Annotated in this window: 91 protein-coding genes, 1 tRNA gene, 1 other RNA gene, 5 pseudogenes and 1 CRISPR repeat array (2 of these 99 running past the window's edge); of the genes and pseudogenes, 68 read left to right on the forward strand and 30 right to left on the reverse strand. The window is 53.3% G+C overall.

The features are described from left to right. From speA to speB, 3 genes are all read left to right on the forward strand, one after another. Positions 1–979, forward strand: partial view of a biosynthetic arginine decarboxylase gene (speA, locus tag DQM29_RS02610; protein WP_111739173.1) — the 3' portion only. The gene continues 920 nt to the left of window position 1, outside the view; the window shows 979 of its 1,899 coding nt (coding positions 921–1,899); its start codon lies beyond the left edge, outside the window; the stop codon is at positions 977–979. A gap of 55 nt (positions 980–1,034) precedes the next feature. Next, positions 1,035–1,412 (forward strand): hypothetical protein, encoded by a 378-nt coding sequence (locus DQM29_RS02615; RefSeq protein ID WP_111739174.1) that lies wholly within the window; start codon positions 1,035–1,037, stop codon positions 1,410–1,412. A 63-nt stretch (positions 1,413–1,475) separates the two neighbouring features. Further along, positions 1,476–2,399, forward strand: a complete 924-nt coding sequence (gene speB, locus DQM29_RS02620) for an agmatinase (RefSeq protein ID WP_111739175.1) — start codon at positions 1,476–1,478, stop codon at positions 2,397–2,399. Between the two features lie 79 nt (positions 2,400–2,478). Here the strand turns inward: speB and DQM29_RS02625 are convergent, their stop codons facing one another. Beyond that, positions 2,479–3,045 carry an NADPH-dependent FMN reductase gene (locus DQM29_RS02625; protein ID WP_111739176.1) on the reverse strand — a complete coding sequence of 189 codons (567 nt, stop codon included), beginning with the start codon at positions 3,043–3,045 and terminating at the stop codon, positions 2,479–2,481. A 289-nt stretch (positions 3,046–3,334) separates the two neighbouring features. After that, a complete protein-coding gene (locus tag DQM29_RS02630; protein WP_111739177.1) occupies positions 3,335–4,084 on the reverse strand; it encodes a M48 family metalloprotease in 750 nt (249 codons plus the stop codon). 306 nt (positions 4,085–4,390) lie between these two features. Here DQM29_RS02630 and tkt point away from each other — a divergent pair, with 306 nt between their 5' ends. The 4 genes from tkt (at position 4,391) to DQM29_RS02650 (ending at position 10,568) form a co-directional block, all read left to right on the forward strand. Further along, complete coding sequence (gene tkt, locus DQM29_RS02635) at positions 4,391–6,385, forward strand: transketolase (RefSeq protein ID WP_111739178.1); 1,995 nt, start codon at positions 4,391–4,393, stop codon at positions 6,383–6,385. A 544-nt stretch (positions 6,386–6,929) separates the two neighbouring features. Further along, a complete protein-coding gene (gene pgk, locus DQM29_RS02640; RefSeq protein WP_111739179.1) occupies positions 6,930–8,093 on the forward strand; it encodes a phosphoglycerate kinase in 1,164 nt (387 codons plus the stop codon). A 173-nt stretch (positions 8,094–8,266) separates the two neighbouring features. After that, positions 8,267–9,343, forward strand: a complete 1,077-nt coding sequence (fbaA, locus tag DQM29_RS02645; RefSeq protein ID WP_111739180.1) for a class II fructose-bisphosphate aldolase — start codon at positions 8,267–8,269, stop codon at positions 9,341–9,343. 319 nt (positions 9,344–9,662) lie between these two features. Next, on the forward strand, positions 9,663–10,568 hold the full coding sequence (locus DQM29_RS02650) for an SEL1-like repeat protein (protein WP_111739181.1): 906 nt from the start codon (positions 9,663–9,665) through the stop codon (positions 10,566–10,568). 209 nt (positions 10,569–10,777) lie between these two features. On the opposite strand, the gene DQM29_RS02655 is transcribed toward DQM29_RS02650, so the two are convergent. Genes DQM29_RS02655 through DQM29_RS02665 form a run of 3 tightly spaced genes read right to left on the reverse strand, consistent with a single transcriptional unit; the run spans position 10,778 to position 14,433 of the window. Then, complete coding sequence (locus tag DQM29_RS02655; protein ID WP_111739182.1) at positions 10,778–11,962, reverse strand: M20 family metallopeptidase; 1,185 nt, start codon at positions 11,960–11,962, stop codon at positions 10,778–10,780. Then, positions 11,955–13,199: a Zn-dependent hydrolase gene (locus tag DQM29_RS02660; RefSeq protein ID WP_232054846.1), complete on the reverse strand. Its 1,245-nt coding sequence runs from the start codon at positions 13,197–13,199 to the stop codon at positions 11,955–11,957. Before DQM29_RS02660 ends, DQM29_RS02655 begins: the two co-directional genes overlap by 8 nt. 7 nt (positions 13,200–13,206) lie before the next feature. Beyond that, positions 13,207–14,433 carry a hypothetical protein gene (locus DQM29_RS02665; protein WP_111739183.1) on the reverse strand — a complete coding sequence of 409 codons (1,227 nt, stop codon included), beginning with the start codon at positions 14,431–14,433 and terminating at the stop codon, positions 13,207–13,209. A gap of 363 nt (positions 14,434–14,796) precedes the next feature. On the opposite strand from DQM29_RS02665, the gene argO reads away from it, so the two are divergent. Both argO and DQM29_RS02675 read left to right on the forward strand, forming a co-directional pair. Continuing rightward, complete coding sequence (argO, locus tag DQM29_RS02670) at positions 14,797–15,423, forward strand: arginine exporter ArgO (RefSeq protein WP_111739184.1); 627 nt, start codon at positions 14,797–14,799, stop codon at positions 15,421–15,423. A 101-nt stretch (positions 15,424–15,524) separates the two neighbouring features. Further along, complete coding sequence (locus DQM29_RS02675; protein ID WP_111739185.1) at positions 15,525–16,262, forward strand: oxidative stress defense protein; 738 nt, start codon at positions 15,525–15,527, stop codon at positions 16,260–16,262. Here DQM29_RS02675 and DQM29_RS02680 read toward each other — a convergent pair. After that, positions 16,259–17,152, reverse strand: a complete 894-nt coding sequence (locus tag DQM29_RS02680; protein ID WP_111739186.1) for a LysR family transcriptional regulator ArgP — start codon at positions 17,150–17,152, stop codon at positions 16,259–16,261. The two genes, DQM29_RS02675 and DQM29_RS02680, sit on opposite strands and share 4 nt — an antisense overlap. Positions 17,153–17,330: 178 nt before the next feature. Between DQM29_RS02680 and rpiA the strand changes: the two are divergent. Together rpiA and serA are read left to right on the forward strand one after the other, a co-directional pair. Further along, positions 17,331–17,991: pseudogene (rpiA, locus tag DQM29_RS02685) on the forward strand (ribose-5-phosphate isomerase RpiA). Between the two features lie 297 nt (positions 17,992–18,288). Then, entirely contained in the window at positions 18,289–19,521 is a 1,233-nt protein-coding gene (gene serA / locus DQM29_RS02690; RefSeq protein ID WP_111739187.1) for a phosphoglycerate dehydrogenase, read from the forward strand. A 59-nt stretch (positions 19,522–19,580) separates the two neighbouring features. On the opposite strand, the pseudogene DQM29_RS02695 reads toward serA, so the two are convergent. From DQM29_RS02695 to zapA, 3 genes and pseudogenes are all read right to left on the reverse strand, one after another. Further along, a pseudogene (locus tag DQM29_RS02695) lies at positions 19,581–20,169 on the reverse strand (5-formyltetrahydrofolate cyclo-ligase). Positions 20,170–20,208: 39 nt separating this feature from the next. Beyond that, a non-coding RNA gene (gene ssrS / locus DQM29_RS02700) (6S RNA) lies at positions 20,209–20,392 on the reverse strand. Between the two features lie 93 nt (positions 20,393–20,485). Continuing rightward, positions 20,486–20,815, reverse strand: a complete 330-nt coding sequence (zapA, locus tag DQM29_RS02705; protein WP_111739188.1) for a cell division protein ZapA — start codon at positions 20,813–20,815, stop codon at positions 20,486–20,488. Between the two features lie 272 nt (positions 20,816–21,087). On the opposite strand from zapA, the pseudogene DQM29_RS02710 reads away from it, so the two are divergent. The 15 genes and pseudogenes from DQM29_RS02710 (at position 21,088) to trhA (ending at position 41,718) form a co-directional block, all read left to right on the forward strand. Further along, positions 21,088–21,662: pseudogene (locus DQM29_RS02710) on the forward strand (UPF0149 family protein). Between the two features lie 118 nt (positions 21,663–21,780). Further along, positions 21,781–23,049, forward strand: a complete 1,269-nt coding sequence (pepP, locus tag DQM29_RS02715) for a Xaa-Pro aminopeptidase (RefSeq protein ID WP_422385818.1) — start codon at positions 21,781–21,783, stop codon at positions 23,047–23,049. After that, the gene (gene ubiH, locus DQM29_RS02720; protein ID WP_111739189.1) at positions 23,046–24,227 is read left to right on the forward strand and encodes a 2-octaprenyl-6-methoxyphenyl hydroxylase; all 1,182 of its coding nucleotides are present in this window, start codon (positions 23,046–23,048) and stop codon (positions 24,225–24,227) included. Before pepP ends, ubiH begins: the two co-directional genes overlap by 4 nt. An 11-nt stretch (positions 24,228–24,238) precedes the next feature. Continuing rightward, positions 24,239–25,447, forward strand: coding sequence for an FAD-dependent 2-octaprenylphenol hydroxylase (gene ubiI / locus DQM29_RS02725; RefSeq protein ID WP_111739190.1), 1,209 nt, complete (start codon positions 24,239–24,241; stop codon positions 25,445–25,447). 392 nt (positions 25,448–25,839) lie between these two features. Beyond that, complete coding sequence (gene gcvT / locus DQM29_RS02730) at positions 25,840–26,934, forward strand: glycine cleavage system aminomethyltransferase GcvT (RefSeq protein WP_111739191.1); 1,095 nt, start codon at positions 25,840–25,842, stop codon at positions 26,932–26,934. A 69-nt stretch (positions 26,935–27,003) separates the two neighbouring features. Next, the gene (gene gcvH, locus DQM29_RS02735) at positions 27,004–27,393 is read left to right on the forward strand and encodes a glycine cleavage system protein GcvH (RefSeq protein WP_111739192.1); all 390 of its coding nucleotides are present in this window, start codon (positions 27,004–27,006) and stop codon (positions 27,391–27,393) included. 26 nt (positions 27,394–27,419) lie between these two features. Then, positions 27,420–30,293, forward strand: a complete 2,874-nt coding sequence (gene gcvP, locus DQM29_RS02740; RefSeq protein WP_111739193.1) for an aminomethyl-transferring glycine dehydrogenase — start codon at positions 27,420–27,422, stop codon at positions 30,291–30,293. Between the two features lie 483 nt (positions 30,294–30,776). Further along, entirely contained in the window at positions 30,777–32,195 is a 1,419-nt protein-coding gene (locus DQM29_RS02745; RefSeq protein WP_111739194.1) for an alanine/glycine:cation symporter family protein, read from the forward strand. Positions 32,196–32,431: 236 nt separating this feature from the next. Beyond that, on the forward strand, positions 32,432–35,533 hold the full coding sequence (locus DQM29_RS02750; RefSeq protein ID WP_111739195.1) for a type VI secretion system Vgr family protein: 3,102 nt from the start codon (positions 32,432–32,434) through the stop codon (positions 35,531–35,533). Beyond that, complete coding sequence (locus DQM29_RS02755) at positions 35,530–36,963, forward strand: hypothetical protein (RefSeq protein WP_111739196.1); 1,434 nt, start codon at positions 35,530–35,532, stop codon at positions 36,961–36,963. Before DQM29_RS02750 ends, DQM29_RS02755 begins: the two co-directional genes overlap by 4 nt. A 19-nt stretch (positions 36,964–36,982) precedes the next feature. Then, the gene (locus tag DQM29_RS02760; RefSeq protein WP_111739197.1) at positions 36,983–38,185 is read left to right on the forward strand and encodes a type VI immunity family protein; all 1,203 of its coding nucleotides are present in this window, start codon (positions 36,983–36,985) and stop codon (positions 38,183–38,185) included. A 3-nt stretch (positions 38,186–38,188) separates the two neighbouring features. Beyond that, the gene (locus DQM29_RS02765; protein WP_111739198.1) at positions 38,189–39,376 is read left to right on the forward strand and encodes a type VI immunity family protein; all 1,188 of its coding nucleotides are present in this window, start codon (positions 38,189–38,191) and stop codon (positions 39,374–39,376) included. A 2-nt stretch (positions 39,377–39,378) separates the two neighbouring features. Further along, positions 39,379–39,639, forward strand: a complete 261-nt coding sequence (locus DQM29_RS02770; RefSeq protein ID WP_111739199.1) for a PAAR domain-containing protein — start codon at positions 39,379–39,381, stop codon at positions 39,637–39,639. 3 nt (positions 39,640–39,642) lie between these two features. Then, positions 39,643–40,725: a hypothetical protein gene (locus DQM29_RS02775; RefSeq protein WP_111739200.1), complete on the forward strand. Its 1,083-nt coding sequence runs from the start codon at positions 39,643–39,645 to the stop codon at positions 40,723–40,725. Positions 40,726–41,070: 345 nt separating this feature from the next. Then, complete coding sequence (trhA, locus tag DQM29_RS02780; protein WP_111739201.1) at positions 41,071–41,718, forward strand: PAQR family membrane homeostasis protein TrhA; 648 nt, start codon at positions 41,071–41,073, stop codon at positions 41,716–41,718. A gap of 54 nt (positions 41,719–41,772) precedes the next feature. On the opposite strand, the gene ygfZ is transcribed toward trhA, so the two are convergent. Beyond that, a complete protein-coding gene (gene ygfZ / locus DQM29_RS02785; protein ID WP_111739202.1) occupies positions 41,773–42,765 on the reverse strand; it encodes a tRNA-modifying protein YgfZ in 993 nt (330 codons plus the stop codon). 303 nt (positions 42,766–43,068) lie between these two features. Between ygfZ and sdhE the strand changes: the two genes are divergently transcribed. The 6 genes and pseudogenes from sdhE (at position 43,069) to DQM29_RS02820 (ending at position 49,045) form a co-directional block, all read left to right on the forward strand. After that, positions 43,069–43,335 carry an FAD assembly factor SdhE gene (gene sdhE / locus DQM29_RS02790; RefSeq protein WP_111739203.1) on the forward strand — a complete coding sequence of 89 codons (267 nt, stop codon included), beginning with the start codon at positions 43,069–43,071 and terminating at the stop codon, positions 43,333–43,335. Then, the gene (locus DQM29_RS02795; RefSeq protein WP_111739204.1) at positions 43,307–43,738 is read left to right on the forward strand and encodes a protein YgfX; all 432 of its coding nucleotides are present in this window, start codon (positions 43,307–43,309) and stop codon (positions 43,736–43,738) included. Before sdhE ends, DQM29_RS02795 begins: the two co-directional genes overlap by 29 nt. A 62-nt stretch (positions 43,739–43,800) precedes the next feature. Further along, complete coding sequence (gene creB, locus DQM29_RS02800) at positions 43,801–44,481, forward strand: two-component system response regulator CreB (RefSeq protein WP_111739205.1); 681 nt, start codon at positions 43,801–43,803, stop codon at positions 44,479–44,481. After that, positions 44,478–45,908, forward strand: a complete 1,431-nt coding sequence (gene creC / locus DQM29_RS02805) for a two-component system sensor histidine kinase CreC (RefSeq protein WP_111739206.1) — start codon at positions 44,478–44,480, stop codon at positions 45,906–45,908. Before creB ends, creC begins: the two co-directional genes overlap by 4 nt. Positions 45,909–46,133: 225 nt before the next feature. Then, a pseudogene (creD, locus tag DQM29_RS18350) lies at positions 46,134–47,596 on the forward strand (cell envelope integrity protein CreD). 159 nt (positions 47,597–47,755) lie between these two features. Further along, on the forward strand, positions 47,756–49,045 hold the full coding sequence (locus tag DQM29_RS02820; protein WP_111739209.1) for an autotransporter outer membrane beta-barrel domain-containing protein: 1,290 nt from the start codon (positions 47,756–47,758) through the stop codon (positions 49,043–49,045). 34 nt (positions 49,046–49,079) lie between these two features. On the opposite strand, the gene fldB is transcribed toward DQM29_RS02820, so the two are convergent. Then, complete coding sequence (gene fldB, locus DQM29_RS02825) at positions 49,080–49,598, reverse strand: flavodoxin FldB (protein WP_111739210.1); 519 nt, start codon at positions 49,596–49,598, stop codon at positions 49,080–49,082. Between the two features lie 102 nt (positions 49,599–49,700). On the opposite strand from fldB, the gene xerD reads away from it, so the two are divergent. From xerD to DQM29_RS02860, 7 genes are all read left to right on the forward strand, one after another. Then, entirely contained in the window at positions 49,701–50,600 is a 900-nt protein-coding gene (xerD, locus tag DQM29_RS02830; protein WP_111739211.1) for a site-specific tyrosine recombinase XerD, read from the forward strand. A 39-nt stretch (positions 50,601–50,639) separates the two neighbouring features. Continuing rightward, positions 50,640–51,377 carry a bifunctional protein-disulfide isomerase/oxidoreductase DsbC gene (gene dsbC / locus DQM29_RS02835; protein ID WP_111739212.1) on the forward strand — a complete coding sequence of 246 codons (738 nt, stop codon included), beginning with the start codon at positions 50,640–50,642 and terminating at the stop codon, positions 51,375–51,377. 95 nt (positions 51,378–51,472) lie between these two features. Next, positions 51,473–53,206 (forward strand): single-stranded-DNA-specific exonuclease RecJ, encoded by a 1,734-nt coding sequence (gene recJ, locus DQM29_RS02840; RefSeq protein ID WP_111739213.1) that lies wholly within the window; start codon positions 51,473–51,475, stop codon positions 53,204–53,206. A gap of 181 nt (positions 53,207–53,387) precedes the next feature. Continuing rightward, positions 53,388–54,486, forward strand: a protein-coding gene (prfB, locus tag DQM29_RS02845; protein ID WP_111739214.1) for a peptide chain release factor 2 whose coding sequence is annotated in 2 segments (ribosomal slippage) — positions 53,388–53,462 and positions 53,464–54,486 — 1,098 coding nt in all. Because the reading frame shifts where the segments join, the coding sequence is not laid out codon by codon here. 17 nt (positions 54,487–54,503) lie between these two features. Then, positions 54,504–56,030, forward strand: a complete 1,527-nt coding sequence (lysS, locus tag DQM29_RS02850) for a lysine--tRNA ligase (protein WP_111739215.1) — start codon at positions 54,504–54,506, stop codon at positions 56,028–56,030. A gap of 382 nt (positions 56,031–56,412) precedes the next feature. Further along, complete coding sequence (gene dps / locus DQM29_RS02855; protein WP_111739216.1) at positions 56,413–56,916, forward strand: DNA starvation/stationary phase protection protein Dps; 504 nt, start codon at positions 56,413–56,415, stop codon at positions 56,914–56,916. A 173-nt stretch (positions 56,917–57,089) separates the two neighbouring features. Continuing rightward, positions 57,090–57,629 (forward strand): GNAT family N-acetyltransferase, encoded by a 540-nt coding sequence (locus DQM29_RS02860; protein ID WP_111739217.1) that lies wholly within the window; start codon positions 57,090–57,092, stop codon positions 57,627–57,629. Between the two features lie 10 nt (positions 57,630–57,639). On the opposite strand, the gene DQM29_RS02865 is transcribed toward DQM29_RS02860, so the two are convergent. The 5 genes from DQM29_RS02865 to DQM29_RS02885 all read right to left on the reverse strand — a co-directional run bounded on the left by DQM29_RS02865 (position 57,640) and on the right by DQM29_RS02885 (position 63,784). Beyond that, entirely contained in the window at positions 57,640–58,551 is a 912-nt protein-coding gene (locus DQM29_RS02865) for a LysR family transcriptional regulator (RefSeq protein ID WP_111739218.1), read from the reverse strand. Positions 58,552–58,750: 199 nt separating this feature from the next. Next, positions 58,751–59,962: an acetyl-CoA C-acetyltransferase gene (locus tag DQM29_RS02870; protein WP_111739219.1), complete on the reverse strand. Its 1,212-nt coding sequence runs from the start codon at positions 59,960–59,962 to the stop codon at positions 58,751–58,753. Between the two features lie 33 nt (positions 59,963–59,995). Continuing rightward, positions 59,996–60,727 carry a 3-oxoacyl-ACP reductase FabG gene (gene fabG / locus DQM29_RS02875; protein WP_111739220.1) on the reverse strand — a complete coding sequence of 244 codons (732 nt, stop codon included), beginning with the start codon at positions 60,725–60,727 and terminating at the stop codon, positions 59,996–59,998. A 76-nt stretch (positions 60,728–60,803) separates the two neighbouring features. Then, positions 60,804–62,360 (reverse strand): acyl CoA:acetate/3-ketoacid CoA transferase, encoded by a 1,557-nt coding sequence (locus DQM29_RS02880; RefSeq protein WP_111739221.1) that lies wholly within the window; start codon positions 62,358–62,360, stop codon positions 60,804–60,806. 32 nt (positions 62,361–62,392) lie between these two features. Beyond that, positions 62,393–63,784, reverse strand: a complete 1,392-nt coding sequence (locus DQM29_RS02885; RefSeq protein WP_111739222.1) for a GntP family permease — start codon at positions 63,782–63,784, stop codon at positions 62,393–62,395. A gap of 708 nt (positions 63,785–64,492) precedes the next feature. Here DQM29_RS02885 and DQM29_RS02890 point away from each other — a divergent pair. Continuing rightward, positions 64,493–64,566 (forward strand) — tRNA-Gly (locus tag DQM29_RS02890). 39 nt (positions 64,567–64,605) lie between these two features. On the opposite strand, the gene DQM29_RS02895 is transcribed toward DQM29_RS02890, so the two are convergent. Both DQM29_RS02895 and DQM29_RS18145 read right to left on the reverse strand, forming a co-directional pair. Further along, complete coding sequence (locus DQM29_RS02895) at positions 64,606–65,718, reverse strand: sigma-54 interaction domain-containing protein (protein ID WP_170126474.1); 1,113 nt, start codon at positions 65,716–65,718, stop codon at positions 64,606–64,608. Positions 65,719–65,773: 55 nt separating this feature from the next. After that, positions 65,774–66,061: a PAS domain-containing protein gene (locus DQM29_RS18145; protein WP_170126475.1), complete on the reverse strand. Its 288-nt coding sequence runs from the start codon at positions 66,059–66,061 to the stop codon at positions 65,774–65,776. A 241-nt stretch (positions 66,062–66,302) separates the two neighbouring features. On the opposite strand from DQM29_RS18145, the gene DQM29_RS02900 reads away from it, so the two are divergent. Together DQM29_RS02900 and DQM29_RS02905 are read left to right on the forward strand one after the other, a co-directional pair. Next, on the forward strand, positions 66,303–67,730 hold the full coding sequence (locus tag DQM29_RS02900) for an APC family permease (protein WP_111739224.1): 1,428 nt from the start codon (positions 66,303–66,305) through the stop codon (positions 67,728–67,730). A 179-nt stretch (positions 67,731–67,909) separates the two neighbouring features. After that, the gene (locus DQM29_RS02905; protein WP_111739225.1) at positions 67,910–69,616 is read left to right on the forward strand and encodes an amidase; all 1,707 of its coding nucleotides are present in this window, start codon (positions 67,910–67,912) and stop codon (positions 69,614–69,616) included. A gap of 130 nt (positions 69,617–69,746) precedes the next feature. On the opposite strand, the gene arsA is transcribed toward DQM29_RS02905, so the two are convergent. Both arsA and DQM29_RS02915 read right to left on the reverse strand, forming a co-directional pair. Next, positions 69,747–71,504, reverse strand: coding sequence for an arsenical pump-driving ATPase (gene arsA, locus DQM29_RS02910; protein WP_111739226.1), 1,758 nt, complete (start codon positions 71,502–71,504; stop codon positions 69,747–69,749). A gap of 35 nt (positions 71,505–71,539) precedes the next feature. After that, on the reverse strand, positions 71,540–71,902 hold the full coding sequence (locus DQM29_RS02915) for an arsenic metallochaperone ArsD family protein (RefSeq protein WP_111739227.1): 363 nt from the start codon (positions 71,900–71,902) through the stop codon (positions 71,540–71,542). 252 nt (positions 71,903–72,154) lie between these two features. On the opposite strand from DQM29_RS02915, the gene DQM29_RS02920 reads away from it, so the two are divergent. Further along, the gene (locus tag DQM29_RS02920) at positions 72,155–72,700 is read left to right on the forward strand and encodes a DUF6630 family protein (RefSeq protein ID WP_422385819.1); all 546 of its coding nucleotides are present in this window, start codon (positions 72,155–72,157) and stop codon (positions 72,698–72,700) included. Between the two features lie 51 nt (positions 72,701–72,751). Here the strand turns inward: DQM29_RS02920 and DQM29_RS02925 are convergent, their stop codons facing one another. From DQM29_RS02925 to DQM29_RS18665, 3 genes and pseudogenes are all read right to left on the reverse strand, one after another. After that, complete coding sequence (locus DQM29_RS02925; RefSeq protein ID WP_111741968.1) at positions 72,752–73,270, reverse strand: sigma-70 family RNA polymerase sigma factor; 519 nt, start codon at positions 73,268–73,270, stop codon at positions 72,752–72,754. A gap of 37 nt (positions 73,271–73,307) precedes the next feature. Continuing rightward, the gene (locus tag DQM29_RS02930) at positions 73,308–73,634 is read right to left on the reverse strand and encodes an ArsR/SmtB family transcription factor (RefSeq protein WP_111741969.1); all 327 of its coding nucleotides are present in this window, start codon (positions 73,632–73,634) and stop codon (positions 73,308–73,310) included. 113 nt (positions 73,635–73,747) lie between these two features. Next, a pseudogene (locus tag DQM29_RS18665) lies at positions 73,748–74,673 on the reverse strand (LysR substrate-binding domain-containing protein). Positions 74,674–75,029: 356 nt separating this feature from the next. Between DQM29_RS18665 and DQM29_RS02945 the strand changes: the two are divergent. The 4 genes from DQM29_RS02945 (at position 75,030) to DQM29_RS02960 (ending at position 81,211) form a co-directional block, all read left to right on the forward strand. Next, positions 75,030–76,514, forward strand: a complete 1,485-nt coding sequence (locus DQM29_RS02945) for an argininosuccinate lyase (RefSeq protein ID WP_111739231.1) — start codon at positions 75,030–75,032, stop codon at positions 76,512–76,514. Between the two features lie 27 nt (positions 76,515–76,541). Continuing rightward, positions 76,542–77,804: a C4-dicarboxylate transporter DcuC gene (gene dcuC, locus DQM29_RS02950; RefSeq protein ID WP_111739232.1), complete on the forward strand. Its 1,263-nt coding sequence runs from the start codon at positions 76,542–76,544 to the stop codon at positions 77,802–77,804. Positions 77,805–77,945: 141 nt separating this feature from the next. Further along, a complete protein-coding gene (locus DQM29_RS02955) occupies positions 77,946–79,532 on the forward strand; it encodes a toxin-antitoxin system YwqK family antitoxin (protein WP_170126476.1) in 1,587 nt (528 codons plus the stop codon). Positions 79,533–79,636: 104 nt separating this feature from the next. Further along, the gene (locus tag DQM29_RS02960; protein ID WP_170126477.1) at positions 79,637–81,211 is read left to right on the forward strand and encodes a toxin-antitoxin system YwqK family antitoxin; all 1,575 of its coding nucleotides are present in this window, start codon (positions 79,637–79,639) and stop codon (positions 81,209–81,211) included. A 54-nt stretch (positions 81,212–81,265) separates the two neighbouring features. Here the strand turns inward: DQM29_RS02960 and DQM29_RS02965 are convergent, their stop codons facing one another. Continuing rightward, complete coding sequence (locus DQM29_RS02965; protein WP_111739235.1) at positions 81,266–82,153, reverse strand: LysR family transcriptional regulator; 888 nt, start codon at positions 82,151–82,153, stop codon at positions 81,266–81,268. A gap of 100 nt (positions 82,154–82,253) precedes the next feature. On the opposite strand from DQM29_RS02965, the gene DQM29_RS02970 reads away from it, so the two are divergent. Beyond that, positions 82,254–82,865, forward strand: a complete 612-nt coding sequence (locus tag DQM29_RS02970; protein ID WP_232054847.1) for an NAD(P)H oxidoreductase — start codon at positions 82,254–82,256, stop codon at positions 82,863–82,865. A gap of 51 nt (positions 82,866–82,916) precedes the next feature. Here DQM29_RS02970 and DQM29_RS02975 read toward each other — a convergent pair whose 3' ends face one another. After that, positions 82,917–84,080, reverse strand: coding sequence for a mandelate racemase/muconate lactonizing enzyme family protein (locus tag DQM29_RS02975; protein WP_111739236.1), 1,164 nt, complete (start codon positions 84,078–84,080; stop codon positions 82,917–82,919). A 194-nt stretch (positions 84,081–84,274) separates the two neighbouring features. Between DQM29_RS02975 and DQM29_RS02980 the strand changes: the two genes are divergently transcribed. The 20 genes from DQM29_RS02980 to DQM29_RS03075 all read left to right on the forward strand — a co-directional run bounded on the left by DQM29_RS02980 (position 84,275) and on the right by DQM29_RS03075 (position 107,363). Next, positions 84,275–85,192: a LysR family transcriptional regulator gene (locus tag DQM29_RS02980; RefSeq protein ID WP_111739237.1), complete on the forward strand. Its 918-nt coding sequence runs from the start codon at positions 84,275–84,277 to the stop codon at positions 85,190–85,192. A gap of 454 nt (positions 85,193–85,646) precedes the next feature. Continuing rightward, positions 85,647–88,220 (forward strand): CRISPR-associated helicase Cas3', encoded by a 2,574-nt coding sequence (gene cas3 / locus DQM29_RS02985; RefSeq protein ID WP_232054848.1) that lies wholly within the window; start codon positions 85,647–85,649, stop codon positions 88,218–88,220. Positions 88,221–88,222: 2 nt separating this feature from the next. Beyond that, positions 88,223–89,731, forward strand: coding sequence for a type I-E CRISPR-associated protein Cse1/CasA (gene casA / locus DQM29_RS02990; protein WP_111739239.1), 1,509 nt, complete (start codon positions 88,223–88,225; stop codon positions 89,729–89,731). Then, positions 89,728–90,243, forward strand: coding sequence for a type I-E CRISPR-associated protein Cse2/CasB (casB, locus tag DQM29_RS02995; protein ID WP_111739240.1), 516 nt, complete (start codon positions 89,728–89,730; stop codon positions 90,241–90,243). Before casA ends, casB begins: the two co-directional genes overlap by 4 nt. Then, positions 90,240–90,875 carry a type I-E CRISPR-associated protein Cas6/Cse3/CasE gene (cas6e, locus tag DQM29_RS03000; protein ID WP_111739241.1) on the forward strand — a complete coding sequence of 212 codons (636 nt, stop codon included), beginning with the start codon at positions 90,240–90,242 and terminating at the stop codon, positions 90,873–90,875. Before casB ends, cas6e begins: the two co-directional genes overlap by 4 nt. A gap of 15 nt (positions 90,876–90,890) precedes the next feature. Continuing rightward, the gene (gene cas7e / locus DQM29_RS03005) at positions 90,891–91,937 is read left to right on the forward strand and encodes a type I-E CRISPR-associated protein Cas7/Cse4/CasC (RefSeq protein WP_111739242.1); all 1,047 of its coding nucleotides are present in this window, start codon (positions 90,891–90,893) and stop codon (positions 91,935–91,937) included. Between the two features lie 3 nt (positions 91,938–91,940). Continuing rightward, the gene (gene cas5e / locus DQM29_RS03010; protein WP_111739243.1) at positions 91,941–92,642 is read left to right on the forward strand and encodes a type I-E CRISPR-associated protein Cas5/CasD; all 702 of its coding nucleotides are present in this window, start codon (positions 91,941–91,943) and stop codon (positions 92,640–92,642) included. 44 nt (positions 92,643–92,686) lie between these two features. Continuing rightward, complete coding sequence (gene cas1e, locus DQM29_RS03015; RefSeq protein ID WP_111739244.1) at positions 92,687–93,547, forward strand: type I-E CRISPR-associated endonuclease Cas1e; 861 nt, start codon at positions 92,687–92,689, stop codon at positions 93,545–93,547. After that, on the forward strand, positions 93,544–93,834 hold the full coding sequence (gene cas2e, locus DQM29_RS03020; RefSeq protein WP_111739245.1) for a type I-E CRISPR-associated endoribonuclease Cas2e: 291 nt from the start codon (positions 93,544–93,546) through the stop codon (positions 93,832–93,834). The genes cas1e and cas2e overlap by 4 nt, the downstream gene beginning before the upstream one ends. 52 nt (positions 93,835–93,886) lie before the next feature. After that, positions 93,887–96,293: direct repeats of the CRISPR family, unit length 28 nt; unit sequence GTCTTCTCCACGTACGTGGAGGTGTTTC. A gap of 285 nt (positions 96,294–96,578) precedes the next feature. Continuing rightward, positions 96,579–97,586, forward strand: coding sequence for a 3-oxoacyl-[acyl-carrier-protein] synthase III C-terminal domain-containing protein (locus tag DQM29_RS03025; protein ID WP_111739246.1), 1,008 nt, complete (start codon positions 96,579–96,581; stop codon positions 97,584–97,586). Next, a complete protein-coding gene (locus tag DQM29_RS03030) occupies positions 97,583–98,599 on the forward strand; it encodes an NAD-dependent epimerase/dehydratase family protein (protein ID WP_111739247.1) in 1,017 nt (338 codons plus the stop codon). The genes DQM29_RS03025 and DQM29_RS03030 overlap by 4 nt, the downstream gene beginning before the upstream one ends. Beyond that, positions 98,577–99,383, forward strand: a complete 807-nt coding sequence (locus tag DQM29_RS03035) for an MBL fold metallo-hydrolase (RefSeq protein ID WP_111739248.1) — start codon at positions 98,577–98,579, stop codon at positions 99,381–99,383. The genes DQM29_RS03030 and DQM29_RS03035 overlap by 23 nt, the downstream gene beginning before the upstream one ends. Then, positions 99,380–100,666, forward strand: coding sequence for a F390 synthetase-related protein (locus DQM29_RS03040; protein WP_111739249.1), 1,287 nt, complete (start codon positions 99,380–99,382; stop codon positions 100,664–100,666). Before DQM29_RS03035 ends, DQM29_RS03040 begins: the two co-directional genes overlap by 4 nt. Next, positions 100,663–101,280, forward strand: a complete 618-nt coding sequence (locus DQM29_RS03045; RefSeq protein WP_111739250.1) for a phosphatase PAP2 family protein — start codon at positions 100,663–100,665, stop codon at positions 101,278–101,280. The genes DQM29_RS03040 and DQM29_RS03045 overlap by 4 nt, the downstream gene beginning before the upstream one ends. Next, complete coding sequence (locus tag DQM29_RS03050; RefSeq protein WP_111739251.1) at positions 101,273–102,400, forward strand: sterol desaturase family protein; 1,128 nt, start codon at positions 101,273–101,275, stop codon at positions 102,398–102,400. Before DQM29_RS03045 ends, DQM29_RS03050 begins: the two co-directional genes overlap by 8 nt. Continuing rightward, complete coding sequence (locus DQM29_RS03055) at positions 102,387–103,499, forward strand: fatty acid desaturase family protein (protein ID WP_111739252.1); 1,113 nt, start codon at positions 102,387–102,389, stop codon at positions 103,497–103,499. The genes DQM29_RS03050 and DQM29_RS03055 overlap by 14 nt, the downstream gene beginning before the upstream one ends. Further along, positions 103,496–104,461, forward strand: a complete 966-nt coding sequence (locus tag DQM29_RS03060; protein ID WP_111739253.1) for an NAD-dependent epimerase/dehydratase family protein — start codon at positions 103,496–103,498, stop codon at positions 104,459–104,461. Before DQM29_RS03055 ends, DQM29_RS03060 begins: the two co-directional genes overlap by 4 nt. Next, positions 104,458–105,585 carry a glycosyltransferase family 2 protein gene (locus DQM29_RS03065; RefSeq protein ID WP_111739254.1) on the forward strand — a complete coding sequence of 376 codons (1,128 nt, stop codon included), beginning with the start codon at positions 104,458–104,460 and terminating at the stop codon, positions 105,583–105,585. Before DQM29_RS03060 ends, DQM29_RS03065 begins: the two co-directional genes overlap by 4 nt. Then, a complete protein-coding gene (locus DQM29_RS03070) occupies positions 105,582–106,154 on the forward strand; it encodes a hypothetical protein (protein WP_111739255.1) in 573 nt (190 codons plus the stop codon). Before DQM29_RS03065 ends, DQM29_RS03070 begins: the two co-directional genes overlap by 4 nt. Continuing rightward, positions 106,155–107,363: a glycosyltransferase gene (locus DQM29_RS03075; RefSeq protein ID WP_111739256.1), complete on the forward strand. Its 1,209-nt coding sequence runs from the start codon at positions 106,155–106,157 to the stop codon at positions 107,361–107,363. Positions 107,364–107,406: 43 nt separating this feature from the next. Here DQM29_RS03075 and yjiA read toward each other — a convergent pair whose 3' ends face one another. The 5 genes from yjiA to DQM29_RS03100 form a co-directional block, all read right to left on the reverse strand. Next, positions 107,407–108,372, reverse strand: coding sequence for a GTPase (gene yjiA / locus DQM29_RS03080; protein ID WP_111739257.1), 966 nt, complete (start codon positions 108,370–108,372; stop codon positions 107,407–107,409). 76 nt (positions 108,373–108,448) lie between these two features. Then, on the reverse strand, positions 108,449–108,652 hold the full coding sequence (locus DQM29_RS03085; protein ID WP_111739258.1) for a YbdD/YjiX family protein: 204 nt from the start codon (positions 108,650–108,652) through the stop codon (positions 108,449–108,451). Between the two features lie 435 nt (positions 108,653–109,087). Continuing rightward, positions 109,088–111,238 carry a carbon starvation CstA family protein gene (locus tag DQM29_RS03090; protein WP_111739259.1) on the reverse strand — a complete coding sequence of 717 codons (2,151 nt, stop codon included), beginning with the start codon at positions 111,236–111,238 and terminating at the stop codon, positions 109,088–109,090. A gap of 359 nt (positions 111,239–111,597) precedes the next feature. Next, positions 111,598–114,735, reverse strand: a complete 3,138-nt coding sequence (locus DQM29_RS03095; protein ID WP_111739260.1) for a CusA/CzcA family heavy metal efflux RND transporter — start codon at positions 114,733–114,735, stop codon at positions 111,598–111,600. Position 114,736: 1 nt separating this feature from the next. Continuing rightward, positions 114,737–115,343, reverse strand: partial view of an efflux RND transporter periplasmic adaptor subunit gene (locus tag DQM29_RS03100; protein ID WP_111739261.1) — the final stretch only. 692 nt of this gene lie beyond the right edge of the window; the window shows 607 of its 1,299 coding nt (coding positions 693–1,299); the start codon falls outside the window, past its right edge; it ends in the stop codon at positions 114,737–114,739.

Raw genomic sequence — 115,343 nt, forward strand, 5'->3', positions numbered from 1 at the left:
CGAATACGCCAACAACGTAATTTGGGGGATTGGTGATGCCTGCAATGAACACGGGCTGCCTCATCCAACGGTGATCACCGAGTCCGGCCGCGCCGTAACGGCACACCACACTGTGTTGGTCTCTAACGTTATCGGTGTCGAGCGCAACGAATTTATTGTTCCTGAACAGCCCGTGGAGGATGCGCCTCGCGCCCTGAGCAGTTTATGGGATACCTGGATGGAGATGCAGGAGCCGGAAAACCGCCGCTCTCTGCGCGAGTGGCTGCATGACAGCCAGTTGGATCTAAACGATGTGCATACCCAATATGCCCACGGCATACTGGATCTGACCCAGCGCGCCTATGCGGAACAGATGTTCTTGGTGATTTGCCATAAAATCCAGCAGCAGTTGGATCCTAGCAATCGTGCCCATCGGCCTATTATTGATGAACTACACGAGCGCATGGCTGACAAGCTTTACGTCAATTTCTCCCTGTTCCAGTCAATGCCCGACGCCTGGGGGATTGACCAGCTGTTTCCGGTACTGCCCCTGAGTGGCTTAGACAAAGACCCAGAGCGCCGCGCCGTTCTGCTGGACATTACCTGTGATTCTGACGGAACTATCGACCACTATATCGACGGTGACGGCATGACAACCACGATGCCGATGCCTCCTTACGATGCAGACAATCCGCCGCTGCTGGGCTTTTTTATGGTGGGTGCCTATCAGGAAATTCTTGGCAATATGCACAACCTGTTTGGCGACACGGCGTCCGTTGACGTGTTCGTGTTTAGCGACGGATCGGTTGAAGTGCAGCAGTCAGAAGATGGCAACACGGTAGCGGAAATGCTGGAGTACGTTCAGCTTGACCCGAAAACCCTGATGCTGCGCTACCGTGAGCAGATTAAGGGCGCGCACCTGAGTGCAGAGATGGAAAAACAGTTCTTGCAGGAATTTGAGGCCGGTCTGTACGGTTACACCTATCTGGAAGACGAGTAGCTAAGCCCAAGAGCGCGTAGAGACAACGGGGTTAAACTTGAAAAGGGAGGTTGAAGTGTTAGTACTAAAGGATCTGTTTATTGGTTGGCGCAGTGGAACGATGGGGCGGGTTAAGTTTGGAATATATACGCTGGCTGTCGTTTTGCTGCAGATTCTGGCGCTGTGGTACTCACTGCTGAATTTATACAGCACGTTTGCGTTTTGGCTGTTTTGCCTAGCGACGATTATTGCCTATTACTCGGGCTTTCTGTTGCTGGTAAAACGCTGGCGAGAGTTAGTTCCCTATCCGGTGCTCTTCGCGCTGGCAAGTTGGGGTATGTCGCTGATATCGGTTCGCTATCAGTCAATGCTTGTAGCCACTGTCAGCTGTATTATTCTGCTCTTACTGGTGTGCTTGCCTGCGAGGCGGGGAAAGGGCGCTGAAAGCCGTTAGGCGGCGCCTTTTACCTCTATCGTCCGCTTTTATCGGTCAGACTTTTTTCATGAGAGAGACGCTATGAACAACACGCTGGGCAACAGGCCCGATAATTCACTGGTTTCTAATGCTTTTGGCTTTTTGCGCTTTCCCCTTCACTTTCAGCCTTATGAAAGTGATGCAGAATGGGTGATAACCGGCGTGCCGTTTGATATGGCGACGTCAGGCCGCTCGGGGGCGCGCTTTGGGCCAGCAGCCATTCGCCAAGTGTCTACCCATTTGGCCTGGGAATCTTCCCGCTGGCCGTGGACGTTCAGCCTGAGGGATCGCCTGAAGGTGGTGGACTGCGGTGACGTTGTGTTTAACTTTGGCGATGCGCAGGATATGAGCGAGCGGCTGCAAGGCCACGCCGAACGCGTGCTGGCTGCCGGGAAGCGAATGTTGACATTTGGCGGTGACCATTTTGTTACCCTGCCGCTGCTGCGGGCTCACGCTAAGCACTTTGGCAAAATGGCGCTGGTGCACTTCGATGCGCACACAGATACCTACGCCAACGGCAGCAAGTTTGACCATGGCACCATGTTTTATCACGCGCCTAACGAAGGGCTAATCGATCCTCATCATTCAGTTCAGATCGGTATCCGCACTGAGCACGAAACGGACAACGGCTTTACCGTGCTGGACGCGGCGCAGGTGAACGATCGCGGCGTTGACGATGTAGTTGCTCAGGTGAAGCGTATCGTTGGCGATATGCCGGTCTACCTGACGTTTGATATCGACTGCCTCGATCCTGCCTTTGCGCCGGGAACGGGCACTCCAGTATGCGGTGGGCTAACTTCCGATCGCGCGCTGAAAATTCTGCGCGGTCTGGGGGCATTGAATATTGTTGGAATGGACGTGGTTGAAGTGGCTCCAGCCTATGACAGTGCTGATATCACCGCGCTGGCGGCAGCGACGGTTGCGCTGGATATGCTTTATATGCAGGCACAAAAGAAAGGGCAGTAAAAGTAAGGCAGTAAAAATGAGCCTGCAATAAAACGAAATCGGCCGCATATGCAGCCGATTTTTTTATCCTGTAAGCCTGCTACTTAGGAAGACGAGTCTGAACGCGAACCCAGTCGTCGTAGGCGTCAATAAACGCTTTTAAAAACGAATGGGTTCTTTCCGTTAATTGACCCTTCTCGTCAAAGATGCTGCCTGCATTACTGATGTAGGCTTCCGGCTGCTGCATGCAGGGGATATTCAAAAAGACCAGCGACTGGCGAAGGTGGTGGTTGGCACCAAAGCCGCCAATGGCGCCAGGAGACGCGCTGACTACGGCGCCGGGTTTGCCGCTCCATGCACTTTGCCCATAAGGGCGGGAACCTACGTCAAGGGCGTTTTTTAACGCGGCGGGAACCGAGCGGTTGTACTCCGGCGTAACGAACAGTACCGCATCAGCAGCTTTGATTTTTTCACGGAAGGCCGTATAGGCTGCCGGAGGGTTGCCTGCATCAATATCTTCGCTATAAAGCGGCAGATCGCCGATGTCGACGATTTCAAGCTGAATGGACTCTGGCGCCAGATCGGCCAGAGCCAAAGCGATTTTCCGATTAATGGACTCTTTACGCAGGCTTCCTACCAGAACGGCAACCTTTTTCACTTGACTCATTGTATAGCTCCTTAGCGTATGGCGATGTCTATCCCTTTATTCAGACGTAGTCTGAATCGAGGAAATGTTGTGGGCTACTTACGACAGGCTTAAGCGCGACAATTAACGCGATATTAAAGAGATATATAGAAGGTAGTGGTTAATAGGGCGATTGGCAACGTGTGTGATGAACAAAAAGAGCGTTTCGTGACCTGTAGAGTAGTAGGTATTCACAAAGGCTAGGGGGAATAAAAAATCCGGAACCTTTTGGGCTCCGGATTCAATGCTTTCACATGAAGCTGAGGGGGAATTACTTGCCGCCGTCAGCTGCGATGCGAGCGCGGATAGCTGCTGCACGATCTGCAGAACCCGGGTGAGAGCTCAGCAGGCCAGCGCTTTGACCACCATCCATTGCCGCCAGCTTGTCAAACGCTGAAGCCAGAGGTGCTGTTTTCAGGTTCTTCTTCTTCAGCAGGTCGTAAGAGAAGCCATCAGCTTCGCTTTCCTGAGACTGAGAGAACTGAGAATTGATCAGCGCGTTAGCGAAGTCCAGAACCTGCATGTCGTTCAGCTTAGCAGCGGTTTTGCCGCCGTACTGCAGAGCTGCCTGAGTAGCGAACTGAGCTGCATAAGCAACCTGGAACGCTTTCTTGGTGTGGCCCAGCTCAACGTGGCCGATTTCGTGGCCCAGTACGCCGATAACTTCGTCGTCGGTCATCTTGTCCATCAGGCCGCTATAAACGCGGATACAGCCGTTAGCCATCGCCCATGCGTTGATATCGTCAGTCAGGTACACTTTGTAGTTCAGAGGTTGACCGTTGATGTTGTTGCCCAGCGCTTTAGAGATCTTGTTCAGGCGCTTGGTGTATTTGCTGCTTTTGCCAGCAATTTTTGCCTGGGAATCCATCTCTTTACAAGATTGGTCAGACAAAGATTTTACTTCAGCATCGCTAACGGTAACGGCGGAGAGGAGGGTATCGCCCAGACTGCCGTTCTGGCAGCCTGCCAGCATGGTTGCGGAGGCAATAGTTGCTGCAATTAAAGTAGAACGTATTTTCATAAAACTATCTTCCCTTGATCGTATGATTTTTACTGTCAAATAACTGGTCCTGTCCAGTCGCAAAATCATATCAATAAAGTGACCTACTGTCATGAAAATATAAGTCCGAAATCTACCAGTTATAGTTAGTTGTTCTTGCTACAAATTTTTCTGAATAATTTCATTTTTCAAGTGTTATCGGGGGTTGCCGTTTGCTCATTGACTTGAGAAGATAGATGGGTTTTTCGATTTTTGTACAGGGACACTGCCCGGCGTTCCGAATCTTGATAACGATGACTTAATGCTATGCCTTAAATGGAGCAAATAATGCCTTCTCAAAAAGAACTCGCCAATGCTATCCGCGTCTTAAGTATGGACGCCGTGCAGAAAGCCAAATCCGGTCACCCCGGCGCCCCCATGGGGATGGCCGACATCGCCGAAGTCCTCTGGCGCGGCTTCCTGAGCCATAACCCGACCAACCCCAACTGGGTTAACCGCGACCGCTTTGTCCTGTCCAACGGTCACGGCTCCATGCTGATTTACAGCCTGCTGCACCTCTCCGGCTACGACCTGTCTATTGAAGACCTCAAGCAGTTCCGCCAGCTCCATTCCCGCACTCCGGGTCACCCAGAGTACGGCTACGCGCCGGGCGTGGAAACCACCACTGGCCCGCTGGGTCAGGGTATCTGTAACGCGGTAGGGATGGCAATTGCCGAGAAAACTCTGGCGGCACAGTTCAACCGCCCGGGTCACGACGTGGTTGACCACTACACCTATACCTTCATGGGTGACGGCTGCATGATGGAGGGCGTGTCTCACGAGGCCTGCTCTCTGGCGGGCACGCTGAAGCTGGGCAAGCTGATTGCCTTCTACGATGACAACGGCATTTCTATTGACGGCCACGTTGAGGGCTGGTTTACGGACGACACCGCCATGCGTTTTGAAGCCTACGGCTGGCACGTGGTGCGCGGCGTAGACGGCCACGACCCGCAGGCGCTGCGTCAGGCCGTGGAAGCGGCACAGAAAGAGACCGGCAAGCCGTCTCTGCTGATGTGTAAAACCGTGATTGGCTTTGGCTCGCCGAACAAGGCCGGTACCCACGACTGCCACGGCGCCCCGCTGGGCGACGCGGAAGTGGCGGCCACTCGCGAAGCGCTGGGCTGGACACACGCCCCGTTTGATATTCCGGCTGACGTTTACGCCGCCTGGGATGCCAAAGAAGCCGGTAAAGCCCGCGAACAGGCGTGGAATGAGAAGCTGGCAGCCTATGCCAAGGCGCATCCTGAGCTGGCGGCCGAGTTCCGCCGTCGCACCTCCGGCGAGCTGCCGGCCAACTGGCAAAGCGAGTCAACGGCGTTTATCGAAAAGCTGCAGGCCAACCCGGCCTCTATCGCCAGCCGTAAAGCCTCTCAGAACGCGCTGGAAGCGTTCGGCAAGGTGCTGCCGGAGTTCCTGGGCGGTTCCGCTGACCTGGCGCCGAGCAATCTGACCATGTGGTCGGGCTCGAAGTCCATCGTGGAAGACGCGGCGGGCAACTACATTCACTACGGCGTGCGCGAGTTCGGCATGTCGGCCATCATGAACGGTATCGCCCTGCACGGCGGGTTTATTCCCTACGGCGCGACCTTCCTGATGTTTATGGAGTACGCCCGCAACGCAGTACGCATGGCGGCGCTGATGAAAATCCGCAGCCTGTTTGTTTACACTCACGACTCCATTGGTCTGGGTGAAGACGGCCCGACTCACCAGCCGGTTGAGCAGATGGCCAGCCTGCGCTTAACGCCGAACATGCGCACCTGGCGCCCCTGTGACCAGGTGGAATCGGCGATTGCGTGGAAGTCAGCGCTGGAGCGTCAGGACGGCCCAAGCGCGCTTATCTTCTCGCGCCAGAATCTGGTGCAGCAGCCTCGTACGGCGAAGCAGCTGGCAGACGCGGCGCGCGGTGGTTACGTGCTGAAGGGCTGTGAAGGCACACCGGAGCTGCTGCTGATTGCGACCGGTTCAGAAGTGAGCCTGGCGGTGGACGCGGCCGAGAAACTGGCCGCAGAAGGCCGTCGCGTACAGGTTGTTTCCATGCCCTGTACGGAAGCGTTTGACGCGCAGGATGCGGCCTACCGTGAATCCGTGCTGCCTTCAGCGGTCACAGCGCGCGTTGCTGTGGAAGCGGGCATTGCTGACTTCTGGTACAAGTACGTTGGCCTGAACGGCCGCATCGTTGGCATGCGCTCGTTCGGTGAATCTGCACCAGCAGAGCAGCTGTTTGCCGAGTTTGGCTTCACGGTCGACAACGTGCTGACGCAGGCTCGTGAGCTGTTGAAGTAATCGTAGCTTAACAGCGTGGATAATCCGCGCTGTTATGTTTCTACTCTACAGTTCTTGCCGATAGTTTTTTATAGCGCTCCACAGTTTGTGAACTGTGGAGCGTTTTTGTTCAATCAGTAAAAGAAGCGGTGGCAATTTTACAAAGATTTTCGTAATCTCTTCTTCTCTGCTGAAGCGTTTCAGTTTGTATGGCAGAGTAACAGTGAGACAGATACAGGCAGGATTTAGCCGTGGAGAAGACCACCGTGCTGCTTTGCACGCGGTGACATATGAAGAGCGGCATTGAGGTTAAAATAGAAGGTTAATCTCGGCTATACTTTTCATGTTATCATTCATCACACTGTTTGATCCTGCATGTTAACAGCTTTTTAAGTTGGTGTTGGCTCCACAGCCGCTGTGCGCGGGCATGCCCATCTGGCCCCATCGCCAATACTACCAATACGGCTCTATCGCCAATCAGTGAAAAGCTGTTTGATTGGAATCAGCCACGGCCTGACGATCAGGCTATGGTCATATTGAAGAAGAATGAATAAGAGGATTCACAATGACTGTAATTAAGATGACCGATCTGGATCTGGCCGGTAAACGCGTTCTGATCCGTGCTGACCTTAACGTTCCCGTCAAAGAGGGCAAAGTGACCTCTGATGCCCGAATTCGTGCCTCTTTACCGACGATTGAACTGGCCCTTAAGCAGGGTGCCTGTGTAATGGTGACTTCTCACCTAGGTCGCCCGACAGAAGGTGAGTACAACGAAGAGTTTTCTCTGCTGCCGGTTGTCAACTATCTGAAAGATAACCTGAAATCCCCAGTTCGTCTGGCGAAAGACTATCTGGACGGCGTAGACGTCGCTCAGGGCGAGCTGGTTGTGCTGGAAAACGTGCGCTTTAACAAGGGTGAGAAGAAAGACGAAGAGACGCTGTCCAAGAAGTACGCCGCACTGTGCGACGTGTTTGTTATGGACGCCTTCGGCACTGCTCACCGCGCGCAGGCTTCAACTCACGGCGTCGCAAAGTTTGCTCCAGTAGCCTGTGCCGGACCTCTGCTGTCTGCCGAGCTGGAAGCTCTGGGTAAAGCGCTGGACAAGCCAGCTCGTCCGATGGTAGCTATCGTTGGTGGTTCTAAAGTATCCACTAAGCTGACCGTGCTGGATTCCCTGTCTAAAATCGCTGATCAGCTGGTTGTTGGCGGCGGTATTGCCAACACCTTTATTGCTGCACAGGGCCATAACGTAGGTAAATCCCTGTACGAAGCAGATCTGATTTCTGAAGCGAAAAAGCTGATGGAAACCTGTCATATTCCTGTTCCGACTGACGTTCGCGTGGCAACTGAGTTTTCTGAAACCGCGCCTGCGGTCATGAAATCCGTCGCGGATATTAAAGATGATGAGCAGGTGCTGGATCTGGGCGATGCTTCCGCTCAGGAACTGGCTGACATCCTGAAAAACGCAAAAACCATTCTGTGGAACGGCCCGGTTGGCGTCTTTGAGTTCCCTAACTTCCGTAAGGGCACTGAGATTGTTGCTCAGGCTATCGCTGAAAGCGATGCTTTCTCTATCGCTGGCGGCGGTGACACACTGGCGGCTATCGATCTGTTCGGCATTGCTGACAAGATTTCCTACATCTCTACCGGCGGCGGCGCGTTCCTTGAGTTCGTTGAGGGCAAACCGCTTCCTGCCGTAGTGATGCTGGAAGCGAGAGCAAAAGAGTAATGCAGTAGAACACGGGAGCCTAGTCTCCCGTGTTTTTTTATATCCCTATGCTGAATCGAGGAAGGCCTCAGAGTCTTTATCACGTCCTGTCGTTTGAGGGGCATAGGGTATATGATTAACGGGTAAAGCGTTCTTTATCTATCAACAGCTAAATGAAAAATAGGGCGAGTAGCATGTCTAAAATTTTTGATTTCGTAAAACCAGGCGTAGTGACTGGTGATGATGTTCAGAAAATCTTCAGCGTTGCTAAAGAGAATAACTTCGCGCTGCCTGCGGTTAACTGCGTCGGCACTGACTCAATCAACGCTGTTCTTGAAGCAGCAGCTAAAGTTCGCGCCCCGGTTATCATTCAGTTTTCTAACGGCGGCGCACAGTTCATCGCCGGTAAAGGCATGAAGCTGGAAGGTCAAGGTGCGGCAATCGTCGGCGCTATTTCCGGTGCCAAGCACGTTCATCAAGTTGCCGAATACTACGGCGTACCGGTTATTCTTCACACCGACCACTGCGCGAAAAAGCTGCTGCCTTGGTTAGACGGCCTGCTGGACGCCGGTGAGAAGCACTTTGCCGAAACCGGTAAGCCTCTGTTCTCTTCCCATATGATCGATCTGTCAGAAGAGTCTCTGGAAGAAAACATTGAGATTTGCAGCAAGTACCTTGCCCGCATGGCAAAAATTGGTATGACGCTGGAAATTGAACTTGGCTGCACCGGTGGTGAAGAAGACGGCGTAGACAACAGCCACCTCGATAACTCTGCGCTGTACACTCAGCCAGAAGACGTCGACTACGCCTATCAGAAGCTGAGCGCTATTAGCCCTCGCTTCACTATTGCCGCCTCTTTCGGCAACGTCCACGGTGTTTATAAGCCGGGTAACGTCAAGTTGACGCCAAAGATTCTGCACAACTCTCAGGAGTACGTGTCCAAGAAACACGGCCTGCCGCACAACAGCCTGGACTTCGTGTTCCACGGCGGTTCCGGTTCTTCTGCTGAAGAAATCAAAGAAGCAGTGGGCTACGGTGTGGTCAAAATGAATATCGATACTGACACCCAGTGGGCAACTTGGGAAGGTATCTTGAACTACTACAAAAAGAACGAAGGCTACTTGCAGGGCCAGCTGGGCAACCCAGAGGGTGACGACAAGCCGAACAAGAAGTACTACGACCCGCGTGCCTGGCTGCGTGCTGCCCAGTCTACGATGATTGTTCGTTTAGAGCAGGCGTTTAAAGAACTGAACTGCGTAGACGTTCTCTAATCTACCTCACTGGCATTATCGGTCTTCGATCCGGTAATGCCAGTGAATTAACCTTCCTGAATATTATCCAGTAAAGCTACGTTGTTAGCTTTATTTCGCACGTTCTTGTTGTCTATATCACACTGAACCCTAACAATATATTTAAATCATATTATTTTGTTTTTGGCCTGCATCAGAGGCATCCTTAGCGGTGCTTAAATATGTTATAAACTCGTTGTGTAATAATTCTTGGTGCTTAAATAGTATAGGCGGAGAGTTATACTGTTGATATTTGCTTGTTGAGTAAAAGCGGTGGGTAAATCATTTTCAAGGGAATTTCATGAAAAAAATAATAAAGCTATTGCTCACCGTCGGGCTCATGTCGAGTATTTTTTGTTCTGTATCTAAAGCGGATACTCAACAGCTTCAAAATAGAGCCCAGCAGGGCGATTCGGAATCTCAGTTTGAGCTTGCTAACATATATAGTAAGGGGCAGGGCATTAAGAAAGACCTGCAACTAGCTAGATTCTGGTTCGAAAAGGCTGCCATCCAAGGTGTTGTAAAAGCGCAATATAATCTTGGCCTTATGTATGAAAGAGGAGCGGGCGGCGGGAAAGATATTCAGAAGGCTCAGCGTTGGTTTGAAAAAGCAGCAGAGCAGGGGCTTGCGGAAGCACAGCTTAGCCTGGGCATGACATACTATTGGCCAGAGATCGGCATCCCCCAAGACTACTTACAGGCCAGACAGTGGTTTGAAAAAGCGGCGGAACAGGGGAATGCGCTTGCGCAGTTTGGCCTTGGGATGATGTATTTCGAAGGAGAAGGCGTTTCAAAAGATTATTCGCAAGCTCAACAGTGGTACAGAAAGGCAGCCGAACAAGGGCTTTCGTTAGCACAGCTTAACCTTGGCTTTATGTATTATAAAGGACAGGGTGTTTCACAAGATTATTTACAAGCTAAACAGTGGATTGAAAAAGCTGCCCTACAAGAGCATGCAAGGGCACAGTCTGAGCTTGGCATTTTATACTATAAAGGACATGGCGTTACCCAAGACTACCAGCAGGCCAAGCAGTGGTTCGAAAAAGCTATTCAGAAAGAGCATGCGGAATCCTACACACGCCTAGGCACAATGTACTACAAAGGGCACGGTGTTCAACAAGATAGGCAGCAGGTTAGCCAGCTGTTTCAAAAAGGCTGTCAGGCAGGGGATAAGCTTGGGTGTGAAATGTTTAATGAGCTGAATTAATTATTTTATTTGCAGGAATGATTCAGAGTATACGACTCGTTTATTCAGTCATAGCTATGAACCATTTGATTGAGCTAATAAAAAATCCGAAAACAAAAATGTTCTCGGATTTTTTTGTTTAGTGTCCTGCGACATTAACAGAATTTTATTGCCGCTACGACCGCCAGCCTTCCACCCGTCTCTCTGAGGCAGAACGCGTGTAGACCCTATTAAAACTCGTCCTGCATAAGATAGTCGTAGGCGTACTGAGCATAAAGCTCGGCACCTGCCGCCATAGTGTCTTCATCGATGTTAAAACAGCCGTGATGGTGCGCCCAGTCGCTTCCCTTCTCAGGGTTGCCCGTGCCGACCAGCGCAAAACAGCCAGGAATATTTTCGATATAGAAGCTGAAATCTTCTCCGCCAGTGGTGGGCTGTGCAGCAAACAGAACGTCGTCACCAAACGCTTGGCGAATGGTGGACTGTGCCAGCAGCGCGCTGCGCTCTTCGTTGATAAGCGGCAGTGTGCCGTAGACGTAGTCTACCTGAGCGGTAGCGCCGTAAATCGCAGCAGTGTGCTCAGCGTAGCGTTCGATAGCGGCCTTAATGCGTTCGCGGTTTTCAATGTTGAAGCAGCGTACAGTGCCATCAAGCACAGCGTTTTCAGCAATGACGTTAAACCGAGTGCCGACGTCCATTTTCCCAATAGTGACCACCGCTGGTTCGAGGGGGGAGGTTTCTCGGGAAACAATAGCCTGTAGGTTCATAACAAAAGATGAGGCAACGACGGCAGCGTCGATACAGGCTTCAGGCATTGAGCCGTGGCCGCCGCGCCCTTTGAAGCTTACCTTCAGCAGGTCCGCTGAGGCGAACGAGGAGCCTACGTTACAGGAGATTTTGCCAGAGGCGACGGTTGTCCAGATGTGCATGCCGAAAACGTTATCAACGCCTTCGATGGCTCCTTGCTTGACCATCTCCAGTGCACCCTGAGCGATTTCTTCTGCCGGCTGAAAAATCAGGCGCACGTTGCCGCGCAGCTGGTCGCGGCATTCATACAGCGCTTTGGCCGCAGTAATGAGCATGGCAGTATGGGCATCGTGACCGCAGGCGTGCATTTTTCCTGGTGTTTGTGACTTATAGGCCAGGCTGTCGTTGAGCTCCAAAACAGGTAGGGCGTCCATATCGGCGCGCAGCGCTACGGTTTTGCCGGGCTTGCCGCCCTGAATGTCGGCAATGACGCCAGTGGGTTCAGTGAGGCGATAAGGAATGCCTATCTCGTCGAGCGCCTCTGCGATTTTCTTGGTGGTACGAATCTCTTCCCACGGGAGCTCTGGATGGGCGTGCAGGTCGCGGCGAAATGCAATCATTTGGTCCTGATGCTTCTTGATAGATGCCGCTATGTCTGGGTTACTCATGTGTTGCCTCTGTCATTTCTAGTACGGTTTGGAAAATAACATCCACGCCTTTTTGCAATTGTTCATAGTCGGTCCACTCGTCGGGATGATGGCTTAATCCATCGCGACTGGGAACGAAAACCAAGCCCACATCAGTGATGCCTGCAAATATCATAGCATCGTGGCCTGCGCCGCTGACCATAGTGCGGCTGCTTAATCCAAGCTTATCTGCGCTGTTTTTTAGCGAGGCTAAAATCGAGGTGTTCAGGGGCGTTGGGGAAACGTAAAGCGGCTGCTCTATCTCTGCTTTTACGCCGTCGCAGGCGAAGGTTTGAATGCAGTTCTGAATCTGCTCGATGGTCTGGCGCAGCTTCTCTTCGCTCTTGGAGCGAATGTCGACAGTGAAGCTAACGCGGTGGGGGATCACGTTTGCACCGTTTGGATAAACCTGAAGTTTACCCACGGTAGCAACAGTAGCCTCACCGGCCTGGCGGGCAAAGTCACCGATGCGGCTGACCATCTGGCTGGCGGCTACCAGCGCGTCCTGACGGCGGTCCATCGGCGTGGTGCCCGCATGGCCAGCTTTACCGGTTAATACGACGTTCAGCTGAGTGATGCCGACGATAACGTCGACTAGCCCGACGTCGGTAGCCGTTTGTTCCAGCACCGGGCCCTGTTCAATATGCAGCTCGATAAACGCCTTAAGGGTAGCGGGTGGAATAACGATGCTGGCAACGCTGTCGGCATTAAAGCCGACTTCCGCCATGCGATCTGCTGCGCTGACGCCTTCGGCGTCGCAAAGGCGGTGCAGCTCTTCAGCGCTGACTTTCCCAGCAAGAGCGCTGGAAGCCATCAGACCGCGCCCAAAGCTGGCTCCCTCTTCTTCAACTAGGGCGACAACGTCCAGCGGATAGCGGGGGGTAAGTCGGTTTTCATGAAAGAGACTGGCGATCTCAAGACCCATGACCACACCCGCAGGGCCGTCAAAGGCGCCGCCGTGGGGAACGGAATCAAAGTGCGAGCCAATCATGACCGCGGGTAGCGCATCGTCGTTGCCCGACAGCCGACCAAAAATATTGCCAATGGCGTCTTCCCGAACGGTAAGCCCGGCTTCCTGCATTTGCTGCTTTATATAGGCGCGCGCCTGCTGCCCCTGTGGGCTATAGCTCATACGCGTGGTGCCTGCCCCCGGCGTTGCCGTAAAGGCTGCCAGCGCCTCAATGTGGCGCTGGATCCTGTCTGTTTTTGCGTGAATCACGTGTTATCTACCCTGCGACTGGCGTAATGTAGCCAACCATAATACCTGCCAGCACGACGGAAACCATAGTGACGGAAATAAAGCCGCCAACCAGCATTGGACCGAGCATATGGTTAGTTAATACCTGACGCTCTTTTTCGTCTCTGGTTAACGAGGTAATGGCTTCGTTAGTAATGATGTAGTCAGCCGGGAAACCGTATAGTGCGGTAAGAGAAATAGCAAACGCCATTTCCATTGAAACCCCAAGGATCTTGCCAACCACCCAAGACACGATAAACATACCGACAACGGCTGTGCCGATCAGCACAATCATCGGAAACAGCAGGCGCATCAGCATCTCTGGCGTCGCTTTGTTCAGGGTGTCGAAGATAAACAGCATCAATACCATGACGGCAAAGCCAAAACCGTTGGCCTTTTGCAGCGGGTGCCTTTCCAGAAAGCCCAGTGAAGAAGCAATAACGCCAAACAGTAGACACAGCACGAACGGGCTAACACTGACAACGGGCGCCAGCGCAGTAGAGGCCAGATAGGCCAGCAGCCCGACAAAGGCCAGACGCAGGAATTTGAAGTAGCTGGTATTGTAGTGCGAAGGGATGCCGCTAAACAGGCGGGGCATCTTGTCTTCGGCAGCGATGGTCGTTGGTTCGTGATTATCTGAGCCTGCCTCTTCCAGAGGGGCGTCCTTCCACTCTCCGGCGCGGTATTTTTCCAATACTCGCTTGCCTTCGCGCTGAAGCATGATGGCGGTGAGCGGATAGCCTGCAAATCCTTGCATCACGTAAATCAGAATGGCGAAAACGGACAGATCGACAAGCCCTGCATCCGCTGCGCCTTTTGACATAATCAGCGATGAGACAATGCCGCCAACCAGCGGTGGAATAGTGACGATGGCTGTGTTCATGTCAAACATGAATATGCACATGGTAAACACGGCAGCGATGATGCCAAGAATGCCCGCGAGGGAAATGATAATAGTCTTCCACTGCCTGCCAAGCTCTTTCATGGAGAGCAGTGTCCCCATGTTGGTAATGAGCAGGTACATCATCATCACGGCAACCGGCGTCGTGATGCCGGCAAGGCTGATAATGTTACTGGGGAAGAAAGTCCAATAGCCGACAAGAAACAGCACGGCGCAGACAAAAACAGAGGGGATCCAGGCCTTGGTTCTCACTGACACGGCGTCGCCGATATAAAGAATAAGAACAATGATTAACAGCGCTAACATCTGCGACATAGAGAAGTTCCATTTATATGTATTACATTACCCAATTATGTAATCTTTAATTTTGGTAATTATTTTAAATTTGGTTGATAGTTCTGATTTTTGCTTGAGGGATGTCCATAAAGCAGCGTATAAAACTACTTCTAACTGAATGTGTATGTCAAGTTTAAGTGACGTTTGTGGCAATAAAAATGAACGTCAGGAAGTGAGGGAATAGGATTGTCATCAAAGAGCCTTCGGAGGCTGGCATTATTCCCTCTAGCCCACAGTGCCTATAAGCAACGCTAATGGGCAATTAGAATTATCCATTTCCCTATGCGAAATCAGACGGTTAGTCTACACAGCATTGACCTATTGATACGAGTGAGGCGTAAAGTGCTGTTGACCTATTTTCAAGGAGTTGTGCTGGGCATGGCGATGATTCTGCCCATTGGGCCACAAAACGCGTTTGTTTTGTCACAGGGAATGCGCAGGCAGTACCCGATAATGGTTGCGGGCGTGTGTGCTTTAAGTGACGGGGTGCTGATTTCTCTCGGCGTATTTGGCGGCGGCGCTCTGTTGGCAAGCTCTACACTGGTGCTTCAGCTAGTGACTTGGGCGGGAGTACTGTTTCTTTTGTGGTACGGCTGGGGGGCGTTTAAAGACGCGCTGCGAGCAAGCAGCGAGGCGTTTAGCCTTCAAGACGGTGCAGTTCGCAGTCGCTACCGTATTATTGCTACTGTGCTGGCGGTCACTTGGTTAAATCCCCACGTATATATCGACACGGTTGTGGTACTCGGCAGTTTAGGCGAGCAGTTTGGTTCTCTGCGGCTATGGTTTGTTTTGGGAGCGGTTACTGCATCCATCGTCTGGTTTTTCTCTCTGGCGCTCTTGGCCGCGTGGATGGCGCCGTGGCTACAGAAATCTTCAGCTCAGCGCATAATTAACATTGGGATAGGCAGCGTCATGTGGATTATCGCGTTTCAGCTGGCAAGGCATGCGCTTGCGGGGATCCTGGCATAAACGTCAATATGGTGTAAATTCTGTTGTTATCTGAAGGCGACGTCTTATGATGTCGCTGTTGTTAAATCCTTTAACAAGATATACGGCTTTGAGGAGACACCATGAAGTTAAAAACGCTAGCCATTGCTGCCGCTTTTGCGGTCGCCCCGTTCACCATGCAGGCGGCAGAATTGCCTGATGGCCCTCATATTGCGACCTCGGGCAGCAGCATTGTGAAAGCCAAGCCTGATATGGCGACGCTGTTCATTGAGGTGAATGTTTCAAACAAGTCTGCGGCAGAAGCCAAGAAGAAGAGCGATGAACGCGTTGCAAAGTACATCGACTTCCTGCAAAAAAACGGCATTGATAAAGCGGATATTGACGCAGCCAACATTCAAACGCGCATAGAATACTCTGACGGCAGCTATGTCAGCAGCGCGAAAAGAACCATTAAAGGCTATATTGCCACCCGTCAGGTGAAAGTGACGGTTCGCCAACTGGACAAGCTGAATGCCCTGTTAGATGGTGCGTTAGCTAACGAACTGAATGAAATTAACGATGTGCAGCTGGGCGTTATGAAAGACGAAACTTATCGCGACGAAGCGCGCCAGCAGGCGGTAAAGGATGCGGTAGAGAAAGCCAATGCGCTGGCGAAAGAGTTCGGCGTGAAGCTAGGCCCCGTGTTCAGCATTCGCTATAACTCCAGCGGCGGCGGTGCGGTACCAGCAGCGAGCTACCGAAGCAAGGCGATGTCCTACTCTTCCAGCGCGGCGGACGAGAGCTATCAGCAGCAGAGCATCGACTTTAACGATCGTGTAGAAGTGGTGTTTGACATCCAGCGCGAGCCGAAAGCGAACTAAATCTGCCTTAATACCTGACGCCCGTATCCTAAAAGGGCGTCAGTCACTTCCCGCATAATCTTGCTTTCCGGCGAAAAGCGATGCCAGTACAGCATGCGTCTTTGGCATAAACCCGGTGTCAGATCCATCAGCTCCCCGTTAGCCAGCTCTTTTTCAATTTGCAGGTGTGGGATCATGCAGCAGGTCGTACCCTGTTTTGCCAACTGGACGAAGGCTTCCGACGAGCTGACGATGTGGCAGGGCACGCTGCCCGGCGGTAGGTCGAAGTTCTGCTGTAAAAACGCCTGATGCATATCGTCCAAGTGGTCAAATGCAACGGCAGGCGCCTTTTGCAACGCACTGCGGGTGACCCCGTTAGGGAAGTAGCGATCGGCAAATTCCGGCGAAGCGACAAAGATATAGTCCAGCGCTCCGAGCTGATCCACCAGGCATCGAGGCAGCGCCTGAGGCTGGATACTGACGGCGCCGACCACTTCACCCAGCCGCAGACGTTCCTGAGTGCGGGTTTCGTCTTCAACCTGAAGATTCAGGCGAATAGGAGAGTCGGAAAGCACCGGCTTGAGGGCAGGCAGCAGCCAGGTTGCCAAACTGTCGGCATTGACCGCCAGCGCCAGCTGAAGTGGCGATTCCACACTGCCTTCGTCGCTGAGCCACTCGTCTTCTAACAGCTCAACCTGGTGCAGAAGAGCCAGAAGCTTTTGCCCCTGTTCAGTCGGCTTAGGAGGAACGGTGCGGATCAGCAACGGCTGGCCGTAGAGGTACTCTAACTGCTTAATCCGCTGTGAAACGGCCGACTGGGTGATGCACAGCTTTTGCGCTGCGCGCTCAAAGCCGCGTTCGCGAATCACCGCGTCCAATGCCTGAAGCACGCGATAGTCTGGGCGTTTCATTGTGTGTCTTCTCCGTTTTATCGAACTGCGGTAAGAGCCTACTCCAATAAGCATCAAGTCACTCTCTAACACTATGCCATACTTTTATTATTGCCGTACATTTCTTAAGGCTTCTGCTATATTGGCGGCAGGACTTCTTATAATAATCACATTTTTGGCAAGACAGGTAGATTTCACCATGACGCAAGATGAATTGAAAAAAGCCGTTGGCTGGGCCGCGCTCCAGTACGTACGTCCGGGAACCATTGTGGGTGTTGGTACAGGGTCAACGGCGGCACACTTTATTGACGCGCTCGGCACAATGAAATACGACATCAAGGGGCGCTGTATCCAGTTCCATTGCCTCTACTGAAAAGCTAAAGGGTTTGGGCATTGAGGTTTTTGACTGCAATGACGTAGACGAGTTGGATATCTATGTCGACGGTGCTGATGAAATCAACGGCCAGATGCAGATGATCAAAGGCGGTGGTGCGGCGCTAACGCGGGAGAAAGTTGTGTCGGCTATTGCCCATCGCTTTATCTGCATTGCTGACGCTTCCAAGGAAGTGGACGTGCTGGGAGCGTTTCCTCTGCCGGTTGAAGTTATCCCGATGGCGCGCTCTTACGTTGCCAGAGAGCTGGTAAAGCTCGGTGGTCGCCCTGTATATCGTCAGGGTGTCGTGACTGACAACGGCAACGTTATTCTCGATGTGCACGCGCTGGAAATTATCGATCCTATTGCTTTGGAAAACCGTATCAACGGCATTGCTGGCGTAGTGACCGTTGGGCTGTTTGCTAATCGTGGTGCAGATATTGCGCTGATCGGTACGCCAGACGGCGTGAAGGTCATTGAAAAATAAAATTTTGCTGAACGCTTCGGGCGGATGGCTCTTTTCGCCGCCTGAAGCAGAAAGTGAAATATATTTTTTATATTTAAAAAATATTTAATTTGGTGATATAGCTCACGGTTGTTTCATTTGTGTTGTTTTTTCCGGATACTCCGGTATCTACTAGTACAAAACACCTAATTTACTCCATTATCCCGCCTCTTGTCCTGAACGGTTAATCGTTTGCTCCTGTTGCCGTAGCGTCTATTTTTGATATGTTGACAACGGCAGTTATATAAAAAAATAAATTCATGGGGCAAAGTTCAGAAAATGGTCAAAGTATCATTGGAAAAAGAGAGAATTAAGTTTCTCCTGGTTGAGGGCGTCCATCAAAGCGCCGTAGAGGGTCTGCGTGCAGCAGGCTATCACAATATTGAATACCACAAGGGCGCGCTGAGCGACGAGGAGCTGAAAGAGGCCATTCGCGACGCGCACTTTATCGGTATTCGTTCACGTACTCACCTGACAGAGGAAATTTTGTCCGCTGCGGAAAAGCTGGTGGCTATCGGCTGTTTTTGCATCGGCACCAATCAGGTGGATCTGACCGCCGCCGCCAGACGCGGGGTTCCAGTATTTAACGCGCCGTTCTCTAACACGCGTTCCGTGGCAGAAATGGTGTTAGGGGAGATTCTGCTGCTGCTGCGCCGCATTCCTGAAGCCAATGCCAAAGCGCACCGCGGCGAGTGGGGCAAGCTGGCCGTTGGCTGTTTTGAAGCGCGCGGCAAGAATCTGGGTATTATCGGCTACGGCCATATCGGTACACAGCTGGGCATTTTGGCTGAGTCTATCGGTATGAACGTGATGTTTTACGACATCGAGAACAAGCTGCCGCTAGGGAACGCGCAGCAGGTTCGCCACCTGTCCGATTTGCTTAACCGAAGCGATGTGGTCACGCTGCACGTGCCTGAAACGAGCAGCACCAAGAATATGATGGGCCATAAAGAGCTGGCGCTGATGAAGCCTGGTTCTGTGCTGATTAACGCCTCACGCGGTACGGTGGTGGATATTCCCGCTCTGTGCGACGTGTTGGAAAGCAAGCACTTGGCTGGCGCGGCGCTGGACGTCTTCCCGGTTGAACCAGCGACGAATACCGATCCATTTGAGTCTCCGCTGTGTGCGTTTGACAACGTTCTGCTGACGCCGCACATCGGCGGTTCAACGCAGGAAGCGCAGGCCAACATCGGCGTGGAAGTTTCCGGTAAGCTGAGCAAGTACTCTGACAACGGTTCGACGCTATCAGCGGTTAACTTCCCTGAAGTATCGCTGCCTGCGCCGCAGGAAAACGTCAGCCGTTTGCTGCACATCCACGAAAACCGCCCGGGTGTGCTGAACCAGATTAACCAGATCTTTGCTGAGGAAGGCATCAACATCGCCGCTCAGTTCCTGCAGACTAACAACGAGATCGGCTACGTGGTTATCGACGTGGAAACCGATCGCGCTGACGAAGCGCTGGAGCATATGAAGTCTATCCAGGGTACCGTTAGGGCAAGACTGCTGTTTTAACGATCGGCCGAAGTAAGAAGGCGGCTCTGAGCCGCCTTTTTTATGTCATCAATTTTATATCACCAGCGCCAGTGTTCAGACGGCGTGATAATCTCCGGCAAAGGCACGTCCCAGCTTTCGTGAGTCAGACCTTCTACCTGTTGGCAATCGTGGGCGATGCCAATAGGGTATGAACCGTCTCGCTGCCAGTTTTTTAGCGTGCGATCATAGTAGCCGCCGCCCATGCCTAACCGATTTCCCTGTGCGTCAAAGGCCACCAGCGGCGTGATAATGACGTCCAATCGACTTGCGGGCAGCACGTGCCGAACGTCGAGCCTGGGTTCCTGAATGCCAAAGGGGTGATGGATCATGACGCTGTCTCGCGCATAGCGCAAAAAGAGCAGATGCCCTTTGCTGAAGGGATGAATAACCGGAAGGTAAACCTCTTTTCCCCTGCTGCCAGAAGGCTTCTATCAGCGGTTTAGTGTTGATTTCACCGTCAAAAGACAGAAACAGAGAAACACGCTGCGCATCCTGCACTTTAGGGTGTTTAGTGAGCCGTTGGTAAACCCGCTGAGCGGCGAGCTGCTGCTCATTTTGTGAAAGTGCGTTACGCCTGCTGCGAATTTCTCGCCGCAATGCCTGACGCTGAGAGAGGAACGTCGTCATGAATAATTAGTGTAAGAAGTGCAATACAGCAGAAGAAAGGAGAACTCCGAGGTGCCGTCTCAGGCTGTAACCCTTGAACCCTTGGTTCAAGGTGAACGCGAATATACGATCATCAGGCTTCCCGGACGGACCGGGCATGCTCACAGACTGTAGAACCCGCATTCTTTTTGGTTTGAAATATCGGCTCAGGGGACTGGCCCGATAACGCACACCTCAGAGAATTTGTTCAGAACCCGTATAAAGTACGTTTTCTATAATCCTTAGTTAGCCACAATCGCTTAGCGGTTGGCAATGGCTTAAATCGATTATAGGGAAATTATTCGAAATTTGCACTCCGGCGCTGCGAGATTTGACTCTGTTCGACTAATGCTTGCTCAATAGTGTCCTGCAGCATGCGAATTCGCATCTCCATACTTTTCGCATAGTCATCGGTTTTGCTCTTTTCCTGAGTCAGCTCGTAGCTGATGTTCAGCGCAGCGGTGAGGATCAGCTGCTCGCCGTTGGTGACCCGAGTTTTGTCTTTCAGGTCCTGTAAGCGCTGGTTCAGATCGGCCGCCGCCCGGTTGAGGGCTTCACGCTGCTCTGGCGGACAGTTGATCCGCAAAGACTTACCGAAAATTTGTATATCTACCGGTTGTGCTGACATATCACCTTCCTGCCGACGCGGTTAAATGACCGTTGCGTCTGACCAATGAAAAAGCCGTTACCAAGCCCGAACTATCGCGCTTTCGGAGGGCTATAATTTAACAAACAATCGCCATTATACCAAACTCTCGCCCGCGGTGACGGGGCGGATAGCCAATAATGACAGGTTTATTCGCCAAGCGCTGCGTTTGTGACGGCGCGCAAGGTTCCCCCCGTTATAGCGTTGGTGGTAGCATAGTGGTAACTCTTTCTTTTTTGACGGTGGTAAACGCAATGTCGTCTGAAAATCTGCTCCCTACTTATCAATCCATCAATACCGCGCTGGCACAGCAAAAGGTGGCGCTAACCGCCGCCGAGATGCACGGCCTGCTGAGCGGTTTACTTTGCGGCGGCTGTAGCGACGGCAGCTGGTCAGTGCTGGTTCACGACTTGACTAACGACGGTCAGGCCTTCGGCTACCCGCTGGGAGACTTAGTCAAAGGGCTGTATGAAGAGACGAAAGAGGAGCTGGAAGAAGACGGTTTCAGCTTTGAAATGCTGATCCCAGCGATGATGATTCGTCTATCTACGAGCGAATTGATGCGCTGAGCGGCTGGGTCAATCACTTCCTGCTGGGGCTGGGTATGATGCAGCCAAAGCTGGGGCAGGTGAAAGGGGAAACCGGTGAAGCGATTGCCGACCTGAGAAATATTGCGCAGCTTGGCTATGAAGAAGATGACGACCTTGAAGAGCTCGAGCTTTCCTTTGAGGAAATTCGTGAATACGTTCGAATGGCCGCCATACTGTGCCACAGCGACTTTGCCAGGCTTTCCACCGCCCCGGAGAACGCGAAGCCAACGCTGCACTAAAGGTAAAGGCGTACAGCATCACGCAGCATCGTGCAATAACACAGAACGTGGGAAGGGCTGATAAGTGAAGATTTCATTACCTGAACACCAGCGCCGTAGAGAGGCGCTGTTGGCTAAGATGGCGTCAGGCAGTGCGGCTATCGTTTTTGCCGCGCCAGAGCGGGTGCGAAGTGCCGACACCGAATATCCGTTTCGTCAGGACAGCGATTTTTGGTATCTGACCGGGTTTAACGAACCGGAAGCGGTGCTGGTGCTGATAAAAAGCGATGAATCCCATAGCCACAGCGTGCTGTTTAATCGCGTGCGTGACCTGACTGCGGAAGTTTGGTTTGGTCGTCGGCTGGGGCAGGATGCGGCGTTGGCAACCCTTGGCGTCGATCGCGCACTGCCGTGGGACGACGTGCCGAATCAGCTACACCTGCTGCTGAACGGGCTTGATGTGATATATCACGCTCAGGGGCTGTATGACTTTGCCGATCGGATGGTGTTTAACGCGCTGGAAAAGCTGCGTCGCGGCACGCGCCAAAACCTGAAAGCGCCGACCACCGTAACAGACTGGCGTCCATGGCTGCACGAAATGCGCCTGTTCAAATCATTGGAAGAAATCGTCGTTATGCGAAAAGCGGGGGACATTACCGCCAAAGCCCATACTCGGGCGATGGAGCGCTGCCGACCCGGCCTGTTTGAGTATCATCTTGAAGCGGAAATTCATCACGAATTTACTCGCCACGGCGCTCGATATCCGGCCTACAACACTATCGTCGGATCAGGTGAGAATGCCTGTATTCTGCACTACACCGAAAATGAATCTCTGCTCAAAGAAGGCGATCTGGTTCTGATAGACGCTGGCTGTGAATATCAGGGCTATGCGGGCGATATTACGCGTACTTTCCCTGTCAGCGGCCGATTCACCCCTGCCCAACGTACAATTTACGACATCGTGCTGGCGTCTCAGTATAAGGCGCTGTCGCTGCTGAAAGCGGGAAACAGCATTCGTCAGGCGAACGAAGAGGTTATTCGCGTGATGGTCACTGGCCTAGTGACGGCTGGGGTACTGGAGGGGGATGTTGACCAACTGATCGTAGACAAAGTTCATCAGCGATTTTATATGCACGGTCTGAGCCACTGGCTTGGGCTGGACGTCCACGACGTGGGTGACTACGGTTCCTCAAATCGCGGTCGACTGCTTGAGCCCGGAATGGTGCTGACGGTTGAGCCAGGGCTTTATATTGCGCCAGACGCTGACGTGCCCGCTGAGTTCCGCGGTATCGGCGTGCGCATTGAAGATAACGTGCTGATTACTGAGCACGGCAGTGAAATTCTGACCTCCGGTGTGGTGAAAGATCCGGAAGATATTGAGACTCTGATGGCTGAGGCGCGCCGATGAACGCGGTGACGATCGTCGGCGGCGGCATGGCGGGGGCGACTCTGGCTTTAGCGCTTTCACGCCTTGGTGGCGGCCGTATTGCTGTGACGCTGATAGAGTCTCAGCGGCCGGATGCGCAGCGCCACCCCGGTTTTGATGCGCGGGCGATTGCGCTGGCGCAGGGAACCTGTCAACAGTTGGAAAGAATTGGCTGCTGGTCGTCACTGGCTCGCGAAGCGACGCCTATCGAAACCGTGCAGGTCAGCGATCGAGGCCACGGCGGCATGACCACCCTGAACGCCGCTGACTACGGCCTCGCCGCACTGGGGCAGGTGATCGAGCTGCACGATGCCGGACGGAGACTGTTTTCCCTGCTGGAACAGGCACCTAATGTTTCGCTGCACTGCCCGGCTAAAGTCGTTTCCAGCGAGCGAAGCGAAAGCGCCATCACAGTAACGCTGGACGACGGCGAGCGGATTTCCTCATCTTTGCTGGTCGCCGCGGACGGCTCCTTCTCTTCAGTCGCCTCTTCCCTTGGCGTAGAGTGGGACGAGCAGGACTACCAACAGACAGCGCTGATTGCTAATGTCACGATGTCTGAGCCACACCAGAGGCGCGCGTTTGAGCGCTTTACCGCAGAAGGTCCGCTGGCGCTGCTGCCGATGTCAAAAAATCGCATGTCTTTAGTGTGGTGCGTGGGAGGGGCTCGTCGTCAGGACGCTGCTGCTTGGAGCGAAGGGCGTTTTATCGATGAGCTACAGTCTGCATTTGGCTGGCGACTGGGCAAAATTCTGGCTGTCGGCGAGCGGCACAGCTACCCGCTGCGGCTGAGGACGGCGCGCCAAGAGGTAGGGCATCGCCTTGCGCTGGTGGGCAACGCCGCCCAGACGCTGCATCCCATCGCGGGTCAGGGTTTCAACTTAGGACTGCGGGACGTTATATCCCTTGCGGAAACGCTGGTGGAAGCGGTAAATCAGGGAGAAGACCTCGGTGGCTACCGCACTCTGAGCCGCTATCGGCTTCGCCGTGCGCCAGATCGAAGCGCCACTGTTGGCTTGACCGACGGGTTGGTTCACCTGTTTGCTAATCGCTATGCTTCTTTAGCTATAGCGAGGAATTTAGGATTAATCGCAATGGACAGTTGCAGGCTGCTTAAACTGCCCCTTGCCTACAGAACCCTTGGCTGGGTTAAACGATAGGGTAACGGTTTATGCATGCTTATGACGTAGTTATTGCCGGCGGCGGCATGGTGGGGCTTTCACTGGCCTGCGGTCTCAGCGGCAGCGGGCTTAGGATTGCGGTAATTGAACACCAGCTACCCGCCGATGAGTTACCGGCTGAGCCGGAAATTCGCGTTTCGGCGATTAACGCGGCCAGCGAGCGCTTTCTCGATCGTCTGGGCGTTTGGCAGGACGTCGTTGCCCGCCGCGCCAGTCCCTACACGTCAATGGACGTTTGGGATCGCGACAGCTTTGGTAAGATTACCTTTAGGGCCGACGACTGCGGCTACAGCCATCTCGGGCATATTGTTGAGAACGCCGTGATCCACAGCGCGCTTTGGCGAAAGGCTAATGCAGCAGCAGACATTACGCTGCTTGCACCCGCCAAGCTTAAGCAGGTGGCTTGGGGAGAAAATGAGGCCTTTATTACGCTGGAAGACGGTCGCATGTTAAGCGGTAGGCTGCTGGTGGGGGCCGACGGCGCACACTCATGGCTGCGCCAGCAGGCGGATGTACCGCTGACCTTCCGCGACTACGGCCATCACGCGCTGGTTGCCACCGTCGAGACTGACGAAGCGCACGGCGACTGTGCGCGTCAGGTTTTTCACGCCGACGGCATTCTTGCGTTTCTTCCTCTGTGGCAAAGCAATCTCTGTTCTATCGTTTGGTCTCTGCCGCCGGAAAAAGCGCGTGAGATGCAGGCGCTGGATGACGATCGGTTTAACCACCAGTTGGGTATTACCTTTGACGCTCGCCTTGGGCGTTGTCGAGTTGTTAGCGAGAGGCGGATTTTCCCTCTGGTCGCGCGCTACGCCAGAAGCTTTGCAGCGCCTCAGCTGGCACTGGTGGGCGATGCTGCTCACACTATCCATCCGCTGGCGGGGCAGGGAGCCAACCTCGGCTTTATGGACGCAGCCTGTCTGATTGCTGAAGTTAAGCGCCTGCAAAAAGAGGGCAAAGACCTCGGTAACTACTTCTATCTACGCCGCTATGAGCGTAGCCGTAAGCGCAGCGCTGCCGCTATGCTGGCTGCTATGCAGGGATTCAAAACGCTGTTTGACGGCGACAATCCCGCGAAAAAGCTGTTTAGAGACGTCGGCTTGGTTCTGGCCGATACACTGCCGGGCGTAAAGCCCCATCTGGTGCATCAGGCTATGGGGCTTCACGATCTGCCTGAATGGCTCAACGACAAAGCGTAGTCGCAGAGACTCATCACCCGATATCCCTTCTTGTTTTCCCCTTCCGCCCCGTTTTTCGGGGCGGAACTGCCTTTCTGCTGTATTCAAACATTGATAATGATGAAAAATTCTAATTGAGATGTGGGTTATTCATTATTTTTTTTAATGCGAAACTCTCATTAATTGATTATTTATCATGCTATTAAAATTATTTTAGCGGCTGGTTCCATTTTTCCTTCTACAACAAAAGACAATTTCTGTGCAGGGAAACGCAGTATAGGCAGTGAAAGTGTTGCATGATGATAATTGTTTACATGTTGCGATAATGATTAACAAATTCTTCAAAATATAATTACATGTGCCGTTGCGACTCTAGGCGCTGTCGGTGCGTTTAAAACGCTTAAGAGGATATCATGGCTAAACAAACCCCTCTGTATCAGCGACATCTAACCTGTGGCGCCCGTATGGTCGACTTTCACGGCTGGATGATGCCCCTCAACTACGGCTCTCAGATTGACGAACACCACGCTGTTCGCCAGCGGGCCGGTATGTTTGACGTTTCCCACATGACGATTGTCGACCTGCGCGGCGCCCGCACGCGGGAGTTTTTACGCTACCTGCTGGCAAACGATGTAGCAAAGCTGACACAGCCGGGGAAAGCCCTGTACAGCGGCATGCTCAACGCCTCTGGCGGCGTGATTGACGATCTGATCGTCTACTTTCTGGCAGAGGACTATTTTCGCGTCATCGTTAACTCTGCCACGCGCGAAAAGGATTTGGACTGGATTACAGAGCATGCCCGTCCATACGGTGTAGAGATTCAGGTTCGCGACGATCTGGGCATGATTGCCGTGCAGGGGCCTGAGGCAAAAGAGAAAGCAGCCCGCCTTCTGACAGACGAACAGCGCAGCGCCATTGCTGGAATGGCGCCGTTTTTTGGCAAACAAACGGGCAGTTTATTCGTGGCGACCACCGGCTATACCGGAGAAGAAGGCTATGAATTGATGATGCCGATTGAAGCGCTGGACGGCGCCTGGCAGGCGCTGATGAAAGAGGGCGTTGTTCCCTGTGGCCTTGGAGCGCGCGATACGCTGCGCCTTGAGGCGGGAATGAATCTGTATGGGCAGGAGATGGATGAAAGCGTGTCTCCGCTGGCGGCAAACATGGGGTGGACCATCGCCTGGGAGCCTGCCGAGCGCGATTTTATTGGCCGAGAGGGGTTAGAAGCCCAGCGCGGTAGGCAGCATGAAAAACTGGTCGGGCTAGTGATGACAGAGAAAGGCGTTCTGCGCGCTGGGCTGCCGGTCACCTTCTGCGATGCGCAGGGGAACGTACAGGAAGGCATCATTACCAGCGGAACCTTTTCACCGACGCTTGGCTACAGCATTGCGCTGGCGCGAGTGCCGCCGACTATTGGCGAGTCGGCCATTGTTCCCATTCGCGGTCGAGAAATGCCGGTGAGAGTCGTCAAGCCGGGCTTTGTTCGCCACGGGAAATCCATACTGTAGCTATCGGGCAGAACCTTGAAACACCGCCTGAATGCATCGGGCGTTAAACCCTAACAAACGGAGAACGACATGAGTAATGTACCTGCTGAACTGAAGTATGCGACGTCTCACGAGTGGATTCGTGAAGAGCAGAACGGCGTCTATAGCGTAGGAATTACCGACCACGCGCAGCACCTTCTGGGGGATATGGTGTTTATCGAACTGCCTGAAGTGGGCAGAAGCGTTTCTGTTGGCGAAGAGTGCGCGGTAGCGGAGTCTGTGAAGGCTGCGTCTGATATCTATGCGCCGATAAGCGGCGATATCGTTGAGGTTAACGGTGAGCTTGAGTCGTCACCGGAGCTGGTGAACAGCGAACCTTACGAGGGGGGCTGGCTGTTTCGCATTAAAGCCAGCAGCGAAAGCGAAATCGGCGATTTGCTGGATGCACAGGGGTATCAGTCCACGATTGCAGATGAATAGGAAACTCTACTCAGGAAGGCTACACAATGAATCAAACAATGAGACAGCTTGAGTACGGTGAGTCGTTTATTGAACGTCACATTGGCCCCTCTCGGGAAGAGCGCCAGCAGATGCTGACTGCCGTCGGCGCGAGCAGCCTCGATGAGCTTATCGGCCGGATTGTGCCAGCGGACATTCAGCTTCCCTATCCGCCAGCCACCGGCGACGCCATGACAGAGCATCAGGCGCTGGCAGAGCTTAAGGCTATAGCGTCCCAGAATCAGCGCTACCGTTCCTACATCGGCATGGGCTACTGCCCAACCCTGACGCCGCCAGTTATTCTGCGCAACGTGCTGGAGAATCCGGGCTGGTATACCGCTTATACGCCCTATCAGCCGGAGGTTTCCCAAGGGAGGCTGGAAGCGCTGTTAAACTTTCAGCAGATGACACAGGATCTGACCGGGTTGGATCTGGCGTCAGCGTCACTGCTGGATGAGGCTACCGCCGCAGCCGAAGCGATGGCGATGGCCAAACGGGCAGGAAAGCGCAAAGAGGCGAAAACGTTCTTTGTTGCAAACGACGTGCACCCACAGACTATCGACGTGGTGAAAACCCGAGCAGAAACCTTTGGCTTTAGCGTCGTGGTTGCGCCAATGGCAGAGGCGGTAAAACAGGGCGATCTGTTCGGTGCGCTGTTTCAACTGACCGGTACAGAGGGACAAATTAACGACTGCCGGGAAACTGTTCGTCAGTTGAAAGCCGACGGCGTGATTATCTGCATGGCGGCAGACATTATGTCACTGGTGCTGCTGGCATCTCCCGGCGAAGCGGGAGCCGATGTCGTGTTTGGATCGTCACAGCGCTTTGGCGTTCCCATGGGGTACGGTGGCCCTCATGCCGCATTTTTTGCCTGTCGAGACGAGTTTAAGCGTTCAATACCGGGGCGGATCATCGGCGTGTCTCGCGATGCGGCCGGCAAGACAGCACTGCGCATGGCGATGCAGACCCGCGAACAGCACATTCGCCGCGAAAAGGCTAACTCAAACATCTGTACGTCTCAGGTGCTGTTGGCCAACATGGCAGGCTTCTACGCTGTTTATCACGGCCCTGAGGGCCTAAAACGCATTGCTTTACGCATTCACCGTCTGACGGATATTCTGGCGACAGGGCTCAAAGAGAAAGGCCTAAAGCTTCGCCACAGCAGCTGGTTTGATACGCTGTGCGTTGAGGTTGAAGACAAAGAGGCGGTGCTGACGCGTGCGCTGAGCTTTGGCATTAACCTGCGCGCCGACCTGCACGGTGCAGTGGGCATCACACTGGACGAAACCACTACGGTGGACGACGTTAATACGCTATTTGACGTGCTGCTAGGGGACAGTCGCGCACTGGATGTCGATGCGCTCGACGTCCGCTGTATGACAGATAGCTGTTCAATACCGTCGCCAATGCTGCGCCAGACGCCTATCCTGACTCACCCAGTGTTTAACCGCTACCACAGCGAAACGGAGATGATGCGCTATTTGCATCGCCTAGCCCGTAAGGACTTGGCGCTGGATCAGGCGATGATCCCGCTAGGCTCTTGCACCATGAAGCTAAACGCAGCGGCGGAGATGATCCCCATTACCTGGCCTGAGTTTGCCGAGTTGCACCCGTTCTGCCCGCCAGAGCAGGCGCAGGGCTATCACACTATGCTAAACCAGCTTTCCCAGTGGCTGGCGCTGATCACCGGCTATGACGCCGTGAGTATGCAGCCTAACTCTGGCGCTCAGGGGGAATATGCGGGATTGCTGACAATCCGCCGTTATCACGCCGCGCGCGGTGAAGGTCATCGCCACGTTTGCCTGATCCCAAGCTCTGCCCACGGTACTAACCCCGCTTCGGCGCAGATGGCAGGCATGACGGTTGTGGTAGTCGCCTGTGACAAACAGGGCAATATTGACTTGGTTGACCTGCGGGAAAAGGCGATAGAACACCGCAATGACCTTTCGTGCATTATGGTGACCTATCCTTCAACGCACGGGGTGTATGAAGAAACCATTCGAGAAGCGTGCCGCATCGTGCATGAGTCCGGCGGTCAGGTCTATCTCGACGGCGCCAATATGAATGCTCAGGTCGGCATTACGACGCCCGGCTACATTGGTGCTGATGTTTCCCACCTTAACCTCCATAAAACGTTCAGCATCCCCCACGGCGGCGGCGGCCCGGGCATGGGGCCTATCGGCGTGAAGAAGCACCTTGCTCCCTATTTACCCGGCCACAGCGTGGTTCAGCCAGAGGGCATTACGCGACTGGGAGCGGTGTCGGCTGCGCCGTTTGGCAGCGCTTCGATTCTTCCTATCAGCTGGATGTACATTCACATGATGGGGGCATCGGGTCTGAAGACGGCGAGTCAGGTCGCTATTTTGAATGCGAACTATATCGCTCAGCGGCTAAAAGACGCCTATCCGGTGCTTTATTCGGGCAGCAGCGGTCTGGTGGCTCACGAATGCATTCTTGATATTCGCCCGCTGAAAGAGGAGAGCGGCATTACCGAGATGGATATTGCCAAACGCCTAATCGACTACGGTTTTCATGCGCCTACTATGTCGTTTCCCGTTGCCGGTACGCTCATGGTGGAGCCGACGGAGTCGGAGAGTAAAGTGGAGCTCGATCGCTTTATTGACGCCATGCTGGCAATTCGAGAGGAAGCCCGCCGCGTGCAGTCTGGAGAATGGCCGAAGGACGACAATCCGCTGGTTAACGCCCCGCACGTGCAGGCAGAGCTGGTTGAAGAGTGGAAGCATCCCTATAGCAGAGAGCTGGCCGTTTTCCCTTCTCCAGACGCGCTGAACAATAAGTACTGGCCGACCGTCAAGCGGCTGGACGACGTGTACGGCGACAGAAACCTGTTCTGCTCCTGTGTGCCGATGTCGGAATACTGATATCGACATCAGTGCTTAACAGAGCTTAATAGCGGTTAATCGAAAAAGATGGCGGTCCAAAGTGGGATCGCCATCATATTTTTTCTGTTGGTAAAATTTTATCGATTCTCATGCCTGTTTTTCCCAGCATCAGCCCAGTAGAGCGCTTTGGAGCAAGAGCGCCATAAATGCTTTGACGTTATGCATTAGAAAAATTCATGAATTTATATACAGTGCCCTGAGATCGGCGGAAATGCCGTATCCAAGGGCATTTTGTTGATGCTATATTCCCAATCGCGGTATAACGCCGATCCCTGATCTATTTGTTTATGACTCTTTCTTTATGCGCCTTCGGCACATTGAGACGGTTTCTCTTTGCCGAGTGAAAGGCAAATGGATCGGTGAAAAGCGCGTTGAATCACCGCTTAATGAGGAATCTATTTCCGCAAATAAAAATAATGCGCTTGTGAAAAGCAAACGCCGACAACGATAGAGATTTAAAGCATGGAACTACTGGAACAGCTGGTTGATTTTGTGAATAGCCTGCTCTGGGATCACGTATTAATCTTTTTGCTATGTGGTACCGGGATCTATTTTACCGTCCGTCTGGGCTTTGTTCAGGTTCGCCACTTTGGCACCGGCGTTAAAGAGCTGTTTGGCGGGATGTCCCTGAAGGGGAAAAAGGCTGACAAGAGCGGGATGAGTTCCTTTCAGGCTGTGGCAACGGCTATTGCTGGGCAAGTCGGTACCGGTAACCTAGCTGGGCCTGCAACGGCGATCCTCGCTGGCGGCCCCGGCGCGATTTTCTGGATGTGGGTGTCCTCTTTCCTCGGTATGTCGACGATTTATGCGGAAGCCATTCTGGCGCAAAAGTTTAAGACCAAAGACAAAAACGGTCAGGCCGTCGGCGGCCCGGCTTACTACATTGAACAGGGGCTAAAGTGTAAGTGGCTGGCCTGTGTGTTTGCCGTGCTTATTATTTTCGCATTGGGCTTTATTGGCAACATGGTGCAGTCAAACGCCATCGCTTCTGCGTTTAACAGCTCGCTGGGCGTACCTACTTGGGTTATGGGGGTGGTCATGGCGGTTGTGGCGGGCGTAGTCGTCATTGGCGGCATTCGCAGTATCGCTTCGTTTAGTGAGAAAGTCGTTCCGGTGATGGCCTGTCTTTACCTGATCGGCGCCTTTGCCATTCTGGCTATCAACTATGAGTACGTGCTGCCCGCGTTTGAATCAATCTTTGTTGCCGCGTTTAACCCTCAGGCAGTGGTCGGCGGCGGTGTCGGTATCGGTATTCAGCAGGCAATGCGCTTTGGTATTGCCCGAGGCCTGTTTGCTAACGAGGCGGGCATGGGGTCAACGCCGCACGCTCACGCCGTAGCGCGGGTTTCACGTCCAGAGCAGCAGGGCTTTATCGCCATGATGGGGGTTTTCGTTGTGTGCCTTATCGTGACGCTGACAGCGCTGGTGATCATTACTTCCGGCATGAAAGAGTGGGATGCAGCCGGTCGCGTGGGCGACTCTTTCCTGAGCATTTTCCGCGGCCAGGGTATTACGGTGACTCAACAGGCGTATGTGTATATCTTTGGCCAGTTTGGCAGCCTGTTTATCTCTGCTTCACTGTTCTTCTTTGCCTTTACTACCATTATTGGCTGGTACTACTACGCAGAAAACAACGTGCGCTATTTGTTCCAGTCCGTGTCAGCGGTGCGGATCTATCAGCTGATGGTAATCTGCTTTATCTTCGCCGCGTCACTGTTTAAGGTGGATCTGGTGTGGAAGATGGCGGACATGTTCAACGGCCTGATGGTGCTCCCTAACCTCGCGGCGCTGCTGCTGCTGTCTCCTATTGTGATTGGTGTAGGAAAAGCGGCAGGGTTTGGCTCGGGCGTACCGGACGCCGAGCTGGAGTCTGGCCGGTAACGCAGTTGCAGTTTCTTCTGATTGAGTGAAAGCCCCGGAGTGCCGGGGCTTTTTATTTCTTCTTTTTCCCTTTTCTCCCTTTTTTCCCTTTTTTCTCCTTTCTTCTAACTTCACTCCCCCTTTTTTTCGTGCTCCTCTCACCTGTCCATTTAGGCAGTTTCCTCCATTTTCTTTTTTTTATTACTATGGTTAAAAATGAAAAAATAATGCAACACATTGAATAAAAAGGAATAAAAATGTTTTATTCGAGTGATGATAAAGATTTGAAACATTTAACCAAACGTCTGTCGGCTAGTGGTGTAAGTGAACTGTTTGACAGCGTTAAAAAACGCACTTGTGCGCCTCAAGCGGACGACATAAATCGCTATCGCCTAGGCATAGACGGTGTGGAAGAAACGCTGTCTGTTTTACACCTTGAGGGGCAGAAACATTTAAGTCAGTCGTGGAGTTTTGTTGTGCAGTTTACTGCACCTCACGGGCTTTCTATGTCACAGGTGCTGAGCAAACGCGTGGTGATTGCTTTGATGACAGGCAGAGAGAGCGGCTTGGTAAACGCGACGTTAGGCACGTTGAGTAATACGTTAGGTAAGGTAGGCGGTAGGGTTTTATCTTCTGTGGCAAAGAGGATGACTTCTGATTTGTCTGGCTTCAATGCCAGATTGGGAACGGAGTTTGGTGAAGAACATCAGCTGTACGGTGTAGCGATGGCGTTTAGCCAGCTCTCATCCTCTGTTGACGAGGCTCGGTACGAAATTGCTGTCTACCCACGCTTACAGCTTCTGGAAAATACGCGAGGATGCGCGATCTATCAGAATCAGACGGTGCCGCAGATCGTAGAGGCCGTACTGCGTAAGCATGGTTTGACCGGAATAGATTTTCGCTTTGAGCTGTCGGAAAGCTATCCGGTTAAAGAGTATGTGACGCAGTGGGAAGAGAGCGATCTGACGTTTATCCGCCGTCTTCTGGCGGATTCGGGTATCTGGTTCTGGTTTGAAAGCCATTCGAAAAACGGTTGTGACGTAGTGGTATTCGGCGATTCTGCGCAGCAGTATCAGGACGGGCCGCGAGCGGAATACCGGACGCCCTCTGGCCATATTGATGATGGTCAGGAGGCGGTGTGGGACATGTCAGTAACGCGCAGGACTGTGCCTAATCGGGTTATTACACAGGACTATAACTACCGCACTGCGCAAACCAGAATGAAGTCGGAGGCCAATGAGCGAAAAAAGGATACAACTACGCACGGTCGGCGCTATCTCTATGCCGAACACTATAGGGAATGTGGTGAATCAGTACTGAGTGACAGTGAGCAAAGTGATTCGATGGAGCCGTTTGGCCGCGATCTGGATGACTGCACCACTGCAGCTCAGGAAAAAGAACTTTTACCAACAGGTTTTTCCGGTAGCGGTTCGAGTCTAGGAAGTATGACGGGCAGGGTGACTGATTCGCTGGACTCAGCGATCGACACTATTACTGGCTCGGTAAGTTCAGCAGGGAGGGATATACAGCATCGGGCTAATAGGGTTCAGAGCATAGTCTACCAAGGTATGGATCTGATGACTGAAGCCAGCTTTAGCGGTGAACAGCGGGGTGAAGAAGAGCAAGAGCCCGAAGAGGTTGGACAAGGGGCATGGTATGCAAAGCTGCGCCACCAGCGGCTGATGACTGAACAGGTCACTATTGCCGGTAAAACGACGCTAATGCACTTGGCTCCCGGTCAAATTTTGACGGTTAGCGGTTCGTCGATAGCCGAGGCTAAGCGCGGAATACTGATTGTGTCGGTAAGTAGCGTAGGCGACAGGAGCCTGGCATATCAGCTGACTTTTATCGGCATTCCTTATGACGTGATGTGTCCCTACCGACCAGAGCTACTGCCGTGGCCCAGTATCAGCGGGACGCTGCCCGCCCGAGTGACCAGCCCAGACAGCGACCAGTATGGCTATATGGACAGCGACGGTCGCTATCGGGTGAAGATGGACTTCGATCTGAACGATAAGTGGCGTAGGGGCGAGGAAAGCCTGTGGATGCGCCGCGCCTCGGTTTATGCGGGTGATACTTACGGGCTGCACTTTCCGCTGATAGACGGTACGGAAGTGGCGATAGCGTTTACCGGTGGCAACCCGGATCGCCCCTATATCTCACACGCGATGCACGATTCACGTCACCCTGAGCCGGTAACGGCGGCCAACCACAAGCGCAACGTGATACGTACTCCCGCCAACAACAAGCTGCGGATGGACGATGAGCGAGGCAAAGAGCACATCAAGATCGCTACCGAGTACGGTAAAACTCAGCTGAATATGGGTCATTTGGTTAACGGTAAAAGAGAAAAGCGCGGTGAAGGCTTTGAGCTAAGAACGGACGAGTGGGGAGCCATTCGTGCCGGAAAAGGGCTGTTTATTGGTGCTCACGCACAGGAAAAGGCCAAAGGAAACGCGCTAAGTATTGATGCCGCGTTGGAGCAGCTGTCTGCGGCTAATCACCAAATGCGCTCGCTGTCTGAAGCCGCCAGTGCCGCTTTAGCGCTCGCGGCTGACGTACAGGCTCAACAGAGCCTGCTGGCTGAACGCATTGACGCACTAAAATCCGCCGTTGTTCTGCTTAGCGCACCGAAGGGTATTGCGCTGACCAGCGGTGAGCACCTTCATGCATCCGCAGGGAAGAATCTGGCGCTGACGGCGGGTAAAGATGTAGATATCAGTGCCATAAGGCGCCTGACGATGGCGGCGGGAGAGGCGTTTAGTCTGTTTGTGAAGAAGGCCGGCATCAGGTTATTTGCCGCTAAAGGCAAGGTGGAGATTCAGGCGCAGGGCGACGGGCTGGATCTGATTGCCCGAAAGGGGCTTTCTATTATCAGCACGGAAGATGAAATCATCATCAACGCTAAAAAGAAAATTACGCTTAACGCCAACGGTACCTATATTTCGCTCGATAAATGCCTGATCGAGCTGGCTACGCTGGGCGATTTTAAAATCAAAAGCGCCAGTTTTGATACTTCTGGCCCCGCCGCTAGGCCTCCTACTTTTCCTAACGTTCCCAATGTCGACGGCTGTAGTGAGTTTTTTACTCTCAGCGATCAGAAAACGAATCAACCGTTGGCCAACTTCCCTTACACCCTAAGCTGGAGCGGGCAGGATATTTCAGGGCATACCGATGAGCGCGGCAACACACAGGCGATTTATACCGCCTCGAGCGAGCCTATATCAGTACAGCCGCATCCTGAGCGGGTGGATCGTCTGTTAGTTGAAGCCGCCTACTGGGACAGTGATACCCCACTTAGTCTGGATTTTAACCGAACAGGCGAGGCCAAAGAGATGCAAGAGGAGCAGGCGAAGTGACAGAGAAAAGAAAGACAGGCTCGGCTCACGATACGGGAAAGGGAAATGCGACAACGAAGGCAGATGCGTCCGGAACGGCGCTGCCGGTCACCAATCCTCTGGATCTCTGGTATCTGTGCCAAAAAATCAACTATGCGCTTAAATATCCCATTACGCGCGCCGATGGCGCTACGGTTTACCAGCGGGTAGTTACCGAACTGGTAAGGCTGGATAACCGAGCCTTTAACTATCACTGGCCCTACATTGGCGAGTGCGGCTACGACATGACGACCGATCCGCCGCAGCCGATTATGAGCCGGGAACAGCCCCATCGGCCAAGCGATTTCCCGCTGTCGGAATATAACGTCATTAAAGAAAGATATGTGTACCGGCTGCACGGTATCGCCACTGCCGATCTGCGAGTTGAAGTGACAAAGCTGCTGCTGTTGCTCAGCGAGCTGGAAAGCATGCTGACGCCTGAAATGCGGCAAATATACAGCCCGCTAAAAGAGATAGGCGGTGAGCTGACGCGGATATTTAAGGTTACCCGCGGCCTGTTTCGCATACCTGACGTGGTGAAGCTGAAAAACATCGAACTGTCGGGGAAGGCGGCGTTTGAGCAGGCCAACCTCGATGATGTGATAGAGATAAAGTTTAATCAGAGCGGGGATAAGCTATTAGAGACACAGAAGCGCGCTTATGAGCGAATTGCTGGAGAGAGACGAAAGTTTCATTTATTACAAAGTAATACCTGTCAGATTGATAACCGCCGACAGAGAGACTGGTTGAGGGAGGCGAAAAAGGAGCCGATGTACAGGCCGCTGGCGCAGGGGCTGGAGAAGATGAAGCAGCGGGCCAGAGTGCGGGCAGAAGTAGAAGAGTATCAGCACCTGATTGGCATGATAGACCAAGAGCTGGACGACGTGCGGCGGCGCCTGATGCCGGTTTATCCGGAACCGGTGCGCGACTACAGCGAGCTGACACAGGGAAACCGGCTGGAGGCGCCGCCGTCGGAGGCCGAAATGCACAGAATGAGGAAGGCAATCGCGGGTCTTGAGATGTCGCTAGGAGGGGCTATGTGGGGCATCGGCGCTTACGGCATTGCAGCGGGTAGCGTGATGGCCGTCGGAACTGGAGCGGCAACCACGGCCGCTGTAGCACCGTCCGTGCCGGTCGCGGAGTCGTCGATGGCGGTAGCGGCTGAGGCGGCCGTTGCCGCCAGAGAGACAACAATGACGGTAGGCTCTAACGTGGTTCAGTTTGGCAATATGAGCAGGCAGACGGTAGAGCAGCTAGTTAAGTTTACCGCTCTGGTGGCAGCCAACGAGGCGATTATCAATAAAGCAGCGGCGCAAGAGCCTGAATCCAGTGAAACGCAGATCGCACTCACAAGAGACTTTCTGTCCAATCCTGCAAAAACCGAGCAGCGCTATATCTACTGGCCGGACTAATAAGATCGGGAGAGTAACAATGAGCTTTTTTGACCAATTTGACGAGGCGAGCTGGGAGTTTACCTACGGCGACGAGTGTAATCCCGAGCTTACCGTTCTGCAGGTGGGGCTGGTCGCCATATTCCATATTGATGAAGGATGGCACGAGGAAAAACGCCGGGCGATTGCCGAGGCGATAGAGCGATATGTTCAGGATTATGGCGACAAGTTACAGTCAGGCTATCTTGTTAATGTTAATAAGCCAGAACGTTTTATTAGAAAAGATGGCAGTAATCGGATCCGGCGGCTGTTGGCATTGGAAGATGATGATGCCGATACGCGCTGGGGTTCAAGCCACAGTCTGGACTATGTCAGTGATTATCAGATAGGGGCTGCTTTACCGGCCGGATGGTTTGAATATGTTCATCGTTCCGTCTCTTACGTTTGTTTTTATTTACCAGTCTCAGAGTTAAAAGAGGAAGGGGGAAAAGAACGCTTTGAACGGCTGATTTTGGACTTCTGCACGTTGTTAAAACCGATGCACGGTTTGGCCGGGCTAGGCGTACAGCAGGTATATGAAGACCATAAGTATCAGCATTTGGAATATGAAGTTGCTCAGATGTTTAATGGGATTGATATGACCTCTAATTCAACCAATCGTGGGATGCGTAATGGCTTTAGCTCCGTTAACTGGTACACCTTTTTAGCGGATGAATGGGTTGAAAAATTAGGAGGAAAGGGGCAACTGGTAACCCGTTTTGACAGTACAGATATTATGCTGCTGCCCTATGACGGCGGCGTGGTTATTCGAGCAGGAGAATGGCCTGAGCTGGGCTGGATTGAAAAAGATCCCTATCCGGATCTTTATGTAAAAGTGAATCAGGTGCTTAAGCCAGTACGTACGCCGGATATGGGCTCTTTTGGCAATGGCTCAATTGCTGGTGAGATTCGGTTTAATAAAGAGTCGACGGCACGCTGGCTGGCGCGCTTCGACAACGCCCCGCAGCTTAGCGCCAACGCGCCGCCCAAAAGCGTGCAGTCCCGGCTGATTACCGCCAAAACGACAGAGCCGTGCCCCCATACCGGCTTCTATGGATCCGGCTTTCCGCTGGAGTACGCCACGGTTCAACAGGGCTTCCCTATGCCGCCGCGGAAAAATGGCAATCCTACTCAATGGACGCTGCTCAGGCGCGCTGACGGCGGGCCAACATCGGTCTCGGTAGAAAGTGATGGGGAGAAATAGCCCATGAGCTTTTTTGACCAATTTGACGAGGCGAGCTGGGAGTTTACCTACGGCGATGAGTGTAATCCCGAACTTACCGTGCTGCAGGTGGGGCTGGTCGCCATCTTCCATATTGACGAAGGATGGCGTGAGGAAAAACGCCGGGCGATTGCCGAGGCGATAGAGCGATATATTCAGGATTATGGTGATAGGCTGTGTTGGGGATTTATTGATAACGTTAATAGACCAGAGCTTTTTATTAAAGGAAGTAAAGATAATCGAATACAACGACTAATAGAGTTAGAGGATGGTGCCGCAGAAATATTGTGGGGCTCAAGTAGTGGTAGACACAGTGTTAGTGACTATCAAATAGATATGTTTTCGCCTGCTGGTTGGTTCGAATATATTCATCATCCTGTCTCCTATGTGCGTTTTTATCTGCCCATATCAGAGTTAAAGATGGAAGGAGGAAAAGAGCGTTTTGAACGACTGATTTTAGACTTCTGTACGCTGTTAAAACCGATGCACGGTCTGGCAGGGCTGGGGCTACAGCAGATTTACGAGCATGAAAAGTTTCAGCATCTGGAGTATGAAATAGGGCAGGCGTTTAACGGTATTGATATGACCAACCCTTATGGTGATAAACAGTACCGTGACGGAATCACCTCGGTGAACTGGTACACCTTTTTTGACAACGGGTGGCTCACCAAGCTTGGCGGCCAGCAGGCACTGCTCGCGGCATTTGATAAGACAGATATCACGCTGCTGCCCTATGAAGGGGGAATGGTCGTGCGCGCGGGCGAGTGGCCAGAGCTGGGCTGGATTGAGAAAGATCCCTATCCCGATCTCTACGTCAAGGTTAATCAGGCTTTGAGGCCTATTCGTGCCCCGAAGCTGGATTCTATGGGCTACGGCTCTAACGCGGGGGAAATTCGCTTTGATGAACGCAGTACGGCTTGCTGGCTAGCGCGTTTCGACAACGCTCCACAGCTTAACGTCAGCGCGCCGCCCAAAAGCGTACAGTCCCGGCTGATTACCGCCAAAACGGCAGAGCCGTGCCCCCATACCGGCTTCTATGGATCCGGCTTTCCACTGGAGTACGCCACGGTTCAACAGAGCTTCCCTATGCCGCCGCGAGAAAATGGTAACCCGACTACGTGGACACTGATAAAGCGCGCCGACGGCGGGCCGATATCGGTTGAGGGGGATTGAACATGCTTGTTGGCGTTATTCGACTGGGAGATAAGACGACACACGGTGGCACTGTTATTTCTGCGTCATCAACTATGACATTCCACGGCGTTCCCGTTGCGCGTTTGGGGGATAGCGTAACCTGCCCACTGCATAATCTTACCGTTATTGCAGAGGGAAATGCGTCCTTTACGGATAACGGGATACCGATTGCATTCGATGGGCACCAGTGTGCCTGCGGCTGTCGGTTAATCGCGTCATTACGTTATGTTACTGCAGGATAGCCTATGTCCGTTATTCTCACTGATATTCCTGATGAACTGCCCCCGGCTTCGCTGCCTAACCTATTTCTCTGGAGTGGAGGGCTGATACTGCTGATGGTGATTAACTCAGCCACCGTACTGTATGGATGGCCGGAGAGAAAATCGATGGCAGAGGTGGTTTTCTGGCTTTTACTGATGGGGCCAGCTATAGCGGTCTGGCTGATTTTGTTTATATCCAGACTTATTTATGGGCTCGTTGAGCAAAAGTTTATTGATAACTTTAACCAGCGACGTAGCGCCTGGCTCAAGCAGGAAATCGCCAGAGGACGCCGTTTTTTATATATCCTCGGGAGTGCTTCAGCTGTGGTTCAGCCCTCGGGGGAGTCCGGTGAGTGGAGGTCGGCAAATGAAGAGGTCTTGTCCGCCAGAGAAACTCGACAGGGGCAGGTTATCAGACATTCCCCGTTACCCAGAGGTGAAAAATCAGAAGCGGACTTTCTTTTGTCGCTATTCCAGCAGCTCCTGTTCGACACGGATAGACACATTCAGCGTTTACCAAAAGACTGTGTTTTATATATATCACTTCAGGTTGACTCCCTTCTTTCCCCTGAAGAAGTTAGGCTGAGCTGGACTGATGCCTGTGGAGCGCTTTCGCCAGATCTAAACGTAGTATTACAAGTAGAGACTAGCGGGCTCGACGTGGTGGATAACTGGTTGGATAAACACTCTGATAGCGCTGCGGCGCTCTTAATTATCTCTGTACAGCTGAACCCGTTTGAGACGCCGATAAAAGAGAGTGCGGAAGCCGCCGTCAGCATCTTATTAGCAAATGAACCTGCCTCTGAGGACTGTTTAATAAGACTGCACCGTCCAGAGCGGTTTGATGAAAGCCGTGATATAGAAACCTCAATTTCACAGGCGCTACTTTGGGCTAAAGAGGAACCTGATCATATAAAAACGCTGTGGATGTCAGGGCTGGATAGTGAAGGTAAGAAAATTGGCCTGTGGATGCAGGCGTTAGAGCACCTCGAACTAAAAGAGATTCAGAAAGCAGAACGCAAAAATATAGACAGGATTATTGGAAAACCTGGTCTGGCTTCTCCCTGATTGGGGATTGTTGCAGCTAGTGGGAGGGCTTTAGTAACCAAAGGCTCGCAGATGATACTTTCCGGGCCGAGCAATGGGCCGCACTCACAGACATGGATAAGCGTCGTCTCCTATGGTCTGAATGAATAGAGCACTCTGCGGCTGATGGTAATGCTGGCTGCCGTCGTTCCCCTATTCAGGCGGGCAAAACGTTCCCAGATATTCGACTTTTTCTTTACCTTCTTTTTCTTTACATAAAATTTCAGCTTACATGTGTACACTGAAATAATTCTCATATAAGCTGACAGTCGTTTCCTGAATGGCTGCGGTCGCAGCCGTTCTCCTTTCCTCTTGAGGGGCATATTTATGTCTTCAGCAGTAAAACAGGGGTATTCGGTTGCCGAAGAGATAGCGAACAGCATTAGTCACGGTGTCGGCTTTATTTTAGGCATCGTCGGGCTGGTGCTGCTTTTGACTCAGGCAGTCGCCAATGAAGCAGGCTCGCTGGAAATTACCAGCTATAGCCTTTACGGCGGCAGCATCATTCTGCTTTTTCTTGCCTCTACGCTTTATCACGCTATTCCTAACCAGACAGCCAAGCGTCGCCTTAAAACGTTCGACCACTGCGCTATTTACCTGCTGATTGCGGGTACCTATACGCCCTTTTTGCTGGTCGGCTTAAACTCCCCTCTGGCTCGAGGGCTGATGGTGGTTATCTGGAGCCTGGCGCTGATCGGCGTGATCTTCAAACTGGCGTTTACCCACCGTTTTAAAGTGATATCCCTCGTGACCTATTTGGGGATGGGGTGGCTGTCGCTGGTGGTAATTTATCAGATGGTGGTGACGCTGTCGGCTGGAGCGGTAAGCCTGTTGGCCGCTGGCGGGATTATCTATACGCTGGGGGTGATATTTTACGTAAACAAACGCATTCCCTTTAATCATGCCATCTGGCACGGTTTCGTGCTGGGAGGCAGCGCCTGCCACTTCTTTGCAGTTTATCTCTATATTGCGTAAGAAAAGCAAATGAGTTGCGCTGCGGCTTCTCGTTAAAACCGCAGCGCGTGATGGTTACTCTGCTTCTTCCAGCGAATAGGGAAGAGGGCAAATAGCCAACTGGCTAGTCGCGTCGTCTCTGACGCGCAGCACGGCATCATGCTCCAGATCGCTGTTCAGCACGGCCTGAAGGCGCAGCGAATCGTCCGTTAGTCTGACCGACGACAGCACCGTGCCGGTGCGCCGCCAGTTTTCCCCTAACTGCAACTCCAGCTCATCGCCTACCGCAGGCTGAGTGAGCGCTTTCCCCTCTAGCCAGTACATAGCGCGCCGATTAGCACCGCGGTATTTAGCGCGCGCCACCATCTCTTGACCGGTGTAGCAGCCTTTCGTAAAGCTGATAGCGTCCAGTGCCTGCAGGTTGACGCCCTGAGGCAGAAACTCGCCGGCAACGGCGTCGTCAATAATGGGCAGACCCGCTTCAATATCTAGCGCCAGCCACTGACGACTGTCGTTAAGGGCGGCTTTGCCTAGCAGCGATGAATAGAGGCGATCGGCCTGTGCCTGCGGGGCGACAATCAGAAAGCGTTCTGACGGTGCAGAGAAGTAGAGCAGCGTTGTGTTGTCCACCGTGACAGAGGGTGATTGGGCGTCGGGCAGAGTGGAATAGAGCGCACCGAGGGCATCTCTGGCCCCCGTTCCTGCCAGCCCTAGAAGCAGAGCTGCGTCGTCCCGTGCGATAGTGACTTTGGAGAAAACTGCATATTTTTTCAGTTCGGTCACTTGGCGTTCACACACGCTGGCTCGCTGTAAATAGGCGAGTGAATCACCGCGGTGAAACAGGCGCAGGGCGCTCCAGGTTTTTCCCTTGGCGTCGCAGTGGGCGCTCAGAGTGTGCTGCTGGTCTCCCAGAGCGAAAACGTCAGCGGTGATCTGCCCCTGAAGGTATTTACGCGCGTCTTCTCCCGTCACAGTAACCAGAGCCCAGTCTTCCAGCGACATGAGCGTCAGAGGCAGATGAAGTGAAGTAGAAGCAAGCTGCGACGGAAGGGGGGATGTGTACATCATGAGAACTCCGACATAAGCAGGCCTGAAAGACGGCCTGAACCGTGAAGATATCGTCGAATCAAGGTATTGAATAAGACGTTTCAGAATGCCTTCAAGATAAGCCAAAACTGCCGTTGACGCCAGTACCACGGCGGGCGGTTTCGATCCCTATTCGTCGTTTACTGAAAGCGTTAGCAGCAAACACAGCGTTATTTCGAGCAAAGCGGCAAATATTCACTAAGTTTTGAGTGTACTCTTTCACTAATCCTGAGCAAATTGTTAAGCTACGGCTTTCCTGCGATAACCCAATAAGAGTATGCACATATGGATATTAACAATAAAACCCGAATCCACTGGGCCTGCCGCCGCGGTATGCGTGAACTGGATGTCGCCATTATGCCTTTCTTTGAACACGACTATGACGCGCTGCCCGACGCCGACAAGATGACGTTTGTCAGGCTGCTGGACTGTGAAGATCCTCAGCTTTTTCGCTGGCTGATGAATCAGTCCGTTCCGGATGATGCGGACTTTGCGCGCATGATTAATATGATTCAGGTAAAAAATGCAGAACGCCGTTCTTTGGAAGAGTGATATTCGAATTTCCTGGAAGAGTCAGTGTGTCTCGCTGCTGATACACGGCGCTCTGGTGTTGATTGTGTTGCTGTACCCCTGGAACGACGGCTATTGGCCCCTGTGGCTGTTTTTAGTGACGCTGGTTATTTTTGACTGCCTGCGCAGTCAGCGGCATATTCAGAGGATGCAGGGAGAAATGGCGCTGCTGCGAAGTGGCGTTTTTCAGTGGCATCGCGAGGAGTGGCATATTAAAGGCCGCACGCTGATGCTCAAATGGGGCGTTTTAATCACTATTCAGTCCGCCGTGGGTAAGCGGCAAAAGCGCCGCCTGTGGCTTGCCATTGACAGTATGAGTCAAGAGTCGTGGCGCAGCCTGCGTTTTCACCTGTTGCAGCTTGAGCGGCAGCGGGATAGCCGGTAAAACGTCAACCGGTAACACACCGGACGGAAAGGCTCTGAGCCCTCAATGAAGAGATCGCGTTTATGTCTGTAATCTGGCTTGTGGAAGATGAAGTAAGCATTGCCGATACGCTTATTTATACCTTGGAAACTGACGGCTTTGAGGTGCGCTGGTTTGAGCGCGGCGAGCCTGCGCTGGCAGCGCTGGCTCAGGGGCGCCCGGCACTGGCTATTTTAGACGTCGGCCTGCCCGACATTAACGGTTTTGACCTGTGTCGCCGCATGCTGGGGCAGGTGGCGGATCTTCCGCTGATTTTTCTGACCGCCCGCAGCGAAGAGCTGGATCGCATCGTCGGGCTTGAAATCGGTGCCGATGACTATATCCCCAAACCTTTTTCTCCACGTGAAGTGAGTGCCCGAGTGCGCACCATTTTGCGCCGTCTGGAAAAGCAAAAGCGCCTCCTGCCGAGTTACGGCGCATTTGAGCTGGACGAAGAGGGCGCTGCAATTGCGTTTCACGGTCAGCCACTTTCGCTGACCCGCTATGAGTTTCTGCTGCTTAGAACCCTGCTGAAGTCTCCTCGCCGGGTGTTCTCTCGCCAGCAGCTGATGGATTTGGTCTGGCAAGATGCGGAAGAGAGTCTGGATCGTACGGTGGACACCCACATTAAAACTCTGCGCGCCAAGCTGCGAACCGTTAACGAGAGCGCTAACCCCATTCAGACCCACCGTGGTCTGGGTTACAGCCTGAGCCACAACGAATGAGGATTGGCTTTCGTCTGCTGTTGGGCTTTTTCATGATTGTGGCCGTTGCGGGCTACTTCATCATGAACATCTTCGTGCAGGAAGTGAAACCCGGCGTTCGGCGAGCCACGGAAGGCATGATGGTAGATACTGCCAATCTGCTGGCTCAGATCGCCGAGCAGGATATCCGGCACCACAGCCTGAGTCAGGGATATTTGATTCAGGCCTTTCGTGACATCAACCGCACGCCTATCGGGGCGAAGATAGACGATATCGTTAAAAATAACATGGAGTATCGGGTTTACATTACCGATGAGAAAGGCATCGTTATTTTTGATTCAACCGGAGAGGCACTTGGTCAGGACTATTCTCTCTGGAATGACGTGTATCTGACGCTCAGAGGGAAGTATGGCGCGCGCAGCACCCGACTAGATCCCGATGATGAAAGCACCTCAGTCATGTACGTGGCGGCGCCGATTCGCTCTGAAGAGGGCGATATTATAGGGTCGTTAACCGTTGCCAAGCCTAATGAGGCTATGCAGCCGGTTATTCGCAGAAGCGAGCGGCGAATTGAGATCGCGGGCATTATGCTGTTGGGCATTGCATTAACTATCGGTGCCGGTTTCGTCTGGTGGATTAACCGCTCGATTTCTCGCCTGGTGCGCTACGCGGGTGAAGTTGCCGACGGCGGCGCGCCAACGCTACCTAACGTCGGCAGCACAGAGCTGAAAAGTTTGGCTCTGGCGCTGGAGAGTATGCGGGTTAAGCTGGAGGGCAAGGACTACATTGAGAAATACGTCCACACGCTGACCCATGAACTGAAAAGCCCACTGGCGGCGATCCGCGGGGCGGCAGAAATTTTAAAAGAAGCGCCTCCCGAGCCGGTCGCTCAGCGCTTTATCAACAATATTTCTCAGCAAAACGAACGTTTACAGCTGCTGGTGGATCGCATGCTGCAGCAGGCACAGGTGGAAAACCGTCTGCGTCAGGAGCTGGCGATCGTCGATTTGGCACAGGTGCTTTATGGGGTCATTAGCGCCAAAGAGGCGCAGTTTACCCAGCGCGGCGTGGTGCTCAAGGCGAATATCGCTGCTCCGGTCAGCGTTCGCGGAGATAAGCTGCTGCTTGAACAGGCTTTCAGCAATCTGTTGGATAACGCGCTGGACTTCACTCCCAAGGGCGGTGACATTTTGCTGACTGGTGAAGTCTTCGACAAACACTATCGAGTGACGGTGGTCGACAGCGGGCCGGGTGTTCCTGACTACGCGCTGGATAGGGTGTTTGACCGCTTCTATTCTCTGCCCAGGCCGGATAAGGGAAAAAGTACCGGACTGGGGCTTAGCTTTGTGCGAGAGGTAGCGGTGCTGCACCACGGAAGCATTAGCCTAGATAACAGCGAACAGGGCGGAGCCAGAGCGGTGTTTATCCTTCCTATAAAAGAAAAATAGCTCGCCGCGCTGTAGCGGCGCGGTATTTTTACCCCACTTCTACTTATCCCACTTGCGCTTACTTCACTTCCCCTTCACATAACGACATCCTCTTTTCACTTTAGCCAGTTAGGCTGCGTGCTATATCGGATAAAGGAGTGACCGGAGATGTCGAACCACGTTGCGCTGTTGCTAAAGCTTTTTGCCCTGTTCTTTTTCACCCTAATGATGCTTATTCCTATTAGCATGATCCTTAACCTGATCGATAGCCGCAACGACTATCGACAGAGCGTTATCAGTCGTATTCAGGATGGCACTAGCGGGCAACAAACCGTTATCGGCCCTATTATTGCAATCCCCTATACCCTGTATCAAAAAGAGAAAGACGATAAAGGCGTCACTAAAACGGTATCCATCGATCGTACGCACTATGTGCTTCCTTCAAAGCTATCCGTGGACGGTCACGTTAACGTCGAGCCTCGCAAAGTGGGGATCTATCAGGCGCAGGTATACCAGAGCGAACTAGCGTTTAAAGGCGTGTTTATGCCGCTTAAAGCAGCCAATAATAGTTCTATCAGTTACGGAGTACCGTACGCGATTGTCGCGCTGTCTGATTCTCGCGGCATTACACGAGTCCCTGAAATTCAAATGGATAAAAAATCGCTTCTGTTTGAAGCAGGAACAAACTCGTCGAAGTTTTCACAGGGCATACACGCTATGCTGCCAGAGGGAATACTTAACGGCAGCGAGCCGATAGGCTTTGAATTCACGCTAGCTCTGCAGGGCAGCGGTCATTTGGCCGTTATGCCCGTGGGGGAAACGTCTACGCTGAGTCTTAACGGCAACTGGCCTCACCCTAATTTTCTGGGCAGTTCCTGCCAAAGCAGAGGGAAGTGAAGGACGACGGCTTTACCGCAACGTGGGAAAGCAGCTGGATCGCGAATAATATCAACAATAACTTTCTGGGTTATGACTACCGAAATCTGGCGACCAAAAACTATACGGAAGAGACCTACAGCGATCGTCGGTACAGCGGAGAATCTCTGCCGACGTTCAGCACGAGCTTTATTGAACCGGTTAATCACTATCAGCTGAATACGCGCACGGTGAAATATGCCATTCTGTTTATCGGCCTAACGTTTGTCGCTTTCTTCCTGTTTGAAGTGCTTAAATCGCTGGCGATTCACCCAGTGCAGTACCTGCTGGTGGCATCAGCATTGACCGTGTTCTACGTTATTCTGCTGGCGCTGTCTGAGCGTATTGGCTTCGCCTGGGCTTACTGTATTGCCGCCGTCAGCTGCTGTAGCCTGATTGGTTTCTACCTGAGTGCGGTACTGCGCGGTGCGCTGCGCGGGTGCGGTTTTGCCTTCGGGCTGCTGGCGCTTTATGGCGTGCTCTATCTGCTTTTACAGTCAGAAGACAATGCGCTGCTGCTGGGGGCTATTCTGCTGTTTATTGCACTAAGCGTGGTAATGACGCTGACCCGCCGCCTCGATTGGTATCAGGTTTCGGGACGAGCTTCTTCATCGTCTTCGAATGTGGGCTCGGCTCCTATTTCTACGACAGCCCCTGTGGCAACCGTAACCGCTAGCGGAGGAGGCGCTCCGGCAGCAGAACAGCAGGCAGTTTCTGACAGTGAGCTAGACAAGGGAGCCCACTGCCATAGCGAAGAGCAGATCGAAAGAAAGAAATATCGTTTGTGGAAATAGCCAACAAAAAGCGGATCGTTTGCATGTAGCACTGTAGATGATGCTGTTCGTCAGAACTGCTTAACACACATCCCCAACAAAAATGTTGGGGATGTTTTGCGTTGTTTTATAATTATGGGGTACTCTTTAGCGGTTTATAATCTATAAAAAACAAACGCTATGAAGTCTAAGTTCAATTACTTCCTTTTTTTCCTTTTATTTCCCTTTAAAACGCCGTTTTTACAGGCGAAAGAAGGCGTTTCCTATCCTCAGAAATCTTCATTCAATGCGTTGGATAATTCGGCTGCACTAACATTTTCCAAAATTAGCCGTTTCTCTGAGACGGACGCGGAGAAAGACAAGGAAAATGAAAATAGCGAAGACAACGACTGGGGTGGCAGTGTCGGCGATGGTAGCGTAGATAAGGGTGACCCCGGCGAACCGGACACGCCCAGCATTCCCGGAGGAGGCGGAGGTGGAGACAGCCTCGAAAACGGCGGGACTGATGAGGGCGCTAGCGATAACGATAACTCGAGCATTTCTGCCAGAAGGTCGGCTAGTGCACTGGTTGCAGTGAATACTCGCGCCGCTGCCGTAAACCTGTGGCAGGCAGAAGATCGCGCATTGGGGCAGCGAATGGACAGCGAGCGCAACGGTGTCAGCGACGGTAACAGTAACAGTGTTTGGATCGGCTATTACGGTGGAAACCGTCGGCAGAAGATGAGTGGCGACAATTCTGGTTTTAAGCAAAACAGTGACGGCTTTATTGTGGGCACCGACAGGCGCCTTGCCGCAAAGCGCGGGCACGTTTTAATTGGCGGTGCGTTTATTCGCGGGCGTTCGGATGTCAATATGCGGGACGAAGGCGATATGGGCAGCAGCATTAACGGCTACGGCGGCACTCTCTACACGTCCTACCGAATGGATAACGGCCTGTTTTTCGACGCTAGCCTAAAGGGCGGACACGTTAAAAATGACGCCTATATTACCTATGCTCACGGGCGTTCTCACAGTAACTACACCACTCGCGGCACTGGCGGCTTCTTGAAAACAGGATGGCGCTTTCAGAATGAAGCTGCGGCCATAGAGCCCTATGCTCGCCTGTCAGCCGTTCGCTACGGTAATCTGAACTATCGACTGGATAACGGCCAGCGCGCGAAAGACAGCGGCTATCGCTCGCTGCGCGTAGAGGGCGGCGTGAGTACCAGCGCTAGGCTGAACGTGAAAAACGTAGAGCTTCGACCCTATTTTAACCTGTCTATAGAAGGTGAAGCGGATGGTAACCACCGAATGACTATCGACGGCGTGAGGGTAAAAGACAGCGACGTCGGTCGTGAAGGTACGGTTGGCCTAGGAACCGACATCCGGATAGCTGAGTTTATTAACGTGTGGGTTGGGGCACAGTATGCCAGAGGCAACAATATGGAAGCGCCCTGGCAGATAGGCTCAGGAATAAGCTACGCGTGGTGATCGCGCCTGCACGTTCACGTTAAGGCGCAAGAACTTACAGCAGCAGCGCGGTCTCTTCCATAATCTGTTCGCACCAGTCAGCAATCCGCCGTTCGCTGAGTTCATACTGAGCGACATCATCAAGAGCCAGTCCGACAAATCGAACGCCGTCCGGGGCGACGGCTCTCTGGCTGGTAAACTGGTACCCTTCGGTCGGCCAATAGCCGACAAACTTGCACCCCAGAGGCTGAAGATGGTCGTGCAGCATGCCCAGCGCGTCAAGGAACCACTCGCCGTAGCCGTCCTGATCGCCCATGCCGTAAAGCGCGACGATTTTTCCGCTCAGGTCTAGACGCTCAAGATCCTGCCAAACGTTAGCCCAGTCTTCCTGAAGCTCTCCGAAATCCCAAGTAGGAATGCCCAAAATGAGGATGGGGTAGTTCTCCATTAGGGTGACTGGTGAGTCTTTTACGTTGTGTAAATCAACCAGTTCTTCACCGAGGATGTCGCGGATTTTTTCTGCCGCCATTTCTGTATAGCAGGTGCTGGAGCCGTAAAAAAGACCGATTTTCATGCTGTATTTGATTCACTGTCGTCACTGAGCGATGGGAAAGTATACCAGATAGGGTATGATCAGACATAATGGGCTCTGTTTTATAGTAGAAGTGGGGGACGCGTGCCGCAGAATCACACGGTGCAGATTGAACAATTTCTTGATGCGCTCTGGCTGGAAAAAAATCTGGCGGAAAACACGCTGGCCTCTTATCGTCTGGATCTTCGAGCGCTGGGCGAGTGGCTGGCGGCGCACGAGCTGACGTTTTTAAGCGCCGAGCCGGAAGACCTACAGAGTTTTCTCGCTGACCGCATGGACGGAGGCTACAAGGCCAGCAGTTCAGCCAGAATGCTTAGCGCGATGCGCCGATTCTTTCAATATCTGTACCGTGAAAAGGCTCGCCCCGACGATCCCTCTGCTCGACTTGCTTCTCCCAAGCTGCCCCAGCGCTTGCCTAAAGACCTCACCGAAGAGCAGGTTGAGTCTCTGCTTCAGGCTCCCGGCGTGGAAGACCCGTTAGAGCTGAGGGACAAGGCTATGCTGGAAGTGCTGTATGCCACCGGCCTTCGGGTGTCTGAGCTGGTGGGGTTGCTCAATGGCGACGTGAGCCTTCGCCAAGGCGTTGTGCGGGTAACCGGCAAAGGCGACAAAGAGAGGTTGGTGCCGCTCGGCGAGGAAGCAGTCTACTGGCTGGAGCGCTATCTGGCCTACGGTCGCCCATGGTTGATCAATAACGGCGCTCTGGATATTCTGTTTCCCAGCCGTCGCGGGCAAAAAATGACGCGTCAGACTTTCTGGCACAGAATCAAACATTATGCTTTACTGGCGGGCATTGACAGCGAAGCGCTTTCTCCGCACGTATTGCGTCACGCGTTTGCAACACACTTATTGAACCACGGTGCTGATTTACGTGTCGTACAGATGCTGTTAGGCCATAGCGATCTGTCGACGACCCAGATTTATACGCACGTTGCGACCGAACGGTTGAAACTGCTACATCAACAACACCATCCGCGCGCTTAGGCGGATGACGAAAGGACGCAACTTTTTAAAGGAAAGAGAATGAAAAAAGGTTTCTTATTACTGACCCTAGCGCTGACGGCGTTTTCCTATACAGCTTCAGCAGACGATGCCGCCATTAAACAGGCGCTGGGCCAGAAGCTGGGCGCGACGGAAGTCGATATTCTGCCTTCTCCGATTGCCGGGTTGCAGACCGTGCTGACTGACGGTGGCGTTATGTACGTTTCCAGTGACGGTAAACACGTTCTACAGGGGCCAATGTACGACATCAGCGGGCCAATGCCGGTTAACGTGACCAACGAGCAGCTGTCGCCGATCCTGACCAAGCGTTTAGACGCGCTGAAAGATGAAATGATTGTCTACAAAGCGCCGCAGGAAAAATACGTAGTGACAGTATTTACCGATATCACCTGTGGCTACTGCACCAAGCTGCATAAAGAAATGCAGGGCTATAACGAGCAGGGCATCACCGTTCGCTATCTGGCCTATCCGCGTCAGGGCATTGAGTCAGCAGCGGAAAAAAATATGGCTTCCATCTGGTGTGCCGAAGACCGCATGACGGCGTTTGACAACGCGATGGCCGGCAAGGCGATTAAACCCGCCACTTGTAACATCGATATCAAGCGTCACTATATGCTGGGCTCACTGTTTGGCATCCAAGGGACGCCCGCCATCGTTATTGACGGCACCACCGTACAGCCGGGCTACAGCGCGCCTAGTGAGCTAAAAGCAACGCTGGACGCCTACGCCGCCCATAAGAAAGCGAGCGCGGCTCAGTAAGCCTGACTGTATTTATTACGTTTTGGCGCCCGCTGGCGTAGTTTCTGCCCAGCGGGCGCTGTGTTTTTCAACAAAAAATGACATTCCTGTAGCCCATGACCATTAAAACTGAGCTTCGCCGCCGCCCTCAAATAGACGGCAGCTTTTTGCCGCCAACGATTTCACCACTGCTGCGCCGCCTTTATGCCTCTCGAGGCGTAACAACCGCTGAACAGCTGGAAAAAGGGGCAAAAGGGCTTTTGGGCTACCAAAGCCTTGTCGGCATTGAGCCGGGCGTAGAGCTATTGGTTCAGGCGCTGCACGAGCGAAAGCGAATAGTCATTGTTGGCGACTTTGACGCCGATGGGGCAACCAGCACTGCGCTGAGCGTGCTGGCGCTGCGCAGCATGGGGTTTCCCTCCGTAAAATACCTAGTGCCAAATCGCTTTGAGGACGGTTACGGCCTGAGCCCTGAAGTGGTGGAGCAGGCAGCTGAACTGGGTGTAGATCTTATCGTGACTGTGGACAACGGCATTTCCTCTCACGCGGGGGTGGACTGTGCTCACGACAAAGGCATTCAGGTGCTGGTTACCGATCACCACCTGCCAGGGGACTCGCTGCCTGCCGCTGAGGCGATTATTAACCCTAACCTGAACGACTGTGAATTTCCTTCCAAGTCTCTGGCGGGAGTCGGCGTTGCGTTCTATCTGATGTTGGCGCTGCGCGCCAGACTGAGAAAGGACGACTGGTTTGCGAACCAGAATATTGCTGAACCCAATCTGGCTGAGCTGCTCGATCTGGTTGCCCTTGGCACCGTCGCTGACGTCGTGGCGCTGGACGCCAACAACCGCATTTTGGTGCATCAGGGGCTAAACCGCATTCGTGCCGGGCAGTGCCGAGCTGGGATCCGGGCGCTGTTGGAAGTGTCGGAGAGGGACGCTCGAAAGCTGACCGCTAACGATCTGGGGTTCTCGCTGGGGCCGCGCCTTAACGCCGCTGGGCGCTTGGACAACATGTCTATCGGCGTGGAGCTTCTGCTGTGCGACAGCATGACAGAGGCGAGGGCCATGGCCAGCGATCTCGATGCGCTAAACCAGACTCGCCGTGAAATAGAGCAGGGGATGCAGGTCGAAGCGCTAAAGCTATGTGATGAGCTGGAACAGGGAGCCGACGCGCTGCCCTATGGGCTAGCGATGTATCACCCTGAGTGGCATCAGGGTGTGGTAGGGATTTTGGCGTCCCGCATCAAAGAGCGCTTTTATCGCCCGGTGATTGCTTTTGCTCCCGCCGGTAACGGAGTGCTGAAGGGCTCTGGTCGCTCGATTGCAGGGCTGCACCTGCGCGACGCGCTGGAACGGCTGGATACGCTGTATCCCGGCCTGATGCTGCGCTTTGGCGGCCACGCGATGGCCGCGGGTCTGTCTATCGAAGAGACCCGTTTCGACGAGTTTCGCCAGCGTTTTGCCGAGCTGATTGGCGATTGGCTAGACCCTTCTGCGCTGGAAGGCGTAGTCTGGACGGACGGCGAGCTGGAAAGCCCGCTTTTGACGCTACAAACCGCCGAAGAGCTGCGCGATGCAGGGCCTTGGGGGCAGGCTTTCCCTGAGCCGACGTTTGACGGCTCGTTCAAAATTTTACAGCAGCGGTTGCTGAAAGATCGTCATCTGAAGATCACGGTGGAACCGGTTGGCGGCGGCGCGTTGCTGGACGGGATCGCCTTTAACGTAGATACGACACAGTGGCCGGATCCCAGCGTAAAAGAGGCGACAATCGCCTATAAGCTCGATGTTAACGAGTTTCGCGGCAACCGCAGCGTACAGCTGATGATTCAACACCTGTGGGCGAAGTAGTAAAAGACACAACGAGAGGAATATCGAGAAAAGTCGCAAAAATTAGCGTCAATTAGCCCAACTCTTCAGAAATTACACCATAAAAATCCAGCCTGCGGCTATATTCCGCAGGCCAGATCCGCTAGAATTACGCGTTTGTAGAAAATCCAGTCCACGCAGCGATTAACGGTAGCGACAAATCATGTTTGAAATAAATCCGGTAAAAAACCAGATACAGGACCTGTCTGAACGGACAGCCGTTCTGAGGGGGTATCTTTGACTACGATGGCAAGAAAGAGCGCCTGGAAGAGGTCAACGCAGAGCTAGAACAGCCTGACGTATGGAACGAGCCCGAGCGGGCTCAGGCGCTGGGTAAAGAGCGCTCCTCCCTTGAAGCCATTGTAGAAACGATTGAACACATCGAGCAGGGATTGGAAGACGTTTCCGGCCTGCTGGATCTGGCCGTTGAAGAGGACGATGAAGACACGTTCAACGAGACGGTACAGGAAGTCGAACAGCTGGAAAACCGCCTTGGGCAGCTAGAGTTCCGCCGCATGTTCTCCGGCGAGTACGACAGTGCTGACTGTTACATCGATATTCAGGCCGGCTCAGGCGGCACCGAAGCGCAGGACTGGGCCAGCATGCTGGTGCGGATGTACCTGCGCTGGGCTGAAGCCAAGGGCTTCAAGACTGAAATGATTGAAGAGTCTGACGGCGATGTGGCTGGAACCAAGTCAGCAACCATCAAAGTGATGGGCGACTACGCCTACGGCTGGCTGCGTACGGAAACCGGCGTACACCGCCTGGTGCGTAAGAGTCCGTTTGACTCCGGCGGTCGCCGCCACACCTCCTTTAGCTCTGCGTTTGTCTACCCGGAAGTTGATGACGATATTGATATTGAAATCAATCCGGCAGACCTGCGCATTGATGTTTACCGCGCCTCTGGCGCCGGTGGTCAGCACGTCAACAAAACCGAATCCGCCGTGCGTATTACTCACATGCCAACCAATATCGTGGTGCAGTGCCAGAACGATCGCTCTCAGCATAAGAACAAAGATCAGGCAATGCGTCAGTTAAAGGCCAAGCTGTATGAGTTTGAGATGCAGAAAAAGAATGCCGACAAGCAGCAGATGGAAGAGAACAAATCGGATATCGGCTGGGGCAGCCAGATCCGCTCTTACGTGCTGGACGATTCGCGCATTAAAGATCTGCGCACCGGCGTTGAAACACGCAACACTCAGGCCGTACTTGATGGCGACCTGGACAGGTTTATTGAAGCCAGCCTCAAGGCCGGGCTATAAGAAAGGGTAACGCTAACATGTCTGAACAATCTCAAGCGCACGACGTTGCGCAATCCGCTGCGGAGCTAAATAACGAACTTCAGGCTCGTCGCGAAAAGCTGGCGCAGCTTCGCGAGCAGGGAAACCCCTTCCCGAACGATTTTCGTCGCGATGCAGTTTCCTGCGATCTGCACGGGCAGTACGACGAGAAAAGCAACGAAGAGCTGGAAGCGCTAGGGCTGGAAGTGGCTATCGCTGGCCGTATGATGACGCGCCGCATTATGGGCAAAGCCTCTTTTGCCACACTGCAGGACGTTGGTGGCCAGATCCAGATCTATGTTTCTCGCGACGATCTGCCGGAAGGCGTTTACAACGAACAGTTTAAAAAATGGGATTTGGGCGACATCATCAGTGCGCGCGGCAAGCTGTTTAAGACCAAGACTGGCGAACTGTCCGTTCACTGTCACGAAGTGCGTCTGCTGACTAAAGCGCTGCGCCCGCTGCCGGACAAGTTTCACGGCCTGTCAGATCAGGAAACTCGCTACCGTCAGCGCTATCTGGATCTGATCACCAATGAACACTCTCGTCGCACGTTTGTGATTCGTTCTAAAATTCTGGCCGCGATCCGCAGCTTTATGGTGCAGCGCGACTTTATGGAAGTAGAAACGCCGATGATGCAGGTGATCCCGGGCGGCGCGACTGCCCGTCCGTTCATCACCCATCACAACGCGCTGGATATCGACATGTATCTGCGCATCGCACCAGAGCTGTACCTTAAGCGTCTGGTGGTGGGTGGATTTGAGCGGGTATTTGAAATCAACCGTAACTTCCGCAACGAAGGGGTGTCTCCGCGTCATAACCCTGAGTTCACGATGATTGAACTTTATATGGCCTATGCGGACTATAAAGACCTGATTGCGTTGACCGAAGACCTGTTCCGCTCTCTGACGCAGGACGTGCTGGGTACCACGACCGTCGAGTACGGCGACCAGACGTTTGATTTCGGCAAGCCGTTCGTCAAGATGACGATGAAAGAGGCCATTTGCCACTATCGTCCGGAAACCAACGTTGCCGATCTTGACGATATGGAGAAGGCGACGGCTATTGCACAGTCTCTGAACATTAAGGTTGAGAAGAGCTGGGGTCTGGGTCGCGTTCAGTGCGAAATCTTTGAAGAGGTCGCCGAGAGCCACCTGATTCAGCCGACATTTATTACCGAATATCCGGCAGAAGTGTCGCCGCTGGCGCGCCGCAACGATGAAAATCCGTTTATCACCGATCGCTTTGAGTTCTTTATCGGCGGTCGTGAAATCGGCAACGGCTTCTCTGAGCTGAACGATGCAGAAGATCAGGCCCAGCGCTTTGCCGATCAGGTTAGCCAGAAGGACGCAGGCGATGACGAAGCCATGTTCTACGATGAAGACTACGTCGTTGCTCTGGAGCACGGCCTGCCGCCAACCGCGGGCTTAGGTATTGGTATTGACCGTTTGGTCATGCTGCTAACCGACAGCCACACGATCCGTGATGTTATCCTGTTCCCGGCAATGCGTCCGCAGAGATATTAGTCGTAGCGGTAGAAAAGTAAAAAGAGAGCGAAAGCTCTCTTTTTTTATGAAATTTTTGGCTCTGAGCCTGAAAACAGATTGAGAAAAACAGGCTATTGAATATATTTTTAACCGTACGTTTTTATTAGTTTTATTTTCCACTCACATTTTTACTGAATTATTTATACCTCTTTAATTATCCATTATTTATTATACTAATAAGCGTTTTATTAATGAGAATGTTTATTTTTCGCGAGTGAGAATAATTCTTTTTCCTTTTGTTTTTCAGGAGATAACCTATGCCTATAATAGGTACATACTATCTGAAAATTTTTTTACGGGTGCTATACTTTAAACATATTAAGCAGTACGCCAATCTTAAATGACAGAGAGGACATGAATAATGAGCACGGTTAAATCACTAAAAACAAAAGACTCTAAATTGGCATTCACTCGCATCGATGTCGCTGACAGCGTAAAAATTTCATCCATTAAAGCGTTGAACCACATGGTTGCCCAACTGGCCGATTTGGCACTGATCACCAAGCAGGCACACTGGAACATGAAGGGGCCTAACTTTATCAGCGTGCATGAGATGATTGACGGTTTCCGCGACACGCTGCTTGAGCATCAGGATACTTTTGCAGAACGCGTTGTACAGTTCGGCGGAACGGCGATGGGTACGCTGCAGGCCGTTGCAGTAGCCACCACTCTGAAGGCTTACCCAACGGATATTTACACCGTTGAAGATCATCTGAAGGCGCTGGCTGACCGCTATGCCATCGTCGCTAACGAAATGCGTAAAGCCATTACGGAAGCGGAAGATGAAGACGTCGCAGATATGTTTACCGCCGCTTCCCGCGATCTGGACAAGTTCCTGTGGTTTATGGAAGCGCATCTGGCCTAAGCCAATTTGATGATTAATAGAGCCCCGACAGCGTTCCGCTGTCGGGGCTTTTCTTTTTGTCGCAATGATGCACTCGGGGTTTTCTTATCGCCAGAGGCAATAGAAAGGTGCATGATAGGTTTTCACCACATTATTTCACGCCGTAACACATAATAAGCAGAGGGGCTATCGTCATGCAGCTCGACTTTTATCAGCGCATTAAGCCGCCGCACCTTCATCTGTCTATTCAGGAAGAGCGGGATGCACCAGCAATCTTTGCGCTGATTGAAGCTGAACGACCGCGCCTGAGAAAAACGCTGCCGTGGCCGGATTCGGTGCGCTCTGTTGAAGACTCACTAAAAACCATTCGCGATAATCGAATACTGTTTGGTCAGGCCAAGTCCGCCGTTTATCTGATCCGCTGGGACGGTGAGATTGCCGGCCTAGTGGCGTTTAATACCCTGATAGACCGAGAGGGGACTATCGGCTACTGGATTTCGTCTGCGTTTGAGGGAAAGAGCGTAGCCTATGCCGCTGTTTCCTGCCTGATTGAATGGTATACGGAGGCGGACGTCTTGGACTCGTTTGTGATTCGCTGTTCGACAGAAAACGAGCGTAGCGCCAGACTGGCCGAAAGGTTAGGCTTTCAGCTAGACACAATTGTGGAAAAAGCGGAAAAAATCGGCGATCGCTATCTGGATCACCGAGTGTATCGCTTAAGTACCAAGGGCTAATGAATGAACACTAGAGGTCTTTAAGCAGCTTGGCTTCGACCTTGGCAATCAGATAGTCTTTAAATAAAGAAAGCCTGGCAGGGTAGTGCTCCCGACGCTTGTAAAACAGATTCATATCAAACGTGCTGGCCATGTAGTTTTCCAGCATGCTGACGAGTCTCCCTGAAGCGATATCGTCTGAAACCAGCGACAGAGGCATATAGGCAATACCTGCGTGGTTCAGTGCCAGTCGCTTTAAAATCTCAGAGTTATCGCATTCAAAGAAGTTGGGGATGCTGTAGATATTCATTTTACCGTTAAAGAAAAACTGCCATTTATTGCCGCCCACCAGGCTTTTTGAATACAGGCAGCGGTGATTAACTAAGTCTTCTGGGGTCTGTGGCAGCGGATGTTTGCTGAGGTAAATCGGAGAGGCGACGGTCACCAGCGGTTCGCTGACTAGGCGCTTTCGTACGTCGGAAGAGTCGTGGTCTATTTTTCCTTTATAGGTAGCGACCGCTCGAATCGAAAAGTCGACCTCGTCCACCAGATTTACCGGGAACGGATTGATAAACAGCTTGACCTTGATCTTAGGGTATTCAATCAGAAACTCGGAAATAATGTCTACTAGATAGTCGGTGGCGAACAGCGGCGTTGAGGCAATGCGGATAAGCCCCACGTAGTCGTTGCCAGTACTGACGACTTCCTCAATCATCTCTCTGGCTTCACGAGCCAGAGGCTCAAATTTCTCATACAGGTGCAGACCGGTTTGCGAAGGCGATACTCGACGGGTCGATCGTTTGAGCAGGCTAACGCCCATCTCTTTTTCAAGCTCAGCGACCCAGCGGCTGGCGGCAGAAACGGAGATGTTGAATTCTTCGGCTGCTTTGCTTAATGAGCCTGATTTTACTACGGCGCAAAAGAAAATTATCTTATCGAACACGGAGGCTGTTCCTTTTTATTGTTATGTGAATATTGCGTCGTTGTCGCATTGAAGACGCAAATTTTACAGTCGATTTACCTCTTGCGCGTTTTTGTGCGTCACAAAATGGAATAATATTCGGTTGACTTGCGATGTGGCATCGCAAAAAAACGGTCGCACAGGGCGACCGTTTGTGAGGGTGTATAGCGGCAAACTGCGATCAGACGTTTTTAAGAACGATGGCAACGCCCATACCGCCACCGATACACAGTGAAGCCAGACCGAACTGATTGCCTCGGCGCTTCATTTCGTGGATCAGGCTAACGACAATACGGCCGCCGCTGGCACCCAGCGGGTGACCTAAAGCGATAGCGCCGCCGTTGACGTTGGTGTGTTCCATAATTTCTTCAATAGTGCAGTCGTGCTCGGCGGCCAGCTCGCGCAGTACACCAAGTGACTGTGCAGCAAAGGCTTCATTCAGCTCGATAAGCTCCATGTCCTGCAGGCGCTTTCCGGCTTTTTTCAGCGCTTTTGAAATCGCTGGAACCGGACCCAGACCCATAACTTTCGGATCGACACCGGCCTGAGCGTAGCCAACGATCTCAGCGATAGGCTTCAGGCCGTGTTTCACAACGGCTTCTTCACTGGCAACGATGACTGCACAGGCGCTGTCGTTCAGGCCAGAGGCGTTGGCAGCAGTAACGGTACCGCCCTCTTTTTTGAACGCTGTTTTCAGTCTTTCAATATCTTCTAGCGTGGTAAAAGGCTTGATGTACTCGTCGGTTTCGAAAATCACTGAGCCTTTACGGGTCTCAATAACCACCGGAACGATTTCATCCTGAAAGCGCCCCTGTTCTTGAGCTGCGGCTGCTTTTTGCTGGCTGGCCAGCGCAAAGGCATCCTGCTCTTGGCGACTAATGGAGTGTTTCTCAGCAATGTTTTCCGCCGTGACGCCCATGTGGATACGGTGGACGGCATCGGTCAGGCCGTCAAGTATCATGGAGTCTTCCAGCGAGATGCCGCCCATTTTAACGCCCTGGCGGACTTTGCTCGGCATCAGGAACGGTGCCGCGGACATGTTTTCCATCCCTGCGGCCATTACCATCTCAGCGTCGCCCGCTTTAATGTGCGAAGCGGCGTCCATAATGGTTTTCATGCCGCTGCCGCACAGCATGTTCAGCGTATAGGCAGGAACTTCATCAGGGATCCCTGCTTTGAGTGCGGCGTGGCGCCCGGGGCTCTGCCCTTGACCGGCGGTCAGAACGTTGCCGACGATGGCTTCATCCAGCCAGGCCGGATCGATGGTGGCTTTTTCCATCGTTTTGCGCATCACCTGACTGGCAATGTCATAAGCGGGCAGAGAGGAAAGGGAACCACAGAAGCTGCCGATCGCCGCCCGCTTGGCGGCGACGATGTATACTTTTCTTGTCATAAATCACCTCAATGTGCGAACTGCATATGTGAATTACAGCGTCAGCCCGCCGTCGATTTTCAGAACCTGACCAGTGATGAACTTGGCCTTTTCTGACGCCAGGAACAGCACGCCTTCGGCGATGTCTTCCGCCGTTGCCATACGGCCCAGAGGCGTTTTCGCATTGATGGCTTCCAGCACTTTTTCCGGCAGGTCTTTGGTCATTGGGGTTTCGGTGAAGCCCGGTGCAACGCAGTTAGCGCGGATTTGCGCACCCTTACGGGCAAATTCTTTAGACCAGCCCTTGGTCATGGCGATAACGCCGCCCTTGGTGGCTGCATAGTTGCTTTGACCAACGTTGCCGTCGGTGCCGACAACAGAGGACATAGTGATGATGGAGCCTTTGCCGTTTTCCGTCATCAGGGCAACAATCGCCTGAGTCATGTTGAACACGCCCTTGAGGTTTACGTTGATAACCGCATCCCAGTCTTCTTCGGTCATTTTGCCGATCATGTTGTCGCGGGTGATGCCGGCGTTGTTGACCAGTACGTCGATTTGACCGAATTCGGCTTTGACCTGCTCAACGAACGCCGCGATGCCGGGGCGATCGCAGACGTTCAACTTGGCTGGACGAACGTTGGAGAAGCGGCCTTCCAGACCTTGTAAATCCTGTTCGTTCATGTCGACGGCGAAAATCATGCGCGCGCCGGCTTCAGAGAACTTTTTGACGATTTCCAGACCAATGCCGCGGCCTGCGCCGGTAACAACACAGATTTTGTTTAACATCGCTTTTCTCCTGTCAAAAATAAAAAGTAAGTCGGTTACTGCCGCTTTCGCGATAGGGCAAAAGCGGCGGGTTGGGTTATTTCAACTGCAGGCCGATAGGGCGGTCGTGGAACAGCGCTTCGTCCATGACTTTCAGGTCTGGGCTGATAATTGGCGCAAAGTCCATCTTCGCCAGAACGTCGTTTTCCAGAGAAACGCCCGGTGCGATTTCAATCAGCTCCAGCCCCTGCGGAGTCAGACGGAAGACCGCGCGTTCAGTGATGTACAGAACGGGTTTTTTGTTGTCGTTCGCCGTTTTGGCAGAGAAGGTGATTTGCTGGACTTTGTCGATGAACTTGTTGATATCACCGTCTTTGACGATTGTCAGCCTGCCGTCGCCGACTTGGATGTCGAACTTACCGGCGGTGAAAGTGCCGCAGAAGAACACCTCTTTGGCATTCTGGGTAATGTTGATAAAACCGCCGCAGCCGGGAATTTTGGTGCCAAAGCGGGAGACGTTAAGGTCACCGATTTTGTCGCATTCGGCCAGACCCAAGAATGCCTGATCGATACCGCCGCCATCGTAGAAGTCAAACTGCTGATCCTGAGTGACGATGGCTTCCGGGTTTGCGGAAGCGCCGAAGCTCAGGCCACCAGCGGGGGTACCGCCGATAGCGCCGGGTTCGACGGTCAGGTTTAGCTCAGAGGCCTGCCCTTCTTCAGCAACTACCGCAGCAATATATTCCGGCAGTCCAATGCCTAGATTGAGCACAGCTCCGCGCTTCAGCTCTTGAGCAGCTCGGCGAGCGACGACCTTCTTAGCGTCCAGCTTGACTGGCTGAACCTCTTTTTCGACTTTCGGCGTTAGGCGGCAGTAGGCGTCGTTTTGCTGTTCAGCAAAGGTCTGCATGTGGTCAGCTTCGTTTTCTACCACCACTACCATGTCTACCAGAATGCCTGGGATGCGGACGTTTTGTGGCTCCAGCGTACCGGCTTTAACTTTGCGCTTCACCTGAACGACGACAAGCCCGCCGTTGTTTTTCACCATCTGTGCCGCTGCCAGGTTCTCAACGAACAGGCACTCGTCTTCCATGGTGATGTTGCCGTTTTCATCGGCTGTGGTGCCGCGAAGCAGCGCAACGTTTGCGTCCAGACGCTTGTAGAACAGATATTCTTTGCCGTGAATGGTGATGACTTCAACCCAGTCTTCTTTGGTTTCTTTGTTGATCTTGCCGCCTTCAATGCGCGGGTCGACAAAGGTACCAAGGCCTACGTGACTAAGGGTGCCTGGTTTGCCCGCTGCGGTGTCGCGCATCAGGTGGGCGATAATGCCCTGCGGCAGGTTGTAGCCGGTAATTTTTCCTTCATTAGCCAGCTTTTGCAGCTTAGGAATAAGCCCCCAGTGACCGCCGATGGCGAACGACACCAGACCTTCTTCTGCCAGATTGTTAACCGCTCTTTCAGCGGAGTCGCCCTGACCTGCGGCAAAGTAGAGGGACAGGTCGCGCGGATGGCCTTCGCTTCGAAAGCGTGAGCCAATGGCTTTTTCCAGCGCCTCAGGAACAACGGCACCGATAAAGCCGCCGAGTACCAGCCGATCGCCATCTTTGACGGCATGAGAGAATTCGTCGAGTGAAACAAATTGAACTGCCATATCGTTATCCTTGTTAGCCTATGTCCTGAGAATCAAACCAGCCCGGTCATGTAGTACACAGCGATGATGAAGAACACCGCCAGCGTCTTAATGCAGGTCACAGCGAAGATGTCTTTGTAAGACTCTTTGTGGGTTAGGCCGGTAACGGCCAGCAGTGTGATAACCGCGCCGTTGTGGGGCAACGTATCCATACCGCCGGACGCCATAGCGACGACGCGGTGTAGGACTTCAGGGCTAATGCCTGCGGCCTGAGTTGCAGCCAGCAGCTGATCGCCCATCGCAGCCAGCGCGATGCTCATACCGCCGGAGGCAGAGCCGGTGACGCCAGCCAGAGAGGTGACGGTGATAGCGGCGTTAACCAGCGGGTTAGGAATACTGGTCAGCGCGTCGCGAATTAGCATAAAGCCCGGTAGTGCAGCGATAACAGCGCCAAAGCCGTATTCAGAGGCGGTGTTGACCGATGCCAGCATGGCGCCGCCGATAGCGGTTTTGGTGCCTTCGGCAAAGTTCTTTTTCACCACTCTAAATGCAGTTACCAGAACAAAAATAATGCCCAGAATCAGGGCTGCCTCAACGGCCCAGATACCGACAACGGAAGGTACTTTGGTGACTAGCGGCTCTTTCAGACCCGGTAAGTCGACGACGTGCTGAGCGCCGTACCACATTGGGATAAGCTTGGTGAACGCCATGTTGGCTACGCCGATAAGGATCAGCGGAGCGATAGCCAGCCATGGAGACGGCAGGTCGCTGGTATCAACCGGAGCCGGTTCGTTCAGCAGATTAGTGCCGTAACCCTCGCCTTTACGAATGGCAGTACGCAGGCGCCAGTTGAGGTAAAGCATGCCGACGCAGAATACAAATACTGCACCAAGGCAGCCTAAAATGGGCGCAGCCAGCGTTGTGGTACCGAAGAACGTAGTTGGGATAATGTTTTGGATCTGCGGCGTGCCGGGCAGGGCGTCCATGGTGAACGAGAACGCGCCGAGGGCTACCGCGCCAGGAATGAGGCGCTTAGGCAGATTCCCCTGACGGAACATTTCTGCGGCAAACGGATAGACCGCAAACACCACCACAAACAGCGATACACCGCCGTAGGTCAGCAGGGCGCAGACGATAACGATAACCATAATGGCGCGCTCACGACCTACCCATTTGATGACCGCTGCGACGATGGATTTAGAAAAACCCGACAGCTCGATCACTTTGCCGAAGACGGCACCAAGCAGGAATACAGGGAAGTACAGTTTGATAAAGCCAACCATCTTGTCCATGAACAGGCCGGAGAAGACCGGAGCCACTGCGGCAGGCTGGGTGAGCAATACGGCGGCAAGAGCGGCTATGGGCGCAAATAGGATGACGCTATAGCCACGGTAGGCGGCGAACATTAGAAAACATAGCGCGCCGAGAACAATAATGAACTCCATCGATGCGTTTCTCCTCAAAATAAGTAGAGTACGGTTTGTAAAATTTTTCTGACGAGAAATAGAGCGTTTTCTTTTTGCGCTCAGTGTTATTTTTCTTTTCTCGCCAGAGGAGTGCGTGTTTTTTTGACCTGTTTGATAAATAGAGAACAGGGCTGAATTACTTTCCCTGTGGATGCGGATATTAATCAGCCCTCTTTCATCAGTAAATAAGCGTTATTGCAAAGAAGGGATAATTGGGTTTTTGTTAACAATTTGATTAATTCATTAAAATCATTATGTTGAGCTTGTTTTTGAGGGTGCTGAATCGTTTTTATTTCGCTGGAGGGGAAAATCATTTTTGCAAAAATGGAATTGCATAATTGGGAAATAGATTTTCGGCAACGGGTGCAGATTCTATTAATCAATGAAATGGGAGGATTTATTTCATTTGACTAATTTATATTATTTATAAGGATAAAATAAATATTTATTAGTCTTAATATTTTTTATGGCTTTTATTCGTGAGCGGAAAATAAAAGAGGAGAAAGAGCGCACATTTTGTGTGTTCTTCTGATGAAGACGCCATGTTGTCCTTAAAGGATGCTGGGCGGTAAGAGCCCTGACCGTTTATTGCACATCTGAAAAAATAATGTGCGGCCCGCGCAATTCCGGCTTTATCTTCTCGAATGAGAGGATTATAATTTTTCCGCTTCATCAGACCTACCTACCGCGGGTGTAGTTCAATGGTAGAACGAGAGCTTCCCAAGCTCTATACGAGGGTTCGATTCCCTTCACCCGCTCCATTTTCACCACCACAGAACTCCACCAGCTACGGGTTCAATTCAGCCCTTTATTTCCTCCAGACTAAACGTGATGTTGTGCTTCTTCACTTTGTACTGAAGCGCCCCGCGGGAAACGCCCAATACTCTTGCCGCTTTAGCCACGCATCCCTGAGATGCTTTTAGCGCTTCAATTAAAAGCTGATTTTCATAGGCTTCAAGTTTATCCGTTAGCGTTGTCCCTTGCGCAGAGGGGGGGTCATAGCGGATTTCTTTTTGACGAGGTGGCTGTGGAGGCTTTTCCGCAGAAAAATTAGTAATTACGTCCGTTTCATTGTTAAAAATAAGCTCATTTAGCGGGCCTGGCTCTTTTTGAAGTATCAGGCTCCGCACAATGACGTTCTCCAGCATCCTGACGTTGCCGGGCCACTCGTATTCCAGCAGCTGCTTTTCAACCGATGAAGGGAAGGGATACACCTGCATATTGCTGCTTGCCTGATGTTTAGCCATAAAGTGGCGGGCTAGCGGAATGATTTCATCTTTTCTCTCCCTGAGCGGGGGGATCACAACCATACCTATTTCCAGCCTGTAGAACAGATCGTCACGCAGTCTCTTTTGCCGAAGCATTTCGTAAGGGGATTCGTTCATGGCAACGATAATGCGGATATCTGCACTCAGCTCTTTACTTCCCCCGACTTTCCAGAAGGTTTTTTCCTGAAGAAAGCGCAGGATTTTCCCTTGAACATCAACGGGCATGGCGTTTAGTTCATCCAGAAACAGCGTCCCTCCATTGGCAAGTTCCAGATAGCCTTGGGTATTTTCTGCGCCGGTAAATCCCCCTTTTACTGTACCGAAAAGGGTGCTTTCGATCAGCGTGACGGGTAATGCTCCGCAGTTAAGTGCAATAAAAGGCTTATGGTGACGAGGGCTGTGATTGTGGACGAAATTGGCCAGTAGCTCCTTCCCGGTGCCCGTTTCTCCAATCACCATCACCGGCACATTGCTTGCCGCCAGTCGCGCTGCACCGTCGAGAACCTGCTGCATGGCATCTGAATTATGAATAATTTCAGGCTGTTCGCCTTTCTCCTTGCTAAATAATTTTTCATTTAATACCGATAAATGGCGCTGCAGTTTACGGAAGCGGGACAAATCCTGACCGGATTCGATCACGCCCATAATTGCGCCAGAGGAATTAAAAAGGGGGACTGTAGTGTGCTGGTAGTCAATCAGCTTACCGCTCGGTGTGTAATAGCTTTTTTTGGTGATTGACGGATTCCTCTCCGTACTGCAACGCCTTAAGCATTTCATTGTCATCGGCATGAATGGAAGGGAAAATATTAAGCATATGCTTGCCCAATACTTCATTGCGATGACACTCATCTAGGTCTGCATTTTCCTGATTGTAATAAATGTGTTTCCCTTCGGCATTCAGTACAGAAAAAGGCTGCCCAAGTACATCAAAAAAATGACCAAATATTTTAATTGCCGCCTGTAATTCTGGATCGGTATCAACTTCCATTTTCCTTTCCTTCTGTCCGATGAAAACTAGACATTATGATTAATTTTAATCATATCGCTGATTTTTAGTCATTAGCCATTTTATTTATTTTTAATAAATTCAATTAGTTATATTAATTTATTTTATGGCATAGACCTTGCTTAATAAACCACAGTATTCAAAAGGATAAACGACAATGTATTAAAAGCGCACCTATGGTGTACCGATAAAATTATAAATCGTCAACTACAGGAAACCGGTTATGGACTCTCACAGCAGTAGTGGAAAAATGGGAATATCACAAATCGCACTGTTTTGTATGTGTGCGGTTATTGTCCTTGAAACGCTTACAGCTTCGGCATCAATAGGCCCAAGCGGTTTGTTCTGGTGGGGAATAACGTTAATATTTTTCATTGTACCTTATTCCCTGATTACGTCAGAACTTGGTACGGCCTATCCAGCTGAAGGTGGAATTTATGACTGGATTCGCAGGGCCTTTGGCGCACGGATGTCTACACGAGCCGTTTACTTATACTGGCTGGCGGGGGGGCTATGGATGCCCGCAGGCTATATTTTATTCGCCGGTATGTTTGCGCGCGTTTTTATGCCGGAACTTTCCCTGATGGGGCAGGTAGGTATTGTTCTGGTAATGAGCTGGCTGACCATCGCCTTTATTAATTTTAAAACCAGTGTGGGTATCTGGCTGACGGTATCCGGCGCTATTTTTAAGATTACGGTTATCATGATCCTCGGTATTGCCGGCTTTTATCATCTGTTTATGCACGGTCCTGCTAACGAATTTTCGCTTCAGACGATGCTTCCCTCTGCATCATCGGGTATCGGATTCCTGGCGGTGATTGTTTATAACCTTGTCGGGCTTGAGCTGGTTGCCTGTATGGGTAAAGAGCTCCGCAATCCGGTACGGGATATGCCGCGAGCCATTCTTCTTGCTTCACTGGCAATCGCTTTTCTTTATGTCTTTGGCTCCATGGGGATTCTGATGGCTATTCCGCTGGAAAACCTGAATCTGGTTTCCGGTATTGTTGATGCCCTTGGTCCACTACTGGGAGAAGGTAGTCCATTAATTATTCTGGTTTGCGTCTTTTTTATGCTTTCGATTGTGGGTAATCAGGTGACCTGGGCTATGGCTCCCAGTCGCGCAGCTGCGGAAGCCGCTAGAGAAGGAGAATTACCCGCTTTCATCGGTCGCTGGCATCCTAAAAATAACACGCCTTACTGGGCCAACCGCATTCTCGGTATCGTATCGACAGTGATCACTCTGGTTTATGCCTGGTTTGCTCAGGGAGATAACGCCAACATGTTTTGGTCTATCTTCTCTTTTTCCAGCGCCTGCATCATCATCAGCTATCTGCTGTTCTTCGCGTCCTTTATTAAACTGCGGATTTCCGATCCGTCAACGCCTCGCCCATTCAAAGTCCCGGGAGGGATGCCTGTTGCCATCAGCTGTTCTCTGCTGTGTATGGCGTTCATTTTCATGTGCGCGATGCTGTTTATTTTCCCTGATTTACCAAAAGGTATGATCGACTGGAATCACAGCGGCCCGATTCTGGTGGGAGTCATCATTGTACTGGCGGTGGGTGACATTATTATCCGCCGGGCTGAGAAAGCGCATTCAAAGCTGAGCTATTCAGCTACAGCATCAGAGCAAGAACAGGTTTACACACAATAAGTCTATTAGTCAGACAATAAATCATTATTTGAATAAATTAACGCAAAAGCATCAACCAAGGAGACCATCATGACCAGAAGTGTCACTGTTACTGCAACACAGCTTGCCTGTAGCTGGGGTTTACAGGCTAATATCATGCCTATGAAAAAGCACTATAGCTTCATGCAGGAGGTTGCAGCATGATTGAAGTTACTGAGGTTTCCATCGCCGAGCTGCGCAACGCGCTCGAGTCTGGCCGCACTACGGCGGTTGAACTGGTCAAAGCCTATCTCGCTCGCGTTGCTGCTTACGACGGCCCAGAAACGCAGACGAAACTGAACGCGCTGGTCGTGCGCAATCCGGACGCGCTCAAAGAGGCCGAGGCTTCCGACGCCCGTCGCGCTCGCGGTGAGACGCTTAGCCCGCTGGACGGCATTCCCTACACCGCCAAGGACAGCTATCTGGTAAAAGGCCTTACCGCCGCCTCAGGCAGTCCGGCTTTCAAGGATCTGATCGCCTATCGCGATGCGTTCGCCATCGAGCGTCTGCGCGCCGCCGGCGCTATCTGTTTAGGTAAGACCAACATGCCGCCGATGGCCAATGGCGGTATGCAGCGCGGTGTTTATGGTCGTGCTGAAAGCCCGTATAACGCAAAATATCTCACTGCACCGTTTGCCTCCGGCTCCTCTAACGGAGCGGGTACTGGTACCGCTGCCAGCTTTTCCGCTTTCGGTCTGGCTGAAGAGACCTGGTCAAGCGGTCGCGGTCCGGCGTCTAACAACGGCCTGTGCGCCTATACCCCATCGCGCGGTGTGATCTCAGTGCGCGGTAACTGGCCGCTGACGCCAACAATGGATGTAGTAGTGCCGTATGCTCGCACTATGGCTGACCTGCTTGAAGTGCTGGATGTGGTAGTCGCTGATGACCCAGATACAAGCGGTGACTTGTGGCGTATGCAGCCGTGGGTTGAGATTCCAAAGGCCTCGGAAGTACGTCCGGCCTCCTATCGGGATCTCGCTGTCAAGGCCGACGCTCTTAAGGGTAAACGCTTCGGTGTGCCACGCATGTTTATTAATAAAGATGAGCTCGCAGGCACTAGCGAGAAGCCCGGCATCGGAGGCCCAACGGGCCAGCGCATCAACACGCGTCCGTCAGTAATCGCACTCTGGGAAGATGCGCGCAAGACTCTGGAAGCGGCGGGAGCTGAGGTGATCGAAGTCGATTTTCCGCTGATTTCCAACTGCGAAGGCGACCGTCCCGGTGCGCCGACCGTGTACAACCGAGGCATGGTGTCCAAACAGTTCCTGCATGACGAGCTGTGGGAACTCTCGGGCTGGGCCTACGACAAGTTCCTGCGCGATAACGGCGATCCGAAGCTGAACAGGCTGGTTGATGTCGATGGGCCGCTAATTTTTCCACACGATCCGGGCACTCTGCCAAACCGTGAAGACGATCTTGGCGCCGGCATGGCCGAGTACGTCAATATGGCCAAGCGCGGGCTGAAAAGCTGGGATCAGATCGAGAGCATGCCGGATGGCCTGCGAGGTGTAGAAGAAATTCGCCGGGTCGATTTAGAGGAGTGGATGGATCGCCAGCAGCTGGACGCAGTGCTGTTCCCTACGGTAGCCGACGTTGGCCCAGCCGATGCGGACGTGAATCCGGAGTCTGCTGATATTGCCTGGAGTAACGGCATTTGGGTGGCTAACGGTAACCTGGCTATTCGCCAACAGGGGGTACCTACCGTTACCGTACCAATGGGAGTGATGGCTGATATCGGCATGCCGGTGGGGCTGACCTTTGCCGGTCGTGCGTATGACGACAGCAATCTGTTGCGCTTTGCCGCCGCCTTTGAGTCTACCGGTTCGAAGCGCATGGTGCCGCCGCGCACGCCGCCGCTTGGACGATAAGCATTAAGTAATGAAAAAAGGGATTGGCGCGCAGGCACCAGTCCCTTTTTTATGCTGAAAGAATGCGTTACCTCATTTCCTGAAAGATGAAGGATATGCTAAATATTGTAAAACTCACTCTGTCATCCGGCTACAGCGCCATCCTCTCCAACTTCTCAATCCCTACAGGCTCGGCGCTTTGCAGAGGCGTAAGAGCGATGCGTTTGGCGTAGTGGTATTTCACATCGTTTATCAGCGGAATCTCCCGACTGGCTCTGGTCATCAGGAACGGTGACGTCGGGCTGGCGGCGGCGAGACTGCCGTTGATGACCCAGGCCCAGGGCGTAATATGGGCGCGTTGTAGGTCTTTTTGCAGGTTTGCCGCTTCAAGCACCGGCGTGGTTTCCGCCAGCGTGACGATAATGACTTTTGTCTTTTGTGGATCTCGTAATTGCATCATCGGGGTTATCGTTTGATCTTCAGCCAGACCTCTCTGGCGCACCATTTCGCGATGATAGGCTCCCGTGGCGTCCAGCAGCAGTAGGGTGTGTCCAGTCGGGGCGGTATCCATAATAACAAAGCGATCGTCAGCTTCTTTAATCACGCGGGAGAAGGCCTGAAAAACCGCAATCTCTTCTGTGCAGGGAGAGAGCAGGTCTTCCTCCAACACGGCAAGCCCCTGTGCATCAAGCCCCTTTCCCTGATTTTCCAAAACGAAACGGCGGTAGCGCTCCGTTTCTACTTTAGGGTCAATACGGCTGACTTGTAAATTCTCCAGCGAGCCGTCCAGCGTATAAGAAAGGTGAGCAGCCGGGTCCGACGTCGTCAGGTGTACTTTATGCCCCCGCTTTGCCAGTGAGACTGCAAGAGAGGCGGCAATTGTCGTCTTGCCGACGCCGCCTTTGCCCATAGTCATTATTAGCCCTTTGCCGGTGAGGCTGAGTTCATCAACCAGCGAGGACAGCTTGGGCAGAGTAACGGCATCCGGCTGTTCAACGGGAACCGCTACTGGCTCGTTTCTCTCGATAAACAGCTCACGCAGAGCCTCCAGCCCTACCAGATTGAAGGGCTTTAGAGGCAGCTGAGAGCGAGGCAGTTTTGCCAGATTTTCCGGCATGTCGCGCAGCGCTTTGTCCTCGCGGGCCAAAATGCTCTGCGCCAGAACGTCGTTTTCACCAGCCTCTGGCGGCAGAACACCGTTAATCGCCAAATGTTGGTGATGCAGGCCGATTTGATAAAGCTCATCGTACGTGTGGGACACCTCTTTCAGCGTGGAGGACTGAGCGCGGGCGACCAGTACCAGACGCGTTAGCGAGGCGTCTGCCAGCGCGTTAACCGCGTCCGCGTACTGGTGCTGCTGCTTTTCCAGCCCAACCAGAGGGCCGAGATTGGCTGCCGCGTCTGGGTTTGCTTCCAGATAACCGCTCCAAGCTCCCGGCAGCTCAAGCATGCGAATCGTGTGGCCGGTTGGCGCAGTATCAAACACTACGTGATCGTACTGTTGGCGCAGCTCTGCGCTGGTTAAAAGCCCGGTGAACTCGTCGAAGGCCGCAATTTCCGTGGTGCAGGAGCCTGACAGCTGTTCTTCAATGCTGCTTATTACGTCAGCGGGCATAAGGTCGCGTACGGGATCCAGCACTCGCTCCCGATAGGCCTGCGCAGCGGCCATCGGGTCGACCTCCATAGTGGCAAGATTGGCAACGGTTTTTATGGCGACGATGCGGTGTCCGATCTCCTGCTGGAACACCTGCCCCACGTTAGACGCAGGGTCGGTGCTGACCAGTAGCGTTTTCTTTCCACGATCGGCAAGCCATACTGCGGTCGCGCAGGCAAGGGAGGTTTTTCCAACGCCGCCTTTGCCGGTGAAAAAAATGAAAGGGGGAATGTCATTAATAAAAGGCATGTTCATATACGGTCTCTCTATCAAAATGAGCGATGTAGGGCTTAGGGAATACGCGGAACGTTGCAGCAGGAGGAAGAGTTACGATCGTCTTCTTCACTCGGTGAGAGATAAACATTTCCCCAGCGGCCAAGATCCTGTCGGGTTGGCAGCCTTCCCGCCATCACGATAGCCCCGTCTAGCAGCACTATCGGCAGAGACTGAATGCCCGACGCGTTAAGAAATGCCTGGACGGTGGCGCTGGCAACAAAGCGCTGTGGGTGTTTTGTCAGACTGTAGCGGTGAATATCAATGCCGTTTCTCTTCGCCCATTCAAAATCGGCATTTAGCGCAACGGCTTCAGGCTGGATAGTGACGCTGCTGGTGGCGCAGCAGCCGCCGGATTCGAAAATTTCTAACTTGGACATATCGTGACCTCAGTGTTGTATTTAACGACTTTGCACTGAAGTAAACGAACGAGTCGGGAAAAGGATGCAGGGGAGAGCGTTTTTTTATATTCACTCTTACCACTCTTTTCAGGAGAAACAGACTGTTTATGGTAAGGTAGATGAGCTAGGTTACTGATTGTGCTACGCATGCCCTGAATTTCCTATAGGAAATGAGAAGTCGAGCACTGCGGGTGCATAACGATAAACGTACAGGGAGTTGTCTTAGTGAATATGTCTGAAGATGGATTAAGTCTCGTTAAAGGGATTATGTCTACGGCCACCAAAATGGCCTACCTGCTGAACAGTGATAAAGAGTACGCCGAAGAGGCGGTGGAAAGGTTTAGCCAGCTTCTTGAAGAGCATATTGATGAGGTCGGAGAAGACGATTTTATCGATAGCCATCACGAAGGATATCTTGGATATTCTCTGGCGACCTTTATTGATGAAGCGTCGCTTGGCAACAGCTTCATGGTGGACTGGAAGGACACGGAGTCGGCGTTAGACTGGCTGGACTCTGCCTTGGAAAATGAAGATGTCAGTATCGACCTGCAGTATGACGTCGATGACCCTATCAGCGAGCTCGATGCCCATCAGATTTTTGTACGCAGCAATCTACAGCTCAGCGCTATCGGCTACAGCCTGCTGGGGCTGGATACGGGCGATGACTGCTATAGAGAGATCCTGCTGCCGTCTGAGTCAGTCGATCGGTTTATTCAGCTCGCGGCAGAGATGGGCGTTGAGATAACGATGAATGACGTTGAAGAGGATTTGTCATAGCTGAACAGGGAATCGATTAGGCATTAATGAGTGAGCTGAGCGTCGTGGTGTCTATGAGGGCATGTTTCTATGACAGCAGACAGAGGTAGCCTCGTTGCTTTCTATATCGCACAGCTCCATCATTTTGCTTTTTAATCGGCTTCTTGCCCTCAGCAGTCGGGACTTTAAGGCAGTAAGGGAAATCATCAGCTCTTTCGCAACCTCCTGCTGGGGGCGCTGTCGCAGATCACACTCTTCCAGCAGGAATCGCTCTTCGGCATCAAGCGCCTGTAGCGTTTCGGGCAGGCAGACAGACAGTGTCTGAAGTGCGTCGATGTGGTGCGCTTCCTGTAATGTCTCATCGACAAGCTCGGTGAAGTCTTTAGCGGTGCGATAGGTGTCTATTAGCCTGTTTCGAGCGGTTCGGTACAGCCAGGCTCTGGGATTTTCGATGCTGCAAAAGCTGTCCGCATGGGCATGAGCCTGCAGAAATACGTCCTGTAACAGATCTTCCGCTCGGTCTCGATCGCCGATTTGTGCTAATAGAAACCGGTAGAGTTCTGTTTTAAGACTTTCCCAAACGCCAGTCATACAGGCGTTTAGCTCTTCAGGGCTTGCGGTGGCCGATTCAACTTGCAGCGTCATCTTCTTTATCCACATGGGGTGTTTCATCATCCTGACAGCACTCTTCGGTTAAAAAAGCGATAAGGGCGTCTAGATTTTCATAGCGAGCGCGGCAAAGCAGAGTTCTACCCTGCCGTTCCTGATGTATCAGATCGACGGAAAGCAGTGCTGAGAGGTGGTGGCTTAAGGTTGAAGATGGAATAGCCAGCCGCTTTTGCAGTTCTCCTACAGATAGGCCCTGACGCCCCGATTTCACCAGCTCTCGGTAGACGCTCAGGCGAGTTGGGTGACCGAGCTCTTTGAGGGTTTGCGCTGCCTGTTGGCATTTCATGTACATACACACTTATATTTCTATATTTCCGGGAATATAGTTTTTTGGTGAAAAAAAGTAAAGTCCCGTCTTGGCCGATTGAGCGCGGCTTCCTGATAACAGAACAGTAGAAATTAGTCGAGATCGGGCAGCCAGTTATACCGCTGACAGTGCCAGCGGATAATGTCGATCATCTTTTCTGCCGTTTGAGTTAGCGGAATTTTGCGCGGGTAAATCAGCACGAAGTGCGCAGAGGGCAGCTTTTCCTTAATGGGCAAAATGCACAGCTTGTCTCTATATTCGCTAAGCTCAACGCGAATCGTCGACAAAATGCCCAGGTAGTCGCTGTACATCAGCAGCGGTAGCCCGCATACCAGAGAGTCGGAGCGGACGGCAATGGCAGACTTATGCAGCCTAAAGTAGGGGACTCTTTCTTCTATCTGCTTAAAAAAGCCGATGTTGGCGTCTGTCAGCCACCATTTGGCATCGGTCAATTGACTAAAGGACGTGCACTTAGCGTACGGGTGATCCTTGCGCGCAATAATGCCAAAGTGCGCAGTAAACAGGGCTCAACGATGAACTCGCTGAGAGAGACGTCATCAGACTTGACGCCGATAACAAAATCCAGCTTTCCCTCCCTTAGGCGCGGCAGGTGAACAGGCATCTGGGCATCTTCAATAATAATCTGGGCTTCGGGTCTTTTCTGGCTGAACTCCTGAATAATCTGAGGCAGCAGGCTGATTGCTAAAATAGGCGAAATGCCAAAGGCGACGGAGCCCTGCGATATCTGTTGGATTACGTGAATCTCTTCAGCGGCCTTTTGCATCTCTTCCAGAATCAGGTTGGCGCGTGAGGAAAAGGCTCGCCCTGCGTCGGTGAGCGTCACGCCAAAGCTGCCCCTGATAAGCAGAGGCGCGCCCATCACGCTTTCCAACTCTTTGACCGACCGCGTTAGCGCAGGCTGCGTTTGACCCAGCGCCTTTGCCGCTGCGCGAATGCTGCCGTGCTGGACAATGGCCTGAAACGCCAACAGCTGATTGAGTTTAGGTAAATGCTTCATTGGTAATCACCCTATGCATAAAAGGCATCACACACAAGATAATACCATCTGGTTAATCCTCTGTGTTTATATATGATTCATTTTAAGCGGATAAGTCACATAATTAAGATAAATAAAGCGACGCTCTGCATTTATTTAAAAATATATATTTAAAAAATAAGTGAATTTATTTTCATTAATAAATTCAATGGGTTGATTTTATCTTTTACTGTGCCTTTTTAATAAGATGTTGTCGTTAAATTCATTTTATTAACTATTAATTAACGCCAATAAAACGCTTTTATCAAACTGAACATTATAAATATAAAACAGTATCCAAAGTATTACTTATAGAAACTATCAAGGAGCACGTAAGAATGGCTATTTCAACTATCCCCTGGGGGAGAGACCTGCCTCATTCGACGAGCGACGAAGCGGAAGCCAAGAACTGGGGCTATTGGCAAAATCGCATCAATCGCGCTTCGCTGGTCATGCTGTCGGAAACCGGCATCGTTTCCCCCGAAGAGGCTAAAATCATCGCTCTTGCTCAGCAGGCCGCAGAGGCCAAGCAGTCTGAGCCCGGTGCTGAGCCGCTGACGGACATTATGCCGCTGGAAAACCTGCTGATTGCTCAGTGTGGGCAGATGGCGACCCTGATCCACACCGGGCGCAGTCGTCAGGATATTTTCGCTACCCTCAATCAGGCTCGCCTTCGCCTATCGCTGCTTGATTTTTCTGAGAATTTCAACACGCTGCGCGAGCGTATTCTGACCATCGCCAAAGAGAACACCAAAACCTGGATCCCAGCCTACACAAACGGCGTACAGGCGATGCCGATAACGCTTGGTTTTTACTGCTGGGCATTTTTAGCCTCTTTTGAGCGGGATTTTGACCGTATTCGTGAGGCATGGGCGCGCGTAAATCGCTCTGCGCTAGGGGCGGCGGTGTTGGCCAATTCCCATTGGCCTATCGATCGCCAGCGTTTGGCTGAGCTTTTAGGCTTTGATGGCCCGGTAGTTAACGGGCTAGACAGCACGCAGGTCAGCCTGTTTGATGTGCCCCTCGAAACGGCAGGCATTGCGCAAAACGTCGCTATTCGCATCACCACGCTAATGCAGGATATCGCCCAGCAGTATTCGCAAACGCGCCCGTGGATGCTGCTGGATTCAGCCGCCGCCTACGGCTCTTCAGCGATGCCGCAAAAGCGCAACCCCGGCGTTATTCAAAAGGTGCGTGCAAAAGCTAGCGACGTCATTGGCGCAGCTCAGACCTCCGTTCTCCGTGCCCACAACCTGCCGCTTGGCATGTACGACAACAAAGAAAGCGTCTCGGAAGACAACACAGCGGTTTTTGTTCAGGCTGTGCACATGCTTCAACTGACTAACTGGGCCTTCTCTATGCTGAAGGTTCTGCCAGAGCGCGCCCTAGAAGAGCTCAACAGCGACTGGACCTGCTCCATGGCACTGGCGGAGAGGCTCCAGCAGGTTCACGCGGTTCCCTTTAGGGTTGGTCACCACTTTGCCAGCGATATCGTGACGCTGGCGCGAGATAAGGGCTATTTGCCAACAACCTTCCCCTATGCAAAGGCTGTGGAGATATATAGCGACGTCACCAAACAGCTTGGCTGGCAGGACGGCGCGCTGCCGCTGACGGAGGCGCAGTTCTACCAAACGCTTACGCCAGAGTACGTTGTTTCCACGCTACAGGGGGCAGGTTCTCCCGCACCTCAAAGCGTTGAAGAAGGATTAAAACAGATAGAAAAAAGACTCAGTGAAGACCAGTTCTGGCTAAGTGGGAAGCGGGATTCACTTAAGAGTAAAGATGCACTGCTTGATTCACTTTTTGAAACCTTAACGAAGTAACACACAAATAATATCAATGGTGACTATATGACATGGATTATCGTGGGCTTACTGATAGTAATAGCCACTTTCTGGTTAATTATTAAGAACTATGAAACGCGGCTGGTGCTGTCCCTTTCCGGCGCGCTGATGGCTATTCTGGGTGGAAACCTACCGGGCGCTGTGGACGCCTTTATCAAGCAGTTCGTTAACGGCGGTCTGGTGCCGACGATCTGTACCGTGCTGGGCTTTTCCTACGTGATGAACTACACCAAGTGCTCAGATCACCTAGTGGCGATGATGACCAGCATTCTGAGGCGCGTGCCCATCATTATTTTACCGGGTACGGTTATCGTGACGTTCTTCCTTAACATTGCGCTTCCCTCCGCTGCAGGCGTTGCGGCTGCCGTTGGCGCGCTGCTGATCCCTATGCTGCTGGCGCTGAAGGTCAAGCCGGGGATGGCCGCTTCTGCTGTCTATTTGGGTACTTGGGGTTCGGTTATTTCTCCCGGCCTGATGTTCAACCCACAGATCGCCGATATGGCCAAGGTTGACGTCATGACCGTTATTGCCACCACCACGCCTTCTGTGCTCATCAGCTTAGGCATTGCAGCCGTTCTGTTAACTCTGATGGCTAAGGTGATGAAAGAGGGCGTCGGGTCTAACACTGAGGCTGTGGCAAACAGCGAAGATCAGGGCGCCATGAAGGTGAACTATATTTACGCGATGGTACCGGTACTTCCGCTGGCACTTTTGGTGTTAGGCTCTAAGCAGATTGGCCTGACCCCCTATATGTCAGTGCCTGAAGTTATGCTGCTAGGTTCCGTGATTGGATTTGTGGTGACTCGCTGCAATCTGGGCGAAGGCACGAAGAAGTTTTTCCGCGGCGCGGGTGACGGTTTTGCCGATGTGGTTGGCTTGATGGCTGCTGCTGCTATGTTCTGTGCGGGTATGGACTCTATTGGCTTAACCGGCGCGCTGGTTGACGTGATGAAAGAGTCTCAGGCTGCCGCTCAGTTTGCCGCCGCGGCAGGGCCGTTTACGATGGCTGCCATCTCTGGTTCGGGCAACGCCGCTGCGCTGGCCTTTAACGGTGCGGTAGTACCGCACGCCGCTGACTTTGGCTATGGCATTGTCGAGCTTGGCTCGGTGTCGCAAATTGCCGCTGCTCTGGGGCGTACCATGTCTCCTGTTGCTGCTGCAGCGATTATCTGTGCCAAGCTGGCGGGCGTAAACCCAATGGAAATCGCCAAGCGCAACGCCATTCCGACAATTGGTGCCACCATTGCTGTGACGCTGCTGCTTCTGTAACGCTAAGAAAAAATATCTTTAACGCCAAGCCCGCATTCTGCGGGCTTTTTGCTCATATCTAACCAAAAAAAGCAGTCAAGACGGTCGTTTTCCCCTATGATACCAACGCTTTCTAACAACGATAAAAGTAAGGATATCGCGATGAATAGGTTAGGGAAAACGCTGCTCTCACTCATAGGCTTTTGCCTAATACCGCTGTTAACGTCGTGCAGCGCGCTAGAAAATTCAGACCGCGTGCAGATTGTCCAGCTCGGCGACTTTTACCCTATTCGCAGCCATGCCGAAGAGAACGCGCCCGACGTCCATAACGCAGTGAGTACCTCAGTGAAGAACCGGTGCGGCTGCTCTTACATTGCCATATCGCCGGCCTCATTGGGAATGAGCGAAGAGGCGTTTAATCAGCTATGGCGAGATCTGCGAAAAAATACCGGGCAGGGGCGCTTCTACCGGCTCACCTACGGCGAGTGCGCCAAAGACAGCCTGCTGGTGACTAAAATTGTTGACTGCTCAGACGGTGCCTGCGGTAAAGAGTATCGAATAGACACCAGTAAGATGTGGCTCAACACCTGGAGCTGGGCGGGAGACAATATCCCGATGACCCGCAACGGGCAGTATACGTCAGCAGGCAGCAAAAGCTCCGCGCAGTACTTTATCAACCTGCCGCTAAAAGAGGTGCCGGAACAGGGCGCGTGGAAGGTTGAAATTCGCTACACCGAAAATCCGGACGTTATCGCCATGGATGCCTATGTGGACAACGCGGACTTCCTGCTGGGAAAGTTTATTCTCGACTATAAAGCTCACTACTTAAGCGGCAATCTCTATGAGGAAGGCGGTTTCGATCGGCAGGGAAAGTCGCAGGGAGGAGCGCAAGGTAAGATAACGTCATACTATGACTCACCCGGAAAAGTGCGCAGCGTTAGTCACTTTAAGGATGGAAAGCTGCACGGTGAGTTCGTCTCCTATAACAAAAACGGTACCGTAGCAAAAAAAGAACAATATCTTCTCGGTAAAGACGTGACCAAAAACGGCATCGTTTATGGCTCTGAAGGACAGATCCTTGAGCGATATAATTACAACAGCAACGGTAGGAAAGAAGGGACTTGGCTCAACTACTACCCTGATGGAACGCTTAAGCTGAGTGAAAGCTATGCTAACGGGACGCTGGTCGGCACCTCAGAAGAGTACTGGCCAAACGGCAAGATTAAGCTGAAAAATACCTATAAAAACGGAAGCAGCAGAGCGCAAGTAAAATGGTATGAAAGCGGGCAGAAAGAGTCAGAGTCTTTCTATAACGATAAACATCAAAGTGTCGGTACTCACAAGTCGTGGTATGAAAACGGCAATCTGTACAGTGACTATCGCTATTATGCCAACGGCAGACAGGCCAGTACGGCCCTATGGAATAGCGATGGGCATCCCTCTTCACGCGAAACGTACAGCATTAAAGGGGAACGTCGCAGCAGCGAGCGCTGGTTTGTTAACGGTAAACTAAGAAGCCGGACAGTCTATCAGAACGGTCAGCTGGCCGTTGAAGAGGAGTACTTCGACAACGGTCAACTGAAAGAAAGAGCGCGCTGGTCAAACGGTAACAGGAAAGATCGCGAGGAATGGCGTAAAGACGGCACTCGCTATGAGAGAGTGAAGTATAACAAGAAGGGCGAGTTCACCCTGATTGAAAAATACGATCAAAAAGGGAAGCTGGAAAAGCGCCATAAGTATGAGCGATAGCTATGACCAATAGCCACGATCGATATCGCCAGCCGGCGCTGGGGTCGGTATGTGGGCCAATGATACCCACGCTTTCAAAAAACGATAAAACTAAGGATATCGCTATGAATAAGTTAGGGAAAACGAAGCTCTCACTTATAGGCTTTTGCCTAGTACCGCTGTTAACGGCGTGCAGCGCGCTAGAAAATTCAGACCGCGTGCAAATTGTCCAGCTCGGTGACTTTTACCCCATTCGCAGCCATGCCGAAGAGAATGCTCCGGACGTCCATAACGTAGTAAGTACCTCAGTGCAGAACCGGTGCGGCAGTTCTTACATTGCCATATCGCCGGCCTCATTGGGGATGAGCGAAGAGGCGTTTAATCAGCTATGGCGAGATCTGCGTAAAAATACGGGGCAGGAGCGCTCTTACCGACTCACCTACGGCGAGTGCGCCAAAGACAGCCTGCTGGTGACTAAAATCGTTGACTGCTCGGACGGTGCCTGCGGCAAAGAGTATCGAATAGACACCAGTAAGATGTGGCTCAACACCTGGAGCTGGGCGGGAGACAATATCCCGATAACCCACAACGGGCAGTACACGTCGGCAAGCGGTAAAAAAAACGCGCAGTACTTTATCAGCCTGCCGCTAAAAGAGGTGCCGGAACAGGGCGCGTGGAAGGTTGAAATTCGCTATACCGCAAATCCGGACGTTATCGCCATGGACACCTATGTGGATAACGCGGACTTCCTGCTGGGAAAGTTTATTCTCGATTATAAAGCTCACTACTTAAGCGGCAATCTCTATGAGGAAGGCTCCTTCAATCGGCAGGGGAAATCGGAGGGTAAGACGATTCACTACTATGACTCTCCGGGAAAGGTAAGGCTGATTAGCCACGATCAGAACGGCAAAGTGCATGGAGAATTCGTCTTTTACAATGAAAACGGCACGTTGGCGGAGAAAAGGCAGTACATTCTTGGTAACAATGTGACAAAATACGGCATCGTTTATGGGCCTGAAGGGCAGATCCTTGAACGGTATAGCTATAGCAACAGCGGCCGGAAAGAGGGAGCCTGGGTCAAATACTACCCAGATGGCACACTTAAGGAGCGCGAAAACTACGCGAATGGCACTCAGATTGGCTCGTCAGAGAACTATTGGCCAAACGGCAAGATAAAACTGAAATATATCTATAAAAACGGCCGCAGAGTGGCAGAGACGCAGTGGTATGAAAGCGGCCAGAAAAAGTCAGAGTCTTTCTATAACGATAAATATCAAAATGTTGGTACGCACAAGTCGTGGTATGAAAACGGCAAGCTGCACAGCGACTACCGCTACTACGCTAACGGCAGACGTGCCAGTACGGCTCTATGGAATAGCGATGGGCATCCCTCTTCACGTGATGTGTACAGCCCTAAGGGGGAGCATCGCAGCAGCGAAAGCTGGTTTGTTAACGGTAAACTAAGAAGCCGGACAGTCTATAAGAATGAACAAACGTTTGTCGAAGAGGAGTGGTTCGACAACGGCCAACTGAAGGAAAGAGTGCGCTGGTCAAACGGCAACAGGAAAGACAACGAGACGTGGCGTAAAGACGGCACTCGGCACGAGAGAGTGCTGTATAACAAGAAAGGTGATATCACCCTGATTGAAGGATACGATCAAAAAGGGAAGCTGGAAAAGCGCTATAAGTACAACCGATAGCTACAGCGTGTTTATTGATACGATGGCCTGCGTAAAGCGCAGGCCTTTCTATTTTTAGTTGCGTGAGCGCACGTAGTCCAGAAAGTGCTTTAGCCCGTAGGGCATGTGCTGCCTATTGGGGTAGTAGAGCCGAAAGCCGGGGCGTTCCGGCAACCATTCATCTAACACAGAGATCAGCCTCCCCTGTGCAATGTGCTCTTTCACCTGCTCGTGAATCAGATAGCCAATCCCTGCGCCGGTCAGCACGGCGTCCAGCTCAAGATCCAGATCGTCCACCTGAATGCTGCCCTGAGGGGCAACGTCAAACTGTTCTCCTTCTTTCGAGAATTCCCAGTGAGAGGCTCTGCCGCTGGGAAAGCGAAAAACAATGCACTGGTGGTGAGTCAGGTCACAGGGGTGAAGCGGGACGGGAAAGCGCTCGAAGTAGTCCGGCGTCGCGACGACGACGAGGCGCACTGGTGGGCCGATCGGCACCGCAATCATGTCTTTCTCAACGATGGCGCTGAGCCGGATGCCTGCGTCAAAGCCCTCTTTGACGATGTTTGTCAGGCTGTCAGTGGTAGCTATTTCGACGCGAATATCGGGGAACTGGCGGGTAAATTCTATCACGAGCGGCATCAGAAACAGCTTCGCCGCCTGACGCGCCGAGTCAATCTTCAGCGTGCCAATCGGCGCGTCGCGAAAGCGGTTAATTTCGTCCACCGTGGTGTAAATCTCATCGAAGGAGGGGCGAAGCCTGTCGTAGAGACTCAGGCCTGCTTCGGTGAGCGAGACGCTGCGGGTAGTCCGGTTAAGCAGGCGGATCTTTAGCCGCTGCTCCAGCTGCTTGATGGCGTGACTGACTGCCGAGGGCGATACTCCCAGAGAGACGCCCGCCGCGCGAAAGCTTTTGTGCTTGGCGACGGCGATAAAGGTTTCAAAGTCCGACAGGTTAATCTTCATTGATGAATTTTATTCACTAACTCATGCTAAAAGTGCTCATTTACAGGATTATAGCCGAAACGTAAAGTGGCGCTATCTTAAATTTCAGGAGAGAAACGCGATGGAAAATTCAGCAAAAGGCCACATGTACATCATTTGGGCGCACCCAAGGCACGACTCGCTAACGGCGAAAATCGTCAGTGAAATCCGCGATGAAGCGGAAAAGCGCGGGCAGAGCGTCAGCGAGCTCGATCTACACCGCAGCGGCTTTAATCCAGTGCTTGAGCAGGATGACGAGCCAGACTGGAACGACCCGAAGAAGGCCTATACCGACGAAGTCCATCGCCTGTTTAACGACGTGCAGCAGGCCGACAGCATTGTGGTGGTGTTCCCCGTTTGGTGGTACTCCTTCCCGGCTATCCTGAAAGGCTATTTTGACCGCGTGTGGAACTACGGGCTGGCCTACGGCACGGGACACCGCGTCAACGCTAAAAATATCCGCTGGGTGCCGCTGGTGGGCGGTTCAGAAGAGAAGTTTGTCGTGCAGGGAAGAGAGAAAAACCTGTCTGATTTCGTCAACGGCATGGCTTTCTACGCCCACATCGACCATTCCGACGTGGAATACATCTACAACACCATTGGCGTTGAAGAAGACATCATGGAAACGGCGGAACATTACCAGAACATGTTCAACGCGGCTCGCAGAATGGTGGGCGAGCTGGTCTCCGCCTAATACTGAGCCCGCAGCGCGTATGTCGCACTGCGGGCTGCTGGGCTGCTTGAGCTACTGAGCCAGTTCGCGCATCACTTTAATCAGGTCAGATTTGCCCTCAAAGCCAATGCCCGGCAGCTCTGGCATCACGATGTGCCCGTCCTCAACTTTCACCGAATCCGGGAAGCCGCCGTAGGGCTGAAACAGGTCAGGATAGCTTTCGTTGCCGCCCAGCCCTAATCCTGCTGCGATGTTCAGCGACATCTGGTGGCCGCCGTGAGGAATGCAGCGGGACGGTGACCAGCCAAACTGCTCGAGCACGTCCAGCGTGCGCAGGTATTCCACCAGCCCGTAGGACAGGGCGCAGTCAAACTGCAGGTAGTCGCGATCAGGACGCATGCCGCCGTAGCGCAGTAGGTTGCGGGCGTCCTGATGGGAGAAAAGGTTTTCCCCGGTCGCCATCGGTCCCGGATAGAATTCAGACAGTGCCGCCTGTAGCGCGTAGTCCAGCGGATCTCCAACTTCCTCGTACCAGAACAGCGGATATTCCCGCAGCATTTTGGCGTAGGCGATAGCGGTTTCCAGATTAAAGCGGCCGTTGGCGTCGACGGCCAGTCGCGCTTCGCTGCCGATCTCCTCCAGTACGGCTTCAATACGGCGCTGGTCTTCTTCCAGCGAAGCGCCGCCGATCTTCATTTTCACCACGTTATAGCCGCGATCCAGATAGCTGCGCATTTCGTTGCGCAGCGCGCTGAGATCCTTGCCGGGGTAGTAGTAGCCGCCAGCGGCGTAGACGAAAACCCTTGGATTAGCTTCAATCCCCTTCATGTCGGCCAGCAGGCGAAACAGCGGTTTACCGGCAATTTTCGCTACTGCGTCCCAAATCGCCATATCCAACGTGCCGACGGCTACCGAGCGCTCGCCGTGGCCGCCCGGCTTTTCGTTGGACATCATGACATTCCAGATCCGGTGAGGATCCAGATTGTCGCCTTTGTCGTTGAGCAGGCTTTCAGGAGAGGCCTGTAAAATACGGTCGCGAAAGCGCTCGCGAATCAGTCCGCCCTGACCGTAACGGCCGTTAGAGTTGAAGCCGTAACCCACGACGCGCTTTCCGTCCACCACGACGTCAGTGACGACAGCAACCAGGCTAGTGGTCATTTTACTGAAGTCGATATAGGCGTTTCTAATCGGTGAGGCGATGGGTTTAGTCACTTCCAGTACGTCAACAATACGCATGATAATCTCCGGCTGTTAGCTATCTTAAAATCTGAGTCCGCTTTCTCACACTGCGCCGAACCTGTTCTTTTCGGTTATGCCGTTTACTTTGGTAGAGACGCAAAGGAAAAAATAAAAACTTCTCATCGAACCTTGCTGAATCCCACTCTATGCGTTTACAGTCTGCTCATCTAATGCCGATACGGACTTCTGTTATGCAAGATATGCATCGTTTTGAGCTAACGTGGCTTGAGGACTGCGTTGCGCTTGCAGACGCGCTTAACTTCTCCAAAGCGGCGTCTTTGCGTTATGTGACCCAGCCCGCATTTAGCCGCCGTATCCAGTCGCTGGAGGAGTGGGTCGGCACGCCGCTGTTTATTAGAAATCGCCGCAGCGTTCAGCTAACGGAGGCGGGTAGGCTGTTTTGTAAGCAGGCTCCCGATCTGCTCAGAGAGCTGTACGCCCTAAGAGACGAAGCGCGGGAGGCCGCAGGAAAAGGGCAGCCAGGCGTTGTTTTCTGCGCCACACACGCGCTGTCGTTTACCTTCTTTCCCGAACTGATGAGGCGAAATGACAGCATCGCCCGCTTTGGCGCCTTCCGCCTGCTATCAGACACGATGCGGGCGTGTGAAAAAATGCTGATTCAGGGGGAAGCCCAGTTCCTGCTTTGTCACCATCATCCCCACATGGACAGCGAGCTTGATACCGAACGCTTTACCAGCGTACGCATGGGGCAGGATGTGCTTATTCCCTACAGCGCAGCGCGACCGGATTCCCATGAACCGATTTGGACGGCAGACGGCAAAACGCCGTTTCCCTACCTGTCGTTTAGCAGTGAATCCGGTTTGGGGCGGATCGTGGCGAACGCTGCCTTTATGGGACGTATGCGAAAATCCATGCGCACTGCCTTCACTTCCGACCTGGCCGCCACGCTGCTCGCTATGGTGCGCTCCGGCGACGGCATCGCCTGGCTGCCCCAAACCCTTGCCGAACAGGACGTGCAAAGCGGCAAGATTACTCCCGCCGCAGATCAGCAAAGCGGACTGTGGATCCCTGTCGATATTCACCTGTATCGACCGATAAACAGAATGCCGCAGGCGGTGGAAGGGCTGTGGGGGAGTTTTTGTGAATAATATTTAATGAGACATGGAAAAGAAAATTCATACGCTATTTTAATGCACAGCTATAACTTTATTTTTAAATTCTTTTTCAGTTTTTATTTAATATTTGAGTCTTTGTAATAATTAGACTTTAGTCTATATTTTTCGTTAGTTACTTTTTGTTTTATAAGGTGTATTTTTGTCATTTGGTTTTGTTTTTTAGCTTGTTAATAAGATAAAAAATAAAAATACTCTTATCGTTTGGTATATTTTTCTGATTTCTCCCTCCCCCATTTTTTAAATTAAGTTCATGTGATAATTTCTATGACGATTAAATTATTAACTTTGTATACTTTATTAAAAAATCTGATATGAAAAATTGAAGGGGAAAGCATTGAGAGGTCCAAAACAAAAGCAAAAGCCTTTTCCCGTCGTCGAATATCAACAGTGTCCCGCAAAGACGTATCGGGATGACGATGGAAACTTATTGCAGGGACGCAGCGTCTATGAGCACTGCCTGATCGTTGGCTCAGTGGCTAATTGCTTGATCGCCTATTTCCCTGAATCTCTACGTAAGCTTTTCCCCGAAGGCAGTGCGTTAGTTGCGGCCTGCCACGACGTCGGCAAGCTGTCGCCGACGTTCTATCTGCGCCTGCAAATCGCCCTTAAACTCGCCTCGTCGCCCTTGGCGCAATCGCTGCTTTCTTGCCTGGCGTTTTCGCCCCAGCCCAAAATGACGGAGATTAGCCATTTTGAACAACGGGGATGGAGTGGCCACGCTGGGGCAGGAGCGATTGCGATGGAGGATATCTCGGGAAGTTCCGTTATCGGCGCGATAGTCGGGCAGCATCACGGCCGCCGTGCTGCTACTAGCATCCACTGTGCAAATAGCGAGGTGCTAGGCGGCGAAGCGTGGCAGCGAGAGCGCCGCGCGCTGGTTGAGGCGCTGCAGCGGGAGTTTAATGAGCCTTGGCCTGCTATTAACGACTTTGCACCGCGCCAGCTTCTGGCAGGATTGACCTCGGTTGCCGACTGGATTGGCTCAAGCCGTGCATTTGATAATCCCGCTTTACCTTGGAGAGAACAGCTTCCTCTGGCACTGGATACCGCAGGGATCGTTGAGACGCCGCAGTTTTTACCAAACCTGACGTTTGGTGACATATTCAAAGATGAAACAGGACACCCCTATCACCCCAACGAAGCCCAGCTTTTGCTCCATGAGGCAATAACGGGACCGGGCGTTTACGTGCTGGAAGCGCCTATGGGGTTAGGGAAAACCGAGGCTGCTCTGTATGCCGCATATAAGGTTTTGGCCGCAGGACAGGCAAACGGCATCTATTTTGCCCTGCCTACCCAGCTTACCTCCGACAAAATTCATCAGCGGTTTTCTGCATACTTACAGGCGATTTTGGCGCCGGACAGTCAGCACAGGCAGGCGTTGCTGCTACATGGCAAGGCGCATTTGCAGGCGCAGGAAATGGGCGAAGAAGGCAAACCCGGCGGCAGCTGGTTTGCATCGCGCAAGCGCGGCCTGCTGGCTCCGTTCGCTGTCGGTACTCTCGATCAGGCACTGATGGCGGCGATGAACGTCACGCATGGGTTTGTTCGTGCTTATGGGCTTGCAGGTAAGGTCGTCGTCTTGGATGAGGTACACAGTTACGATTCCTTCACTAGCCTGATTATGCATAGGCTCGTTGAAATATTACGCGCGCTTCACTGCACCGTCATTATTCTTAGCGCCACGCTTACACAGTCGCGCAGAGCAGCGCTGCTGTCTGCTTCATCTACTGACAGCGATGCCTATCCGTTAATTAGTGCACAGCCACATCTGTCACCAGACGTATTTAGCCTGCCGCTGTCGCCTCCCGCATCAAAAAAAGTCGATTTACAGTTTGTTCCTTACGATCCGGCGCAGGCGCTGGAGGAGGCGTTACGGCGCGCAGAGCAGGGGCAGCAGGTGTTGTGGATTGAAAATACCGTAAGCGACGCACAGGCTCGCTACTTTGACTTCGCCGCCCGCTGCGCGGAAATGGGCATTGAGTGCGGCCTATTGCATTCTCGATTTACGCCGCGCGATCGCGCAGAAAAAGAGGATATCTGGGTCAATCTGTATGGCAAAAGCGGCTGGGCGGATCGCATCCGCGCTGGTCGTGTGCTGATAGGGACTCAGGTTCTTGAGCAATCGATAGACATTGACGCCGATTTCTTAGTCACCCGTTTTGCGCCGACCGATTTGCTGATGCAGCGCCTCGGGCGGCTTTGGCGACACGCGCAGACGCCGCGCCCGAAAGGCGCGCGCTGCGAGGCGTGGATATTAGCGCCGGAGGTGGACGCTGCGACGGCGTCTCCCGAACGGGAGTTCGGCGCTAGCGCACTGGTGTATTCGCCTTACGTTCTTTGCCGCTCGCTGGAAGTTTGGCATGCACGTTCTGGCGTGTCTTTGCCTGAGGATATTCGCCCCATGCTGGAGGCGACCTACGTTGAGCGTGAAGAGCCAGAGCCGATGAGCCGGTGGAAGCATGAGCTGTTTAACGGCAGAAAAATTTGGCCTGCCCGTAAGGGCGTTAATGAGCTTGAACAGCTCGCCCGCCTGACGCTTTCGAGTGAGTCGACAACGCTGCCGGAAAGCCGCGCTCGGACGCGCTACAGCGAGCAGGATAACGGTGCTTTCCTGTTACTGCGCGCCGTCATCCGTGATGAAAAAGCCAAAACGATCCGCCTACAGCTGCTTGATGATGAGTGGCTAGAAATTCCGAAGCAGCGCAATCGGCTAGATGAAGCCCTGTGGCGGCAATATTCCCTGCGTCTAGAGAGTGAGCGCGTATCGCTGCGTTGTACGCAATACCCTGACGCAGTGGAAGGTGAATGGATTTGGGATTGCGGACTGCGGCACCTGTTCTATGCCGGAAATCCTGCAGAAAATGAGGATCGCGAGCTGAGAGTGGCGATAGTGGGGGCCGACGGCGACCTGCGCGGGATTGACGGTGAGTTTCAGTCGGCCCGCTACCTCTATAGCTATCGGGCCGGCACGGGCCTTCGCATTATGAAAAAGGAGCAATAAAGATGGAGGAGTCGGGTAATCGCTTTAACCTTATTGACGAACCTTGGATCCCGGTTGTGGATGTAGGGCGCGTCAGCCTAAAACAACTGTTTAGCGATCCGCAGCTGCGTGCGTTGGGAGGAAATTCGATACAGAAAATCGCCCTGATGAAGCTGCTGCAGGCTATTTGTCAGGCCGCCGTAACGCCGGAAAACGATACGCAGTGGCGTGAACTCGGCGTCGATGGCTTGTGTTATGCAGCGCTGAACTATCTGGAGAAATGGCGAGATCGCTTCTGGCTGTATGGCGAAAGGCCGTTCTTGCAAATGCCTGCGGTTGTGCGGGCGGAGGTTAAACCCTTCGGCACGGTGCTGCCGGAGGTGTCCACTGGCAATACCACGGTGCTGACGCAAAGCCAGAGGGAGAAGCCAATGAGCGATGCGGATAAGGCGCTATTGCTGGTGGTGCAGATGAGTATGGCGCTGGGGGGTAAAAAAACGGACAACGGCGTAGTGTTGACGCCGGGTTATCCGGGGAAAACTAACGACAAGGGGAAACCTGCGACCGGCAAGTCCGGCTCTGCGCTGGCGTTTATGGGGTTGATGCACAGTTTTTGCGTTGGTGACACTCTGCGGGAAACGCTGTGGCTGAACCTCTTTACTGCTAACGATATCGCCGCTCTGACACAATATCCGTCCGGTTTAGGACGAGCTCCATGGGAGGAAATGCCCGAAGGTGAAGATTGTCCCGTTGCGCGTGAACTGAAACGCAACCTTATGGGGCGATTAGTACCGCTGGGGCGCTTTTGCCTGCTGGCCGAGGGCGGGCTGCACTATAGCGAAGGTATTAGCCACGGTAACTATAAAGAAGGGTTTTACGATCCTTCCGTGTTGATTAACAAGAAAGGGAAAGAGTTGAAGGTTAAGTGGACCGACCCCGGTCGCCGCCCCTGGCGGGAGCTCACCTCACAACTGGCGTTTTTACAATCGCAGGAGTCTGAATGGGAATGCGAGCAGCTGCGCATTGCTATTGAAAAGGTCCGCCGAACAAAAATCACGTTCGGCGTTTGGTCCGGCGGCCTGAGAGTCAGCAGCAACGCGGGAGAGCAGTACGTTTCTGGTTCAGACGATCTGGTGGAGTCTTTGTTTCATTTGGATTCTAGCGAATTGACTCAGATATGGTTTTCCCATTTTCAAGGGGAAATGGGCGCACTGGACCAGATGGCGAAGCGTCTGTTTGGCTGTGTTAGCAACTGGTGTCGCGAAATGAAGCTGGAGCCTAAATCAATTGCGCCCTTGGCGACAGAGCTGTTTTGGCAGCTTTGCGAACGTCAGGCGCAGGATCTTATTGATAGTTGCCTGGATCTCGACGCGCGTTTGCAGCTGCGCAGGCAGTTTACCCGTTGGCTGTATCAGGCTTTCGATAGTTTCTGCCCTCACGACACGGCACGCCAGCTTGACGCGTGGGCCAAGAGTCGCCCTAGCGTTGCAGACTATCTTGATATGGATGTACCCGAGAAGGAGAACGTATGAGTACCATAACAGAGCGCCGCACGCGCAGCGGCGAATTTATCAGCTACCTGTTCAGGCTCTGCCAGCAGGATAAGGGCGCCGCCGCTCGCCTGCGTCGCGCGGCCAACCCTGCGACCGAATATCAAAGCTGGGAGGTTTTAGGCGGCTTTGGTATCAAGCTTGACAACGATACTGAGCGACGCGTTCATGCGCTGATAGCCTCAGCCCTAGCAAACAGCCGTGCGGAGAAAAACGGTTCGCTGAAGCTGGGGAAGGCTATCTTTGACAGTTATCCTAAAGACAACGACAGCAAACAGGCTAAGGCTCGGCTTCTCCGACTGCTGGCGTGTGATTCAGCGCAGGAGGCCTGTTTGATTCTGCGGCCGCTGTTAAAGCTGATTCAAAGTCGCGTGTCGCAACCGCTTGATTACGAGCTGTTACTCAACGAACTTTTATGGTTTGGCGATAAAACTAAGGCTCGATGGGCGCAACAGTTCTATGCCAGAGAGGAACGCGAGGAGAGCAGTTTATGACGCACTATATCAGCGCACTGCGTCTGGACGCACATGCCTGTCGTCAGCTAAAGATTACGGACGGCTATAGCCTGCACCGCGTGGTGTATAGCCTGTTTGACGACGTCCGTTCCGATGAACAGAAGCAAGGGTCTGTCGCCAGCGGCATCCAATGGGTTGATAAAGGCGGCGACGCTCGCGGACGGCGCGTTCTGATCCTTTCAAATCGGCCGCCGAAAGAGCCAGAAGTGGGAGTGCTGGAAACTCGCACCGTGCCGGAAGACTTTCTTTCCTATCGTCACTACCGCTTCACCGTCTGCCTGAATCCAACAAAGCGGGATAGCCAGACGCGCAAATTGACCCCGATACGCGGGCGTGAAGCCATTAGTGCATGGTTTTGCCAGCGCGCATCAATCTGGGGATTTCACGTCGACCCGCAACAGGTTCAGGTCGACGGCGTTAAGGTGATGCAGTTTGACGCAGGCGTTCAGAAAAACGTCACGTTGCAGCAGGCGACCCTAAGTGGGCGGCTCACCGTTGTGGAACCCAACCTGTTTGAAAGCAGCTTTATGAGTGGCGTGGGGCGTGGTCGCGCGTTCGGCTGCGGCCTGTTGCAAATCGTTCCTCTCCCTGAAAACGACCTTTTTGATTAAAACAAGGAAGACGTCATGACTTATTTGAAAAATACCCGTATTGAATTCCATATTCTGCAATCTTTCCCCGTTACCTGCTTAAACCGCGATGACGTCGGCGCGCCGAAAAGCGCCATTGTCGGCGGCGTTACCCGTGCACGAGTTAGTTCACAGTGCTGGAAGCGTCAGGTGCGCTTAGCGCTTCAGGAGTTTGGCATCAAGCTTGGCGTAAGAACTAAAAAGGTGAAAGAGTTTATTTATCCACATTGCGTTGCTTTGGGTGCCAGTGAGACTCAGGCGGAAGGCTGTGCGGAAAAAATAGCGGAACTTCTGGCTGACGATACGCTGTTGTTTGTCAGCGACGCAGAGGCTGCCGCCTTTGCTGCCTATGCCAAAGAAAAGGGCTTTGATGCTGCGCAGATCAAAGAGAAAGAGCTGGAGAAACTGGCGAAGAAAAACCTCAATGTTCATTTGGATGCGTTGGATATCACTCTGTTTGGTAGAATGGTCGCTAAGGCGGCGGATATGAACGTCGAAGCGGCGGCCTCATTTAGTCATGCTATTTCCACACATAAAGTGAGCAATGAGGTGGAGTTTTTTACCGCGTTAGACGATCGACCTGATGGACTTAATTCTGCGCATATGGGAAGTCTGGAGTTTAACGCCGCTACCTACTATCGCTATATCAGTCTTGATTTAGGCCAGCTGGCGCAGACGTTAGGGTTGGATGGAGATCCTACTTCTGCCGAGTTGCTGCGTCAGGCGGTTGCCGCATTTACTAAAGCGCTGTTTGTTGCCGTACCTTCCGCCCGCCAGACCACGCAGTCCGGCGCCAGTCCGTGGGAGTTTGCCCGCGTGCTGGTTCGGCAGGGGCAGCGTTTACAGGTTCCGTTTGAAACGCCCGTTAAGGCGGAGCAGGGAGGGTATTTACAGCCCAGCATCAACGCATTGAATAAATATATTAATGAAAAAGAGAAGCTTAGCGGTTCGCTGTTCGGCAAGCTGGGCGACTACGCGTGGGGCGAGGATCTAGATTATTCCATCGATAGCCTAATTCACGATCTGCAACGCCACGCGGGGTAAGCCATGGACGAGCGCTATTTGCTCCTCTGGCTGGAAGGGCCGCTGCAAAGCTGGGGACACGATTCTCGCTTTGGCCGCCGCGACACGCTGTCGTTTCCGACCATGTCCGGCGTGTGCGGCATTCTCTGCGCCGCGCTGGGTGCGGGCGGTGAGCAGCGTGAGCTTCTGGCCGCAGTAACGAGGGGAGACTGGCGCGTTCGCGCGCTGGTTAGTGAGGATAAACGTGCCGCTGCGCCACCGCTGCGCGATTTTCATATGGTCGGCAGCGGCTATGACGAAAGCGATCCGTGGCAGCTGTTGCTGATCCCTAAAACAAGCGAAGGTAAAAAAGCCGTCGGCGGCGGTACGAAAATGACCTACCGCTACTATTTACAGGACTGCGTTTTTGCCGTTGTAGTGCCGATGGAGGCGGAGTTAGCACAGCGTATTTCCGAGGCGTTGACCTCTCCGGTATGGGAACTCTCGCTGGGGCGAAAAAGCTGCGCGCCTACGGAGTTTATTGGGCAGGGGGTCTTTGATACGCCGCAAGAGGCGTGGGCGCGCTGCGATACTCTGGCTGGGGAAAAAGGCCGCGTTGCGGGTTTTGACGTGCGAAGCGGCGCTTATCCCGAGGACGGAGAAGTGTTAACCCTTAACGACGTACCGATTCAGTTCGGCGTTGATAAGCGTTATCGCGATCGTCAGGTGACCGTTATCAAACCGTAACGCAGGCGGGCCATATAGGCCCGCTGTTAATTTAGGGAGGATACATGGCGAACGGTCGACGTCTCTTTGTCAAAATTACCCGTGAATCTCTACCGCAGGTTAAGGATAAATATCCGTTTATCTATCTGGAACGAGGCAGGTTGGAGATTGACGACAGCAGCCTGAAGTGGTTGGACTCTGAAGGCAACGTCGTACGCCTGCCAGTTGCTACGCTCAATACGCTGCTTCTCGGGCCGGGAACGTCCATTACCCACGAGGCGGTGAAAACGGCGGCTGCGGCCAACTGTTCTCTTTGTTGGGTGGGGGAGGATAGCCTGCTGTTTTATGCCGCTGGATTTCAGCCTACGGCGGACAGCCGAAATCTGCGGCGCCAGATGGAACTGGCCTGCGACAAAAAGCGCGCGCTGGAAGTCGCCAGAACGATGTTTTCCGAGCGTTTTCCCGATGCCGATCTGGAGGGAAAAAGCCTAAAGGAAATGATGGGTATGGAGGGAAATCGAGTACGCATGCTGTATCAGGAAAAGGCGCAGCACTACGGAGTTGGTTGGAAAGGGCGGCAGTTTACGCCAAATCGCTTTGAGCTAAGCGATACGACTAACCAAATCCTAACGTCGGCCAATGCGGCTTTGTACGGCATCCTTTGTTCAGCGGTACATGCGATGGGCTATTCTCCTCACGTTGGTTTTATTCATACCGGTTCACCGTTACCGTTTATTTACGATTTAGCCGATTTGTACAAAGCGGAGTTGAGCATCGATCTGGCCTTCGCGCTGAATAAGGAAATGGCAGGGCAGTATGATAAGCATCTGTTGGCGAAACGCTTTCGCGAGCGGGTTATCGCCATGGACTTGTTGACACTGGTGGCCCGAGATATCACTCGCCTGCTGGGAGAGGGAAAGAAATGATAGTCGTCGTTGCCAACGATCTTCCTCCCGCGGTGCGTGGCCGCATGAAGCTTTGGTTTGTCGAGCCTAAAGCTAATGTGTTTGTCTCCGGCGTTAAGGACTCCGTCGCTAATCACGTTGTGAACTATCTGCTAGGCCACTGCCCGACGGATGCGGGCGTGATCATTTTTAAAAGCCTGCCCAACCCGCCCGGCTATGAAATCAGAACCGTCGGGCTGCCTGATAAAACCCTTTGTGAGATATCTGGTTTGCAGCTGGTTATTGAGAAAATGCTGACAGCAGATTAAGTTGCGAACCCAATATGTGGGTTGTTTAGGGGCTCTTTAACAATATATTGGTGTCTTCTCCACGTACGTGGAGGTGTTTCTGTTGGTTATTGGCTCGACTGCAATATGGAGAAGTCTTCTCCACGTACGTGGAGGTGTTTCTTTCTTGAGTCCATAAAAAAGGGTAAGGCTGTTGTCTTCTCCACGTACGTGGAGGTGTTTCTATCGATAAAGTGCTGTGCCATCTCTTTATCATGTCTTCTCCACGTACGTGGAGGTGTTTCCTGACCTGAGTGCTCTACATCTTGTTTATCACGGTCTTCTCCACGTACGTGGAGGTGTTTCCTGCCACCTGCAATGTGCACCCTGCAATCTGTAGTCTTCTCCACGTACGTGGAGGTGTTTCCAGGCTCGCAAACTGTGCTTGCTCGGTCACACCGTCTTCTCCACGTACGTGGAGGTGTTTCCAAGATGCGCCACCGATGGACTTTGACGACGATGTCTTCTCCACGTACGTGGAGGTGTTTCCACTGAAAGTTAAAGTTAGCTCAGCATTTGCTCGTCTTCTCCACGTACGTGGAGGTGTTTCTATCCCCTGACATATCCGCTTGAACTTGTAAGCGTCTTCTCCACGTACGTGGAGGTGTTTCCAGTTGCTGGCATTCTCGGTACTAGCTATATAGGTCTTCTCCACGTACGTGGAGGTGTTTCCGTGGTTGCAAAAGATACTCTTATCCGAGTGACGTCTTCTCCACGTACGTGGAGGTGTTTCTTACAGGCCGCAGTTCGCGCGATGCTTTTCTAAGTCTTCTCCACGTACGTGGAGGTGTTTCTGAGCCACAATCTGGCAGACAAGACACCGGAAGGTCTTCTCCACGTACGTGGAGGTGTTTCCCAGCAGATTGCACTATTCGGCCAGACGACAGAGTCTTCTCCACGTACGTGGAGGTGTTTCTGCGCTCTACTGACCCTCAACCCCTCGACATTTGTCTTCTCCACGTACGTGGAGGTGTTTCTGGTACACGCTATGTTTCTTGATGTTGGTCGCCGTCTTCTCCACGTACGTGGAGGTGTTTCTGATGTAAGTGTGATCTGGCAGGCCGGCACCGCGTCTTCTCCACGTACGTGGAGGTGTTTCTTGTCGAAAGTGCATTCTTGGTGCAGTGGCTGGGTCTTCTCCACGTACGTGGAGGTGTTTCCTAACCCGCCTCCGATTAGGGAGCGGTCAGTCGGTCTTCTCCACGTACGTGGAGGTGTTTCCGTGAGGCGCAAAAGCGAGGTGAAGCTCTCTTGGTCTTCTCCACGTACGTGGAGGTGTTTCCTGTGCCCAGACTCCGGAGTCGTCTGCGGGGATGTCTTCTCCACGTACGTGGAGGTGTTTCCGCCCGACGAACACGAGCTGGAAGACTGAAGAAGTCTTCTCCACGTACGTGGAGGTGTTTCTGTTAATGTCCATGCTACCACCGCCAAGATACTGTCTTCTCCACGTACGTGGAGGTGTTTCTTTAATTAAAGAATGTTTATCTAAATCTTGGAGGTCTTCTCCACGTACGTGGAGGTGTTTCCATTATAAAGGACGTTCTTCGGAATTTAGTGCTGTCTTCTCCACGTACGTGGAGGTGTTTCCTACAGATATGTTCAGACTGAGATTTGTGCATTGTCTTCTCCACGTACGTGGAGGTGTTTCCAACTTGGTCAGGTCGGGTCGATGAGCAAGCGCGTCTTCTCCACGTACGTGGAGGTGTTTCTCGAAGGCTCTCGTAAAAGCCTTCTGTTATGACGTCTTCTCCACGTACGTGGAGGTGTTTCTGATTTGATTTCATCGATATGGCGCCACAGGCCGTCTTCTCCACGTACGTGGAGGTGTTTCTATCCGACCCCGTATGTCCATAGCAGACAGTGAGTCTTCTCCACGTACGTGGAGGTGTTTCCCCGTCCGTCATGAATCATGACTTTTCGATGATGTCTTCTCCACGTACGTGGAGGTGTTTCTTCGCGCATGACCCATCAAGATATATGGCGTTTGTCTTCTCCACGTACGTGGAGGTGTTTCTCGCGACGCTTACAGCGCTTGCGGAGCGGATACGTCTTCTCCACGTACGTGGAGGTGTTTCCACGTTCGTTAACGGTGATAACTACGTGGGGCAGTCTTCTCCACGTACGTGGAGGTGTTTCTGTTGGCGGCAGCCTCACTGTGCGAGCTTCGAGGTCTTCTCCACGTACGTGGAGGTGTTTCTAGCACCGCTGAGAACATGGCCGCCATGCCGAAGTCTTCTCCACGTACGTGGAGGTGTTTCTCTGCCGTTTGCATCGTATCAGATAGACGTTAGGTCTTCTCCACGTACGTGGAGGTGTTTCCAGCTATACGGACAGCAAAGCTACGGACACGCGGTCTTCTCCACGTACATGGAGGTGTTTCCAACCACGAAAACGGCCTTGTCGTTGTCGGCTTGTCTTCTCCACCTACGTGGAGGTGTTTCATTTGTTTGCTTGATTATTACTACAGCGAATCAGTTTTCTTCACATAGTGTGGAGGTGTTTCCATCTGGCCGTAACGTTGTTTAAACCAGTTAGCGTCTTCCTCACGTACATGGAGGTGCTTCCATGAAAATTATTAGAGGTATTGATTTTCCACATAACTATGAGGCTATTTCTTACACTTTTATATTTCCCATCCGCTACTACATCTTTTAGGATGACCAAAAAGACACCGTCGTAAACGCATTTGTTGCGTGAATTAATAGGGATAACGATTGGCTACCTTAATGGAACAACCCGCTGTGAACGCGCCCAAGACCGCAATCAAAATCATTGCAACGGGCATTGCTCTGCCGGGCGAAAAGATTGTCTCCTCTGAGCTGGATGCAAAGCTTGGCAAGCCGGAAGGCTACGTTGAGCGGCGTTCGGGTATTGCTTGGCGCTATCATGCATCCCATGACGCCAGTCAGGCGGCGCTAGCCGCAGAGGCGCTGCATAACGCGCTCAAGGCCGGATCGCTTGCTCCGTCCTCCATCGATCTGCTTATTTGTGCCTCTGCCATTGCCGTACAGGCGCTGCCGTGCAGTGCCGTTCATATCCTCAAAGCCGCTAAAATGCCCGATCGCGTGGCGGGGTTTGACGTCAACAGCAGCTGCGTGAGCTTTATCTCTGCGCTGGAGGTGGCCGCCGGGCTGCTGAATACCGGTGCCTATCGGCGTATCGCCATCGTTTCGGCGGACATCGCGTCGCGTGGTATCGATTGGGATCACGAAGAATCGTCACTGATCTTCGGCGACGGTGCGGCCTGCGCCATCGTTGAGCGCGGTGACGGCACCAGCGGCATTGTCGCCAGCCTGATTGAAATGTACCCCGAGGGCAGCGAACTGTGTGAGATCCGCGCGGGTGGAACGCGCTGCAATCCTCGAGCCGGAATGAGCGACAGCGACTTTTTGTTTCACATGCAGGGAAAACCGCTCTTTCGCTTCGCTTCCTCCTTAATCGAAGACTATTTTGACCGCCTGCTGCAAAAAAGCGGCCTGAAGCTTGCCGATATCGCCACGGTGGTACCGCATCAGGCCAGCCACCTTTCTCTTGAGCATATGCGCAAGCGGCTGCGTGTACCGGAGTCTGCGCTGGTTGACGTGTATCGCTACTACGGCAATCAGGTCGCGGCGTCGATCCCGACCGCGCTGCACGAAGCGGTTGTCGGCGGCCGATTTACGCCGGGAAGGCCGGTGATGCTGATCGGTACTGCCGCTGGCCTGACGCTGGCAGGAATGGTGCTGTTGCCATGAAAATTCTGGTGACGGGCGCCACCAGCGGCCTCGGGCGCAACGCGGCTCAATATCTGCTGTCGGAAGGGCATGAGGTGGTGGCGACAGGCCGTAACCGTGCGGCGGGCGAGGCGCTAAAAGAGGCAGGCGCGACCTTTATCCCTCTCGATCTGGCACAGGCCAGCGTAGAGGAGTGCATCCGGCTGATGAACGGCTGTGAGGCGGTGTGGCACTGCGCCGCGAAGTCTTCCCCCTGGGGAGATCGCGCTTCGTTTTATCAGGCCAATGTAGACGCCACGCGCACGCTGGCTCAGGCAGCAGTCAGCGCTCAGATACCGCGATTTATCCATATTTCTACGCCAGCAGTCTACTTTGACTTTCAGCACCACTATGACCTGCCGGAAACCTATCTGGCGCGCGCGTTCTCCAGTCACTACGCCAGCAGCAAATATGAAGCAGAGCGGGTGATTGTTGACGCCGCATCGAGATACACAAATACCACCTTTATCATGCTTCGCCCACGCGGGCTGTTTGGCCCCCACGACAGCGTGATTGTGCCTCGCCTGCTGCAACAGCTGCGCCGAGACGGCGGCGTGCTGCGCCTGCCGCGCGGCGGCGAAGCGCTGTTGGATCTGACCTTTGTACAGAACGTCGTGCACGCTATGTCGCTGGCGACTTACGCGCAGGGGCTGAACTCAGGCAGTGTGTATAACGTTACCAATCATCAGCCGCAGCGGCTGGCGGACATGCTCGATACGCTGTTGCGCCAGCAGCTGGGACTGCGCTATAGGATAAAGGCCGTGCCCTGGCCTGTGTTGTCGCTGGCGGCAAGGGGTATGGAGCTGGTAGGCAAGTGCGTGGATAAAGAGCCTCCGGTGACTCGCTACAGCGCTGGAACGGTCTGCTTTGACATGACGCTGAGTGCAGAAAAGGCTGTTAACGAACTGGGCTACAGGCCTCGGTTTTCCATGGATGAAGGAATTGCGCTGACGGGAGAGTGGCTAAGAGCACATGGTAAAGATTACCGCATTTGAAGTCGGGTACTGTACCCACGTTGGCTGTATGGCTCTGAAGGGGGCGGGATTTCGGGTGTGTAAATTCCCCTCTCGCGCCTATCTGCTGGAAGTCGGCGATCGCCGATGGCTGTGGGATACCGGCTATTCCTCTTGGTTCGAACACTACACGCGCTCTGGCGTATTTCGTCTCTATCGGCAGGTGACGCCAGTCTATTTTGACCCTAAAGAGTCTTTGGCTCAGCAGCTGTACGCGCAGGGGCTGGTAGGGGATGACATCAGCGCTATTATTCTGTCGCACTTTCATGCCGATCACGTTGCCGGCCTGCGCGACTTTCCCGGCGTGTCCTGTATCTGTTCCGGCGAGGGCTGGCAGCGCGTTAGGGCGCTGAAGGGGATCGCGGCGCTGCGTCAGGCGTTTGTGCCGGGGCTGATCCCGCCGGACTTTGAGTCATCATTGAGGTTTATCGAAAGCTTTGAGACGTTGACGCTGCCCAAAGCGCTGGCGCCGTTCGATCGCGGCTATGTTTTACCCGATAGCCAAGGCCAGATTATTTTGGTTCCGCTTCCCGGTCATGCTGCCGGACACATCGGTGCGTTTGTGCTAACGGACGACGGATGGACGCTGTTAGCGGGAGATGCCGCTTGGTCTCCTGCGAACTACCAAGAGATGCGTGGCCCCTCTCGATTAGCGAATTTGGTGATGTCAGAACCTGCTGCCTACTACCTGACCCTTGAACGGCTTAACCAGCTTTGGCAGGGCGGCGAGGTGGATATCCGCCTGTGTCACGAGGGGGATTTGTGATCCCTTTTACTCTACTTTGGCGCTATTTTCGCACCCGCAATCTGCGCTTTACCGACCGGGCGGATCTTGAAGCCTGGCAGGCGAAACGCCTGAAGGACTTCAAACAGCGAGTGCTGTCGAAAAGCCCGTGGTTTCGGCGCTATCTTTCCCTGCCGTTTGAGCAGTGGCCGATGATGGACAAGTCGCTAATGATGGCGCACTTTGACGACATGAACACCGCTGGCTTGAAGCGTGACGAGCTGATGCTGTGTGCGCTGCAAAGCGAAACCAGTCGGGACTTCACGCCCAAAGTAGGCCAGTTTAGCGTCGGGCTGTCGTCAGGGACTTCCGGAAGGCGCGGGCTGTTTGTCGTCAGCCCGCAGGAGCAGCAGATTTGGGCCGCAGGCGTGCTGGCGAAAGCGCTGCCGGACGGCCTGTTTGCCGGGGAGCGCGTGGCGCTGTTTTTGCGCGCCGACAATAACCTGTACCAGAGCGTTAACAGCCGCTGGCTGAGCCTCGACTTCTACGATCTGTTTGCACCGTTTCAGGAGCAAATAAAGCGACTCGAACAGCGTTCACCAACCCTGATAGTGGCTCCTGCTCAGGTGCTGCGCGCGCTGGCGCTGGCGGTTGTCGCCGGAGAGCTGACTCTGAGCGTCAAAAAGGTGATTTCAGTGGCGGAAGTGCTGGAGGAGCAGGACAGAACGCTGCTGAGTCTGGTTTTTGGTGAGGTCGGTGAGATTTATCAGGCGACGGAAGGGTTTTTGGCCTCCACCTGTGCCTGCGGTACGCTGCACCTGAACGAAGAGTTCATTCACGTCGAGCCGCAGTGGCTGGACGAGCGCCGATTTACGCCGATTATTACTGACTTTACCCGCAGCACCCAGCCCATTGTGCGCTATCGTTTGGACGACGTGCTGGTGGCCAGCGAGACACCGTGCCCGTGCGGTAGCGCAACCCGCGCCATTGCCCGCATTGAAGGGCGGCAGGATGACCAGCTTCGGCTGCCCGGCCTCGATGGCAATGTGCAGACCGTTTTCGCCGACCCCTGTAGCCGCGCGCTGGCGACGGCGCTGCCGCTGACGGCGGACTATCGGTTGGAGCAGACGGAGGCCTGTACGCTGCGTCTGATAGCCGACTGCGATGCCTCTACGCTGGCTGCGTGCCGAGAAGCGCTGGAGGTTCTGTTCGCTCGGCAGGGCGTTGATGTGGCTGCGCTGAGCTGGTCGCTAGAGACGCAGACGCCGCCGGAAAGGTTTGACGCCAAGCGGCGGCGCATTATTCGCCACTGGGGCAGGGAGTGATGTCTATGCTGGAGCGACTCAAATTTATGCTGATCGGCTGGGGAACTGTCGGTGTGGTTTACACCCTCAGCGATCGCCTACAGGGGGAGGGGTTTCGGTTAACGCCTTGGCGAATTGATAGTCTGATCCCCTTCTCCTCCGGTGCGGTATGGCTTTATCTGTCGTTTTTTCTGATTGTGCCTTTGGGCTACTTGCTGACGCCTCCCACACGCCTGCGCTGGCTGTCTCGTGCGATGCAGCTGTCGGCCTTGGGAGCGGGGGCTGTCTATCTGCTGTGGCCAACGACAATAGATTATCCGCAGTATACCGGTGAGGGCTTCACCCGTACGCTAGTGGATGCTCTACTGACTGTCGATTCGAGCCAAAACTGTTTTCCTTCTCTGCACGTCGCGCTCACGATGCTCGCCGTTTGGGCGATAGCGCAGCGAAGGCAAACCTTTCTTACTGTGGCGAGTGTCGTTTGGGCTGTGGCGATTGCCTTCTCGATACTTCAGCTGCGGCGACACCTGTTTATCGATCTGCTTGGCGGCGCGATCCTTGTCTGGGGCTGCGGGTGGCTAGCGGTGCGCTGGGAAATCTACAGTAGTCAAAATAGGGAAATCATCCATGAGTGAACTACTGGTTCCTATCCTCTTTATGGTGGCGTTTGTGTTTGGAGAAGCCTGCGTGCTGCAGTTGACGGGCAAGCAGAAGGTCGACTGGCTTGACGTCATCTTTAACATCAACTCTGGCCACATCATGCTGTGGCTGTTTCGCTGTATGGAAGTGCTGTGCTACAGCGTAGTATTAAACCGCTTCGGGCTGGGGCTCTTTGACGGCGTTTCGGCAATTTGGCTTTGGCTGTTTACGCTGCTGGCGTGGGACTTCGGTTTCTATTGGCTGCACCGCCTCCACCACCAGCTGAGGCCGCTGTGGGCAGTGCACGTTGTCCACCATCAGGGGGAGAACTATAACCTGTCGCTGGGGGTGAGAAACTCTTGGTACTCATCCTTGACGTCGATTCCGTTTTTTATGGTGCTGGCGCTGCTCGGCGTGCCGCTGAGCGTGTTTCTGGCGGTGTCTATCGCCCACTACAGCGTGCAGTTCTTTAATCACAATGCCCTGACGTCGAAGCTGGGCTGGCTTGAGCAGATTTTTGTGACCCCTTCGCACCATCGAGTGCACCACATTAATGAAAAGCGCTATGCCGATACCAACTTCGACGGCACCTTTATTTTCTGGGACAGGCTGTTCGGCACGTTTTGCCGCAAGCCGCCGGAGTCACCGGTCGTCTACGGCGTGAAGGGCAGTCAACTCTCTTCCAACCCCATGCGGGAAAGCAACCTGCCGTTTCTGCGCCTGTTGGGTGTTCAGGGCGTGGGTGCGCTGTCACCACGCCGCTTTAGCTGCTCTCCGGCGGTTATCGCGGCCGGAGCGCTGCTGCTGTTTTCGCTGGTGCTGGGCTATATCCAGCTGTATGAATATCGCCTCGACAGCGTGACCCTTGAACAGGCGCTGCTGTTCACGCTGCTGGCGGCAGGCTCCGTCGCGCTGGGCGGAGTCAGTGACGGGCAGCGGTGGGGCATCGCTGCATGGTGTGTGGTGACTCTGCTGCTGCCGGTGCTATTTCTCGGTGCGCTGGGCTGGCGACATCCCTTCTGGCTAGTGGTTATGCCCCTGCTGACGGCTCACGGGGCGGCGCTGGCGTTAGGGCTGTGGCGCAGGCCGGTAGGTCATATCCGTGAATCTGTTTAAGCCAGATAAGCCACTGACGTTTCCGGCTGACGACCCGCGTCTGGTTGCAGTTCTGGTGGGGGAAAGCCGTGCCTATTTGGCTCAGCGCGGCGAGCATCGCTATGCTGACGGCTGGGCTATTCTCAAAATGCTGATACTAATTGCTGTTTGTCTGGCCTGCTACACCGTGGCGCTCGCTCAGTACAGCGTGATGCCGTTTTTTCTGTGGTATCTGGCGATGATTTTTTGCGCGATGCTGCTGGCGGTTAACGTGGTGCACGACGCGTCGCATAACGCCTTTCTGCGAAGAAAGGCGGCGAATGTCTGGCTAAATCGAATCGTCGCTATTCCGATGGGGCTTGATCCCGACTGCTGGCGGGTGCGCCACGTTCGCTTTCATCACGGCTATACCAATATTGAATTCTACGATCCGGATACGGCAGAAAACGGCCTGCTGCGCCAGACTCCCTGGCAGCGGTGGCGACCCTTTATGCGCGCACAGCGCTACTATTGGCCGCTGGTGGCGGCGCTAACCTTCCCCTGGTATATCTGGGTGGTTGACTGGCTCGACAGAGGCGGCATGACGCCAGTGACCAAACACTTAGCGCAGCAGGGTGCGGCGGGATGGGGCGTTTTCTTGATGGGCAAGATCGTTCACGCGGCCTTTTGTCTGGCGCTTCCCGCCTGGCTGTTGGTGGACAGGCTTAGCTTTCCGACCGTTTTAGTGACCTATTTGGCTAGCCAGATGGTCTCTTCGCTGATTTTTGTGATGCTGATTATTGGTACCCACTGGGCCAAGGGGCGCGTTCAGCTGCCGCCGGAAGGGGGCAAAATGGCGGACGGAAAGCTGGCGCACGTTTTTGCCACCACGTTTGACTGGTCGACTAGCCCAGCGTGGTTAGGCTACTGGCTAGGTGGCATTAATCTTCATCTTACGCATCACCTATTCCCCCACTGGAATCATCGCCACTATCCGGCGCTGAGCCGCATTGTTGAAGGCGTCGCAAAGCAGCAAGGGCTGGACTATCGACGGCTTTCTTTATCTGATTTGCTCTCGCTACAGCAGCGCTTTCTGGGGCGCATGGGTGGGCGTCCCGATGAGTCAGGGCATTCTCAGTGAAGATATTAATCACCGGCGCGTCCGGTTTTATCGGCAGTGCTTTTCTACGGCGCTTTGCGGCTCTCGGGGATGTGTCGCTGTGCGGCGTGGGGCGGCGTCAGCAGAGCGATCTTCCCCCTTCTGTGCACTACTGCGCGCTGGCTCTCGACAGGCTTAATGAGCTCGACTTCACGCCCGACGTGGTGATCCACGCGGCGGGAAGAGCCTCGCCTTGGGGAACTCGTCAGGATTACCTGCAGGATAACGTCGACACCACTCAGCAGGTGATTGACTTTTGCCGCCGCCGAGGACTGCCCCGACTGATCTTTCTTTCCAGCGCGGCGGTGTACTATCGCTTTGAGCATCGTCTCGGCCTGCGGGAGAGCGATACGATAGGGCCCGAGTTTACCGGTGAATACGGTCGCAGCAAGCGTCAGGCAGAGCTGCTGGTGGAAGGCTACGAGGGTGAAAAGACGATTTTACGCCCCTGCGCGGTGTTTGGCCCCGGCGACAGCCTGCTTTTCCCTCCGCTGGTAGCCGCCGCCAAGAAAGGACAGCTGGTTCGGCTAAGTGCTGAAGGCGTAAAGGCGCAGGCCGATATGATGCACGTTGACGCCCTGTGCGATTACCTGATGCGAGCGGCGACTCGTCCACGGCTAAGGCTGTACTATAACCTGTCAGCTAACTGCCCCGTTGAAACAGAGAGCCTGCTTCGTCAGGTGCTTCAGCAGCTGGATCTTCCTGCGCCGGGCAAAACGGTGAGACTGGGCACGGCACTGCGCATTGCGGGGGTCTTCGAGTGGCTTTGGCGCTGGCTGCCTCTGGCAGGTGAACCCCCTATTACCCGCTTCGGCGTGGCCGTCTTTGGTTATGCCGCAACGCTGGACGTGACGGCGATGCTGGAGGACTTTGGCTCGCCGCCAGAAGAATTTTTTCCTAGCCTGCAGGCATTTTTGCAAGAATACAAAACGGTGACCCCATGATGCTGATAGCCTTCGTTTGGCTACTGATTTTGCTGTTTAAAGCGAGCACGGCGCTCAGGCTGCTGCGAGTCGCAGGCCGTGAACCCGCTCGTGACCTAGCGAGCGTAACGGTGGTGCAGCCTATTCTTAGTGGCGATCCCGCGCTGGAGTCTGTACTGGCTTCTAACCTTCAAAGCCTTACAGGAGCAAGCTTTCTCTGGCTGATTGACGAAGACGATACGCAGGCTGCGCGAGTCACACAGCGGCTCCAGCGGCAGCATCCTGACAGCAGTATTCGCATTTACGCTTACCCGCAGGCGCCGGAGGGCGTTAATCCAAAGCTGTTTAAAATGGAACAGGGAAGGGCGCTAGTGAACACGTCAGCCATCATGGTGCTCGACGACGACGCAACTTTAGATGCCGCTTCGCTTCAGGAGATGCTTAACGGCCTTGATGATAATTCTCTGGTGACGGCGCTGCCCTGGTACCGCGCGGCGAATAACGCGCCATCGCGCCTGCTGGCGCAGTTTGTCAACGACAACTCGGCGATGACCTATTTGCCGCTATTGCCCTACGCACCGCCTCTGACGCTTAACGGCATGTGCTATGTACTGAAGGCAGAAACCCTTGAGCGAGTGGGCGGTTTTGCGCCGATTATGCGCCACCTGACGGACGACCTAGCGCTGGCTACGATGCTGACCCACAGCGGCGTGCGCATTGTTCAGTCGACAGCAACCGTGAGTGTGCAAACCAGCGTGCCTGACGTTCGGCGCTACGCCCGACAGATGCACCGCTGGTTTCTGTTCGCAACGTTACTCATGCGGGAGAAAAGCGCGCGGGTCAATGTGGCGATTTTTGTGCTTCAGGGGCTGCATCCGCTGCTGCTGTGGGCAATGTGCATCATGGCTTTTTGCGGCAGTATGGCGGATATCGGGATCGTAGCGGCGGTGCTGCTCGTTCGGCAGGCGACGCTGCGTCGGGTTCAGCGCGCCGTTTCGGCAGATATCCCCGCCCATCCGGTGCTTTCCGTACTGTCAGAACTGATGCAGCCGCTGCACCTGCTGAATGCGCTGGTTAACCGCACGATTTACTGGCGCTCGCGCCGCTACCGTATTTTCAGCAACGATCGCTTTACGTCACTATGAGCCAGCCTCGTTTGCAGATTGCCTATATTACCGGCAGAAGCCGCCCTAGGGACTGGTCTTTAAGCCCTGCTCAGGCGGACTTTATTGCACGGGTGACTGATGGAGAAGAAAGCGCGGTGGCGCTGAACTTTCCTTGGATACCCCTGCCTGAAGGGCGCTATGCGGCAACGCCTTTGCTGCGCGCCAGCGTTAACAACGCGCGTGAGTATCTCGGCTCTCGCCGCGCGGGATTTGTGCAGCACTATCAATCGTCAGCTGTTCAGCTCATTGAAAGGGCTGACCACACGCTGCTGCTTTCCGGCAGCTGTGGGCTGGAACTGTTTAATAATCTTCAACTACCGCCTGCCCTTATGCAGCGCGTTAGCGTGTTTGCCTATGGCCCAGTGGCCAGAAAGCGGCCTGACTGCCGTCACCTGTTGGTGCAGGGGCACCGGGACTGGATTTCTCGCCTGTGGTTTTCCCAGTCGGATGTACAGATAGACTGCGGGCATATGGACTATCTTGTGCAGCCGGAAATGGTCACGCTGTGCCGCGGATTTATTCACAGTCTTGATGAGCGAGAGGCATAAATGCAGCGTCTGTTAGACATTATCCCTCCCGGCGTTGAACGCATTGACCTGCTGGCGCCGCCGTTTTCAGGCCATCTGCATCCAGTGCTGGCGATGGGCAAGGCGCTTTCAGCCTACTATCAGGTTCGCATTGTCAGCACGCGCGGGGCGATTGCCCGTATTCAGGCCGCCGGGCTGCCAATGCTGATACTGGAAGGAGAGTACGACACACCGCTGCTGTCGGTGGTTAATCCCCAATATGCGGTAAAGTCCCACCCGGTTCGGCTGTATCGACAGTTTCGCTCCGTTGTCAGCCTGCTTAAAGGCTTTGCTGACGAGCTGGAGCAGGTGTGGCGACAGGAGGGCACACCGGATTTGGCGATTGCTGACTTTACGCTTCCGGTGGTGGGTGAAGTGTGCCGCAGGCTCAATATTTCCTGGTGGAGCAGCCTGCCGTCGCCCTGCGTGATGGAAGCGCCAGACGGCACGCCGGCCTACTGCGGTGGCCTGATGCCCGCTAAAGGCTTTGTCGATCGCCTGTGGCACTTTGTTCACAGGAAAAAAGTCAGGCTGTTTAAACGCTCGGTATTTTGGCTGTTTCGCGACGTTATTCGTCAAACGGGGATTACCCGGCTGTATCGGGCTGACGGCAGCGAGAACGCCTATTCTCCCACGCGGATTTTAGCCCTGAGTGAGGAGGCATTTGAATTCCCTCGCTCTTGGCCTGCGTCTGTAACCTTTATTGGCCCAGCGCTCTATACACCACCAACGGGTGGAGAACCTCCTCCCTTTGTTGAGGGCAAGCGCCACGTGTTGATCACGCTGGGTACACATCTTGACTGGCATAAAGACGCCGTAGCGAAAGCCGTGATGGCGCTGGCGCACACTCTGCCTGACTGGGAGTTTCATTTTACTGACGGTCATCCTGCGGGAGAAGAACAGCGGCGGCAGGGTAATTTTAGCCGCGTTGCATGGGTCGATTACGACCTTTGGCTGACCCGCTATGATGCCGTGATCCACCACGGCGGCGCGGGGATTATGTGGCACTGCCTGAAGAAAAACGTTCCTGCGCTGGTCTACCCGGTGGACTACGACCAGTTCGATCACGCCGCTAGGCTTGAATACAGCGGCAGGGGCGTTTGGATTCGGGGTGGACTGGGCTCTCTGGAAAGGGCCGGTTCGCAGCTGGTGAAGCTGGTATCAGAGTGTGACAGAGAGGCGAAAGGGTAACGGCGCGTGAAGCGCGCCGTTTTTTCATGATGCTGGCTGTGGGCTATGGGCGCTTTTTCAGCCCGGCAAAGGTGTCACGGATGGCGCGCTCCGGAAGCTGTACGCCGATAAACACCAGTGTGCTTTGGGGCGTTTCGTGCTCCTCCCACTCTCTGTCCCAGTCGGCGCTGTATAGGCGCTGAACCCCCTGAAACAGCAGACGTCTGGGCTGGCCTTCGATCCACAGCATGCCCTTATAGCGCAGCAGTTTGTCGGCAAAGCCCAGCAGCAGGTTTTCCATTACTTTAGACACTTCTTCCAACACGACCGGATAGTCGAGGTTGACGACGATGGACGAAATGTCGTTCTGCTTATCCGGTATAAAGTGAAAGCGAGGCTTCTGAGGCAGCACGTTCTCTTCCAGCATAAAGCCGTTGGTGTTAAACAGCAGCGCTAGGTCGATGTCGCCGTGAGTCACTTTATAAATCGGCGCGCGAGCGTTGATGCGCTGTAGTCGTTCTACCAGTTCATCATGCTCTTTGGCAACGTCAGTTTTCGTGAGCAGCAGTCTGTCAGCGTAGCCTATTTGCGACTGTGCAATAGTGAACTGATCCATCTGCTGCCCGGCGTGTACGGCGTCCACCAGAGCGATAACGCCGTCGAGCAGGTAGCGCTGACAAATGATTTCATGAGAGAAAAACGTTTGAATAATAGGCCCGGGATCCGCCATGCCGGTGCATTCGATGATCAGCCTGTCAAACGCCACTTCGCCTTTATCCAGCTCGTCGAGCAAATCCAGCAGTGCGTCTTCCAGCTCTTTGGAGCGGGTGCAGCAAATGCAGCCGTTAGTCAGGGTTTTAATCTGAGTAGCGCGATCGCCAATAATGTCAGCGTCGATAGGGGCATCGCCGAATTCGTTTTCAATCACGGCGATTTTATAGCCGTGCTGTTCCTGAAGAATATGGCGCAGCAGCGTCGTTTTGCCCGCGCCGAGGAAGCCAGTTAGTAGGGTTACTGCAATAGGTGCCATTCTAGGTCTCCTGTCCGAGGGTATGTCCCGTCATTATCCACTAGAGTTGACGTTATGGATAATGGTGGGACAGATCCTAGCAGCAGCGCATGCCGCCTTTGCCGTCGCCGCCGTAGCGCGCCTGCTGGCGTTCACGGAAGAATTCGGTATAGGTCATGACAGGCTGATCCGGGTGGTTGGTTTTAATATGTTGAACATAGGTATCGTAGTCCGGAATGCCGATAAGCATGCGGGCTGCCTGACCGAGATACTTTGTTGCTTCGCCGAGTTGACCAAACATGGTGGATTTCCTGATCCCGATAGTTACGGGATGATTGATAATGACAAACTTAAGAAAATTAAAAGGTCTATGGAGTAAAACGGCGGGAGAGTGTTACTCGCTCCGCTCGCCCTACGGGCCAACACTTCGTGTTGTTCAACGCCTAAAGGCGTTGTCCGTTGGGGTCGACTTGGCGTAAGCCAACGACAAACTAGCGCAAGCTGGTTTGAACAGCGCTTGCGCTGGCCCGCTAGGGTGAAGCCGAAAGGCTTCATAACGGCCCGTAGGAGGGCTAGGCCCGCCGCACACCTAAAGCTAATTCAAGCGCTCTTCCGGCCGTTCACAAAGCTTATGTTGGCTCAGGTTTTTTTTAGGCCGGAATATACACTGAGTCAATTGATACGGTTTATCTACGAGTAAAGCCCCGCTTGCGCGGGGCTTTGAGCCTACTCTAACTTAGTGACTCGTAGAGATTTTAATACCTTCTTTAGGAACAGGAACATACGGCGTTTCTTTGTCGGTGCGCTCAGTGTTTTTGCGCACTTTCAGCCAGGTACTCAGTCCGTAGAAGATGATGCTGTACACAACCACCAGGAACAGAATACTCAGTCCGGCGTTGGTGTAGTTGTTGATAACGATGTGGTTCATGTTAGCAAGCTGCTGTGCGGTCAATTCACCACCGGCGGCGATGCGCGCCTTGTACTCGCTGGCCATGTAGAAGAAGCCTTCGAGCTGTGGGTTGACGCTAAACAGCTTCATGCCCAGCGCCCAAGTCGTACAGATAAGCAGCCATACAGCCGGAACAACGGTAACCCAGATGTACTTGGTGCGCTGCATTTTAATCAGGATGACGGTACACAGAACCAGCGCCACGGCAGCCAGCATCTGGTTAGAGATGCCGAACAGCGGCCACAGGCTCTTAACGCCGCCCAGCGGGTCAACAACGCCTTGGTACAGCAGGTAGCCCCACAGGCCTACGCAGCCAGCGGTGCCAACGATGCCGGCAACCAGAGAGTCAGTTTTCTTCAGGAACGGAATGAAGTTACCCAGCAGGTCTTGCAGCATAAAGCGGCCAGAGCGGGTGCCTGCGTCTAGAGCGGTCAGGATGAACAGCGCTTCAAACAGAATACCGAAGTGGTACCAGAAGCCCATGTCAGCCATTGGCATGATCTTGTGGAACACGTGGGCAATACCTACTGCCAGCGTCGGTGCACCACCCGCGCGGTTCAGAACGGACGGTTCGCCGATGTCCTTCGCCGTTTGCAGGATCTCTTCTGGAGAAATCACGAAGCCCCAAGAGCTGACCGTTGCTGCCGCCTGTGCGGTAACGTCTTTCAGCTGAGCCATAATCATTGGTGCATTCTCGCCGCCCAGCTCGTGCAGGTTAGGCATGGTGATGCCCAGCGCAGCCGGTGGCGTGTTCATGGCGAAGTAGAGTCCAGGTTCAATGATAGAAGCGGCAACCAGCGCCATGATGGCAACAAAGGATTCCATCAGCATTGCGCCGTAGCCGATAAAGCGAGCGTCGGTTTCACAGGCCAACAGCTTCGGCGTGGTGCCGGAAGAGATCAGCGCGTGGAAGCCAGACACTGCGCCACAGGCGATGGTAATGAACAGGAATGGGAACAGAGCGCCTTTCCACAGAGGACCGGTACCGTCAATGTACGGCGTGACCGCTGGCATTTTCAGATCCGGATTCAGGATCACGATGCCGATGGCCAGACCAACGATAACGCCGATCTTCAGGAAGGTTGCCAGATAGTCGCGAGGCGCCAGAATCAGCCATACCGGCAGCAGAGCTGAAACAAACGCGTAGCCAATCAGGGTATAGGTGATAGTGGTATCTTTAAAGGTCAGCGCCGGGCCCCAGTACGGGTCGTGGGCGATAACGCCGCCGAAGTAGATAGAGGCGATCAGCAGAACAATACCAATAACGGACACTTCACCCACCCGACCCGGGCGGAGGAATCGCATGTAGATACCCATAAACAGCGCAATTGGCACCGTGGAGCACACGGTGAATACGCCCCATGGGCTTTCTGCCAGCGCCTTGACCACAATCAGTGCCAGTACGGCAAGGATGATAATCATGATCAGGAAGCAGCCGAATAGGGCAATGGTGCCGGGGACAGGACCCATCTCTTCTTTCACCATTTCGCCCAAAGAGGCTCCGTTACGGCGAGAAGAGATAAACAGCACCATAAAGTCTTGTACCGCACCCGCCAGCACAACGCCCGCCAGCAGCCACAGCGTGCCGGGCAGGTAGCCCATCTGTGCAGCCAGAACCGGCCCAACCAGCGGGCCCGCGCCTGCGATAGCGGCGAAGTGGTGACCAAACAGCACGTAGCGGTTGGTAGGAACATAGTTCAGGCCGTCGTTATTAAGGACGGCGGGGGTAGAACGAGTGGCGTCAAGCTTCATCACCTTCTGGGCGATGTAGAGACTGTAGTAGCGATAGGCTACCAGATAGACGGAAACGGAAGCGACGACGATCCACAGTGCGCTTACGTGTTCCCCTCTGCGCAGGGCGACAACCGCCAGGCAGAAAGCGCCGATGATTCCGAGAACCACCCACGGTACATGCTTAAGAAAGCTGTTCTTGTTCATAAAAGACCTACTTGTCAGACAAAGGCAAACGGCCGGAGCCGCGTGTATGCAGTCGATATATTGGGAATCTTTTTGTGATTGTTAAGAGATTCTGTGGCCAGCCAGAGGACTACGACCACGATAGCTATGATGAAGGAATCGCTCTACGGCAGGGCGGCGAATTGGTTAAGCGGTGGTATAAAAGGTTAAGCGGTTGTTTGGGCGCCCAAGCGGTTTAAATCGCCTGATTTCGGGCTGCATTTTGTGACTGTAGTCACATTATTTCGATGCTGCGAAAGGTTAAGCGGTGTTTTGTCGGTTGGTTGTGTGAAAAAAGCGCGCCATTCAGTTCGGCGCGCTTTTCTACTTTTTAGACGGCGCTAGTGCCCGTGCTTTTTCATCCACATCAGCTTGTATGCCGCCGGGATTGCGAACATCGACAGTAGCGGCGCAGTGATCATGCCGCCAATCATCGGAGCAGCGATACGACTCATCACTTCGGAACCGGCGCCGCTTCCCCACAGGATCGGCAATAGCCCGGCGACGATGGTCGCTACCGTCATCGCCTTGGGACGAACCCGCAGTACGGCGCCGTGATACAGCGCGTCGTCCAGCGCGCTTTCACTAAAGGTTGACGGGTTCTCAAGCTCGGGGTGTTCTTCAATGGCGTGGCGCAGGTACATCAGCATTACGACGCCGAACTCGGCCGCCAGCCCGGCGAGGGCGATAAAGCCGGTGCCGGTAGCGACAGAGAAATTAAAGCCCATTGCGTAAAGAAACCAAATGCCGCCCGTCAGGGCAAACGGAATGCTGGTAATGATCAACAGCGCTTCGCCAAACCGCCGGAAGGCGAGATACAGCAGCACAAAGATAATCACCAGCGTTGTGGGCACCATCAGCTTCAGCTTCTGATTAGCCCTTTCCAGTAGCTCAAACTGACCGGTGAAAGAGACACTGGTGCCGGGCTTGAGCTTTATCTCTTGCTGAATGAGAGTGCGCATATCGTTGACTACAGACACCATATCTCTGTCGCGGGCGTCGATATAGATCCAGCTTGCCGGGCGGGCGTTCTCGGTTTTTAACATCGGCGGGCCGGAGACTACGCGAACGTCAGCCACGTCTCCAAGGGTAATCTGCTGCTTCGACGGTGTCAGTATTGGCAGCTGGCGGAGCGCCTGAGGGCTATCGCGAAAGCTTTGCGGATAGCGCACGTTAATGGGATAGCGGGCTATTCCTTCTACGGTGTCGCCGATCATGGCGCCCCCTACGGCAGAAGAGATGAAGAGCTGAACGTCGGCAACGCTCATGCCGTAGCGGGCGGCCTGCTGTCGCTTGATATCAACGTCGATATAGCGACCGCCCTCCAGCCTTTCCGCCAGCGCTGAGGTAACGCCCGGCACCTGTTTAACCAGACTTTCAATCTGTCTCGCCGCTTCGTCGATGTCCTTTAGGCTAGTGCCTGACACCTTGATACCAATAGGGCTTTTCACGCCGGTAGACAGCATGTCGATGCGGTTACGGATTGGCGGGATCCACAGGTTGGCAAGGCCGGGCAGGCGAACTGTGGCGTCAAGCTCGTCAATGATTTTCTCAATCGTCATGCCCGGCCGCCACTCGCTTTTAGGCTTTAGTCGGATGGTCGTTTCAATCATTTCCATCGGCGCGGAGTCGGTCGCAGTTTCCGCTTTGCCGACCTTACCGAATACGGTATCCACTTCCGGAACGGTTTTTATTAGCTTATCGGTGGTTTGCAGCAGCGCGGCGGACTGAGAGGCAGAGATGCCCGGTAGCGTTGAGGGCATGTACAGCAGGTCGCCTTCGTCGATGCTGGGCAAAAATTCCCCGCCTATTTTTCCCAGAGGCCAAGCGATGGTTGCCAGAGAGAGCAGGGCGATAACCAGCGTCGTTCTGGGGCGGTGCAGCACGGCCAGCAGAAAAGGGTGATAGCCTTTGATCAGCAGTCGGTTAAGCGGATTGCGGGACTCGGCGGGGATTTTTCCCCTGATCCAATAGCCCATTAATACTGGAACGGCCATGATAGCCAGCGCCGCCGCACCCGCCATGGCGTAGGTTTTGGTAAACGCCAGAGGTCCGAAAAGGCGCCTCTCTTGCCCCTCTAGCGTAAACACCGGGATAAACGACAGCGTAATAATCAGCAGACTGATAAACAGCGCAGGCCCTACCTCAACGGATGCATCAGTAATAACCCGCCAGCGCTCGGCGCCTTGAAGAGGCTGTTCAGGGTGGTCGTGCTCCCACTTCTCGATTTTTTTATGGGCGTTCTCGATCATGACGATAGCGGCGTCCACCATGGCGCCGATGGCAATGGCAATTCCTCCAAGGGACATGATGTTGGCATTGAGCCCCTGAAAGCGCATGACGATAAAGGCAATACACAGGCCCAGAGGCAGAGAGATTATCGCGACCAGCGCCGAGCGGACGTGCCACAGAAACAGGGCACAAACCAGTGCAACCACCAGAAACTCTTCCAGCAGCTTATAGGTCAGGTTATCGATCGCTCGGTCAATCAGCTGGCTGCGATCGTAGGTAGTAACAATCTCGACCCCTTCAGGCAGGCTAGACTTTAGAGCTTCCAGCTTAGCCTTGACGGCGTCAATCACCTGACGGGCGTTCTCTCCGGAACGCAGCAGGATAACGCCGCCCGCCACTTCACCTTCACCGTTAAGTTCGGCGATTCCGCGCCGCATTTCTGGCCCAACTTGCACTCTGGCGACGTCCTGTAGGTAAACGGGGACGCCTTTTTCATCGCTTTTCAGCACTATGTGGTTAAAGTCGTCCAGCGACTGCAAATAGCCACTGGCTCTGACCATATACTCAGCCTCGGCCATTTCAACGGATGCGCCGCCCGCCTCTTGGTTAGCGGTGCTGACGGCTTGCTTAATGTCCGGCAGCGTTACGCCGTACTGGGCCAGTCGGTGTGGATTCACGATAATCTGATACTGCTTTACTACGCCGCCTACAGAGGCCACTTCGGCGACGTTAGGAATCGTTTTCAGCTCAAACTTTAAAAACCAGTCCTGTAGCGATCGCAGCTCGACCAGATCGTGCTTGCCGGTGCGGTCGACGAGAGCGTATTCGAAAATCCAGCCGACGCCGGTGGCATCGGGGCCAATTTCTGAAGTGACTCCCTGTGGCAGCTTGCCCTGAACCTGATTAAGGTATTCGAGAACACGGGATCTGGCCCAGTAGAGGTCAGTGCCGTCCTCAAAAATCACATACACATATGAATCACCGAATGAAGAGAAGCCGCGTACCGTTTTGGCTCCAGGCACGGACAGCATTGTTGTCGTGATGGGGTAGGTAACCTGGTTTTCTACCAGCTGCGGCGCCTGGCCGGGATAGCTGGTTTTAACGATCACCTGTACGTCGGACAGATCGGGCAGGGCGTCTACCGGAGTGTTGACGATGGTCCACGAACCCCAGACGCCGAGAAACAGTATGCCCATCAGCACCAGAAAGCGGTTGGCGACGCAGCGGCGAATAATCCATTCAATCATGTTAGTGGCCTTGATGTTCTGGGCGCTCGCCGCCGTGGGATCCAGAAGGCGCCTCGGCGCTGTTCTGCGCTCTCATTTTGTCCAGCGCGCCGGAAATATTAGCCTCAGAGTCAATAAGGAACAGCCCGCTGGTGACGACAGCCTCATTCTCTGACAGCCCGTCAGAAACGGCAGTTAGCTCATTGGACTCATGAAAAATACGGATCGCCTTGGGCACGAAGCGGCCTTCGCTATCGAGGGTAATCACCCGCTGTTCACTGCCAGAGTCGATGACCGCGCGTGAAGGAATAAGCAGCATTTCCGGACTTTGTGCACTGAGGGCGAGGTAGGCATTCATGCCGGGCTTTAGGCTTTCATCGCGATTGTCGAGCTGGATGCGCACCTGTAGTGAGCGGGTTGCCGGATCGACGCTGGGAAGCAACGTCCATTTCTCAATGCGAAAGCGTTTCTCTGGATAGGCAGGGATGGACGCCTGAAACTGTGACGCGTCTTTTATCAGATAGGCGACAGATTCCGGCACGGCGGCGTTGAGCCAAATAGGATCGACTCCTTGAATCTGGGCGACGATCTTGTCTTTGGAAATATTCATGCCGTTACGCAGGTCGAAG

It is taken from the genome of Leminorella richardii (assembly GCF_900478135.1).
Classification (GTDB): domain Bacteria; phylum Pseudomonadota; class Gammaproteobacteria; order Enterobacterales; family Enterobacteriaceae; genus Leminorella; species Leminorella richardii.

Excerpts from the sequence above, each read along its gene's own strand:
- speB (WP_111739175.1), top strand. The coding sequence starts at position 1,476 with ATGAACAACACGCTGGGCAACAGGCCCGATAATTCACTGGTTTCTAAT.
- DQM29_RS02625 (WP_111739176.1), bottom strand. The coding sequence starts at position 3,045 with ATGAGTCAAGTGAAAAAGGTTGCCGTTCTGGTAGGAAGCCTGCGTAAA.
- DQM29_RS02630 (WP_111739177.1), bottom strand. The coding sequence starts at position 4,084 with ATGAAAATACGTTCTACTTTAATTGCAGCAACTATTGCCTCCGCAACC.
- tkt (WP_111739178.1), top strand. The coding sequence starts at position 4,391 with ATGCCTTCTCAAAAAGAACTCGCCAATGCTATCCGCGTCTTAAGTATG.
- pgk (WP_111739179.1), top strand. The coding sequence starts at position 6,930 with ATGACTGTAATTAAGATGACCGATCTGGATCTGGCCGGTAAACGCGTT.
- fbaA (WP_111739180.1), top strand. The coding sequence starts at position 8,267 with ATGTCTAAAATTTTTGATTTCGTAAAACCAGGCGTAGTGACTGGTGAT.
- DQM29_RS02650 (WP_111739181.1), top strand. The coding sequence starts at position 9,663 with ATGAAAAAAATAATAAAGCTATTGCTCACCGTCGGGCTCATGTCGAGT.
- DQM29_RS02655 (WP_111739182.1), bottom strand. The coding sequence starts at position 11,962 with ATGAGTAACCCAGACATAGCGGCATCTATCAAGAAGCATCAGGACCAA.
- DQM29_RS02665 (WP_111739183.1), bottom strand. The coding sequence starts at position 14,433 with ATGTCGCAGATGTTAGCGCTGTTAATCATTGTTCTTATTCTTTATATC.
- DQM29_RS02675 (WP_111739185.1), top strand. The coding sequence starts at position 15,525 with ATGAAGTTAAAAACGCTAGCCATTGCTGCCGCTTTTGCGGTCGCCCCG.
- DQM29_RS02680 (WP_111739186.1), bottom strand. The coding sequence starts at position 17,152 with ATGAAACGCCCAGACTATCGCGTGCTTCAGGCATTGGACGCGGTGATT.
- serA (WP_111739187.1), top strand. The coding sequence starts at position 18,289 with ATGGTCAAAGTATCATTGGAAAAAGAGAGAATTAAGTTTCTCCTGGTT.
- zapA (WP_111739188.1), bottom strand. The coding sequence starts at position 20,815 with ATGTCAGCACAACCGGTAGATATACAAATTTTCGGTAAGTCTTTGCGG.
- pepP (WP_422385818.1), top strand. The coding sequence starts at position 21,781 with ATGGCGTCAGGCAGTGCGGCTATCGTTTTTGCCGCGCCAGAGCGGGTG.
- ubiH (WP_111739189.1), top strand. The coding sequence starts at position 23,046 with ATGAACGCGGTGACGATCGTCGGCGGCGGCATGGCGGGGGCGACTCTG.
- ubiI (WP_111739190.1), top strand. The coding sequence starts at position 24,239 with ATGCATGCTTATGACGTAGTTATTGCCGGCGGCGGCATGGTGGGGCTT.
- gcvT (WP_111739191.1), top strand. The coding sequence starts at position 25,840 with ATGGCTAAACAAACCCCTCTGTATCAGCGACATCTAACCTGTGGCGCC.
- gcvH (WP_111739192.1), top strand. The coding sequence starts at position 27,004 with ATGAGTAATGTACCTGCTGAACTGAAGTATGCGACGTCTCACGAGTGG.
- gcvP (WP_111739193.1), top strand. The coding sequence starts at position 27,420 with ATGAATCAAACAATGAGACAGCTTGAGTACGGTGAGTCGTTTATTGAA.
- DQM29_RS02745 (WP_111739194.1), top strand. The coding sequence starts at position 30,777 with ATGGAACTACTGGAACAGCTGGTTGATTTTGTGAATAGCCTGCTCTGG.
- DQM29_RS02750 (WP_111739195.1), top strand. The coding sequence starts at position 32,432 with ATGTTTTATTCGAGTGATGATAAAGATTTGAAACATTTAACCAAACGT.
- DQM29_RS02760 (WP_111739197.1), top strand. The coding sequence starts at position 36,983 with ATGAGCTTTTTTGACCAATTTGACGAGGCGAGCTGGGAGTTTACCTAC.
- DQM29_RS02765 (WP_111739198.1), top strand. The coding sequence starts at position 38,189 with ATGAGCTTTTTTGACCAATTTGACGAGGCGAGCTGGGAGTTTACCTAC.
- DQM29_RS02770 (WP_111739199.1), top strand. The coding sequence starts at position 39,379 with ATGCTTGTTGGCGTTATTCGACTGGGAGATAAGACGACACACGGTGGC.
- DQM29_RS02775 (WP_111739200.1), top strand. The coding sequence starts at position 39,643 with ATGTCCGTTATTCTCACTGATATTCCTGATGAACTGCCCCCGGCTTCG.
- trhA (WP_111739201.1), top strand. The coding sequence starts at position 41,071 with ATGTCTTCAGCAGTAAAACAGGGGTATTCGGTTGCCGAAGAGATAGCG.
- ygfZ (WP_111739202.1), bottom strand. The coding sequence starts at position 42,765 with ATGATGTACACATCCCCCCTTCCGTCGCAGCTTGCTTCTACTTCACTT.
- sdhE (WP_111739203.1), top strand. The coding sequence starts at position 43,069 with ATGGATATTAACAATAAAACCCGAATCCACTGGGCCTGCCGCCGCGGT.
- DQM29_RS02795 (WP_111739204.1), top strand. The coding sequence starts at position 43,307 with ATGCAGAACGCCGTTCTTTGGAAGAGTGATATTCGAATTTCCTGGAAG.
- creB (WP_111739205.1), top strand. The coding sequence starts at position 43,801 with ATGTCTGTAATCTGGCTTGTGGAAGATGAAGTAAGCATTGCCGATACG.
- creC (WP_111739206.1), top strand. The coding sequence starts at position 44,478 with ATGAGGATTGGCTTTCGTCTGCTGTTGGGCTTTTTCATGATTGTGGCC.
- DQM29_RS02820 (WP_111739209.1), top strand. The coding sequence starts at position 47,756 with ATGAAGTCTAAGTTCAATTACTTCCTTTTTTTCCTTTTATTTCCCTTT.
- fldB (WP_111739210.1), bottom strand. The coding sequence starts at position 49,598 with ATGAAAATCGGTCTTTTTTACGGCTCCAGCACCTGCTATACAGAAATG.
- dsbC (WP_111739212.1), top strand. The coding sequence starts at position 50,640 with ATGAAAAAAGGTTTCTTATTACTGACCCTAGCGCTGACGGCGTTTTCC.
- recJ (WP_111739213.1), top strand. The coding sequence starts at position 51,473 with ATGACCATTAAAACTGAGCTTCGCCGCCGCCCTCAAATAGACGGCAGC.
- lysS (WP_111739215.1), top strand. The coding sequence starts at position 54,504 with ATGTCTGAACAATCTCAAGCGCACGACGTTGCGCAATCCGCTGCGGAG.
- dps (WP_111739216.1), top strand. The coding sequence starts at position 56,413 with ATGAGCACGGTTAAATCACTAAAAACAAAAGACTCTAAATTGGCATTC.
- DQM29_RS02860 (WP_111739217.1), top strand. The coding sequence starts at position 57,090 with ATGCAGCTCGACTTTTATCAGCGCATTAAGCCGCCGCACCTTCATCTG.
- DQM29_RS02870 (WP_111739219.1), bottom strand. The coding sequence starts at position 59,962 with ATGACAAGAAAAGTATACATCGTCGCCGCCAAGCGGGCGGCGATCGGC.
- fabG (WP_111739220.1), bottom strand. The coding sequence starts at position 60,727 with ATGTTAAACAAAATCTGTGTTGTTACCGGCGCAGGCCGCGGCATTGGT.
- DQM29_RS02880 (WP_111739221.1), bottom strand. The coding sequence starts at position 62,360 with ATGGCAGTTCAATTTGTTTCACTCGACGAATTCTCTCATGCCGTCAAA.
- DQM29_RS02885 (WP_111739222.1), bottom strand. The coding sequence starts at position 63,784 with ATGGAGTTCATTATTGTTCTCGGCGCGCTATGTTTTCTAATGTTCGCC.
- DQM29_RS02895 (WP_170126474.1), bottom strand. The coding sequence starts at position 65,718 with ATGGGCGTGATCGAATCCGGTCAGGATTTGTCCCGCTTCCGTAAACTG.
- DQM29_RS18145 (WP_170126475.1), bottom strand. The coding sequence starts at position 66,061 with ATGGAAGTTGATACCGATCCAGAATTACAGGCGGCAATTAAAATATTT.
- DQM29_RS02900 (WP_111739224.1), top strand. The coding sequence starts at position 66,303 with ATGGACTCTCACAGCAGTAGTGGAAAAATGGGAATATCACAAATCGCA.
- DQM29_RS02905 (WP_111739225.1), top strand. The coding sequence starts at position 67,910 with ATGATTGAAGTTACTGAGGTTTCCATCGCCGAGCTGCGCAACGCGCTC.
- arsA (WP_111739226.1), bottom strand. The coding sequence starts at position 71,504 with ATGAACATGCCTTTTATTAATGACATTCCCCCTTTCATTTTTTTCACC.
- DQM29_RS02915 (WP_111739227.1), bottom strand. The coding sequence starts at position 71,902 with ATGTCCAAGTTAGAAATTTTCGAATCCGGCGGCTGCTGCGCCACCAGC.
- DQM29_RS02920 (WP_422385819.1), top strand. The coding sequence starts at position 72,155 with ATGTCTGAAGATGGATTAAGTCTCGTTAAAGGGATTATGTCTACGGCC.
- DQM29_RS02925 (WP_111741968.1), bottom strand. The coding sequence starts at position 73,270 with ATGACTGGCGTTTGGGAAAGTCTTAAAACAGAACTCTACCGGTTTCTA.
- DQM29_RS02930 (WP_111741969.1), bottom strand. The coding sequence starts at position 73,634 with ATGAAATGCCAACAGGCAGCGCAAACCCTCAAAGAGCTCGGTCACCCA.
- DQM29_RS02945 (WP_111739231.1), top strand. The coding sequence starts at position 75,030 with ATGGCTATTTCAACTATCCCCTGGGGGAGAGACCTGCCTCATTCGACG.
- dcuC (WP_111739232.1), top strand. The coding sequence starts at position 76,542 with ATGACATGGATTATCGTGGGCTTACTGATAGTAATAGCCACTTTCTGG.
- DQM29_RS02955 (WP_170126476.1), top strand. The coding sequence starts at position 77,946 with ATGAATAGGTTAGGGAAAACGCTGCTCTCACTCATAGGCTTTTGCCTA.
- DQM29_RS02960 (WP_170126477.1), top strand. The coding sequence starts at position 79,637 with ATGAATAAGTTAGGGAAAACGAAGCTCTCACTTATAGGCTTTTGCCTA.
- DQM29_RS02965 (WP_111739235.1), bottom strand. The coding sequence starts at position 82,153 with ATGAAGATTAACCTGTCGGACTTTGAAACCTTTATCGCCGTCGCCAAG.
- DQM29_RS02970 (WP_232054847.1), top strand. The coding sequence starts at position 82,254 with ATGGAAAATTCAGCAAAAGGCCACATGTACATCATTTGGGCGCACCCA.
- DQM29_RS02975 (WP_111739236.1), bottom strand. The coding sequence starts at position 84,080 with ATGCGTATTGTTGACGTACTGGAAGTGACTAAACCCATCGCCTCACCG.
- DQM29_RS02980 (WP_111739237.1), top strand. The coding sequence starts at position 84,275 with ATGCAAGATATGCATCGTTTTGAGCTAACGTGGCTTGAGGACTGCGTT.
- casA (WP_111739239.1), top strand. The coding sequence starts at position 88,223 with ATGGAGGAGTCGGGTAATCGCTTTAACCTTATTGACGAACCTTGGATC.
- casB (WP_111739240.1), top strand. The coding sequence starts at position 89,728 with ATGAGTACCATAACAGAGCGCCGCACGCGCAGCGGCGAATTTATCAGC.
- cas6e (WP_111739241.1), top strand. The coding sequence starts at position 90,240 with ATGACGCACTATATCAGCGCACTGCGTCTGGACGCACATGCCTGTCGT.
- cas7e (WP_111739242.1), top strand. The coding sequence starts at position 90,891 with ATGACTTATTTGAAAAATACCCGTATTGAATTCCATATTCTGCAATCT.
- cas5e (WP_111739243.1), top strand. The coding sequence starts at position 91,941 with ATGGACGAGCGCTATTTGCTCCTCTGGCTGGAAGGGCCGCTGCAAAGC.
- cas1e (WP_111739244.1), top strand. The coding sequence starts at position 92,687 with ATGGCGAACGGTCGACGTCTCTTTGTCAAAATTACCCGTGAATCTCTA.
- cas2e (WP_111739245.1), top strand. The coding sequence starts at position 93,544 with ATGATAGTCGTCGTTGCCAACGATCTTCCTCCCGCGGTGCGTGGCCGC.
- DQM29_RS03025 (WP_111739246.1), top strand. The coding sequence starts at position 96,579 with ATGGAACAACCCGCTGTGAACGCGCCCAAGACCGCAATCAAAATCATT.
- DQM29_RS03030 (WP_111739247.1), top strand. The coding sequence starts at position 97,583 with ATGAAAATTCTGGTGACGGGCGCCACCAGCGGCCTCGGGCGCAACGCG.
- DQM29_RS03035 (WP_111739248.1), top strand. The coding sequence starts at position 98,577 with ATGGTAAAGATTACCGCATTTGAAGTCGGGTACTGTACCCACGTTGGC.
- DQM29_RS03050 (WP_111739251.1), top strand. The coding sequence starts at position 101,273 with ATGAGTGAACTACTGGTTCCTATCCTCTTTATGGTGGCGTTTGTGTTT.
- DQM29_RS03065 (WP_111739254.1), top strand. The coding sequence starts at position 104,458 with ATGATGCTGATAGCCTTCGTTTGGCTACTGATTTTGCTGTTTAAAGCG.
- DQM29_RS03070 (WP_111739255.1), top strand. The coding sequence starts at position 105,582 with ATGAGCCAGCCTCGTTTGCAGATTGCCTATATTACCGGCAGAAGCCGC.
- DQM29_RS03075 (WP_111739256.1), top strand. The coding sequence starts at position 106,155 with ATGCAGCGTCTGTTAGACATTATCCCTCCCGGCGTTGAACGCATTGAC.
- yjiA (WP_111739257.1), bottom strand. The coding sequence starts at position 108,372 with ATGGCACCTATTGCAGTAACCCTACTAACTGGCTTCCTCGGCGCGGGC.
- DQM29_RS03085 (WP_111739258.1), bottom strand. The coding sequence starts at position 108,652 with ATGTTTGGTCAACTCGGCGAAGCAACAAAGTATCTCGGTCAGGCAGCC.
- DQM29_RS03090 (WP_111739259.1), bottom strand. The coding sequence starts at position 111,238 with ATGAACAAGAACAGCTTTCTTAAGCATGTACCGTGGGTGGTTCTCGGA.
- DQM29_RS03095 (WP_111739260.1), bottom strand. The coding sequence starts at position 114,735 with ATGATTGAATGGATTATTCGCCGCTGCGTCGCCAACCGCTTTCTGGTG.